At 67.6% G+C, this 114,553-nt stretch carries 104 protein-coding genes, 2 tRNA genes and 5 pseudogenes (1 of these 111 cut by a window edge); 68 read left to right on the forward strand and 43 right to left on the reverse strand.

The window, feature by feature from the left end:
• Positions 1-275 precede the first annotated feature (275 nt).
• The 8 genes from rplU (at position 276) to ACFVWD_RS11060 (ending at position 11,145) form a co-directional block, all read left to right on the forward strand.
• Positions 276-596 (forward strand): 50S ribosomal protein L21, encoded by a 321-nt coding sequence (gene rplU / locus ACFVWD_RS11025; protein ID WP_006374708.1) that lies wholly within the window; start codon positions 276-278, stop codon positions 594-596.
• 14 nt (positions 597-610) lie between these two features.
• The gene (rpmA, locus tag ACFVWD_RS11030) at positions 611-865 is read left to right on the forward strand and encodes a 50S ribosomal protein L27 (protein ID WP_028802588.1); all 255 of its coding nucleotides are present in this window, start codon (positions 611-613) and stop codon (positions 863-865) included.
• Between the two features lie 132 nt (positions 866-997).
• The gene (gene obgE / locus ACFVWD_RS11035) at positions 998-2,434 is read left to right on the forward strand and encodes a GTPase ObgE (protein WP_389595175.1); all 1,437 of its coding nucleotides are present in this window, start codon (positions 998-1,000) and stop codon (positions 2,432-2,434) included.
• A 367-nt stretch (positions 2,435-2,801) separates the two neighbouring features.
• Positions 2,802-4,352 carry an alkaline phosphatase D family protein gene (locus tag ACFVWD_RS11040; RefSeq protein ID WP_389595177.1) on the forward strand — a complete coding sequence of 517 codons (1,551 nt, stop codon included), beginning with the start codon at positions 2,802-2,804 and terminating at the stop codon, positions 4,350-4,352.
• Between the two features lie 168 nt (positions 4,353-4,520).
• On the forward strand, positions 4,521-5,756 hold the full coding sequence (locus ACFVWD_RS11045; protein ID WP_389595179.1) for a hypothetical protein: 1,236 nt from the start codon (positions 4,521-4,523) through the stop codon (positions 5,754-5,756).
• A gap of 193 nt (positions 5,757-5,949) precedes the next feature.
• Positions 5,950-7,449: a bifunctional cytidylyltransferase/SDR family oxidoreductase gene (locus ACFVWD_RS11050; protein ID WP_101405195.1), complete on the forward strand. Its 1,500-nt coding sequence runs from the start codon at positions 5,950-5,952 to the stop codon at positions 7,447-7,449.
• A 174-nt stretch (positions 7,450-7,623) separates the two neighbouring features.
• Complete coding sequence (locus tag ACFVWD_RS11055; protein ID WP_389595181.1) at positions 7,624-9,726, forward strand: hypothetical protein; 2,103 nt, start codon at positions 7,624-7,626, stop codon at positions 9,724-9,726.
• Positions 9,727-9,939: 213 nt separating this feature from the next.
• Entirely contained in the window at positions 9,940-11,145 is a 1,206-nt protein-coding gene (locus ACFVWD_RS11060; RefSeq protein ID WP_389595183.1) for a glycosyltransferase family 2 protein, read from the forward strand.
• A 144-nt stretch (positions 11,146-11,289) separates the two neighbouring features.
• On the opposite strand, the gene ACFVWD_RS11065 is transcribed toward ACFVWD_RS11060, so the two are convergent.
• A complete protein-coding gene (locus ACFVWD_RS11065) occupies positions 11,290-12,690 on the reverse strand; it encodes a polysaccharide pyruvyl transferase family protein (protein WP_389595184.1) in 1,401 nt (466 codons plus the stop codon).
• Between the two features lie 247 nt (positions 12,691-12,937).
• On the opposite strand from ACFVWD_RS11065, the gene proB reads away from it, so the two are divergent.
• The 5 genes from proB (at position 12,938) to ACFVWD_RS11090 (ending at position 18,054) form a co-directional block, all read left to right on the forward strand.
• Positions 12,938-14,077: a glutamate 5-kinase gene (proB, locus tag ACFVWD_RS11070; protein ID WP_389595186.1), complete on the forward strand. Its 1,140-nt coding sequence runs from the start codon at positions 12,938-12,940 to the stop codon at positions 14,075-14,077.
• Between the two features lie 224 nt (positions 14,078-14,301).
• The gene (locus tag ACFVWD_RS11075) at positions 14,302-14,781 is read left to right on the forward strand and encodes a hypothetical protein (protein ID WP_389595394.1); all 480 of its coding nucleotides are present in this window, start codon (positions 14,302-14,304) and stop codon (positions 14,779-14,781) included.
• A 61-nt stretch (positions 14,782-14,842) separates the two neighbouring features.
• Positions 14,843-16,129, forward strand: coding sequence for a glutamate-5-semialdehyde dehydrogenase (locus ACFVWD_RS11080; RefSeq protein WP_389595188.1), 1,287 nt, complete (start codon positions 14,843-14,845; stop codon positions 16,127-16,129).
• A gap of 62 nt (positions 16,130-16,191) precedes the next feature.
• On the forward strand, positions 16,192-16,842 hold the full coding sequence (locus tag ACFVWD_RS11085) for a hypothetical protein (protein ID WP_389595190.1): 651 nt from the start codon (positions 16,192-16,194) through the stop codon (positions 16,840-16,842).
• 144 nt (positions 16,843-16,986) lie between these two features.
• Positions 16,987-18,054, forward strand: a complete 1,068-nt coding sequence (locus ACFVWD_RS11090; RefSeq protein WP_389595192.1) for a hypothetical protein — start codon at positions 16,987-16,989, stop codon at positions 18,052-18,054.
• Positions 18,055-18,177: 123 nt separating this feature from the next.
• Here ACFVWD_RS11090 and ACFVWD_RS11095 read toward each other — a convergent pair whose 3' ends face one another.
• Positions 18,178-19,320 carry a M48 family metallopeptidase gene (locus tag ACFVWD_RS11095; protein ID WP_389595193.1) on the reverse strand — a complete coding sequence of 381 codons (1,143 nt, stop codon included), beginning with the start codon at positions 19,318-19,320 and terminating at the stop codon, positions 18,178-18,180.
• Positions 19,321-19,423: 103 nt separating this feature from the next.
• Here ACFVWD_RS11095 and ACFVWD_RS11100 point away from each other — a divergent pair, with 103 nt between their 5' ends.
• From ACFVWD_RS11100 to ACFVWD_RS11130, 7 genes are all read left to right on the forward strand, one after another.
• The gene (locus ACFVWD_RS11100) at positions 19,424-19,582 is read left to right on the forward strand and encodes a hypothetical protein (RefSeq protein WP_168491460.1); all 159 of its coding nucleotides are present in this window, start codon (positions 19,424-19,426) and stop codon (positions 19,580-19,582) included.
• Positions 19,583-19,737: 155 nt separating this feature from the next.
• The gene (locus tag ACFVWD_RS11105; RefSeq protein ID WP_095854717.1) at positions 19,738-19,899 is read left to right on the forward strand and encodes a hypothetical protein; all 162 of its coding nucleotides are present in this window, start codon (positions 19,738-19,740) and stop codon (positions 19,897-19,899) included.
• 79 nt (positions 19,900-19,978) lie between these two features.
• Positions 19,979-20,713, forward strand: coding sequence for a nicotinate-nucleotide adenylyltransferase (gene nadD, locus ACFVWD_RS11110; protein ID WP_389595195.1), 735 nt, complete (start codon positions 19,979-19,981; stop codon positions 20,711-20,713).
• Between the two features lie 25 nt (positions 20,714-20,738).
• Positions 20,739-22,571, forward strand: a complete 1,833-nt coding sequence (locus ACFVWD_RS11115; protein WP_389595197.1) for a LytR C-terminal domain-containing protein — start codon at positions 20,739-20,741, stop codon at positions 22,569-22,571.
• Positions 22,572-22,743: 172 nt separating this feature from the next.
• The gene (rsfS, locus tag ACFVWD_RS11120; protein WP_168491454.1) at positions 22,744-23,187 is read left to right on the forward strand and encodes a ribosome silencing factor; all 444 of its coding nucleotides are present in this window, start codon (positions 22,744-22,746) and stop codon (positions 23,185-23,187) included.
• Positions 23,188-23,300: 113 nt separating this feature from the next.
• On the forward strand, positions 23,301-23,921 hold the full coding sequence (locus tag ACFVWD_RS11125) for a histidine phosphatase family protein (RefSeq protein ID WP_389595396.1): 621 nt from the start codon (positions 23,301-23,303) through the stop codon (positions 23,919-23,921).
• 107 nt (positions 23,922-24,028) lie between these two features.
• Positions 24,029-24,101 (forward strand) — tRNA-Ala (locus ACFVWD_RS11130).
• A gap of 80 nt (positions 24,102-24,181) precedes the next feature.
• On the opposite strand, the gene ACFVWD_RS11135 is transcribed toward ACFVWD_RS11130, so the two are convergent.
• The gene (locus ACFVWD_RS11135; RefSeq protein ID WP_389595199.1) at positions 24,182-25,099 is read right to left on the reverse strand and encodes a helix-turn-helix transcriptional regulator; all 918 of its coding nucleotides are present in this window, start codon (positions 25,097-25,099) and stop codon (positions 24,182-24,184) included.
• Positions 25,100-25,218: 119 nt separating this feature from the next.
• On the opposite strand from ACFVWD_RS11135, the gene ACFVWD_RS11140 reads away from it, so the two are divergent.
• The 3 genes from ACFVWD_RS11140 (at position 25,219) to ACFVWD_RS11150 (ending at position 27,168) form a co-directional block, all read left to right on the forward strand.
• The gene (locus tag ACFVWD_RS11140; protein ID WP_389595201.1) at positions 25,219-26,688 is read left to right on the forward strand and encodes an MFS transporter; all 1,470 of its coding nucleotides are present in this window, start codon (positions 25,219-25,221) and stop codon (positions 26,686-26,688) included.
• 69 nt (positions 26,689-26,757) lie between these two features.
• The gene (locus tag ACFVWD_RS11145) at positions 26,758-26,931 is read left to right on the forward strand and encodes a hypothetical protein (protein WP_389595203.1); all 174 of its coding nucleotides are present in this window, start codon (positions 26,758-26,760) and stop codon (positions 26,929-26,931) included.
• A 3-nt stretch (positions 26,932-26,934) separates the two neighbouring features.
• On the forward strand, positions 26,935-27,168 hold the full coding sequence (locus ACFVWD_RS11150; RefSeq protein WP_010986886.1) for a hypothetical protein: 234 nt from the start codon (positions 26,935-26,937) through the stop codon (positions 27,166-27,168).
• Here the strand turns inward: ACFVWD_RS11150 and ACFVWD_RS11155 are convergent.
• Entirely contained in the window at positions 27,137-28,345 is a 1,209-nt protein-coding gene (locus ACFVWD_RS11155; RefSeq protein WP_389595205.1) for a glycosyltransferase 87 family protein, read from the reverse strand. The genes ACFVWD_RS11150 and ACFVWD_RS11155 overlap by 32 nt on opposite strands.
• Positions 28,346-28,492: 147 nt before the next feature.
• Between ACFVWD_RS11155 and ACFVWD_RS11160 the strand changes: the two genes are divergently transcribed.
• Positions 28,493-28,565 (forward strand) — tRNA-Ala (locus tag ACFVWD_RS11160).
• 50 nt (positions 28,566-28,615) lie between these two features.
• On the opposite strand, the gene ACFVWD_RS11165 is transcribed toward ACFVWD_RS11160, so the two are convergent.
• Positions 28,616-30,235 (reverse strand): NADH-quinone oxidoreductase subunit NuoF family protein, encoded by a 1,620-nt coding sequence (locus tag ACFVWD_RS11165; protein ID WP_067370006.1) that lies wholly within the window; start codon positions 30,233-30,235, stop codon positions 28,616-28,618.
• Positions 30,232-31,536, reverse strand: coding sequence for a cytochrome b/b6 domain-containing protein (locus ACFVWD_RS11170; RefSeq protein WP_389595207.1), 1,305 nt, complete (start codon positions 31,534-31,536; stop codon positions 30,232-30,234). The genes ACFVWD_RS11165 and ACFVWD_RS11170 overlap by 4 nt, the downstream gene beginning before the upstream one ends.
• 417 nt (positions 31,537-31,953) lie before the next feature.
• Here ACFVWD_RS11170 and leuS point away from each other — a divergent pair, with 417 nt between their 5' ends.
• The 5 genes from leuS (at position 31,954) to ACFVWD_RS11195 (ending at position 39,491) form a co-directional block, all read left to right on the forward strand.
• Positions 31,954-34,842 carry a leucine--tRNA ligase gene (gene leuS, locus ACFVWD_RS11175; RefSeq protein WP_389595209.1) on the forward strand — a complete coding sequence of 963 codons (2,889 nt, stop codon included), beginning with the start codon at positions 31,954-31,956 and terminating at the stop codon, positions 34,840-34,842.
• A gap of 153 nt (positions 34,843-34,995) precedes the next feature.
• Entirely contained in the window at positions 34,996-35,727 is a 732-nt protein-coding gene (locus ACFVWD_RS11180) for a hypothetical protein (RefSeq protein ID WP_389595211.1), read from the forward strand.
• A gap of 69 nt (positions 35,728-35,796) precedes the next feature.
• On the forward strand, positions 35,797-36,642 hold the full coding sequence (locus tag ACFVWD_RS11185) for a DegV family protein (protein ID WP_389595213.1): 846 nt from the start codon (positions 35,797-35,799) through the stop codon (positions 36,640-36,642).
• 182 nt (positions 36,643-36,824) lie between these two features.
• Positions 36,825-38,012 (forward strand): helix-hairpin-helix domain-containing protein, encoded by a 1,188-nt coding sequence (locus ACFVWD_RS11190; RefSeq protein WP_389595215.1) that lies wholly within the window; start codon positions 36,825-36,827, stop codon positions 38,010-38,012.
• A 9-nt stretch (positions 38,013-38,021) separates the two neighbouring features.
• Positions 38,022-39,491 (forward strand): recombinase family protein, encoded by a 1,470-nt coding sequence (locus ACFVWD_RS11195; RefSeq protein ID WP_389595217.1) that lies wholly within the window; start codon positions 38,022-38,024, stop codon positions 39,489-39,491.
• Positions 39,492-39,540: 49 nt separating this feature from the next.
• Here the strand turns inward: ACFVWD_RS11195 and ACFVWD_RS11200 are convergent, their stop codons facing one another.
• Entirely contained in the window at positions 39,541-40,128 is a 588-nt protein-coding gene (locus ACFVWD_RS11200) for a hypothetical protein (RefSeq protein WP_389595219.1), read from the reverse strand.
• A gap of 136 nt (positions 40,129-40,264) precedes the next feature.
• Between ACFVWD_RS11200 and ACFVWD_RS11205 the strand changes: the two genes are divergently transcribed.
• The 11 genes from ACFVWD_RS11205 (at position 40,265) to ACFVWD_RS11255 (ending at position 46,602) form a co-directional block, all read left to right on the forward strand.
• On the forward strand, positions 40,265-40,507 hold the full coding sequence (locus ACFVWD_RS11205) for a helix-turn-helix domain-containing protein (RefSeq protein WP_389595221.1): 243 nt from the start codon (positions 40,265-40,267) through the stop codon (positions 40,505-40,507).
• Complete coding sequence (locus tag ACFVWD_RS11210) at positions 40,504-40,665, forward strand: hypothetical protein (protein ID WP_389595223.1); 162 nt, start codon at positions 40,504-40,506, stop codon at positions 40,663-40,665. The genes ACFVWD_RS11205 and ACFVWD_RS11210 overlap by 4 nt, the downstream gene beginning before the upstream one ends.
• A gap of 137 nt (positions 40,666-40,802) precedes the next feature.
• Positions 40,803-41,243, forward strand: a complete 441-nt coding sequence (locus tag ACFVWD_RS11215) for a hypothetical protein (protein WP_389595225.1) — start codon at positions 40,803-40,805, stop codon at positions 41,241-41,243.
• A 450-nt stretch (positions 41,244-41,693) separates the two neighbouring features.
• Positions 41,694-43,313, forward strand: coding sequence for a hypothetical protein (locus ACFVWD_RS11220; RefSeq protein ID WP_389595227.1), 1,620 nt, complete (start codon positions 41,694-41,696; stop codon positions 43,311-43,313).
• A 10-nt stretch (positions 43,314-43,323) separates the two neighbouring features.
• Positions 43,324-43,905 carry a hypothetical protein gene (locus tag ACFVWD_RS11225; protein WP_389595228.1) on the forward strand — a complete coding sequence of 194 codons (582 nt, stop codon included), beginning with the start codon at positions 43,324-43,326 and terminating at the stop codon, positions 43,903-43,905.
• Entirely contained in the window at positions 43,902-44,471 is a 570-nt protein-coding gene (locus ACFVWD_RS11230; RefSeq protein ID WP_389595230.1) for a hypothetical protein, read from the forward strand. The genes ACFVWD_RS11225 and ACFVWD_RS11230 overlap by 4 nt, the downstream gene beginning before the upstream one ends.
• 61 nt (positions 44,472-44,532) lie before the next feature.
• On the forward strand, positions 44,533-44,751 hold the full coding sequence (locus tag ACFVWD_RS11235) for a hypothetical protein (protein ID WP_389595232.1): 219 nt from the start codon (positions 44,533-44,535) through the stop codon (positions 44,749-44,751).
• Positions 44,752-44,801: 50 nt separating this feature from the next.
• Positions 44,802-45,110 carry a hypothetical protein gene (locus tag ACFVWD_RS11240; protein WP_389595233.1) on the forward strand — a complete coding sequence of 103 codons (309 nt, stop codon included), beginning with the start codon at positions 44,802-44,804 and terminating at the stop codon, positions 45,108-45,110.
• Between the two features lie 39 nt (positions 45,111-45,149).
• Complete coding sequence (locus ACFVWD_RS11245; protein ID WP_389595235.1) at positions 45,150-45,626, forward strand: hypothetical protein; 477 nt, start codon at positions 45,150-45,152, stop codon at positions 45,624-45,626.
• Complete coding sequence (locus ACFVWD_RS11250; protein WP_389595237.1) at positions 45,626-45,841, forward strand: hypothetical protein; 216 nt, start codon at positions 45,626-45,628, stop codon at positions 45,839-45,841. Before ACFVWD_RS11245 ends, ACFVWD_RS11250 begins: the two co-directional genes overlap by 1 nt.
• A 101-nt stretch (positions 45,842-45,942) precedes the next feature.
• Entirely contained in the window at positions 45,943-46,602 is a 660-nt protein-coding gene (locus ACFVWD_RS11255; protein WP_389595238.1) for a hypothetical protein, read from the forward strand.
• A 61-nt stretch (positions 46,603-46,663) separates the two neighbouring features.
• On the opposite strand, the gene ACFVWD_RS11260 is transcribed toward ACFVWD_RS11255, so the two are convergent.
• A complete protein-coding gene (locus ACFVWD_RS11260) occupies positions 46,664-47,020 on the reverse strand; it encodes a hypothetical protein (RefSeq protein ID WP_389595240.1) in 357 nt (118 codons plus the stop codon).
• A gap of 137 nt (positions 47,021-47,157) precedes the next feature.
• Here ACFVWD_RS11260 and ACFVWD_RS11265 point away from each other — a divergent pair, with 137 nt between their 5' ends.
• Both ACFVWD_RS11265 and ACFVWD_RS11270 read left to right on the forward strand, forming a co-directional pair.
• Positions 47,158-48,231, forward strand: a complete 1,074-nt coding sequence (locus ACFVWD_RS11265; protein WP_389595241.1) for a tyrosine-type recombinase/integrase — start codon at positions 47,158-47,160, stop codon at positions 48,229-48,231.
• Between the two features lie 149 nt (positions 48,232-48,380).
• Positions 48,381-48,959 carry a hypothetical protein gene (locus ACFVWD_RS11270; protein WP_389595243.1) on the forward strand — a complete coding sequence of 193 codons (579 nt, stop codon included), beginning with the start codon at positions 48,381-48,383 and terminating at the stop codon, positions 48,957-48,959.
• A 14-nt stretch (positions 48,960-48,973) separates the two neighbouring features.
• On the opposite strand, the gene ACFVWD_RS11275 is transcribed toward ACFVWD_RS11270, so the two are convergent.
• Entirely contained in the window at positions 48,974-49,264 is a 291-nt protein-coding gene (locus ACFVWD_RS11275; protein WP_389595244.1) for a helix-turn-helix transcriptional regulator, read from the reverse strand.
• A gap of 339 nt (positions 49,265-49,603) precedes the next feature.
• Here ACFVWD_RS11275 and ACFVWD_RS11280 point away from each other — a divergent pair, with 339 nt between their 5' ends.
• From ACFVWD_RS11280 to ACFVWD_RS11290, 3 genes are all read left to right on the forward strand, one after another.
• Positions 49,604-49,822: a helix-turn-helix transcriptional regulator gene (locus tag ACFVWD_RS11280; protein ID WP_389595246.1), complete on the forward strand. Its 219-nt coding sequence runs from the start codon at positions 49,604-49,606 to the stop codon at positions 49,820-49,822.
• Between the two features lie 919 nt (positions 49,823-50,741).
• Entirely contained in the window at positions 50,742-54,167 is a 3,426-nt protein-coding gene (locus tag ACFVWD_RS11285; RefSeq protein ID WP_389595248.1) for a hypothetical protein, read from the forward strand.
• The gene (locus tag ACFVWD_RS11290) at positions 54,164-54,454 is read left to right on the forward strand and encodes a hypothetical protein (RefSeq protein WP_389595250.1); all 291 of its coding nucleotides are present in this window, start codon (positions 54,164-54,166) and stop codon (positions 54,452-54,454) included. Before ACFVWD_RS11285 ends, ACFVWD_RS11290 begins: the two co-directional genes overlap by 4 nt.
• 81 nt (positions 54,455-54,535) lie before the next feature.
• Here the strand turns inward: ACFVWD_RS11290 and ACFVWD_RS11295 are convergent, their stop codons facing one another.
• The 21 genes from ACFVWD_RS11295 to ACFVWD_RS11395 all read right to left on the reverse strand — a co-directional run bounded on the left by ACFVWD_RS11295 (position 54,536) and on the right by ACFVWD_RS11395 (position 64,625).
• Positions 54,536-54,697 (reverse strand): hypothetical protein, encoded by a 162-nt coding sequence (locus ACFVWD_RS11295; protein ID WP_389595252.1) that lies wholly within the window; start codon positions 54,695-54,697, stop codon positions 54,536-54,538.
• Positions 54,694-55,023 (reverse strand): hypothetical protein, encoded by a 330-nt coding sequence (locus ACFVWD_RS11300; RefSeq protein ID WP_389595253.1) that lies wholly within the window; start codon positions 55,021-55,023, stop codon positions 54,694-54,696. Before ACFVWD_RS11300 ends, ACFVWD_RS11295 begins: the two co-directional genes overlap by 4 nt.
• Before the next feature lie 92 nt (positions 55,024-55,115).
• A complete protein-coding gene (locus ACFVWD_RS11305; RefSeq protein ID WP_389595255.1) occupies positions 55,116-56,366 on the reverse strand; it encodes a helix-turn-helix transcriptional regulator in 1,251 nt (416 codons plus the stop codon).
• Positions 56,367-56,497: 131 nt separating this feature from the next.
• Positions 56,498-56,692 carry a DUF397 domain-containing protein gene (locus tag ACFVWD_RS11310; protein ID WP_389595257.1) on the reverse strand — a complete coding sequence of 65 codons (195 nt, stop codon included), beginning with the start codon at positions 56,690-56,692 and terminating at the stop codon, positions 56,498-56,500.
• On the reverse strand, positions 56,665-57,276 hold the full coding sequence (locus tag ACFVWD_RS11315) for a DUF5753 domain-containing protein (protein ID WP_389595259.1): 612 nt from the start codon (positions 57,274-57,276) through the stop codon (positions 56,665-56,667). Before ACFVWD_RS11315 ends, ACFVWD_RS11310 begins: the two co-directional genes overlap by 28 nt.
• Positions 57,273-57,509 carry a hypothetical protein gene (locus tag ACFVWD_RS11320; RefSeq protein ID WP_389595261.1) on the reverse strand — a complete coding sequence of 79 codons (237 nt, stop codon included), beginning with the start codon at positions 57,507-57,509 and terminating at the stop codon, positions 57,273-57,275. The genes ACFVWD_RS11315 and ACFVWD_RS11320 overlap by 4 nt, the downstream gene beginning before the upstream one ends.
• Positions 57,510-57,670: 161 nt before the next feature.
• Entirely contained in the window at positions 57,671-59,761 is a 2,091-nt protein-coding gene (locus ACFVWD_RS11325) for a cell division protein FtsK (protein WP_389595263.1), read from the reverse strand.
• Between the two features lie 85 nt (positions 59,762-59,846).
• Positions 59,847-60,011 carry a DUF6257 family protein gene (locus ACFVWD_RS11330; protein WP_389595265.1) on the reverse strand — a complete coding sequence of 55 codons (165 nt, stop codon included), beginning with the start codon at positions 60,009-60,011 and terminating at the stop codon, positions 59,847-59,849.
• Positions 60,004-60,231 carry a hypothetical protein gene (locus ACFVWD_RS11335; RefSeq protein WP_389595267.1) on the reverse strand — a complete coding sequence of 76 codons (228 nt, stop codon included), beginning with the start codon at positions 60,229-60,231 and terminating at the stop codon, positions 60,004-60,006. The genes ACFVWD_RS11330 and ACFVWD_RS11335 overlap by 8 nt, the downstream gene beginning before the upstream one ends.
• A gap of 43 nt (positions 60,232-60,274) precedes the next feature.
• Positions 60,275-60,454: a hypothetical protein gene (locus ACFVWD_RS11340; protein WP_389595269.1), complete on the reverse strand. Its 180-nt coding sequence runs from the start codon at positions 60,452-60,454 to the stop codon at positions 60,275-60,277.
• A 99-nt stretch (positions 60,455-60,553) separates the two neighbouring features.
• The gene (locus ACFVWD_RS11345; RefSeq protein ID WP_389595270.1) at positions 60,554-60,754 is read right to left on the reverse strand and encodes a hypothetical protein; all 201 of its coding nucleotides are present in this window, start codon (positions 60,752-60,754) and stop codon (positions 60,554-60,556) included.
• Positions 60,755-60,806: 52 nt separating this feature from the next.
• Positions 60,807-60,992: a hypothetical protein gene (locus ACFVWD_RS11350; protein WP_358385222.1), complete on the reverse strand. Its 186-nt coding sequence runs from the start codon at positions 60,990-60,992 to the stop codon at positions 60,807-60,809.
• 38 nt (positions 60,993-61,030) lie between these two features.
• Positions 61,031-61,345, reverse strand: coding sequence for a hypothetical protein (locus ACFVWD_RS11355; protein ID WP_389595272.1), 315 nt, complete (start codon positions 61,343-61,345; stop codon positions 61,031-61,033).
• Positions 61,342-61,518, reverse strand: coding sequence for a hypothetical protein (locus ACFVWD_RS11360; protein WP_389595273.1), 177 nt, complete (start codon positions 61,516-61,518; stop codon positions 61,342-61,344). Before ACFVWD_RS11360 ends, ACFVWD_RS11355 begins: the two co-directional genes overlap by 4 nt.
• Positions 61,515-62,387 (reverse strand): hypothetical protein, encoded by an 873-nt coding sequence (locus ACFVWD_RS11365; RefSeq protein ID WP_389595274.1) that lies wholly within the window; start codon positions 62,385-62,387, stop codon positions 61,515-61,517. Before ACFVWD_RS11365 ends, ACFVWD_RS11360 begins: the two co-directional genes overlap by 4 nt.
• The gene (locus ACFVWD_RS11370; RefSeq protein WP_389595275.1) at positions 62,384-62,536 is read right to left on the reverse strand and encodes a hypothetical protein; all 153 of its coding nucleotides are present in this window, start codon (positions 62,534-62,536) and stop codon (positions 62,384-62,386) included. Before ACFVWD_RS11370 ends, ACFVWD_RS11365 begins: the two co-directional genes overlap by 4 nt.
• Before the next feature lie 38 nt (positions 62,537-62,574).
• Positions 62,575-62,952, reverse strand: coding sequence for a DUF6907 domain-containing protein (locus ACFVWD_RS11375; RefSeq protein WP_389595276.1), 378 nt, complete (start codon positions 62,950-62,952; stop codon positions 62,575-62,577).
• Complete coding sequence (locus ACFVWD_RS11380) at positions 62,949-63,164, reverse strand: hypothetical protein (RefSeq protein ID WP_389595278.1); 216 nt, start codon at positions 63,162-63,164, stop codon at positions 62,949-62,951. The genes ACFVWD_RS11375 and ACFVWD_RS11380 overlap by 4 nt, the downstream gene beginning before the upstream one ends.
• Positions 63,161-63,337 carry a hypothetical protein gene (locus ACFVWD_RS11385; RefSeq protein WP_389595280.1) on the reverse strand — a complete coding sequence of 59 codons (177 nt, stop codon included), beginning with the start codon at positions 63,335-63,337 and terminating at the stop codon, positions 63,161-63,163. The genes ACFVWD_RS11380 and ACFVWD_RS11385 overlap by 4 nt, the downstream gene beginning before the upstream one ends.
• A complete protein-coding gene (locus ACFVWD_RS11390) occupies positions 63,330-64,046 on the reverse strand; it encodes a DUF6907 domain-containing protein (RefSeq protein ID WP_389595282.1) in 717 nt (238 codons plus the stop codon). Before ACFVWD_RS11390 ends, ACFVWD_RS11385 begins: the two co-directional genes overlap by 8 nt.
• Positions 64,047-64,157: 111 nt before the next feature.
• Positions 64,158-64,625 carry a hypothetical protein gene (locus ACFVWD_RS11395; RefSeq protein ID WP_389595284.1) on the reverse strand — a complete coding sequence of 156 codons (468 nt, stop codon included), beginning with the start codon at positions 64,623-64,625 and terminating at the stop codon, positions 64,158-64,160.
• Positions 64,626-64,900: 275 nt separating this feature from the next.
• On the opposite strand from ACFVWD_RS11395, the pseudogene ACFVWD_RS11400 reads away from it, so the two are divergent.
• The 5 genes and pseudogenes from ACFVWD_RS11400 to ACFVWD_RS11420 form a co-directional block, all read left to right on the forward strand.
• A pseudogene (locus tag ACFVWD_RS11400) lies at positions 64,901-66,820 on the forward strand (ComEC/Rec2 family competence protein); the annotation flags it as partial.
• 118 nt (positions 66,821-66,938) lie between these two features.
• Positions 66,939-68,402: a hypothetical protein gene (locus ACFVWD_RS11405; RefSeq protein ID WP_389595285.1), complete on the forward strand. Its 1,464-nt coding sequence runs from the start codon at positions 66,939-66,941 to the stop codon at positions 68,400-68,402.
• Entirely contained in the window at positions 68,402-70,336 is a 1,935-nt protein-coding gene (locus ACFVWD_RS11410) for a hypothetical protein (protein ID WP_389595287.1), read from the forward strand. The genes ACFVWD_RS11405 and ACFVWD_RS11410 overlap by 1 nt, the downstream gene beginning before the upstream one ends.
• Entirely contained in the window at positions 70,333-72,429 is a 2,097-nt protein-coding gene (locus ACFVWD_RS11415; protein WP_389595289.1) for an integrase, read from the forward strand. Before ACFVWD_RS11410 ends, ACFVWD_RS11415 begins: the two co-directional genes overlap by 4 nt.
• Entirely contained in the window at positions 72,426-72,875 is a 450-nt protein-coding gene (locus ACFVWD_RS11420; RefSeq protein WP_389595291.1) for a hypothetical protein, read from the forward strand. Before ACFVWD_RS11415 ends, ACFVWD_RS11420 begins: the two co-directional genes overlap by 4 nt.
• A gap of 307 nt (positions 72,876-73,182) precedes the next feature.
• On the opposite strand, the gene ACFVWD_RS11425 is transcribed toward ACFVWD_RS11420, so the two are convergent.
• On the reverse strand, positions 73,183-73,761 hold the full coding sequence (locus ACFVWD_RS11425; RefSeq protein WP_389595293.1) for a hypothetical protein: 579 nt from the start codon (positions 73,759-73,761) through the stop codon (positions 73,183-73,185).
• Positions 73,762-74,001: 240 nt separating this feature from the next.
• Entirely contained in the window at positions 74,002-74,565 is a 564-nt protein-coding gene (locus ACFVWD_RS11430; RefSeq protein ID WP_389595295.1) for a hypothetical protein, read from the reverse strand.
• Between the two features lie 614 nt (positions 74,566-75,179).
• On the opposite strand from ACFVWD_RS11430, the gene ACFVWD_RS11435 reads away from it, so the two are divergent.
• From ACFVWD_RS11435 to ACFVWD_RS11450, 4 genes and pseudogenes are all read left to right on the forward strand, one after another.
• Positions 75,180-75,443 (forward strand): helix-turn-helix transcriptional regulator, encoded by a 264-nt coding sequence (locus ACFVWD_RS11435; protein ID WP_382137024.1) that lies wholly within the window; start codon positions 75,180-75,182, stop codon positions 75,441-75,443.
• Positions 75,444-75,604: 161 nt separating this feature from the next.
• Positions 75,605-75,991 (forward strand): annotated as a pseudogene (locus ACFVWD_RS11440) (DUF6083 domain-containing protein); the annotation flags it as partial.
• Between the two features lie 96 nt (positions 75,992-76,087).
• On the forward strand, positions 76,088-76,501 hold the full coding sequence (locus ACFVWD_RS11445; protein ID WP_382137379.1) for a hypothetical protein: 414 nt from the start codon (positions 76,088-76,090) through the stop codon (positions 76,499-76,501).
• A complete protein-coding gene (locus ACFVWD_RS11450; protein ID WP_389595297.1) occupies positions 76,498-77,022 on the forward strand; it encodes a hypothetical protein in 525 nt (174 codons plus the stop codon). Before ACFVWD_RS11445 ends, ACFVWD_RS11450 begins: the two co-directional genes overlap by 4 nt.
• A 759-nt stretch (positions 77,023-77,781) precedes the next feature.
• Here ACFVWD_RS11450 and ACFVWD_RS11455 read toward each other — a convergent pair.
• Entirely contained in the window at positions 77,782-80,397 is a 2,616-nt protein-coding gene (locus tag ACFVWD_RS11455) for a DEAD/DEAH box helicase (protein WP_389595299.1), read from the reverse strand.
• A gap of 152 nt (positions 80,398-80,549) precedes the next feature.
• Here ACFVWD_RS11455 and ACFVWD_RS11460 point away from each other — a divergent pair.
• Positions 80,550-80,834 (forward strand): annotated as a pseudogene (locus ACFVWD_RS11460) (IS630 family transposase); the annotation flags it as partial.
• Between the two features lie 163 nt (positions 80,835-80,997).
• Entirely contained in the window at positions 80,998-82,161 is a 1,164-nt protein-coding gene (locus ACFVWD_RS11465; protein WP_389595300.1) for a hypothetical protein, read from the forward strand.
• Between the two features lie 1,489 nt (positions 82,162-83,650).
• Here the strand turns inward: ACFVWD_RS11465 and ACFVWD_RS11470 are convergent.
• Together ACFVWD_RS11470 and ACFVWD_RS11475 are read right to left on the reverse strand one after the other, a co-directional pair.
• Positions 83,651-85,795 (reverse strand): AAA family ATPase, encoded by a 2,145-nt coding sequence (locus tag ACFVWD_RS11470; RefSeq protein WP_389595301.1) that lies wholly within the window; start codon positions 85,793-85,795, stop codon positions 83,651-83,653.
• A 228-nt stretch (positions 85,796-86,023) separates the two neighbouring features.
• On the reverse strand, positions 86,024-88,183 hold the full coding sequence (locus ACFVWD_RS11475) for a DEAD/DEAH box helicase family protein (protein WP_389595303.1): 2,160 nt from the start codon (positions 88,181-88,183) through the stop codon (positions 86,024-86,026).
• Positions 88,184-88,498: 315 nt separating this feature from the next.
• On the opposite strand from ACFVWD_RS11475, the gene ACFVWD_RS11480 reads away from it, so the two are divergent.
• The 5 genes from ACFVWD_RS11480 (at position 88,499) to ACFVWD_RS11500 (ending at position 96,316) form a co-directional block, all read left to right on the forward strand.
• On the forward strand, positions 88,499-89,674 hold the full coding sequence (locus ACFVWD_RS11480; RefSeq protein WP_389595304.1) for a cysteine desulfurase family protein: 1,176 nt from the start codon (positions 88,499-88,501) through the stop codon (positions 89,672-89,674).
• 51 nt (positions 89,675-89,725) lie between these two features.
• Positions 89,726-90,835 (forward strand): DUF4007 family protein, encoded by a 1,110-nt coding sequence (locus ACFVWD_RS11485; protein ID WP_389595306.1) that lies wholly within the window; start codon positions 89,726-89,728, stop codon positions 90,833-90,835.
• Positions 90,832-94,470: an ATP-binding protein gene (locus ACFVWD_RS11490; RefSeq protein WP_389595308.1), complete on the forward strand. Its 3,639-nt coding sequence runs from the start codon at positions 90,832-90,834 to the stop codon at positions 94,468-94,470. The genes ACFVWD_RS11485 and ACFVWD_RS11490 overlap by 4 nt, the downstream gene beginning before the upstream one ends.
• Positions 94,467-95,303, forward strand: coding sequence for a phosphoadenosine phosphosulfate reductase family protein (locus tag ACFVWD_RS11495; RefSeq protein ID WP_389595310.1), 837 nt, complete (start codon positions 94,467-94,469; stop codon positions 95,301-95,303). Before ACFVWD_RS11490 ends, ACFVWD_RS11495 begins: the two co-directional genes overlap by 4 nt.
• Before the next feature lie 719 nt (positions 95,304-96,022).
• Complete coding sequence (locus ACFVWD_RS11500) at positions 96,023-96,316, forward strand: hypothetical protein (RefSeq protein WP_389595312.1); 294 nt, start codon at positions 96,023-96,025, stop codon at positions 96,314-96,316.
• Positions 96,317-96,752: 436 nt separating this feature from the next.
• On the opposite strand, the gene ACFVWD_RS11505 is transcribed toward ACFVWD_RS11500, so the two are convergent.
• From ACFVWD_RS11505 to ACFVWD_RS11525, 5 genes and pseudogenes are all read right to left on the reverse strand, one after another.
• The gene (locus ACFVWD_RS11505; RefSeq protein ID WP_389595314.1) at positions 96,753-98,126 is read right to left on the reverse strand and encodes a tyrosine-type recombinase/integrase; all 1,374 of its coding nucleotides are present in this window, start codon (positions 98,124-98,126) and stop codon (positions 96,753-96,755) included.
• A 112-nt stretch (positions 98,127-98,238) separates the two neighbouring features.
• Entirely contained in the window at positions 98,239-98,487 is a 249-nt protein-coding gene (locus ACFVWD_RS11510) for a hypothetical protein (RefSeq protein ID WP_389595316.1), read from the reverse strand.
• 638 nt (positions 98,488-99,125) lie between these two features.
• Positions 99,126-99,332, reverse strand: a pseudogene (locus tag ACFVWD_RS11515) (transposase); the annotation flags it as partial.
• Positions 99,333-99,437: 105 nt separating this feature from the next.
• Positions 99,438-99,812: a hypothetical protein gene (locus ACFVWD_RS11520; protein WP_389595318.1), complete on the reverse strand. Its 375-nt coding sequence runs from the start codon at positions 99,810-99,812 to the stop codon at positions 99,438-99,440.
• 1,195 nt (positions 99,813-101,007) lie between these two features.
• Positions 101,008-101,517 (reverse strand): transposase family protein, encoded by a 510-nt coding sequence (locus tag ACFVWD_RS11525; protein WP_389595319.1) that lies wholly within the window; start codon positions 101,515-101,517, stop codon positions 101,008-101,010.
• Positions 101,518-101,644: 127 nt separating this feature from the next.
• On the opposite strand from ACFVWD_RS11525, the pseudogene ACFVWD_RS11530 reads away from it, so the two are divergent.
• The 4 genes and pseudogenes from ACFVWD_RS11530 to holA all read left to right on the forward strand — a co-directional run.
• Positions 101,645-102,238, forward strand: a pseudogene (locus ACFVWD_RS11530) (ComEC/Rec2 family competence protein); the annotation flags it as partial.
• A 4-nt stretch (positions 102,239-102,242) separates the two neighbouring features.
• On the forward strand, positions 102,243-103,070 hold the full coding sequence (locus ACFVWD_RS11535) for an arylamine N-acetyltransferase (protein ID WP_389595321.1): 828 nt from the start codon (positions 102,243-102,245) through the stop codon (positions 103,068-103,070).
• 326 nt (positions 103,071-103,396) lie between these two features.
• Positions 103,397-103,642, forward strand: a complete 246-nt coding sequence (locus ACFVWD_RS11540; RefSeq protein ID WP_389595323.1) for a hypothetical protein — start codon at positions 103,397-103,399, stop codon at positions 103,640-103,642.
• A 79-nt stretch (positions 103,643-103,721) separates the two neighbouring features.
• Positions 103,722-104,708 carry a DNA polymerase III subunit delta gene (gene holA / locus ACFVWD_RS11545; RefSeq protein ID WP_389595325.1) on the forward strand — a complete coding sequence of 329 codons (987 nt, stop codon included), beginning with the start codon at positions 103,722-103,724 and terminating at the stop codon, positions 104,706-104,708.
• Between the two features lie 415 nt (positions 104,709-105,123).
• Here the strand turns inward: holA and rpsT are convergent, their stop codons facing one another.
• On the reverse strand, positions 105,124-105,390 hold the full coding sequence (gene rpsT, locus ACFVWD_RS11550) for a 30S ribosomal protein S20 (protein WP_075032712.1): 267 nt from the start codon (positions 105,388-105,390) through the stop codon (positions 105,124-105,126).
• A 225-nt stretch (positions 105,391-105,615) separates the two neighbouring features.
• Here rpsT and lepA point away from each other — a divergent pair, with 225 nt between their 5' ends.
• Both lepA and ACFVWD_RS11560 read left to right on the forward strand, forming a co-directional pair.
• Positions 105,616-107,484: a translation elongation factor 4 gene (gene lepA, locus ACFVWD_RS11555; protein WP_389595327.1), complete on the forward strand. Its 1,869-nt coding sequence runs from the start codon at positions 105,616-105,618 to the stop codon at positions 107,482-107,484.
• Between the two features lie 260 nt (positions 107,485-107,744).
• The gene (locus ACFVWD_RS11560) at positions 107,745-109,619 is read left to right on the forward strand and encodes an AMP-dependent synthetase/ligase (RefSeq protein WP_389595329.1); all 1,875 of its coding nucleotides are present in this window, start codon (positions 107,745-107,747) and stop codon (positions 109,617-109,619) included.
• 53 nt (positions 109,620-109,672) lie between these two features.
• Here ACFVWD_RS11560 and ACFVWD_RS11565 read toward each other — a convergent pair whose 3' ends face one another.
• The gene (locus ACFVWD_RS11565; protein WP_389595330.1) at positions 109,673-110,257 is read right to left on the reverse strand and encodes a two-component system response regulator; all 585 of its coding nucleotides are present in this window, start codon (positions 110,255-110,257) and stop codon (positions 109,673-109,675) included.
• 11 nt (positions 110,258-110,268) lie between these two features.
• Positions 110,269-114,345 carry a HAMP domain-containing protein gene (locus tag ACFVWD_RS11570; protein ID WP_389595397.1) on the reverse strand — a complete coding sequence of 1,359 codons (4,077 nt, stop codon included), beginning with the start codon at positions 114,343-114,345 and terminating at the stop codon, positions 110,269-110,271.
• Positions 114,346-114,550: 205 nt separating this feature from the next.
• Between ACFVWD_RS11570 and ACFVWD_RS11575 the strand changes: the two genes are divergently transcribed.
• Positions 114,551-114,553, forward strand: the start of a protein-coding gene (locus ACFVWD_RS11575; RefSeq protein ID WP_389595332.1) for a SpoIIE family protein phosphatase. Its footprint extends 2,313 nt past the window's final position; 3 of the gene's 2,316 nt are visible here — the first part of the coding sequence; the start codon lies at positions 114,551-114,553; its stop codon lies beyond the right edge, outside the window.

The following is a 114,553-nucleotide window of genomic DNA, read 5'->3' on the forward strand; positions in this document are numbered from 1 at the left end:
ACCACCGAGGACTGACGCGGAACCGGCGGAGGGCTGACGCAAGTCGGTCCCTCCGCTGCTCCCGCAGCATGACGGTGGCCCGGTTTGACCCCTCAAGCCGGGCCCCGTAACCTAGACCGTCGGCGTGTCCCCTGACGCGCCGCACCCCCGTAAACCTCTTCCTCCCGGAATTCTGCGTGTCATGCGTGTTCGCATGCCGTGCGCTTCGGGAGAGGCCGCTCGCGCAGCGCGTGGCTGGACTGCGGGGTTCCGTTCCGAGCGAGAGAGAGATCCGCGTGTACGCCATCGTGCGCAGCGGTGGTCGCCAGCACAAGGTTGCTGTCGGCGACATCGTTGAGGTTGACAAGATTTCCACTGCCAAGGTTGGCGACACGGTCGAGCTCTCGACCCTGCTCGTTGTCGACGGCGACGCCGTGACCAGCGACCCGTGGGTCCTTGCCGGCATCAAGGTCCAGGCCGAGATCGTGGACCACCACAAGGGCGTCAAGATCGACATCCTTCGCTACAAGAACAAGACCGGTTACCGCCGTCGTCAGGGCCACCGCCAGCAGTACACGGCGATCAAGGTCACTGAGATCCCCGCGGCTGCGAAGTAAGGGACTGAGGAGAGATGGCACACAAGAAGGGCGCATCGTCCACTCGGAACGGTCGCGACTCCAATGCTCAGCGGCTCGGCGTGAAGCGCTTCGGCGGTCAGGTCGTCAACGCCGGTGAGATCCTGGTCCGCCAGCGCGGCACCCACTTCCACCCGGGCAACGGCGTCGGCCGTGGCAAGGACGACACGCTGTTCGCCCTTGACGCCGGTGCGGTGGAGTTCGGTACCCACCGTGGCCGCAAGGTCGTGAACATCGTTCCGGTCGCCTGACCGGTTCTTTCGCGAGGCGGACCTCACTTCCCGTACGGGAAGCGGGTCCGCCTTTCGCGTGTTTTGAATAGAAGCGGCTCTGTGGCATACAGGGCTGCGCAGGACTTTCGTACGTAACTGGAGGCACATCCCATGACCACCTTCGTGGACCGCGTCGAGCTGCACGTCGCCGCGGGTAGCGGAGGCCACGGCTGTGCCTCCGTACACCGGGAGAAGTTCAAGCCGCTCGGCGGCCCGGACGGCGGCAACGGCGGCCGGGGCGGTGACGTGATGCTGGTCGTCGACCAGTCCGTGACCACGCTGCTCGACTACCACCACAAGCCGCATCGCAGCGCCACCAACGGCAAGCCCGGTGAGGGCGGCAACCGCTCCGGCAAGGACGGGCAGGACCTGATCCTGCCGGTGCCGGACGGCACGGTCGTGTTCGACAAGGCGGGCAACGTCCTCGCGGACCTCGTCGGCCACGGCACGTCGTACGTCGCCGCGCAGGGCGGTCGCGGTGGCCTCGGCAACGCGGCGCTGGCCTCGGCCCGCCGCAAGGCGCCCGGCTTCGCGCTGCTCGGTGTCCCCGGCGACTTCCAGGACATCGTCCTGGAGCTGAAGACCGTCGCGGACGTGGCCCTCGTCGGCTACCCGAGCGCCGGCAAGTCGTCCCTCATCTCCGTCCTGTCGGCCGCCAAGCCGAAGATCGCGGACTACCCCTTCACGACCCTCATCCCCAACCTGGGCGTGGTGACGGCGGGCGAGACGGTCTACACGATCGCGGACGTGCCCGGCCTCATCCCCGGCGCCAGCCAGGGCAAGGGCCTCGGTCTCGAGTTCCTCCGTCACGTCGAGCGCTGCAGCGTGCTGGTCCATGTGCTGGACACGGCGACCCTGGAGTCCGAGCGTGACCCGGTCACCGACCTCGACATCATCGAGGAAGAGCTGAAGCAGTACGGCGGCCTCGGCAACCGTCCGCGCATCGTCGTCCTCAACAAGATCGACGTGCCTGACGGCAAGGACCTCGCCGAGATGGTCCGCCCCGACCTGGAGGCCCGCGGATACCGCGTCTTCGAGGTGTCGGCGGTTGCGCACATGGGCCTGAAGGAGCTGTCCTTCGTGCTCGCCGAGATGGTCGGCACGGCGCGCGCCGCCAAGCCCAAGGAGGAGGCGACCCGGATCGTCATCCGCCCGAAGGCGGTCGACGACGCCGGCTTCACCGTGGTCCAGGAGGAGGACGGCCTCTACCGCGTGCGCGGCGAGAAGCCCGAACGCTGGGTCCGCCAGACCGACTTCAACAACGACGAGGCCGTCGGCTACCTCGCCGACCGTCTCAACCGCCTCGGCGTCGAGGCGGAGCTGATGAAGGCGGGTGCCCGCTCGGGCGACGGCGTCGCCATCGGCCCCGAGGAGAACGCGGTCGTCTTCGACTGGGAGCCGACCGTCATGGCCGGTGCGGAGATGCTCGGTCGCCGTGGCGAGGACCACCGCCTCGAAGCCCCGCGGCCCGCGGCGCAGCGCCGCCGCGACAAGCAGGCGGAGCGGGACGACGCGGAGAAGGAGTACGACGACTTCGAGCCGTTCTAGGCCGACGTTCGGCTGCGGGCGGGTGGGGGCTGTTCGCGCAGTTCCCCGCGCTCCTCGGGCGGGGCTTCGCCCCGATTGCCCGCCCGCCCCTCGTTTGCTCGGCTGGGGTTGTTCGCGCAGTTCCCCGTGTCCCTTTTAGGGGCGCGGGGAACTGCGCGATCTTTTGGGGGTCTGGGGGCGGAGCCCCCAGGTAGGGATGGGACGGGTAGGGGCGGCGGGGGCGTGGAGAGCCGGTGGCGTCCCCACCACGACGGTTCGCCCTTCGCTTGTTTGTCATGCTCTTGATGAACTCCGTTCAGTGAGTGGGCCACTGCGGCGTGTGAGCCTCCCGGTGTCCAAGGGGCCACCGACGCAGGGGAGTTCACCGATGACCGGAACCGTCTCGCGCGATCGACGCCGCTTTCTCACCACAGGTGCCGCGGCCCTGGGCGCCGCCGCGACCAGCCAGTTGTGGCTGCCCGGCACCGCCCGCGCCGCCGAACCCCCGCTGCCCGACGGGGTGTTCACCCTCGGCATCGCCTCCGGCGACCCGTTGCCCGACGCCGTCGTGCTGTGGACCAGGCTCGCCCCCGACCCGCTGAACGGCGGCGGCATGCCCGACCGCGCGGTACCGGTGGAGTGGGAGATCGCCGAGGACGCCCGTTTCAGAAGGCCGGTGCGGCGGGGCGTCGCACAGGCACTGCCCGAGTACGGCCACAGCGTCCACGTCGACGTCCGCGGACTGCGCCCCGACCGCGCGTACTGGTACCGCTTCCGTGCCGACGGTCAGCTCTCGCCGACCGGCCGCACCCGCACCGCCCCGCACCCCCACAGCTCCGGCGGCTCGCTGCGCGTCGCGCTCGCCTCCTGCCAGAACTGGCAGAACGGCTACTTCACCCCGTACGCCGACATGCTCGCCCAGGACCCCGACCTCGTGCTCTTCGTCGGCGACTACATCTACGAGTCCGCGCCGTCGGCGACGGCCGTCCGCCGGCACGAGGGCGGCGGGGAGCCGTACACCCTCGTCCAGTACCGCAACCGCTACGCGCAGTACCGCACCGATCCGCACCTCATGGCGATGCACGCCGCCGCGCCCTGGGTGGTCACCTTCGACGACCACGAGGTCGACAACGACTTCGCCGGGGAGATCCCGCAGGACCCGGCCAAGCAGTCGCACGACGCGTTCGTGGCCCGGCTGACCGCCGCCTACCAGGCGTACTACGAGCACATGCCCGTCCGGGCGACCGCGGTGCCGAATGGTCCGCACATCCGGATGCACCGGCGGCTCGACTTCGGCCGGCTGGTCCGGCTGAACGTCCTGGACACCCGGCAGTTCCGCAGTGACCAGGCGACCACCCGGGCGGGCGCCGAAGACCCCTCGACGACCATGCTCGGCGCCGAGCAGAAGGCCTGGCTGCTGCGCGGGCTGCATCACTCACCGACGCGCTGGAACCTGATCGCCTCGCAGATCATGATGGCCGAGACCGATCTGCAGATCGGCCCCGGCAAGCTCTGGTTCTACGACGCCTGGGACGGATACCAGGCCGAACGCAACGCGCTCATGGGGGAGTTGACCACCGTGCGCAACCCCGTCGTGCTGACCGGGGACCGTCACCTCACCATGATCAGCGACCTCAAGGAGGACTTCGCCGACCCGGAGTCCGACGTCGTCGGCGCCGAGTTCGTCGGGACCTCCATCTCCAGCGGCGGCGACCAGGACCAGGTGGCCTTCCACAGCGAGTGGGACCCGCGGATGCCGGACAACCCGCACTGGAAGTTCATCGACGCTCACCGCGGCTACCACCTCTTCGACATCCGGCGCGAGGGCATCGACGCCACCGTCCGCGCCCCGGAGACCGTGCTGCGGCCGGACGCCGCGTCCAGCACGCTGGGCCGGCTGCGGGTCGAGGCGGGGAAGCCGGGCGTACGTCTGGTCTGAGCAGCGCTGTTCTGTGACTCACAGGACTCAGCCGTTCTGTGACTCACAGGACGTATGTGACTCACAGGACGCGTGAGACTCACAGAACTCACGGGAATCCTGGGACTCATGTGAGTCCCAGGACATTCTCAGGTAAGGCTCAGGTAAGAGATTTAATCTCCCTTGACCATGGAGACCGACTGTACGCATCACGACTCGGCGTCCCCTGAGGCGGAGACCGGCGAAACCGCCTCGAAGAGCGCCCCCACGCCGCTGCCCCCCGGCACCCGGCTGCTGCACATCGGCCCGCACAAGACCGGGACCACGTCGATCCAGGGCGCCCTGTTCGCCGCGAAGGACGCGATGGCCGGGCACGGCGTCGACTTTCCGGCCCACAGCAGGCACCCGATGGAAGCCGCCCTCGCGATCTGCGCCCGGCCCGGGATGATGGGCGACGCCAAGCCCACCGAGGGGCACTGGAAGCGGCTCGTCGACGCGGTGCACGCCACCGGCAGGCGCACCTCGGTGGTCAGCAGCGAGTTCTTCGCCGACGCGCCCGACGACGAGGCCATCGCCCGGGTCGTCGACGACCTCGGCCGGGGCCGGGGCCGGGACCAGGGCCGAGTCCATGTCCTGGTCACCCTGCGGCCGCTGTGGAAGATCATGCCCTCGCAGTGGCAGCAGTACGTGCAGAACGGTCTGCGCATGGGCTACGAGGACTGGCTCGCACACATGCTGCGCAAGGCCCCGTACGAGAAGCCCAATCCGAGCTTCTGGCGCCGCCACCGCCACGACCGGCTCGTCGAGCGCTGGGTACGGGTCGTCGGCGCCGAGAACGTCACCGTCGTGGTGGTCGACGACCGTGACCGCGACGGTCTTATGCGCACGTTCGAATCCCTCCTCGGCCTGCCCGACGGTCTCCTGGTGCCGGTGCCGGACACGGCCAATCGCTCGCTCACACTCGCCGAGACCGAAATGCTGCGGAAACTCAATATGGAGTTCCGCGGCAATGGGCTGCCCGACGAGGTGTATTCCAAGATGGTGCGGGGCGGCGCCGTCATGCATATGAAGAACGCCTGTCGCCCGGCCCCGGACGACGCGCGGATCACCACGCCGCGCTGGGCACTGGAGGCGGCCGCCGGTATCGGCGCGGAGATGGCCGAGCGGATCGCCGCCATGGGTGTACGGGTGCTGGGTGACCCGGCGTTGCTGTCCGTCGTACCCAGCGTCGCGAGCGGCGAGGGGACGGGGCCGCCGCGGATCGACACCGAGGTGGCGGCCCACGCGCTGTACGGGGCGCTCGCCGTGGCTGCCGCGGCTCCCGCGCATCCCGCCGCCTCCGTGCGCTCGGTTCACCAGACCTCGTCCAAGGAACTCGTGCGGGTCCTCGGTCACCGGGTCCTCAAGCGTCTGAAGCGGGAGTGAAGAACGCACGTAAAACGTGTGCAGTTACTCACAGCAAATCCGGACAATACGGTTCGGGATCTCGGAAGTCACCTGCATGCAAGGTGAATAGCCGGTTGCGTGCACATAAGCAGCAGAGGGCGCTCACCTTGCATGGCAGTAACGGAAAGTGGGAGCATTCCAAAGTTCCCTGTCGCCCCAAGGTAGGTCACCTGTGTCTGAGCACTTTGCCAAGCCCCGTACCACCGCAGTGATCCTGGCCGGCGGCACCGGTCAGCGCGTGGGTCTGTCGATTCCGAAGCAGCTGCTGAAGATCGCAGGCAAGGCGGTCATCGAGCACACGCTGACCACCTTCGAACAGGCCGAGTCGATCGACGACATCATCGTGCTGATGGCTCCCGGCTATGTGCCGGACGTCGAGAAGATCGTCGCGAAGGCGGGGCTGAAGAAGGTCACCAAGGTGATCGAGGGCGGCTCGACGCGGAACGAGACCACCGAGCGCGCGATCGCCGCGCTCGGCGAGGGTCTGGCCGAGGGCGAGGACGCCAATGTCCTCTTCCACGACGCCGTGCGCCCGCTGCTGTCCGAGCGCGTCATAGACGACTGTGTCACGGCCCTGGAGCGTTACCAGGCCGTCGACGTCGCCATCCCCTCCGCGGACACGATCATCGTGACCCGCACCCACGGCGAGGACGGCGAGTTCATCACCGAGATCCCGGACCGCTCCCGGCTGCGCCGCGGCCAGACGCCCCAGGCGTTCAAGCTGTCCACGATCCGCCGCGCCTACGAGGTCGCGGCCGGTGACCCCAACTTCCAGGCCACCGACGACTGCTCGGTCGTGCTCAAGTACCTGCCGGACGTGCCGATCCACGTCGTCGCGGGCGACGAGTACAACATGAAGGTCACCCAGCCCGTCGACGTCTTCATCGCCGACAAGCTCTTCCAGCTGGCGTCCACCGCCGCCCCCGAGCAGGCCGACGAGGCCGCCTACCGCGAGCTGCTCAGCGGAAAGACCGTGGTGGTGTTCGGCGGTTCGTACGGCATCGGCAAGGACATAGCCGAACTCGCCGAGGGCTACGGCGCGACGACCTACGCGCTCGGCCGCTCGACCACCGGCACCCACGTCGAGAACCCGGAGGAGGTCGACGACGCGCTGTCCACGGCGTACGCCGAGACCGGGCGTATCGACTACGTCATCAACACCGCCGGGGTGCTGCGCATAGGCAAGCTCGCGGAGACGGACAACGCGACGATCGAGGAAGCGCTGAAGGTCAACTATCTGGCCCCGGTGCAGATCGCCCGCTCCGCGTACAAGTACCTCGCCGAGACCAACGGCCAGTTGCTGCTCTACACCTCCAGCAGCTACACCCGCGGCCGCGCCGAGTACAGCCTCTACTCCTCCACCAAGGCCGCCATGGTGAACCTCACCCAGGCGCTGTCCGACGAGTGGGCCGGCGACGGCATCCGCGTCAACTGCATCAACCCCGAGCGCACCGCGACCCCGATGCGCACCAAGGCCTTCGGCCAGGAGCCCGCGGGCTCGCTGCTCTCCTCCGAGGCGGTCGCGCGCACCTCGCTCGACGTCCTCCTCTCCGAAATGACCGGTCACGTCATCGATGTACGCCAGCAGGACCCGACCGCGGGCGCCGGACGGGCCTCCGGATTCGAAGCGGCGCTGGCCAGCGTGCTGGACCGTCAGGACGGCGTGGCATAATTAACGCCAATTAGTCTTCTTGGAATTCAGGCCTCTGAGTCTGCGCGTTTGCCGCGTATTCACAGAGGCCTGAGTCCGTAAAATTCCCGGATTGTCCGCGATCGCCCGCAAGGCCCTTTTCGTTAATCAAGCAGTAACAAAACCGGCACACACCCCTCAAGAGCAGGTTTCTCCGTGATATCCACCGCTATACGCGTTGCCCGGGTGGGCAGTGCGGCCGAGCTGGCCGCGGCGGCCCTCATGATGCTGGGCTTCCCCTGCCTGATGCTGGCCGCGCTCCTCCCGAGCGTCGGTGCCTTCGCGGCCGCGGCCGCTGTGACGTACCTGGCGGACCACTATCTGCACCGGCGTGGCAGCTATCTGGTCAACCGCCTCAGCAAGGTGCGCGCCGGTCTGTCCATCAGGTTCCTGATCCGACAGCTGCTGCTGGTCCTGCTGCTCGCGCGCCTGGACCTGTCCGACAGCATGGTCTTCTACGCGGCGATCGCGTGCTTCCTCGCCTTCTACGGCTTCCAGGCCCCGCACAGCGCGCTGATCACCCTGATCCGGCTGCGCCGCAAGATGCCGGTCGCCACCCGCAACGTCGACCTGGCCTCACGCATCCGCATCCCGGACGCACCGCCGCGCACCCTGCTCGACCGGGCCGCCGAGAAGATGCTCCACCTCGACCTGCTGGCCGTCGCCGGCGTCCTCGTCACCGGGGCCACCGACAGCAACGTGTACGGCTTCGCGGGCATCGCGGCCACGCTGGTGCTGGCGTTCGTCTACGTCGTCGCGCTCGTCCCGTACATCCGCGGCAAGAAGACCCCGCCGAACGCGGACACGGTCCTGGCGGCGGTCGACGGCTGGCTGCGCGAGTACCGCCCGGAGACGGTGCTGTACTTCTCGGGCTCCAAGGACTCGGCGTACCAGGTCAACATGTGGCTGGAGACGATGGAGCAGCTGGACACCCGGCCGCTGATCATCCTGCGCGAGCGCGCCATCCTGGAGCGCATGGCGCCCACCACGGTGCCGGTCATCTGCGTGCCCGGAGGGGTGCACCTGATGAACATGGACCTGTCCACGGTGCGCGTCGCGCTGTACGCGGCGAACGTCGGCAAGAACATCCACATGCTGCGCGTGCCGACCATGAAGCACGTCTTCATCGGTCACGGCGACAGCGACAAGCTGGCCAGCGTCAACCCGTTCAGCAAGGCGTACGACGAGGTGTGGACCGCCGGCCGCGCGGGCCGCGACCGCTACGCCATCGCCGACGTCGGTGTCCGCGACGACGACATAGCGGAGGTCGGCCGCCCGCAGCTCGCCCCGATCCAGACCTGGCAGGCCGTGCCCGAGGGACGTATCCCCACGATCCTGTACGCCCCCACCTGGGAGGGCTGGGACGACAACCCGGGCAACACCTCGATCCTGCTGGCGGGCGCCAACATCGTGCGCGCGCTGCTGAAGGCCGAGCAGCCGGTCCGCGTCCTGTACAAGCCGCACCCGTTCACCGGCACCCGCAGCCCGCAGGCCAAGACCGCGCACGAGAAGATCGTCGCGCTGGTCGAGAAGGCGGCCGCCGAGCGCGCCGCCGACCCGCGCTTCACCGTCGACGCGGCGGCCCAGTCCGCGGCCAAGGCGGAGCTGGCCCGCATCGAGGCCCGCATCGAGAAGCTGACCGGTGTCACCGAGAGCGGTGACGAGGCAGAGGCCACCCGCGACGGCCTGGTCGACACGGCCGCGCACGCCGAGGTCGCCCGGCTGCGGACCGAGTGGAACGACGCCTACTGGCGCTCCTTCGGCAGCTGGGAGCACCGGGTCATCACGGGTGCCGAGCCGCGCCTGTACGACTGCTTCAACGTGTCCGACGCGATGGTCTCCGACATCTCGTCCGTGGTCTCCGACTTCATCGCGAGCGGCAAGCCGTACGCGGTCACGGACTCCGCGGAGCTGGGCGTCGAGGAGTTCAAGCGGCAGAACACCGCGGTGCGTGCCGCCGTGATCCTGTCGAACTCGGCCAGTGAGCTGGGCGAACTGCTCGCCGAGGTCACCGACCCGTCCTCGGACGCGCTGGCCGCCGACCGCCGGGAGCTGAAGGAGTACCTGCTCGGCCCCGACGAGCCGGCGTCGATCGACCAGTTCAACGCCGCGGTGCGCGATCTCGCGAAGAAGTCCCGGGCGCGCAACCTCGGTCAGGAGACCGGCGCGGCGGCCGCCGCCGTGGAGCTCGCGAACGGAGTTCCCGCGCAGCGGAAGGCCTCGGCGGACGAGACGGGCGGCGCGGCCGTCAAGGGCTGATCCACCTCGCCGGGCAGTCACCTCTCCGCATAGCCAGTGAAAGGGCCGGGCCCCGAGGAGCATCCTCGGGGCCCGGCCCTTTCCCGTTCCCCGTAAACCTGTGAACCGCATCACATTTGGTGTCCGGTGAAGCAACCTCTTCGTGCTTTCAACCGTCTTTGAGGTAGCCCTTGAGCTGATACGGGGGAAATGTTCGGATGACAATGGAGAAACGTGACCGTGACGCAGCCTGATGTGAGCGTGATCATCGGGGCGTACGAGGCCATGCCCTACCTGGTCAAGTGCCTGGAGTCGGTCGAGGCCCAGACGCTCGATCCCGCTCGTATCGAGGTCATCGCCGTCGACGACGGGTCGAAGGACGGCACCGGCGAGTACCTCGAGGAGTTCGCGGAGCGTGCGGCCATGGCCGTCACGGTGATCCGGCAGGCCAACTCCGGCGGCCCCAGCGGCCCGCGCAACGTCGGCCTCGACAAGGCCCGCGGCCGGTACGTCTTCTTCCTCGACGCCGACGACTACTTCGGCCCCGAGGCCCTGGAGCGCATGGTCGCCATGGCCGACGAGCACGCCACGGACGTCGTGCTCGGCAAGGTCATCGGCGTCAACCGCAACGCCCCCAAGTCGATGTGGGGCAAGAATCAGCCCCGCACGGACGTCTTCTCCTCACAGATCAAGTTCACGCTCAGCGCGCAGAAGCTCTTCCGGCGCGAGCTGCTCACCCGGCACGACATGCACTTCGACGAGTCGCTGAAGACCGGCGAGGACGCCCTCTTCACCATGGAGGCCTACCTCCGTGCCGACGGCGTCTCCGTGGTCGCCGACTACGACTGCTACTACCTCGTCGGCCGCGACGACGGAAAGCACGTCACCAAGAGCGGCAGCTACACCCTGCGCTTCGACTCCGCCCGCGCCCTGATGGGCCTGATCGCCGAGCACGTGCCCGCGGGCAAGCGCCGCGACGGCCTGATGGTCCGCCCCTTCCTCGTCACGCTGCTGCCGCAGTTCGGCCCCGTCTTCCTCAAAGACGACGAGGAGGTCAGACAGAACAAGCTCGCGCTGGCCAAGCCGCTGATCGACGCGTACTGGACCGAGGGGGTCGCGAACCGCCTCAAGGTCAACGAACGGCTCCGGGTGAACCTCGCCGGTCAGGGCCGGGGCGACCTGCTGGTGGACGTCCTGGACTTCATCAAGAAGAAGAAGGCGCCCACCCTCCACGTGGACCCGCGCAGCCGCAAGGCCTACCTGGCCTACCCGCACTTCCAGGACAAGGCGGCGCCGCTCCCGGACAGCTGGTTCATCCCGACCTCCCGCGAGACGGTCACCATCGAGAGCTTCAAGTTCGCCCCCGCCGCCCACTTCCCGGGCATGCGCACCGCCCGCAAGATGGCGCGCAAGGTCCTCGGGCCGCGCCGCGCGGGCTGACGAAGACGCCCGTTCCGCGGCCCGGAGGGCTACGGAACGGGCGTTCGGTGAACCGCCTGGCCATCAAGGCCGCCGATGAGGGCTTTGCTCAAGGCCGATGAGGCCTGCTCAAGGCCGGTGAGGGCTGGTCAAGGCCAGTAAGGGCTACTGGCGCCCCGACTGCAGAGCCTTCCGCAGCGGGCGCCCCACCGCTCGCCGGGCCATGCGATAGACGGAGCGCTGCGGCGCAGTCGCCGCGACCGCCGGCTTCGCGGCGGTCTTGCGGGCCTTGTCGAGTTCGCGCTGGAGCTTCGCGTTGTCCGTGGACAGTTCGCCGATACGGGTCTGGAGCCAGCCGAACCTGCTGGTCAGCGAGGCGACGTCGGCGTCATTCCAGGGGCGGACGCCGGCCGGGAAGGCGAGCGAGCGCAGCCGCTTCTCGTGGGCCGCGCCCCCGTCGCCGTGCGTGAACGTGTTCTCCAGGCCGTTGCGCTCCAGGAAGCCCATGAAGCGGTCGAAGCGTTCCTGGTGGCCGTCCGTGAGCGCGCCGAAGTCCGCCTCCGCGTACAGCCCGGCCGGGTCGAGGTCCTCCGGCAGCGCGTTGATCCTGCGGTGCGGGATGCCGAAGTAGCGGCACAGCTCCAGGGTGCGCGAGTCGCCGCACAGCACGGTCGAGGGCGTACCGGCCAGCAGCGCCGCGATATTGCCGTGGATGCGGGAGCCGAACGAGAAGTCGAAGTCCCGCAGGTCGTCGATCCAGGTCACGGGGTCGATGTACACACGGACCTTGTCCTCGCGGTACATCGGGTGATCCGGGTGCGTGGGCATCGCGGTGACGGAACCGTTCGGATCCGACAGGTCGCGCCAGTGCAGCTGGCGGGCGTCGCTGAGGTTCTGTCCGACGAACCGCAGGTGCGGATAGCGGGCGTGCGCCCGGCGGATGACCCGGTCCAGGCCCTGGGACTTCACCGCGCTGTGCGAGCCGTTGACCGCGACCCGGGACTCGGGACCGAGCGCGGGCGCCTTCTTGCGTACGTCGAGCTCCCTGCCGTACATGAACAGCGATGGGCAGCCGATGACCTCGACGTCACGGAAGCCCATGTCCTTCAGGTACCGCTCGGTGAACTCGCCGCGTACCCCGATGGACGCGCTGCGCTCGAGCACCGCGGTGACGAACTCCCGGACGGCCGGTTCCATGGGCTTCAGCCTGGCCGGGTTGTAGTCCAGACCGGTCTGCGCGCCGATGCCCGGTACGACCACCGGGATCTTCAACTTGCTGATGAGCTGCGTCAGCCGCCTGAGCTGGGGCTCGAACGAGGGCCGGAACGCGTTGGCCAGCGGAACGACGAAGGCGTCGTACTCCTCGTTGATGCGGCCCGCGGCGGCGACGTTGGTACGGATGCCGTTCGACACGACCTCGGCGCGAGGTGTCTCAAGGATCTTGTGCGCGGCGTCGCTGAAGATCAGGTTTCCCGCGTTGGTGGCGATGACGTCCTGGTGGAGAGCCTGCTCCACAGGGACGACGTCGTACGGGCTCTTCCCTGATCTCAGGAGTATGCGCTTCACCGGATGAACATTAGATGCCACGTTGGTCAACTTATCTTTGCGTCATCTTTAAGTTCTATGAGGAACCCGCACAACCTTTTTTGCATACGCGGGACGTGATCGAGCGGCTACGCGCGGGTGATCATGGGGGCCGGGCGCCGTCCGCAGGCTGGACCGACGGGCGCCACCCCCGCCCCTTCGCGTAGATTGCCGGGCGGGACCGACGCGAGGGGACACACCGCAGGTGGCAGGGCAGGTGACTGGGCACATGGCAGGCCAGGTGGCAGGGGCGAGGCAGGCCGTGGCCGGGGCCCACAGGATCGTCGTCAAAGTGGGTTCCTCGTCGCTGACCACGGCCGCGGGCGGACTCGACGCGGACCGTGTCGACGCGCTCGTCGACGTCCTCGCCAAGCACCGCAGCGGCGGGGAGAAGGAGATCGTCCTCGTCTCGTCCGGTGCCATCGCGGCCGGCCTCGCCCCGCTCGGGCTGCGCCGCCGCCCCAAGGACCTGGCCCGGCAGCAGGCCGCCGCCAGCGTCGGCCAGGGCCTCCTGGTCGCCCGCTACACCGCCTCCTGCGCCCGCCACGGCATCCGTGTCGGCCAGGTGCTCCTCACCTCCGACGACACCAGCCGGCGTGCCCATCACCGCAACGCCGCCCGCACCCTCGACAAGCTCCTCGCCATGGGCGCCCTGCCGGTCGTCAACGAGAACGACACCGTCGCCACGGACGAGATCCGCTTCGGCGACAACGACCGGCTCGCCGCGCTCGTCGCCCACCTCGTACGGGCCGACCTGCTGGTCCTGCTCTCCGACGTGGACGGCGTGTACGACGGCGACCCCAGCAAGACGGGCACCTCGCGGATAGCGGAGGTCCGCGAGCCGCGGGACCTCGCGCACGTCGACATCGGCAGCGCGGGCAAGGCGGGCGTCGGCACCGGCGGCATGGTCACCAAGGTCGAGGCGGCCCGGATCGCGGCGGCCGCGGGCATCCCCGTGGTGCTCACCTCCGCCGTGCACGCCGCCGAGGCCCTCGCGGGCGGGGACACGGGCACGTACTTCCACCCCACCGGCAAGCGCTCCGCCGACCGGCTGCTGTGGCTGCAGCACGCCTCGACCCCGCAGGGCGCGCTCGTCCTGGACGACGGGGCCGTGCGCGCGGTCGTCGACCGGCGCACCTCGCTGCTGCCGGCGGGTATCGCGGCCGTCGAGGGCGACTTCACCGCGGGCGACCCCGTCGAGCTGCGCGACGGCACGGGGCGGGCGGTCGCACGGGGCCTGGTGAACTTCGATGCCAAGGAGATCCCCCAGCTCATCGGGCGCTCGACCCGCGAGCTGGCCCGCGAGTTGGGCCCGGAGTACGAACGCGAGGTCGTACACAGGGACGACCTCGTGCTCCTGCATCCGTAAGACGCCTGTTCCGCACGACCTCCGAAACAGCTGTCCAGTACACCCGTAAAAGGCCGATTCCGAGGCCCCCGCCGGGGGACGTTGTGTAAAAGTGCCACACGGTGGCTCCCCACCTGCTCAACTTTGTTGCGGGGAGACCCCGATGCAGCCCGATGCGGTACGACGATTGCAGACCATTGCGGACTATTGCGGACCATTGCGAAGAGGAGGCCGTCGTGAGACGAGTGCGCCCTGGGGCGGCGGCGTCCCGCGGCGGTGCCGCCTCCCGGGCGGGTGGTCCGGCTTCCCGCGCGGCGGGCGAGGAACGGGCTCTGACGAGTGTCGCGGCCGGTGACACCTACAAGGGCGAGAAGCCGGCCGACCAGCCCCGGCTGTGGCATGTCACGCTGAGCGTCTCGGGTGGTGAGGCCCCGCTGAAGGAGGTCAGGCGTGCCCTCGAACAGCTGGCCCACGACCACCCGTTTCTGCTGACCAGCCGCTACGCCAACGACCACGCGGAGATCCGCTACTGGGAAGAGGCCCGCGACCTGCACGACGCGGCGGCCGTCGCCCTGCGCCTGTGGGGCGAGCACCGCCAGACCGCCAAGCTCCCGCCCTGGGAGATCGTGGGCCTGGAGGTCATCGACCGCGAGACCTACCACCAGCGGATCGCGGAGGGGTATGGCCCACTTCCGGCCACTCCGGTGGGAGTCCATCCCTTTTGACCCTGTCTCGGGGTGTGGGACAGCCGCTGGACGGGTCCGTCCGGCGCACTACCCTTCCGATATGACCACGCTCTCGCCGTACGACTCGATGTCCCCGGTCACCCAGGCCGCCTACCGCGCCAAGGCCGCCGCCGCCGATCTCGCCCCCCTGCCGCGGGCCGAGAAGGACGACGCGCTGCTCGCGATCGCGGACGCGCTGGAGGTCCGTACGAGCGAGATCGTCGCGGCCAACGCCAAGGACATCGCGCGCGCCCGCGAGGCCGGCACCAGCGAGACCGTCATCGACCGGCTCACGCTCACGCCCGAGCGCGTGCGTGCCATCGCCTCGGACGTGCGGGACGTCGTCTCGCTGCCCGACCCGGTCGGCGAGGTCGTGCGCGGCTCGACCCTCCCGAACGGCATCGACCTGCGCCAGGTCCGCGTCCCGCTCGGCGTCGTCGGGATCATCTACGAGGCCCGCCCGAACGTCACGGTCGACGCCGCCGCCCTCTGCCTGAAGTCCGGCAACGCCGTCCTGCTGCGCGGCTCCTCCTCGGCCTTCGAGTCGAACACCGCCCTGGTCCGGGTGCTGCGCGACGCCGTGGGCGGCGCCGGACTGCCCGCCGACGCCATCCAGCTGGTGCCCGGCGAGGGTCGCGAGTCGGTGCGCGAACTGATGCGCGCCCGCGGTCTGGTCGACGTCCTCATCCCGCGCGGCGGCGCCTCGCTGATCCGCACGGTCGTTCAGGAGTCCACCGTCCCCGTCATCGAGACCGGCACGGGCAACTGCCATGTGTACGTCGACGCGAACGCCGACCTCGACATGGCGATCGACATCCTGATCAACTCCAAGGCGCAGCGGCCGAGCGTCTGCAACTCCGCCGAGACGCTCCTCGTGCACCAGGACATCGCCCCCGAGTTCCTGCCGCGCGCCCTGGACGCCCTCGCGGACGCCGGGGTCACCGTGCACGCCGACGAGCGCGTCCTCGCCTATGCCAAGGACTCCAAGGCCACCGTCGTCGAGGCCACGCCCGAGGACTGGGAGATCGAGTACCTCTCGTACGACATCGCCGCGGCCGTCGTCGACTCGCTCGACCGGGCCGTCGAACACATCCGGCTGTGGACCTCCGGCCACACCGAGGCCATCGTCACCACCTCGCAGCAGGCCGCCCGCCGCTTCACCCAACTGGTGGACTCCACCACGGTCGCCGTGAACGCCTCGACCCGCTTCACCGACGGCGGCCAGTTCGGCTTCGGCGCCGAGATCGGCATCTCCACGCAGAAGCTGCACGCGCGGGGGCCGATGGGGCTGCCGGAGCTGACGAGCACCAAGTACATCGTCACGGGTGACGGACACATCCGGCGCTGAGCCCGCACTCCGCGTGAGCCGCGTCTCGTCAGGCGGATGAATTTCCATACCGTCTGCCCAAAATGACCCCCCAGGTCTACTCTGGATCCGTGCCGGAGGACGTGGGGGGCACGCCGTTCCCTGACGGCTGGGAGCCCGACGACGACCGCGACCGCGGGGGTGCGGACGAAGAGTTCGCCTCCGTGGTCTTCGACGAGGACTTCGTACGTGCGGCGGTGATCCATGAGCCGACCGCCGTCGAACGCCTCCTAGCAGCCGCGCAGGCCCGCGCGGAGGCCTCAGAGGCCGAGGCGCGCCGGGCGCACTCACGGGGTGCCCGCGGCGACGACGAGCGCTACGAGGACGGGTTCGGGCCGGACGGCCCTGGCGACTACGACCATGACCCGGACCTGGACGATCTCGACGACACCGAGATCCTCGAAGGCCGCTACGGAGCGCCGGGCTCGTACGGCAGATACGGCAGGGCCTACGGGAAGCAGGCCCGCTGGCACCGCCCCGTCGCCTGGGTGCTCGCTCTGGTGATGGGCGTCGGCATGGTCGCCCTGGCCTTCACCGCGGTCTACCGGGGGGCCTCCTCGGGCCGCCAGGACCAAGTTCCGCCACCCGCGTCCACGGGCCTCGAACAAGGCCAGGACAAGGTCACCGGCACCGGCCCCTCTGCTTCGGCCGAGTACTCCCATTCGGCCGTGTCCGCGGTTCCCCGAACGCCCTGACACCCATGGCGCCCGCGCCGCCCGTGACGGCCCTTCGAACATTCTGACGATCGCGACGGTCCTTGGCGATCCTGGTGAGAACCTGTCAGAAGTTGTCGTGTACCACGGCGTTTACCTGAGCCCCCGGAGACCTACCCTGAAGGTATGGGCGGGCCTGGAGACCCACCTGAGGGGACACCCGAGGGCGCTCCCGCTGGTGGAGAGGACGAATACCGATCCGTCGTCTTCGACGAGTCGTTCGTCCGTGCTGCCCGCCTCCAGGAGTTCTCCGCGCAGGAGCGGATGGCCGACCACGCCCCGGCCGTACGCCGCCGCCCCACCCTCCAGCGCGGTCTGCCCCGGCAGGCGCTGATACTGGTCCTGCTGATCGCCGTCGCCTTCGGCACCGCGATCTACATGGGCGTGCGGCACCCGTACCAGACCCCGGCAGCCCAGCCGCCCGAACCGCTGCGGATGACCGTCATACCCCTCGCGCCCCAGACCGCCGTGCCGGGGGCCACGAGCGCCGAGGAGCTGTACGCGCACAGCCCGGCCGCCCAGTTCGCCGTCGGCGCCGACGGCATCGCGCTGCCCGCCTACCGGCGCACCGCGCACTTCTCCGACAGCCAGGTCGTGGCCGCCCTGACCACCGCCAAGGACTACCTCGTGAAGTCCTCGCTCGACCCGGAGGTGCTCACGGGCGTCACCAACCGGCCCGTACGGATCCTGCTCGCCCCGCAGCAGCTCGACCAGTTCGACCAGAGCTTCGACCACCCGGCCGCCGACGGACGGCACGCGCCCACCGGCTGGCTGGTCCGTTTCGACCCCACCCGCGCCCAGCTCGCCGACTCCAGGATCAGGGTGCAGGGCACCCTCCAGGCCGCCGAGTTCGACTCCAGCACCCTTGAGGTCGTCGCCGACCACACCTTCGTGTACGCCCTGAAGCCGGCCGGCTCGGACCCCAAGGCGAAGGCCTCGCTGTTCACCGTCCGGCGCGAGCTGCAGTTCCGCTTCGACCGCGACGACCTGCGCATGCACCAGGCCGAGCTGGTCGTCTCCTACGTCCAGGCCGGGCCGCTCGCCTGCTCCGAGGACTCGGTGACCCATCTGCACCCGCTGCTCGCGGGCCAGACGGCGAAGGCGGGCGGCCCGGCCGGCACCGACCCGTATGCGACGGGCAGCGCGACAGCACTGTGCGGCTCACTGGCGACGAGCTCGCAGCCCAGGGTCTGACAGCCGAGGGTCTGGCAGCCGAGGTTCTGCCGGCCGAGGGTCTGGCAGCCCAAGGCCCGACAGCCGAGGTTCTGCCGGCCGAGGGTCTGGCCGTGACCGTCGCGTCCCCGGCTCCCGTGCGCGTCAGTCGTCGTCCTCGGGGGTGCTGTCCCGGGGCGGCTGGTCCTTCGGCGAGGTCCGGTCCTCGGGGGCGGTCCGGTCGTTCGGGGTGCCGCCGGCGAAGCCCCCGAATCCGCGCCGCACTCGCCCGCCGAGGTCACCCGCGCCCCCCGCGATGTCGCTGACCAGCTTCATCAGCGGGTCCTTGGAGTTCTTGACGTCCGTGGCATAGCTCGCGGCCGACTGCCGGAAGGAGTCCGAGACCGAGGTCTCCTTGTCCTCGCTGCGCCGCGGATAGTGACCGTCCATGATCCGCTGGTAGTCGCGGGACTCGGCCCACTTCTTCAGCTCGGCGGCCCGCACGGTGGTGAAGGGGTGTGTGCGGGGGAGGGTGTTGAGGATCTTGAGAACGGAGTCGCGCAGGTCGCCCCCGGCCTCGTACTCCTCGGCCTGCTCGAGGAACGCGTCCACGTTCATCTCGTGCAGGTGATTGCCTCCCGCGAGCTTCATCAGGCCGCGCATCGAGGCCTTCAGGTCCTGCCCGACGAGGAGCCCCGCCCGGTCGGCCGACAGCTCCGACTTGCGGAACCACTCGCGCAGCGCGGTCACGATCGCCATGATCGCGATGTTGCCCAGCGGGATCCAGGCCACCCTGAGCGCCAGATTGGTCAGGAAGAGCAGGATCGTGCGGTAGACGGCGTGACCGGAGAGCGCGTGGCCGACCTCGTGCCCGACGACGGCCCGCATCTCCTCCTCGTCCAGGAGCTCGACGAGCCCGGTTGTCACGACGATGATCGGCTCGTCCAGGCCGATGCACATCGCGTTCGGCTGCGGGTCCTGGGTGACGTACATCGGCGGGACCTTCTCCAGGTCCAGGATGTGGCAGGCGTCCCGCAGCATCGTGTTGAGGTGCGCGAACTGGGCGTCGGAGACGCGCACCGAGTCGGACAGGAACAGCAGCCGCAGGCTGCGCTCGGGCAGCAGGCCGCTCAGGGCCTTGAAGACCGTGTCGAAGCCGCTGAGCTTGCGCAGGGCCACCAGGGCCGAGCGGTCCGCCGGGTGTTCGTAGGTGCGCGAGGAGATCCCCTCGAAGCGCCTGCGCTGCCTGCTCGGCACGTTCTCGTGCCCGTTCTCCTGCCCGTTCTGGTGGTGGCCGTTGTCGGACATGTGTTCCCCCATGCGCGTCTGAGTGCCCTTTGTGCCCCCAAGGCACGGCCCAGCCTAGGCGGAGATACCGTGGACGGGCAGTACAGAGAAGGAGTCCATCACCATGGAGCACATCCCCGCAGCCGCCTGGCTCACCGAAGCCGCGAGCGCGGCAGACAAGCAGGGCCCGGGCAATCTGCTCCGTGTCGTGCTGATCGTGATGATCGTCGGGGTCGGCCTGACGGCCTGGTTCCTGCTGCGCGGGTACAAGCGGGACGACTGACGCGGGGACAGGCGGGACCACTGAGGCGTGTGTCGGCCGGGGAGGCCTGAGCAACCGGCGTCCCCAACGGCGGAGTCGGCGTGATCGCGGCCGAGGACCCCGCATACGATGGACCGACGTCTTTATCCCGCCCACACCGGATAGGTCCTGCCGAGATGAGCTTCCACAGCACCGCTGCACAGTTGGTCACCGTTGCCGCCGAGGGCGAGCAGGGGGGCAACCACGAGAGCCTCAACCCGTTCCTGACCGGCGGCGGCGCACTGTTCGTGCTGCTCCTGCTGCTGTGGATCACCACGCGTTTCAACCGCGACCGCTGAGGCTTTTCGGCCGTTCGGAGCCGTCCCGAAGACCCCTGTCGGGCGGAGCCCGTCGACCGGGCCGGTAGGGTCTGCACGCATGGGAGAGCAGGACATGCCTACCGGTCCGGCGAGTGACACGGAGAGCGGCGCCGTCGGCGGCGCCGCGGGTGACGCGTTCGGCGGCCCGGCGAGAGGCGCGGTGAGCCGGCTGACGACCGGCCCCGGGAACGGCCCCTCGAATCCGGGCAAGCGACGCCTCGGCGTCATGGGCGGAACGTTCGACCCGATCCACCACGGGCACCTCGTGGCGGCCAGCGAGGTCGCCGCGCAGTTCCACCTCGACGAGGTGGTGTTCGTACCGACCGGGCAACCGTGGCAGAAGTCCGACCGGAAGGTCTCACCGGCAGAGGACCGCTATCTGATGACGGTCATCGCCACCGCCGAGAACCCGCAGTTCTCGGTGAGCCGCATCGACATCGACCGCGGCGGCCCGACCTACACCACGGACACCCTGCGCGACCTGCGCGCTCTCAACCCCGATACCGATCTCTTCTTCATCACCGGTGCCGACGCGCTCGGCCAGATCCTCACCTGGCGGTACGCGGAGGAGTTGTTCTCCCTCGCGCACTTCATCGGAGTCACCCGGCCCGGTCACACCCTGACCGACCCGGGCCTGCCCGAGGGTGGCGTCTCGCTGGTCGAGGTTCCCGCGCTGGCCATCTCCTCCACAGACTGCCGTGCGAGAGTCGCCAAGGGCGACCCCGTCTGGTATTTGGTGCCGGACGGTGTGGTGCGCTACATCGACAAGCGCGAGCTGTACCGCGGCGAGTGAGGCGAGTGAGCCGAGAGGGGCACCGGTGAACGACCGATACGACGGATACGCGGGCGGCGACCAGTACGAGCTCGTCGGCTACGACGAGTTCGGGCAGCCTGTGTACCGGCAGGTGCAGCCCCAGCAGCCCCAGCAGGGCTACGACCCGTACGCACAGCCGCAGCAGCCCCAGCAGCACCAGGGCTACGGCTACGACCCCTACGCGACCGGCGCGGGGGGCTATGACACCGGTCAGCAGCAGCCCGTGTCCTCGTACGACACCGGTCAGCAGACCGCGGTCCCCGGCTACGACCCCTACGACCCGTACGGATCCGGCGCGTCCGGCGCCGCCGGGACGACGACGTCGTACGACCCCTACGGGCAGACGGCACAGACGACGCAGTCGGCGCACACGGGTCAGACCGGGCAGGCTGGTCAGGTCGGGCAGACGGGGCGGGCCGGGCAGCCGGGCCAGTCCCGGAGCGGGACCGGCGCCGCGGGCACGAGCACCGGGCAGCAGCCGCGGGTCGCCGAGCAGACCGCCTACATCCCGCAGCAGGCGCGCCCCTCGGAGGAGAACGCGCCCCGGGCCGACCGGGACTACCGCACCGAGCAGTTCGCCTTCGTCGAGGAGCAGGAAGCCGAGCCCGAAGACGTCATCGACTGGCTCAACTTCACCGAGAACCGCACCGAGCGCCGCGAGGAGGCCAAGCGCCGCGCCCGCAGCAGGGTCGTCGCCCTGGCCGTGGTGCTCGCCCTGGTCGTGGTCGGCGGCGTCGGCTACCTCTGGTACGCGGGGAAGCTGCCCGGCACCTCCTCCGGCGGCAAGTCCGCCGCGACGACGGCCACGGGTGCCCAGAACCGCGATGTGATCGTCGTCCACCTGCACAACACGAAGGGCGGCGGCACCTCCACGGCGCTGCTCGTCGACAACACCACCACCAAGCAGGGCACCACCGTCCTGCTGCCCAACACCCTTGCCCTGACGGACGACAGCGGCTCGACGACCACGCTCGCCAAGTCGGTCGGCGACGACGGCTCCTCCGGGACCCGGGACGCGATCGACACGGTGCTCGGGACCAACATCCAGGGCACCTGGCGCCTCGACACCCCGTACCTCAGCAACCTCGTCGACCTTGTCGGCAACATCGACCTCACCACCAACGCCGATGTGCCGGACCCCGATGCGAAGAAGAAGGGCGAGGCGCCCCTCGTGAAGAAGGGCGAGAACCAGACCCTCAGCGGCAAGACGGCCGTCGCCTATGCCACCTACCGGGCCTCCGGCGAAGCCCAGAACGCGCAGTTGGAGCGGTTCGGACAGGTCATGCAGGGCGTGCTGCGCAAGCTGTCCTCGGACAAGCAGGCCGCGACCACCACCGTGCAGACCCTGGCGCAGATCCTCGACCCCTCGCTGACCGACCAGGACCTCGGTGCCTTCCTCGCCAAGCTCGCCGACCTCGCCAAGGGCGGCGACTACAAGACGGCACTGCTGCCCGTGCAGCAGGACGGCACCCTGAGCGAGAGCGCCACCAACAGCGTGGTCAAGGACGTCCTCGGCGGCACCGCCAAGAGTCCCGACGCCGGCGCCGCCGTCCGTGTCGGCATCAAGAACGCCACCGGGAACAAGGACGCCACCGAGAAGGCCCGCGTCGTCCTGGTCAACGGCGGCTACACCTTCCTGGACTCCGGCACCGCCGCCACCGCGCAGAGCGTGTCCCAGATCACGTACACCGATGCCGCCAGGAAGAGCGACGCCATCGAGGTCGCGAAGACCCTCGGCCTGCCCACCAGCACCGTGAAGAAGGGCAGTGGCTCGTCCAACGCGGACGTCTCGGTGGTCCTCGGCCAGGACTACAAGGTGACCACCTCCACCGGGTGATCACGGCGACCACTCCACTGGGTGATCACGGGGAGTGGTCGCGGGTCACCCTCCGGAGCGGTCGGCGCCACGTTCCGGGGCCCTCGGGACGTGGCCACGGAAACGCGTGGGGTGCCGTCGGCGGTCCGTGAGACCCTTGAGTCATTACTGACCGCCGACGGAAAGCCGCGTAGTGACCGCCACGGACCGCTCCATCGAGCTCATCACCACCGCCGCGCAGGCGGCCGCCGACAAGCTCGCGCACGACATCATCGCCTACGACGTCAGCGACGTTCTCTCGATCACCGACGCCTTCCTGCTGGCGTCCGCCCCCAACGACCGCCAGGTCAAGTCGATCGTCGACGAGATCGAGGAGCGGCTGAACAAGGAGCTCGGCGCCAAGCCGGTGCGCCGCGAGGGCGACCGCGAGGCCCGCTGGGTACTGCTCGACTACGTCGACATCGTGGTGCACGTGCAGCACAGCGAGGAGCGTGTCTTCTACGCTCTGGAGCGGCTGTGGAAGGACTGCCCGGAGCTTGACCTGCCTGCCGACGCCAAGGCCACCCGCGGCAAGGCCGCCGAGCACGCCAAGCTGCAGGCCGAGGAGGACTCCGCCGAACTCGGGGAGCTGCGGTGACCGCGGCGGGGGCCGACGCGGCCAGGGCATCCGCCACGGGTGACGCCCAGGCGCAGCGACAGCCGACCGTCTCGGGCGTCGAGGCCGGGACGAAGCCGGGCCGCGGTCGCCGCATCATCCTGTGGCGGCACGGCCAGACGTCCTGGAACGTGGATCGCCGCTTCCAGGGCACCACGGACGTCGAGCTCACCGAGACGGGCCTCGGCCAGGCCCGCCGCGCCGCCCGGTTGCTCGCCTCGCTGAAGCCCGACGCGATCGTGGCCTCGGACCTCCAGCGCGCCGCGAACACGGCCGCCGAGCTGTCCACGCTCACCAGCATCGACGTCATCCACGACGAGGGCCTGCGCGAGACCTACGCGGGCGTCTGGCAGGGGCTGACGCACGAGGAGATCATCGCCCAGTACGGCGACGAGTACGCCGCCTGGAAGCGCGGTGAGCCGGTGCGCCGCGGTGGTGGCGAACTGGAGACCGAGGTCGCCGACCGCGCCGCCCCCGTGGTGCTGCGCCACGCCGACAAGCTTCCTGAGGACGGCACCCTCGTGGTGGTCAGTCACGGCGGCACCATCCGCACCACCATCGGGCGCCTGCTCGGCCTGGAGTCCCGGCACTGGGAGAGCCTCGGCGGCCTCTCCAACTGCTGCTGGTCCGTCCTCGGAGAGGGCGCGCGGGGCTGGCGGCTGCTCGAGCACAACGCCGGCACACTGCCGGAGCCGGTGCTCGGCGACGACGACTGAGCGGCCCCCTGTCCGGTCCCGGGGGCCGGGCGGGACCGGATTTCACTTTCTGGCAGGTCGCAGGCTAAAGTTCTTCTTGTTCGCCCCGCCGGGCGGGAAGAACACAAGGGGCTATAGCTCAGTTGGTAGAGCGCCTGCATGGCATGCAGGAGGTCAGGAGTTCAATTCTCCTTAGCTCCACAGATCGACTCTATTGAGTTGTCAAAGATCAGCACAGATCAGTGATGAGAATCCCGTTCCTTTCGAGGGGCGGGATTTTTTCATGTCCCCCAGGATGTCGGTGACATGGGCGACATCGGTCCCAGGGATGCAGTGGCCGCTTCGAGTGACGGTGGCCACAACCGCCCCCGCCGCTCGCGCAGGACCGCCAGCCCCTTGCGCGCCTTCTCGTCGTCCGGGGTGTAGGCGACGATCCGGCACTCCGGCATCCCGTCGATGGACAGTGACACCGAGGTCATCCGCAGCTCGCCCACCGCCTCATGGCGGAACGTCTTCACGCGCGGTCCCGGCGGGAGGACGTCCCCGCCCGCCCACAACTCGGCGAAGCGCAGGCTGGCGGCCGACAGCCCGCGTATGTAGTCCTCCCAGGCGGGCTCGCCGACATGTCTGCCGTACGCGGAGCGCAGCGTCGCCACCATCAACGGCAGTTCGCTGTCCCGGAACACCACGGGGCAGTCGGGCTCGGGCACGGTGAACAGGGTCCACAGCACGTTGGGAACGCCGATGTCGAGCGTCTGCGGCACGAAGAACAGGTCCCGGTAAGGGGGGTTGGCGGCCAGGATGTCGTACCGCGAGTTGTAGACCGCCGCCGGGCGCGGATCGAGGGCGTCGATGATGCCCTGGATCTCCGCGCTCACGGTCTGCGCGGGGAGCTCCGGCTCGGACTCGTAGGGCACTTCGGCCAAGTGGTACAGATGCTCCCGCTCGGTCTGGTCCAGGCGCAGGGTGCGCGCCACCGCGTCCAGGACCTGAGGAGAGGCGTTGATGGGGCGGCCCTGCTCCAGCCATGTGTACCAGGTCACACCGACCCCGGAGAGCTGCGCGACCTCTTCGCGGCGCAGCCCCGGCGTGCGGCGTCGGAAGCCCGGGGGCATTCCCACGTCGGCGGGTGTCACCCGCGCCCGCCGGCCGCGCAGAAAGCCGGCCAGCTCCGGCCTGCGACGCTGTGTCGTGTTCATCGGCTTCACTTCCCCCGTCTTCCATCGTCCGCGCCGAACCCGACCGCTGCCAGGTGCTGTCAGTACCAGCATCGGCGGGCTCTCGGCACCCGTATCCGGCCGCCGCCAGGCTCGGAGCCATGACGACGACAACCCCCGCGGGCCCAGGTCCCGCAGCGGATTCAAGTCCTGAGACCAGTAAAGCCCCCGGCACTGACAATCGCCCCGGACGGCTGCTCGCGGTCGTGCTCACAGCCCAGTTCATGGCACTGCTCGACGTTTTCATCGTGAACGTCGCCGTGCCCACGATCGGTTCCGAACTCCACGCGTCCGGCGCCGGAATGCAGTTGGTGGTCGCCGGATACTCCATCGCGTACGCCGTACTGCTGATCACCGGCGCGCGCCTCGGCGACCTGCTCGGCCACCGTCGTGTCCACCTCGCCGGGCTCGCGCTGTTCACCGCGGCCTCGCTGGCGTGCGGACTCGCAAGGGGAACCGGGGAGTTGATCGCCTTCCGGCTGGTGCAGGGCGCAGGTGCGGCCGTGATGATCCCGCAGGTGCTCGGCCTGATCCAGCGCCACTTCACCGGCGAGGCCCGGGCCCGTGCCCTCGGCGTGTACTCCGCCGTCGTCGCGACGGGAGCCGCGGCCGGACAGGTGCTCGGCGGTGTCCTGGTCAGCGCCGACCTGTTCGGCACCGGCTGGCGGCCGGTGTTCCTGGTCAACGTGCCCGTGGGCCTCGTACTCCTGGCCGTCGGCCACCGCGTCCTGCCACGGGACGCCGCGGGAGCCGTGGAGCGCTCACGCGGCCTCGACCTGCCGGGCCTCGTCCTGCTCGGCGCCGCCGTGTCGCTGCTCACCGTGCCGCTCGTGCTCGGTCAGGAGGAGGGCTGGCCGCTGTGGTCCTGGCTGTCGCTCGGCGCGGCCGCGGTCCTCTTCACCCTTTTCTGTCTGTACGAGTCCCGGCTCGCCCGGCGGGGTGGAGCGCCGCTGATCTCACCCCGGGTGCTGCGCCACCCCGGCATGGGCCTCGCGGTCTTCCGCCTGCTCGCGGTGATGGCGGTCAACGCGGGCTTCCTGTTCGCACTGACCCTGCACGTTCAGGGCGGGCTCGGGTACAGCGCGCTGCGCGCCGGACTCACCTTCGCGCCGACCGCGGTGGTCTTCGGCCTGGTCGGTCTGACCTGGCGCAACTGGCCGGCCGCTCTGCAAGGTGTCCTGATCCCCGTCGGCTTCGTCATCGCCGCCGTTTCCGTGGCCGGCGTCGGAGCCGTGCTGAAGGGCGGGGGCGACGGCGGTCCCTGGCTGTATGTGGCGTTCGCGGGCGTGGGGACCGGCCTCGCGCTGGGCTTCAGTCCCACGCTGACCAGGGCTCTGGCCACGGTGCGGCCCGAGGACGCGGCGGACGCGAGTGGACTGCTCGCGACGGTCGCCCAGCTCGGTCAGCTGATCGGTGTCGCGACCTTCGGCACACTCTTCTTGAACCGACTTGAGTCACTTGGGGCTCCGGGGGCGTATACCTCTGCGGACGCGCTCCTCATGTGCACGTATGCGCTGGCCGCGACGGCCACGTCGGGTGCCGTGTCCGGACTGGTACGAAGGCGTCGCTGACCGTATTGCTCCGGCCGTGGCAGAATCAAACGGCCGGAAGGGGGCGCGGCCCGACGGGAGGGAGAAGCGATGCCTGCGAGCATCCTCGAGGAGGTCGACGATCTCCTCGACGTGGCACAGACACGTAGAAGAGCCACTCTCCTCGACTGTCCTTCCTGCGGATCGGTCCACGTCGCCCAGGTCCTCGGCGACAACGGCGGGATCTTCTACGTGTGCACGGCCTGCGGCCACAGCTGGAGCTGATCGATGGGTGCACACAGGCGGAAGTGCGATTGGTGCGGCAGTGGTACGCCGATCGTCCGCGACATGGAGCCGGTCAACCACGACTACCAGTACTGGTGTGAGGAGTGCGCGCGGGCGCTGATCATAAAAGGCGACCCGATCGAGACGTACCGTGAGCTGGAGGGCGAGCCGATCTACGGCCGGCTCCTCGACGAGCACTGCACGCTCAAACGGTTCTATTCGTTCGCCACAGCCTGACCCCGGTCAGGGTCAGGAAGACGAGACCGGCTCCTTCGTAGAGGGCCGACAACGTCAACTGGGCGCCCGTCTGTTGCAGTTCGAGCCGTCCCGGGCCGTGTGGCACCCACCACAGCGCGTACGAGCAGAAGACCAGCGCCGTACCGACGACGGTCACCAGCGCCGCACCGACGGCGGCCGCCCGGCCGCGCGTGCCGAGGACCAGCACCATCGGCACGCACCACACCCAGTGGTGCGACCATGACACCGGACTGATCAGCAGCGCCGTGACCGCGCAGACGGTCACCGCCCAGGCGCGCCGCCCGCGCAGCTCCGCCGCCACGGCGGCCCCGAGGCCCAGGGAGCCCACCACGGCCGCCGCGGCGACCCACCAGAGGCCCGGCTGAGTGGTGTGCAGCAGCCGGGCCAGTACCCCGCGCAGCGACTGGTTCGCGGTGTCCTCCACGAGCCCGACCCGGCCCGTCTCGAAGACCATGCGGCTCCAGAAGCGCCATGAGTCGTACGGCAGGGCGGAGGCCGCCAGCAGGGTTGCCCCGGCGAACGTGACGGCCGCCCCGCGCGCGTGCCGCAGCCAGGGGCCTCCGGGGCCCCGCCGTGCGTATGTCACGACACCGGTGACCAGCAGGAACACCGCGAAGAGCGCCGGTGTCAGCTTGACCGCCGCCGCGAGTCCGATGCCCACTCCGGCCCAGCGGTGCCAGGGCCGCCGCGTCAGGTCCCACAGCACCAGCACTCCGAGCAGCAGATTGATCTGCCCGTACCGCACGGTCGTCCACACCGGCTCGCACCACACGGCCGCCGCGGAAGCCCACCAGACGCTCTCCACGCGCGCGTGGTCGACGAGCCGTAGCGAGAGGGCCACGAACACCACAAGAAGGGCCAGATTTCCGGCCGTCGCCAGGGTCCGCACGGCCGACGTGTCCAGCAGCGTCAGCGGCGTGAACAGCAGCGCCGCGAACGGCGGGTAGGTGGTCGGCAGATGGGCCTCGGTCGTACGCAGCGCGTAGAGGTCGCCGCCCGCGCGGACGGTCTCGCCCTCCGCCCGGTACACCATCAGGTCGATCATCGACACGTGCGCGGCACGCTGCGCCCACCAGAAGGCGGCGAAGGACAACAGGCACGCCCCCAGGGCGACGGGCGCACGGCGGCGGACACGGGGGAGCGCGATCACGGTCACGAAGGCCGACACTATCCCTCATGTCCGCATTGTCCGTGCGGCACGGAATCGATTTGGTGGTCCACGGGGAGGACCGTGTAATGTTGGCGTCGCCGCCGGGGAAACCGGGCGACACGGTCGATATGCGGCTTCGCCGCATGGCCACGAGGGGCTATAGCTCAGTTGGTAGAGCGCCTGCATGGCATGCAGGAGGTCAGGAGTTCAATTCTCCTTAGCTCCACAAATATTGAAGGCGGGTCACCCGGTCAGGGTGACCCGCCTTCGTCGTGTTCAGCGGCCGCTGCCGAGCGCCCGACGGCCACGACGCTGGGAGAGGACCGGCAGGTTGTTGCGTGCCGGGGCGGAGGAGCGGGTGTCCTCCTCGATGCGCAGGGCGAGCGCCGGGCAGCGGCGTACGGCCCGCAGCGCCTTCGCCTCCGCGTACCGGGGCACCTGGGCCTGCGCGACGGTGGGGAAACCGTCGGCGCCCAGTTCGAAGACCTCGGGAAGGATGTCCGCGCACAGGCCGTGACCGCGGCACAGGGTCCAGTCGACGTAGATCTTCTGGCGGCTGGGGCCCGCCTCCTCGACCGCCTGGCCGCCGGGGATGCCGGTGGGGAGCTGACCGCCCTCGAAGAGCGGCAGAACGCCCTCCACGGGCCTTCCGCAGCCATTGCCGAGGACATGGGCGGCCAGGTCGTCCGTGAACGCCTTGATGGTCGACTCGATGAACATCGCCGAACCGTCGGGGTGCGAGCAGGCGCCGCGTCTCTTCACGGCCTTGGCGACCTGCTTCACGGCCTCCAGGGCGGCCGGTCCGCCGCCGTTGAGGATGTCCTCCAGGCCGCGCGCCGCGGCGGGCAGGCCGAGGTAGCAGGGACCGCACTGTCCCGCGCTCTCCTCGGCCAGCCACTGGGCCACCCGGAGCGACTCGCCCAGCGGGCACGTCTCCTGGGTGATCGGGAGGATCGCGCCGGCGCCGAGCGCGCCACCCACCGCGTCCAGGGAGTTGCGCGAGACGATCGCCTCGTTGACCGTCGCCGCGTCCAGCCACTTGCCGTGGTAGCCGCCGGTCAGCACGCCCTGCGGCATCGGCGGGGCGCCGGCCAGCTGGAGCACGTAGCGCAGCGGCACGCCCGTGGGGACCTCGATCACCATGGGGCGGGCGACCGCGCCGGAGATGGTGAGCATGACGGTGCCGGGCTCGTCGTACAGACCGGTGTTGCGGTAGCGGTCGGGGCCGATACGGGCGGCGATGGCCAGCTGCGCGTACGTCTCGGCGTTCGACAGCAGGGTGGGCGCGCCGCCGACGCCGCTCTGCGACGCGCTGATCTTGCGGCCCGGCGGGATGGCCGGGCCGCCGTCGATGGAGCGGATGAGCGAAGCGGCCGCTCCGGTCACCATCCGCACCGGATTGCGCTGCACACGCGCGCGGAGCGGCGATCCGCGCCGGTCGCTCAGGCCGCGCTCAGCCAGCGCGGCCTCCATGGACCGCTGGGTCGACTCACGGGTCACCCCGATGACCAGGGTGCGGGCGCCCATGGCCTCCGCGGCCAGCAGGGCGCCGTCCAGGATGAGGTGCGGGGCACGGTTGATGAGCACCGTGTCCTTGCGGCAGGCGGGTTCGTCCTCACTTCCGTTGACGACCACGACGGGTCGGATGCCCTTGCTGATGGCCGACTCGGCGACCGAGCGCAGTTTCTTGGCGAAGGGGAAGCCCGCGCCGCCGCGGCCCTTCAGTCCGATGGCCTCGGCGAGGCCCGCGAGCTGTTCACCGCCCATCGGCTCGAGCGGCCCGTGCACCTTGAGGTGCATGGGCAGATCGAGCCGTTCAACCAGGTCGAAGCCCGACGTGAGCTGCGGAAGTCCGACGACGCGGACCTCCGGGACGTCGGGCAGGGCCTCGTTCACTTAAAGCCTCCGGAAGGAGCGTTCCATGGTTCACCGGAGCCAGGAGCGTCGAAGGCGCCCGGCAGTACGTCAGGCGTGGGACCGCTGTCGTACGTGTCGTTGGTGTTGTACGTACCGAAGGCGGGGTTCGTCTCACCGTTGTTGTACACATCACTCGTGACGTACCCGCCGGTGGCCGAGTTGTCATAGACGGGGATGTTGTATCCCGTGTCGGCGAGCGGGTCGTACGCGGAGCGGGGTGCCTCGCCGACCGGCGGCGGCGAGGGGATGGGCCAGCTGCCCGACGTGCTGCCGCCGGCGTCGGCGCGGGGGAACGTCTCCGTCGGCTGCATGTCCATGGGCATCTGGATGCGCTCGGTCGGGGCCGCGCCGGGCGTGCCCGAGACGGCCCGGTAGGCGGCCGCGAAGCCGGACTTCGCGTCCGCGGCAGCGGCGGGGTCGACCGGGGTCTGGTACAGCGACTGCTCGGGGGACGGCGTGCGCTGCGGGGGTACGAAGGGGGCGCCCGAGGACTGCTGCGCGGGGCGTGGGGCGAAGCCCGGCAGGGAGTTCTCCGACAGGGCGGCACGGGACGCCGTCAGGTCCTCGCGGGCCATGCGGCCACCGGCACCGCCGCCCTCGCCGAGGATCGCCAGGATCCGGTCGGCGACCTTGCGCTTGAAGGGGTGGGGAGCCGCACGCAGGGCGAGGGCCGCGCCGACCGCGACCAGGCACAGCTCGTAGGACACCATGAAGAACGGCTTCGCCGCCCGTCCCGCGAAGAGACCATGGATCAGCGCCGCGCACAGTGCCGGGTACGCCAGCATGTGCATCGCGCGCCAGCGCGCCGCGACGGGTGCCGGAGCCGCGAACTGGTTGCGCAGTGCGCCGGTGATGCCCACGAAGATCATGAGCAGCCCGGCCAGGGAGCCGAGGCCGATGAGTCCGGCGCTGCCCTTGACGCCCAGACTGAAGGGGATCAGCGCGGCGATCAGGACGGTGTGGTCCAGCGCCAGTTTGATGGTGATGTGCACCAAGAGGAACGCGATCGAGCCGACGGCCGTCACCCGGTGGATGCCCTGTGCCACGATCCGCTGACGCGTGTTGAGGATGAGCCGGTCCTGGGCGATGAGGCCCCAGATGACCGAACACGTGAGGGAGACGAGCGACAGGACGCCCGCACCGAAGTTGAGGAAGTCCTGGACTCGGTTGCCTCCGGCCAGCACGACCACGGGTATGAGCAGCAGGACGGCAGCCGTCGCCACCCCGTAGGCCGAGCGGCCCGGTCGGGGAAGCGTGCTGCCACTGCGACGAGGGTTCATAGGGGGTTACTCCCAACGGTTCGGGGAAGCGGTCCCGAAGCCGAACTCTAAGTCGAGCCATACCGATGGGTACGAGGTTTGAGTTATTGCGTTGTTATCAAACCGCGACCAAGCCCTTGTGTTGTCCCGTAGCGTCCCCTTACGCGAAGTAATATTTGAATATTGTTCAGTTTTTTTTGGCGTGATTGTGACGAGCGGCACGGCGTGTCTGCCCCGTCCAAAGCTCGTCGCGGCGCGCGCAGGGGCTGCGGTACCCTGACGCCATGCGTGCCGTACGCCTTCTGCTTAGCGAGCCGCGCTGATCAGTCCCGACCACTGTCGACCCGTGGTCGGAATCGGCGCGGCGTCCCCTCCTGTGCGAGGGGATTTTTCATTTCCGAGCCGCTGGCAGAGACGATCGATGGAGCTTTGAGGATCATGAGCGAGACGAACCCCGCTGCCGCCTCCGAGGTGGCAGCGCCGCACCGCTACACGGCCGCGATGGCCGCTGAGATCGAGGCACGCTGGCAGGACTTCTGGGACGCCGAGGGCACGTACGAGGCGCCGAACCCCAGCGGTGACCTGGCGGGCGACCCCGAGCTGGCCGCCAAGCCCAAGAAGTTCATCATGGACATGTTCCCGTACCCCTCGGGAGCGGGTCTGCACGTCGGCCACCCCCTGGGCTACATCGCCACCGATGTATTCGCCCGGTTCCAGCGCATGACGGGCCACAACGTTCTGCACACCCTGGGCTTCGACGCCTTCGGCCTGCCCGCCGAGCAGTACGCCGTACAGACGGGCACCCACCCGCGCGTGTCCACCGAGGCCAACATCGAGAACATGAAGGCCCAGCTGCGCGCGCTGGGCCTGGGTCACGACAAGCGCCGGTCGTTCGCCACGATCGACCCGGAGTACTACAAGTGGACGCAGTGGATCTTCCTGCAGATCTTCAACTCCTGGTATGACGACGAGGCGGACAAGGCCCGTCCGATCTCCGCGCTGATCGCCCAGTTCGAGAGCGGCGAGCGCGCCGTACCGAGCGTTGACGGCGCCACGCGCGCGTGGAACGAGCTGGCCGCCGACGAGCGCGCCGACGTCCTGAGCGAGTACCGACTGGCGTATGCCTCCGACGCGCCCGTCAACTGGTGCCCCGGGCTGGGCACGGTGCTGGCCAACGAGGAGGTCACCGCCGACGGCCGCTCCGAGCGCGGGAACTTCCCCGTCTTCAAGGCCAAGCTGCGCCAGTGGAACATGCGCATCACGGCGTACGCCGACCGGCTGCTGGACGACCTGGAGGCGCTGGACTGGCCCGAGGCGATCAAGCTGCAGCAGCGCAACTGGATCGGCCGCTCCGAGGGCGCCCGCGTCGACTTCCCGATCGACGGCGAAGCCATCACGATCTTCACCACGCGCCCGGACACCCTGTTCGGCGCCACCTACATGGTGCTGGCGCCCGAGCACCCGCTGGTCGACAAGTTCGTCCCCGAAGCCTGGCCCGAGGCCACCCACGAGGTGTGGACCGGCGGTCACGCCACGCCCACCGAGGCCGTCGCCGCCTACCGTGCGCAGGCCGCCTCCAAGTCCGACGTCGAACGGCAGGCCGAGGCCAAGGACAAGACCGGTGTCTTCACCGGCGCCTACGCGACCAACCCGGTCAACGGCGAGCAGGTCCCGGTCTTCATCGCCGACTACGTCCTGATGGGCTACGGCACCGGCGCGATCATGGCCGTCCCGGCCGGCGACCAGCGCGACTTCGAGTTCGCGCGCGCCTTCGAGCTGCCGATCCGCTGCATCGTCGAGCCGACCGACGGCCGCGGCACCGACACGTCGACGTGGGAGAACGCCTTCGCGTCGTACGACGCGAGGATCATCAACTCCTCCAACGACGACATCGCGCTGGACGGCCTGGGCGTGGCCGAGGCGAAGGAGCGCATCACCGAGTGGCTGGCCCGCAAGGGCATCGGTGAGGGCACCGTCAACTTCCGTCTGCGCGACTGGCTGTTCAGCCGCCAGCGCTACTGGGGCGAGCCCTTCCCGATCGTCTACGACGAGGACGGCGTCGCGCACGCGCTGCCCGAGTCGATGCTGCCCCTGGAACTGCCGGAGGTCGAGGACTACTCGCCGCGCACCTTCGACCCGGACGACGCGAACACCTCTCCCGAGACGCCGCTGTCCCGCAACGAGGACTGGGTCAACGTCACCCTGGACCTGGGTGACGGCCGCGGCCCGCAGAAGTACCGCCGCGAGACCAACACCATGCCCAACTGGGCCGGTTCCTGCTGGTACGAGCTGCGCTACCTGGACCCGCACAACGACCAGAAGCTGGTCGACCCGGCCATCGAGCAGTACTGGATGGGCCCGCGCGAGGGCCAGCCGCACGGTGGCGTCGACCTGTACGTCGGCGGCGCCGAGCACGCCGTGCTGCACCTGCTGTACGCGCGCTTCTGGTCGAAGGTGCTGTACGACCTGGGGTATGTCTCCTCGGTCGAGCCGTTCCACAAGCTGTTCAACCAGGGCATGATCCAGGCCTTCGTGTACCGCGACAGCCGCGGCATCGCGGTGCCGGCCGCCGAGGTGGAGGAGCGCGACGGCGCGTACTACTACCAGGGCGAGAAGGTCTCCCGACTGCTGGGCAAGATGGGCAAGTCCCTGAAGAACGCGGTCACTCCGGACGAGATCTGTGCCGAGTACGGCGCGGACACCCTGCGCCTGTACGAGATGGCGATGGGCCCCCTGGACGTGTCGCGGCCGTGGGACACGCGCGCGGTGGTGGGCCAGTACCGGCTGCTGCAGCGGCTGTGGCGCAACGTCGTCGACGAGACCACGGGCGAGGTCACGGTCGTCGACACCCCGGCCGACGAGGACACCCTGCGGGCGCTGCACAAGGCGATCGACGGCGTGCGCCAGGACCTGGAGGGCCTGCGCTTCAACACCGCCATCGCCAAGGTCACCGAGCTGAACAACCACCTGACCAAGACCGGCGGCCCCGTGTCGCGCACGGTCGCCGAGCCCCTGGTGCTGCTGGTCGCGCCGCTGGCCCCGCACATCGCCGAGGAGCTGTGGCGCAAGCTGGGCCACACCGACTCGGTCGTCCACCAGGACTTCCCGGTGGCCGACCCGGCGTACGTCGTGGACGAGGCCGTGACCTGCGTCGTGCAGATCAAGGGCAAGGTCAAGGCGCGCCTGGAGGTCTCCCCGTCGATTTCCGACGCGGAGCTGGAGAAGATCGCGCTGGCCGACGAGAAGGTCGTCGCGGCGCTGGACGGCGCGGGTATCCGCAAGGTGATCGTGCGGGCGCCGAAGCTGGTGAATATCGTCACGGCGTAGCTGCTTGCCCCGGTCCGGCACGGATCGGCGGCTTGGCTAGGGGTAGTCCCCTACGGGCAGGTTCGGGGTTCTTCTGGAACTCCGGACCTGCCCGTTGCGTTTACCGTTGAAGAGTGACGCGGCGGTTGCCGCGACGTCCGGAGGAGGAGCGTGGTGGAAGCCGTGATCACAGTTGTCGCCCTGCTCTTCCTGCTGTTCGTGGTGCTGGGCGCATACGCCACCGTGAAGGTGATCGGCGCCGCCAAACGCGGTGTGGACCGCACGATCTCCCAGGCCCGCCGCACGGTCGAGGACACCACCCTGCGTGCCAAGACCTTCACTCAGCCGGGCCCGGCGGGCGAGATCGCCCAGCTGAGGCTGACGCTGCGCACCTCGATGCGGGCCACGCAGGACGCGCTGCACTCGGGCGTGGCCGAGGACGAGTCCCTGAAGGAGTCCCTGGGGCTGTTCGAGCGGCTCAGTGTGCACGGGCGTGAGCTGGACGACGAGCTGAGGCGCCTGGAGAGCGAACCGGACAAGAGGACGCTCTCCACGCGGCTGCCCGAGCTGCGCGAGCGCACCGAGCGGATCACGCAGTCCGCGGACTCGCTGCGCTGGGCCGCGCGGGACCGGGCCCGCCGGTTCGCAGCCGACGACCTGGATTCGCTGAGTGAGCAGATCGACGTCGAGGCGGGCGCCCTGCGGCACTGGACGACCACGCCGGGGCCCACGGCCTCCTGGCCCGAGGCACCGGCACCGGACACGGCCACTTCCAGCGGCCAGACCTGGCCGGAGCCCCCGCAGTCCCGCCCGGCCGACGAGCCGCCGCGCTCCGCCATCACCCCGCCGGGACAGCGGCCCACCTACCCCTGGCAGAAGAAACCCCGTCCCGAGAGCACGACTTGACCCGACCTAGACCGCAGGTGAAAGGGGCCGGGCTGCCGTCCGCGCTCCCCGGCAGGTAACCTCCAGCTCATGTCCCGCCATGTCGCGATCGTCACCGATTCAACGGCCTACTTGCCGCCCCGGACGATGGAGCGCCACGGCATCACCGCGGTGCCCCTGACCGTGGTTCTCGGCGATCAGGCGCTCGAAGAGGGCACCGAGATCTCGGCCCGCTCCCTGGCGCAGGCACTCCAGAAGCGGCGCTCCGTCACCACGTCCCGGCCAAGCCCCGAGGTCTTCGCCGCGGCCTACCGCAGGGTCGCCGAGTCGGGCGCTACCGACATCGTCTCGCTCCACCTGTCCGCCGAACTCTCCGGCACATACGACGCCGCCGTCCTCGCGGCCCGTGAGGCCCCGGTCCCCGTGCGGGTGGTGGACACCGGGATGATCGCGATGGCCCTCGGGTTCTGCGCACTGGCCGCGGTCGAGTCCGCGGAGGCGGGGGGCACTGTCGACGAGGCCGTCGCGGCCGCGGAGAAGCGGGCCGCCGGCACCTACGCGTACTTCTACGTCGACACACTCGACTATCTGCGTCGTGGCGGCAGGATCGGCGCCGCGCAGGCGCTGTTGGGCTCCGCGCTCGCGGTGAAGCCGCTGCTCCAGCTCGACGGGGGGCGGATCGAACCTCTGGAGAAGGTACGGACGGCGTCCAAGGCGATCGCCCGGCTCGAGGAGATCGTGGCCGAACGCGCGGGCAGCGCCCAGGTCGACATCGCCGTCCACCATCTCGCCGCCCCCGAGCGGGCGTCCGCCCTCGCGGACCGGTTGCGGGCGCGGGTGCCGGGCCTGGTCGATCTGCATGTGAGCGAGGTCGGTGCGGTGATCGGGGCGCACACGGGCCCCGGGCTGCTGGGGGCCGTCGTCTCGCCTCGATGAGGCCGAGGAATTCGGCGGTGGCGGAGTGGGGGCGCCTGCGTCTGATGGGATTACTGCGTCTGATGCGTCTACTGGGCCTGGTGTGACTCGTGTGGGTGACGGACTTATCCACAACTGGGTAGTTTTCCCCGGGATTTGAGCAAGATCATCGCGAGGGCGGAGAGTTGCCCGATCCTCGACGCATGGCACTTCGATCACGCTCACGCACCGCCACACCGACCAGCGGCCCGGGCCGCGGACCCGTCTCCGACGGCCGCACCCGCCATCGCCGCCATCGCTCGCCAAGCCGCGCAGGCGCAGGTGTAGGTACAAGCGCAGGTACAGATACAGGTACAGGCGCCCGCGCCCGACGCCGCGATGCCTCGGCCGAGGCGCTCCGCCTGCGTGCGCAGGCGCTCTTCTCTGAAGGGCCTGGCACACAAGGGGGGTTGGGGGACGGGCCGCCGGGCGTGGACCGGGATGTGGGAGGCCCAAGGGGGAGCACCTCGGCGGGGGTCGGGGGCGCCGTCGTTCGGGGAGGTGGCGGCTCTTCGCTCACCGGGGTCCTGGACCGTGACGAACCGAGCCCGAGCCCAGGCGCGCGTGCGAGTGCGGACGACCGTGCCGAGCGCGGCGCTCCCGTGCCCGGTGCAACGGCGGCATGGCGGGAGCGGACCGGGCTCGCCGTGCGGGAGCGGATGCCGTTGTGGCTGCAGTCGAGGTGCGGTCTGGAGCGCAGGAGTGTGACCGCACTCGGTGTGCTGCTGGTTGTCGCCGTGGTCTTCGCCGTGCAGCAGTTCTGGAGTGGCAGGACGCAGTCGGTGCGGGCTCCCGAGGTGGTGCGGGCAGTGGCGCCGTACGGCGGGCAGAGCGGCGCGGTGGAGCGGAAGTCGGCGGAGCCGGGAGGCTCGGCCGGGGCGCCGCCGAGCCCGGCCGGCTCGACCGGTTCGACCGGGACCGCGATCGTGGTGGACGTCAGCGGCAAGGTGCGCAGTCCCGGGCTGCAACGACTGCCGGCCGGGTCGCGGGTCGAGGACGCGCTGCGGGCCGCGGGTGGGGTGCGACCGGGTGCGAACACCGAGGGGCTCAACCGGGCCCGCCTCCTGGTGGACGGCGAGCAGGTCGTGGTGGGCGCCCCCGCCGCCGTGGCTGGACCGGTCATGGGTGGCGGCTCCAATGCCACCGGGATCGGCGGGTCCGCTTCAGGAGCGGTTCCTTCGGCTCCGGTCTCGCTCAGCACGGCCACCGTGGACCAGCTCGACACCCTGCCGGGCGTCGGTCCCGTTCTCGCCCAGCACATCATCGACTACCGCACCCAGCACGGCGGCTTCCGCTCGGTCGACGAGCTCCGCGAGGTCAATGGAATCGGCGACGCGATGTGTCAATGCTAATCTATGGACATGCTGCCAACGAGAGCGGTTCTGCTTGTTCGAATCAGCGATGACAAGGCACAGGACGCGAAAGGGGTCGCCCGGCAGGAGGAAGACGGCCGCCACCTGGCCGATCGACTGGGCTGGACCATCGCCGAAGTGGTCATCGAGAACGACACCAGTGCGTACAAAAGGCGCACGATCAAACTCCCCGACGGGTCTACTGGCCTGCGCACCGTCCGGCCCGGCTTCCGGTCCGTCCTCGACAAGCTCGCATCGGGGGAGCGGGACGGCCTGCTCGCCTACGACCTGGACCGCACGGCCCGCGACCCGCGCGACCTCGAAGACCTCATCGACGTCGTGGAATCCCGGCGCCCGCGCATCCCCGTCGAGAGCGTCTCCGGGTCCCTACGCCTCGCCAACGACGCCGACATCACCATGGCCCGCGTCATGGTCGCCATCGCCAACAAGTCCTCCCGCGACACCGCGCGGCGCGTCGCCCGCAAGCACGAGGAGCTCGCCAAAGAGGGCAAGTGGAACGGCGGAGGCTTCCGCGGCTACGGCTTCAGCACCGACGGCCACCAGGTCGTGCCCGCCGAAGCCGCCATCCTCGTCGAGATCGGCAGCCGCATCCTCGGCGAATGGGATGGCTGGACTCCTGAGCAGCGGGCGAAGATCACGGAAGAGACGGGCGAAAGCCTGCACTCCATCGCGGAGGACCTCGAGCGGCGAGGCGTCGCCAGCGCCACAGGAGCGCCCTGGAGCGCCCGTAGCGTCGGCTCCGTCATAGGCAAGTCGTCCGTCGCCGGCCTGCGTTCCTACAAGGGCGAGGTCGTCGGCAAGGCCGTCTGGGACCCGATCATCCCCGAGGACAGATGGCGGCGGATCTGTGAGCGTCTCGCCATGCGCGCCGGGACGACCGACCTCACGCTGCAGCGCTGGCTGAACGGGTCACTCCACTGCTCACGGTGCGAGCACCCTCTTGAGGGCGCCTTCGGAAACGGCGGCCCGCGGTACTGGTGCGCCCCCAAGGGTGGCGGATGCGGAAAGATCGCGGTGAAGGCGTCGTTCATCGAAGACGAGGTGGAGCGCCAGGTCCTCGAGCTGCTCGGCACGCCGCGCGTCCTCGAGCAGCTGCGGCACGCAGCTGACACCGAAGTCACGGGCGATGCACGGAAGGAACTCGCCGAGGACGAGGAGCAGCTGAAGCAGCTGGCCAAGATGTGGGCGTCCAAGGAGCTCGGTTTCGCGGAGTACCGCGAGGCCCGGAGCATCATCGAGGCGCGCGTCAAGGAGTCCCGGGCGCTGCTCGTCTCCCGTGCCCCGCGGGTACTGCGCTCACTGCTGGCCGGCGACGTGCAGAGCGGATGGATTGGGCTCACGCCGGCCGACAAGCGGGAAGTTCTGCTCGCCCTGCTGCCCAGCGGATACAGGGTGCTGCCGCATGATCGCAGCCACGGCAACAAGTTCAACCCTGCACGACTGGTGCCGCTCGACTGAAGGCGCGCACAGCAAGGCCCCCGCCGTGATGGCGGGGGCCTTCGTTCTTTCAGGACTGCGGGCGAGGGCCTGCGTTGGGATGGGCGCTCTCCAGGGCCAGCCCTTCCCGGCGAGCCCTGTGGAGCCAGCCGCGGACCGTCGCGGCGGAAACCCCGTGCCGGTCGGCGAGCACCTGCGCCGGGTTCGACGAGCCCGACTCCTTGGCCTCCATGTACTCGGCTGCCCTCTGGGCCAGCTGGAGCAGCCCGTTCTTCCTGCGCAGCCCGTTGCCGCCCGTCACCCCCGCCAGCTCGGGGAACTTCTGGTCGACGATCAGCTTTGCCAGGTCCTCCGGGGCCACGTTCTGCCCGTATGGACCCCCGCCGACCAGGCGCCGCTCCGCCGCCGCCTTCGCCGCCTTCTCCCACCGGATGACGGGCAGGTCCTTCAGGGGCGTGTCTATGCCGTGGAAGGACAAGACGCGGTAGCTGAGTACGCGGAGCGGCTGTCCAGGGATCAGGCCGAGCTCGAAGGTGACGTGCACGTCGAGCTCAGGGTCCTTGACGTGTACGTCCACCTTCCGTGCATCGGTGCCGGTGACTGGCCAGACCTCGGGGTCTTCGGCTTCAACGTCAAGCGTGGGGGTGCGTGCGGGCATGCGGTCATCGTCGTCGATCTCGCGCCGCGAGTGCAACACGCAGTGCCAAGTGTGTGTTGCACGGGCTACGCGAGCGATCTAAATACTCTGCCTGTTTTTGTTGACCTCACTCATGCCGTTAGTGTTGAATTCAGGCATGGACATCGAAGCCCTACAGAGGGTTTCCGAGGTGCGACGCATGCTCGCTTCAGGGCAGGCCCGCGAACGCCGGCTGAGTCTCCGGATGTCCCTGCGGGAAGTTTCGACGGCCCTGGGCATGACGCCAGGAAGCCTTTCCCGCTGGGAGTCCGGACAGGTTCAGCCGCGGGCGGGAGCTGCACTCAAGCTCGCCGACATCCTCGGAATCGCCCGCGCCGAGAGCCGGGACAAGGTCGCATGACCGCGCCGGAAGGGACCCCTCGCACGCACCGGACGCTCTCCGACGTCTACGCCGAACGGCCTCTCTCTACCGCACAGGTGCGCCGCATCGTCGCCCTGCTGCACCTCACCGACAAGCCCGCCAGGCGCGCGGAGGAACAGCGCCCCGAAGCCGCCTGAAACGAAGTCGGCCCCCGCCAGGACGACGCGCCAACGTCGACCGGCAGGGGCCTGATCCAACCCGCACGCGCCGAAGCCCCGGGCTCATCGCTCGGCAGCGACCCAGGGCTTCAACGACAGAAAGGACTGAAGCCATCATGGCAGACCCCGAAGCCTTCGACGAGATTGCCGCCAGCCTCGCCGACACCAGCGCCTTCTACGGTGCCGTACAGGAAGCGCGGGCCAAGCTGCACCGCGAGCACCCGGGCGGCGTCGACGTCACCCTGATCGGTCACGAGGCGTGGCGCCAACTCACGCCGGTGCAGCAGGCGCAGGCGCTCGACGGCCTGTTCGTCGCGTACATCGTCCGGCTCCACGACGAGGAGCGCGCCGCCAAGCTCAACGCGGCTGCCGCCGAGGTGAAGACGTACCTCGAAGGCGACGACGAGCACATGCTGCACGACGCCCTCGGCGCGGTCCGGCCGATCGGCGAGGACACCGAGGTGAATGGCATCTGCGCCTCCGCCCTCGCCAACGTCCTCGACGAACTCGACCTGCTGCGCCACCGCTTGGCCATGGCCAAGCGCGACGACATCTGAGCCGCCCCGGCCGCGTCCACCCGGGCGCGGCCACCGCCCATATCCCTCGCGAGACCGCAAGAACAGGCACCCGCACCGGCCTCGCCTCGCGAACGGACGACGCAGTGCAGAAAAGGAAAAGGGCCCGCGCCACCGGGCCCCTCACGACGACACAAACGCCGACTTCCTCATCAACGAGTGTATCGGCGCAGCAGCTCGTGCAGCCCGGACTTGTTCACGGATCCGCCGAGTTGCCTGTCGTCCGCCCTCTGCCTATCTCGACACGCGGCCGTATTGAGACCGCCGTGCGCTGCCCCAGCTGCGACGGATGGCACCGCCATGTCGGGCTAGGCCAGCGGCGGGCCCCGTGCGGAGCCCTCTACCGAATCCAGCCTCGTAACGCCACGACCGGGAGCACCACGTGAGCAGGAAGCCGAGCCGTCGGCGGCAAGCAGTTCAGGGAGGTGACCTGTGGGCGTTCGCCTGATCGTCGAGATCCTCGACCACTGGCAGGACATCGGCCTGACGCCCGGTGAGCGCGGCGACCTGATCGTCCTGGCCGAGAACGCCAACGACTCCAGCCGCGAGACCTGGGGTGCCGTTCACGCCCCGCACATCCTGAAGCGGGCCGCCAAGACGCCCGCTTCCTGGCGGATCTCGATCAACCGGCTGATGAAAAAGAAGGCGCTGGAGTTCGCCCTGCGGGGCGGCAAAGAGCTGCGCGGCTACACCGGCCAGCACGCCGTGTACCGGATCGTCGAGCTGTGCCCCGACCCCCCGCACAGCGGCTACAAGGGCCACTGCACCAAGCCCGTTGCGACTTCAGATGACGGAGTCGCAAGCGACGCTGCAGCCGCGGACGGCGAGGAAGCGGCGGCAGATCTGCCACCTGAGACCGTCAGTCCGACAGACGCAGAAGAGGGTTATCCCTCAGCTAACCCAGTCGACGGAGATCCAGAAGAGGGTTATCTGACAGCTAACCCTGAGGGTTATCTGACAGCTAACCCTGAGGGTTATCTGACAGCTAACGCAGTCGAGGGACTGGGTTATCTGACAGCTACAGAGAGGGTTAGCGGACAGCTAACCCCTACTCCTCTTGTCTCCTCTTTTGATCTCTCCTCTAAAGACTCCCCCTCCTCCTCCGTGGCTGAGGACTCCTCGAGCGTGACCGACACGGTCACGGTTGCCGAGGAGGGAGGCGGAGGCGGGGATTCCTTTTCTTCAGAAGATCAAGAACAAGACAAGCCGCTCGCCCGCGCCGAGTCGTTCGTCGACGGCCTCGACTACCGAGGCAAGCAGCCGGGACAGACACGGCGAGCCAAGCTGACCATCCGTGTTGCTGCCGCCTTCAAGGCCGGCTGGACCGAGAACGGGCTCCGTCGCTACCTCGACATCAGCGACGACCCCACCGTCCGCTCACCTGCCTCGGTGTACGCGCACCGGCTCGGGGAGAAGGAGCTGCCCGCCGCTGCTCCTGATAGCGCTCTGCCGCCCGCCTGCTGGGACTGCCTCGGCATCGATCCCGCGGCAGCTACGGACCTGGCGTTGCGCGTCAACCCCATCACGAGCGACCCGTGCCCCAACTGCCACCCGGCAGCTGCGGGACAGAACCCCACGGTTCCGCCTGTCTGCGACGCGTGCATCCGTGAGAACCCGGCAGCGCAGTTCAACATCCGTTTCCGCTACCGGGTCATCGACGGTGAGCACCAGGGCTGCCCCGACTGCCACCCGACCTTGGTTGCTCGCCAGAACCTCACCGGCACGGACGCCAAGGTCGCCGGCTGGATGGCCATCGCCGAACAACTCCGACAGGAAGGACAGCAAGGCGGCGCCCCTTCCAAGACCGATCAGCGCGTCCGGCAAGCCGTCGAGGCGGGCAAGCGCGTACAGCGCCAGCAGGGCCCCCAGCTCGGCCGCCACTACGACAACAGCGTGTGGCAGGAGCCCGCCGACCCCGCCAAGGCAGCCAAGATCCCCCACTGCGGCAACCCCAACTGCGACCCCGTCACACGGCTGAAGACGGAGCCCGACTGGACGGGCGACCCGCGCACGTCCGTCTGCGGCAAATGCCACCCCGCGATGAAGCTCTGAACGGAGACTCATGCCCACTCAACCCCCCAGTCGGAATGCGGAGCGCACGGCTCCGCAGATCGACTACAGCGACGGTACAAGTAAGGCGATTGGTATCCGGCGGACGGCCGCGTTCGCGCTGGGCGCCCTCGGCCTGGAGGCCGTGCGGCGCAGCACGCTGCGGGCGCTGCTCCCGAAGGGTGAGACGAAGCTGCGCGGCCCGGTAGCCCGGGAACGCTGGCACCTCGGCGACAGGAACGGCCTCGGCAAGAACAAGACGTCCGTGGCGTTCGGCCAGGTACTCCATCAGTTCGAAACCCAGGGGTGGGTGGAACGCACCCCGGAAGTCGTCATCGTCCGCGACCGCCAAGCCCTGCTCAGCTTCGCCATGGAACAGCAGCCGGCGGTCACCCCGGACGCGCTCAACATCAAGGGCGCGATCACGGCGATCCGCAATGACCTTCGGCGGGCCCGCGACACCGCTGACCCGGAGCAACTCGAGCAGCGGCACGACGAGATCAGGGCCCTGCTGTACCTGCTGCACGCACCCGCGGTCGGATCCGGCGCGGGCCGCCGCAACACCCTCACCACGACCGCCCAGGAGACAGCGTGACGATCCAACCCATCGAGACCAGTTACGACGGCCACCGATTCCGCTCCCGCCTCGAAGCGCGCTGGGCCGTCTTCTTCAACGCCCTCGACATTTCATGGGAGTACGAATCACAGGGCTACTTGCTCGATGGCACGCCCTATCTCCCGGACTTCAAGCTGCTTCTCCCGGACGGCCGCACCGTTTTCGCGGAGATCAAGAACGCCGAAGTGAGCGAACACCACGGGGAGCACGTCGACCTCTGCCGATCCCTTGCCCGTGAATCCGGGTCCCCGGTGCTGCTTCTCGTCGGACCCCCCGGCGGCCTGAAGAGCCGGTATCGCATGTACCACCAGTTCACGCCCGACCTGCAGCCGGGATCGTTCACCGCCGCGTTCTTCCAGGACTACGGGCCGAAGCTGGTCACGGCCGATGCCTACTGGTTCCAACAGGCCACGGTCAACGAGGAGACCGGCGTCCTCGAGTTCCAGTTCACCGACCGACGCGCCGCCAAGGCCTTCGGGATCGGCGTGTGCGACGCCGTCAATGCCGCCCGCGCTGCCCGCTTCGAACACGGCGACCGGGGCTAGCAGCTGGCCCCGCTCGTACCGGGGCCAGCCACCCGTCATCACACCACGAAAGGAGACCGCGGTGACGTCCCACGTCGAACAGCAGATAGCCGCCCGTATCGCCCGCGTCCGCGCCGAGGAAGAACGCAAGCGGCGGGAGCGCGAGGAGTGGGCGCGGCGCCGCAAAGCCGGCGTAGCCAAGAGGAACGCCCGCAAGCTCCGCCAGCTGGCCGAACGCGGCCTCGACCTCGCCCCGCCCGTCAACCTCGACAACAGCAGCTTCGCCGCATCCGGGGCATAGGCACACAAACCGCCCGCCCGTTGACCTACGCCCACCGTGAAAGGACGCCGATGCCCGACAACCCCGAGGCGCGTGCCGAGGCCGCCCGGCTGCTGGCCCTCGGACGCAGCGCCGAGTTCGCCGCCTCCCGACTGCAGGTCAGCGCCACGACGATCCGCAGGTGGCGCCGCACCGATCCCGACTTTCGGGCCCTGATGGACAAGCACCTGAAGGGACTTGAGGCGATCGGCCTTCAGGTCATCGCCCGCGGCACGGTGCCCGTGAAGGTGCGGGAGAAGGCGCGCCCCGGCCTGTCGCCGACGGAATTCCTCCGCGCCATGGCGCTGGACCTCGGCCGCATCGAAGCCACCCGCCCTTGACCAGCATTCCCGCCCGTACCGACAGCAACAGGAGACATCATGACCGACTTCAATGGATCCTCGATCAGCGCCCTCGTGCCGGGCGACCGGGAGCACCGGTTCCGTCTGCCGCTCGACAGGTCCAGCGTGCCGCCGAAGACCCTTGCCGCCCTCGACGCGGTCCAGCAGGCGGTGAAGGCGACGGCGGACGCCACCACGCCGAAGGCGAAGCAGGCCGCGGGCGAAGCCGTGCGGACCGCCGTGGACGGCCTGTATGACCGGGCGGCGTCGACGAGCCGGGCGGACCGTGAGCACCACCGCGAGGGCTACGCGTATGCCGCGGCGAAGTTCAACCGGGCGATCGGCGAAGCGCAGGCCGCGCTGCAACTGCTCGCCGACCACGCCCAGCAGTACGGCAACGGGGCGGGCATCGGCTTCGCCGAGGACATGCGGGCCAACTCGCCTGCGGTGCTGCACCTTCGCCTGCTCGCCGACTCGTTCAAGTCCATGCCGGCCGTGCCCGAGCTGGAGGCGTGATGGAGCGGAAGACGAAGGCGCGCCGGCCGACGTCCGCGGAGCGGCACGCTGCCCGTGCACTCGGCGTCGAGGAGCCGACGGAGGTCGTCGAGGACGTCACGCCTACGGCGGCGTTGCATGCGGAGCGGCTGGCGGCCCCGGCGAAGTCGCCGAAGCCGGCCGGGATGCAGACGGCCGAGTACTACGCCCGCCGCGCGACAGGCAAGGCGAGCTGAATTCAGCACCCGGTGAATAGCAGTGCCCGGCCGAGCCCCCATGGCGGCCGGGCACCGCCATGTTCGGCGCGGTGGACTCGTCACGGTACGGAAACAACCGCATGCCCTCCGTGCCCGACTGTCAGGGTGACCGCACGACCGACCGCACCACCAAGGGGGAACCACCCGTGCGCCGCATCCTCATTCCCGTCGCCGCCATCCTGCTCGTCAGCGCATGCAGCGGCCAGCGGGCAGTCACGCAGCCCGCAAGCAGTGAGCCCACGGCGTCGCGGTCAGCCTCCGCGAGCAGCGGGCAGAAGGGGCTCATCGGGGGCGCGCCCTCGCCTCGCGGGCGCCTGGTCGTCGCCATCCCGGCGGAGCGGCTGCCGTACAAGCCCGACGCAGGCATGCCCGCCCTCGACGACGTGCGGGTCATCAAGACGGCCGCGGACCCGTGCGCGATTCCGGCGGACAACTCCGGGGAGCAGGCGCAGCTGATCGGCGCATCATCCGGCGGGCCGGGCACGGTGAACGTGATGTTCTCCTTCACCAACCCGTGCGCCAAGCCTGTGGTGTTCGGCTACAAGGTGACCGCGGCGATCGGCAGCGCCAAGGGCGACCAGGCTGGCGGGGGCGCCGAAGGGACGACGCAGAAGATCGAGCCCGGCCGGACAGTGAAGGCGGTCGTACCCGTGGACGTGAGTACCAACCTGACGGCGGCGCAGCAGAAGCAGCTGTGGGTGGGCTGTACCGAGATCGGCAAGCAGGACCCGGGCTACTGATCGGCGGCGACGCGTGCCCGGCCCCCACCCCACGGAGGCCGGGTACTCGCACTTCAGGGCGCTACTCGCCGTTGAGCGTCTCGGCACGCAGGGCGAGATCTCTCAGGATGACCGCTGACGTCTTGTCGGGTTGGGTGGCGTCGTACTCATGGGCCAGTTCCAGGTAGGCCATTGAGAAGCAGGCGATCATTCTGCCGACAGCAGGAATCATCTCGCGCGCCATGGCGTCGGCGACTGCCTGGGGAGTGGCGTTCCCGGGTACTTCGAACTTCGTTGGGATCATCTCGCGGACGAACGCGTCGACCGTGCCGTCGATTTGGATGTCGGTTCGGTCGGGGTCCTCCGTGAGGAGCTTTTCCCACTCGGCCCCCTTGGTGAGGATGCCGATGACACGCCGCATGATCTCTGAGGTCTCCATGCGTGGAGCCTAGATGCGGCTGCGGGCTCCAGTCGGCGGCGACCGCCTAGGTAGTCAACTCACCACCACATAATTACTGTTATGTGGTACTCATGACTGATGGGGGTCAACGACCCCGAGACGAGGGGGAACTGATCATGAGTGAGATCGTCGTCCGGCCCGGAGGGCAACTCGAGGCCTCGACGCGCAGCGCGGCCGACGACTGGCCGCAGGAAGCCATCGACTTCGCCAACGAGCTCGCCGAGCACTACCCGCACGGCGACCCGCTGCCCGCACTCGCCGGCGCATGGATCGCCCGGCAGAGGACCATCAACACCCGCGCCACGTACATCCGTCAGTTCCGCGTCTGGGACCAGTACGCGCGCAGCAGGGGCGCCCATCCGCTCGAGGCTCAGTTCCCCCTCGCCGAAGCGTTCTCCCGCTACCTCGAGACCGCGCCCACCATGCGCTCCGTCAAAGGCGGCAAGCGGGGCGAGAAGGCGCCCGTCGGCCCGCCCCGGTCGGACAGTGCCCGCGCGAACCTGATGTCGGCCTGCTCGTCCTTCCACGCCTACGCCGTGCGCGCCCGCCGGGAAGGGTCCGACCCGTTCGAGCTCGTCGCCCGCCCCGACCTTGAGCAGGGCGACTCGAGCACCCGCGGATCCACGGAGAAGGAGTCGGTCATGCTGCTCGCCGCGGCCCGCTCCGACTCGCCGCGCGCCTACGCCCTGCTGCTCGCGATGTACTCGATGGCGCTGCGCCTCGACTCCGCCCTGAGCGCCCGCGTGGAAGACCTCGGCTACGACGAGGGCCACCGCACGCTGAATGTCCGCCTGAAGGGCGGCCGTAGGAAGCGCAAGGCTGTCCCGCCCGCTACCGGCCATGCCATCGACTTGTACCTCGATGGCCGCACGGAAGGCCCGCTCTTCCAGACCGCGGCCGGCCGGACGCTCGATCCCAAGTACGTGTGGACGCTGGTCCGTCGGCTCGCCGGCGAGGCGGGGATCAAGAATGCGGCCACCTTCCATCCGCACGTTCTCAAGCATGACGCCGTGACGCACGCCCTTGCCGCGCCCGGGGCGAAGCTGCATGTCGTGCAGGACTTTGCCGACCACAAGGATCCGCGCACGACGAGGCTGTACGACCAGAAGAGCAACCGTCTCGACAGCAGCCCGGGCTACGGGATCGCCGCCCGCATCGCCGAGCAGCTCGCAGACGAGCCGCCCGCGTAGCCGTCTGGGCAGCACAGGTCACCGATACAGGGGTGGGCACCAGCGCCCACCCCTGCGTTATGCGCTGGCTGTGGTGTCTCATGACGTTGGTTCCACGGAGTGTTGGAACATGAACTGATGCACGACAGTGTCACGGCAAGATGCTCCGCATGAGTAATGCAGTAGGGGCCGTCGTTGCGGCCATAGCCGCAGGCGTATTCGGCATCGGGGGCGCCTTCGCAGGCATCTACGTCGGCCGACGTCAGACCACAGACCAGGCCCAGGTCGAACATGGCCAGTGGCTCCGGGGTCAGCGTCAAGAGGCTTACGTCCAGTTCCTCAATGCGTGGGAGGAAGCGCTCGCCCAGTGCCGGGGGTACCGGAAGGAAGCAGAGGAGTACTGGCACTTGATGACGGAACAAATCCCGGACTTCGAAGGCGCTGGTGAGGAAGCGATGTTGGAGTCGGTCACCACCAGCATGCAGCAGGCATTGGCCAAGGTTCAGCCCCTCCTGGAGCGGGTGCAGATCCTCGGCCCTACCCGCGTGGAACGAGCGGCTACAGAGTTGAACACCACGCTGGTCGATATGCAGAAGGACCTGTTGTTGAACGTGCCAGGCAACGGGCCGGCGGGAACGTCTTTGGAGGAGTTCGATCGGGCGTCGTCATGGGCGCCGGAGCAACGGCAGATGTTCGTGAAGGCGTCCCGGGACGTGATGCGGGCCGCGCCCCGGCCGGGTGAGGGATGACCGCGGCACCAACCTCATGAGACAACACGGCTAGCGCGGGCGGGGTTGCTGCGGCCAGCGTCGTCGACAGCGGCCGCGCGCAGTTGCTCGCGTTCCTCGGCCGTGAGGGCGAGCACTGCGGAGAGATCTTCGGCGACGGCCGCGGACGGTACCCGCTGCCCGGCCTCGAGCAGCCACAAGTGCCCCTGGCTCACTCCTGCCCGCCGTGCCGCCTCCCGCTGCCCCATGCTGGCCCGTTCGCGCGCGGCGCGCAGCATGGGGCCGAGCGTCTCGGGTGGCGTGCGCCTCTCTCGGATCACGGTCATCCCGACTCCCATTGGCAACCTGATAGGTAGCCATCAACCCAATGATGCCTTTGATTCATCATCCACGATCAACTGGAGCCTTCGAATCGTAGGTGAACTGGAGTATCGTTCAAGTAGGACGAATCGAGTACAGCCGCAAGCCAGTCGTTCCATCGGGCGTGATGCCTGACCGGGCGTGATGCCCACGGACATGAGGCAGCGGATGTAGGGCGTGGCGAACGAGCGGCCCATGGGGAGCCGCGTGGCCATCGCGTGATGCGAGCGCCGAGCGAGACGAGCGGGCCGACCTCGAGCCCGCGGGATACGTCCGCACCAGCCGCCACCACGCCCGGAGTTCCCGTGTCGCGTACCTTCAATGGCCCCCGTTTCCGCGATCAGCGGCGCCTGGCCGGCCTTTCCGTACACGACGTCGCCGCCCGCGTCGGGCGCTCCTGCTGGTCCGTGTACGCCTACGAGCAAGGCAAGGCGACGCCACCGATCCCCGTGGCGGACGCCCTCGCCGACTCCGTGGGCCTGCCCCTCGAGCGGTTCCTCGCCGACGACCTGAAGGCGGCCTGAAGTGGCCGGCTCGTTTCGCATAGCCGAGGGCTACGTAGAAGTAACCGCAGATGAGACCGCCTACGAGCGGTCGATGCGGCGCCTGCAGTCGTCGAAGAACAAGGTCGACGTCCGCGTCGGGTTGGACGACAAGGACGCGCTCGCCCAGCTCGGCCGCTTCATGCGGGACCGGGCGCTCAAGGTCACCGTCGACCTCGACCGGACGGCGCTCTCTCGCCTGGAACTGCCCAACCGCACCGTCAGCATCATCACCGAACTGTCCGACGCCGCCCGCCAGCAAGCCGAGGAACAGCTCGTACACCTGACGCGCGACCGCACGGTCCGCATCATCGCCGACCTCGACACCCGGGCTGCGGCCGACGATCTCGCACTCCTCACCCGGGCGCGCACCACCCGGATCACGGCGGACGCCGATACCCGTTCCGCAGCTGATGATCTGGCGCTGCTCACGAGGTCCCGCACCGTCAACGTCCGCGTGGACGTGGACCGGTCCGTGCTCGGCATCCTCAGCAGCGTAGGTGGCGGCGCCGGGTCATCCGTCGGTCTGCTGTCGTCCCAGTTCGCCAGGCTCGCCGCGGCAGCCATGAGCGCATTGCCCAGCGTCCTTTCGCTCGGTTCGGCGATCGTCCAGATGGGTCCGGCTGCGGCGCTCGCTGCGCCCGCCCTCGGTTCCCTGATCACTGCTGGGGCGACCCTCAGCCTTGGCCTCCACGGCATCGGGGACGCGTTCAAGCAGGCGTTCGCTCCAGCCTCGAAGTCGGCCAAGAGCGCGGCCTCGTCGATCCGGCAGGTCGAGAACGCTCAGCGCAGCCTGGCGAAGGCTCAGCAAGGTGTGAAGGACGCAGAGGTCCGGGCGGCCGAGGCCCGCGTACAGGCGGCCCGGCAGATCGAGGACGCCCAGCGAAGCCTCAAGTCCACCGTGTCCGACGTCGCGGACGCCAACCGGCGGGCAGCGGAGCAGGTGGCGCAGGCCGAGCAGGATCTCGCCGACGCCCAGAAGTCGGCCCGTCAGGCGCAACTGGACCTGACCGCGGCCCGCAAGGACGCCGCCCGGCAGCTCGAGGACCTGGCCAACCGGCAGAAGGACACAGAGCTCGACCGCCGTGACGCGGTGCTTCGTGTCCAGGACGCGCAAGAGTCGCTGAACAAGGTTCTTGCCGACCCGAAGGCCACTCAGAAGCAGCGGGCCGAGGCGCAGCTCACCTATGACGAGGCCGTCCAGCATCTTCAGGAAGTCCAGCTCGAGCAGGAGCGGCTGACGAAGGATGCTGCCGACGCGAACAAGGCGGGCGTCGAGGGGTCCAAGCAGGTCACGGACGCCAAGCAGAAGGTCGCCGACGCCAACCAGGCGATCTCCGACAAGACCCGGGCCCTGAAGGACGCGGAGATCGAGGCATCGCGCACGCAGGTAGCCGGCGCCGAGAAGGTTGCCGCCGCGGAGCGGGCCGTCTCGGATGCGCGGGCTGCTGCCGCGAAGGCGGCCGTCGACGGCGCCCGGCAGGTCGCCGACGCGCAGCAGGCCGTTGCGGACGCGGCGCGCTCGGTCGCCGACGCGCAGACGGCAGGCGCGGCAGCAACGAACAACGTCGCCAATGCCATGGCGAAGCTGTCGCCGAACGCGCGGGCGTTCGTCAACGCTGTGAAGAACCTCGCGCCCGGGTTCTCGGCGCTGCGCATGGACGTGCAGGACCGGTTGTTCCGCGGCCTCGGTGACTCGCTGACCCGTATGGCGACCGCAGCCATGCCAGCCGTGCGGTCCGGCATGGTGGGAATGGCGGGCGTGCTGAACGGCATGGCCCGCAACCTGATGGACACCTTCACCCGCCTCGGCAACCAGGGCTTGTTGAAGCGGATGTTCGACGGTTTCACGAACGGGATGAAGCCGCTGACGAAGGTGCCGGGGCAGCTCGGGCAGGCGTTCGTGCAGTTGTCCATTGCGGCAGCGCCCGCGTTCGCGCGGATCACCAAGGGGATCGCCGGGGAGTCCGACAAGATCTCGGACAAGCTGTCGAAGGCTTTCGAGTCCGGCCGGCTGAAGACGGCCATCGATCACGCCGTGGACCTGGCGAAGCGGTTCGGGCGGGTAGTGGCCGACGCGTTCGGGGCGCTGGGCAACATCATGGGCGCCGCCCAGAAGGCTGGCGGGGACGCGCTCACGACGCTCGGGAACGCGTTCAAGGAGCTGCGCCGGGTGACCGGGCTGCCGGAGATACAGGGCGGTCTGACGTCCATCTTCGGAGCGCTGCACGACATCGCGGGGACTCTGATCGATGTGGTGGGGGCGGCTCTGGTCGCCCTGGTGCCGCTGGTGAAGCCGTTTGCTGACGCGCTGGGCGGTCTTGCCAGGTCGGTGAGGGGCCCGCTGATTGACTTCTTCCACTTCATCGGCGACCACCAGACGATCTTCGGGGCGCTCACTGCGGGCGTCCTCGCGATCGTCGCCGGGATGAAGCTGTGGGCGCTGGGCACAGCGGCGGTGACGGCCGCGCAGGCGCTCCTCAACACGATCATGGACGCGAATCCGATCGGCCTCGTCGTGCTCGCCCTGGCCGGCCTGGCTGCCGGGTTTGCCTACGCCTGGAAGAACAGCGAGACGTTCCGGGACATCGTCAAGGGCGTCTGGAACGAAGTGATGGGGTTCTTCTCCGGCACGTGGGACCTGATCAACAAGTACATCGTCCAGCCGTTCCAGCACCTCTACGACATCCTCGTCGGGCACAGCATCATCCCCGACCTCGTAAAGGCGATCGTCGGCTGGTTCACGTCACTGTGGGACAACACCAAGAAGATCTTTACGACGCTGAAGAACTGGCTCGTGAGCACGTGGAACGCGCTGTGGGATGGCGTGCGCACGAAGTGGAACTCCTTCTGGTCCGGTCTGAAGTCGGCGATCTCCGGGGCGTGGACGACCGTGAAGAACGGCGTGTCTGACCTCAAGAACGGCATCACGAATACGTGGAACAACCTCTGGAACGGGGCCCGCGACAAAATCTCGGGGATTTTCTCCACGATCAGCGGGAAGATCAGTTCGTTCAAGTCGTCCATGAAGACCGCATTCTCGACCCTGCGCGACAGCCTGGGCACGATCTGGGACGGCGTGAAGTCCAAGATTGCCTCGCCGGTCCGGTTCGTCGTGAACACGGTCTACAACAACGGCATCCGCCGCATGTGGAACTCCATCGCCGGACAGATCAGCTCGAAGATCACCCTGCCGTCGATCAGCCTCGGCTTCAATCGCGGCGGCGTCGTCCCCGGATCCGGCAACCGGGACACCGTTCCCGCGATGCTCACCCCTGGCGAGCGCATCCTTTCCAACCAGCAAGTCGCAGCCCTCGGCGGACATCGAGGCATCGACGCGATGCTGGGCAAGGACCGGCCGACGGGAACGGGCGGCAATCCGACAAGCCAGCAGGAGCGGCGGCGCCACCAGGCGACTCAGGGCTTCGGAGACGGCGGCATTATCGGGAAGGTCACGAGCTCGATCGGTGGGGCGATCAGCTCGGCCGCGTCATGGACCAAGGATCTCGTGCTCGGCGGACTGAAGGCTGCGGCGCAGAAAGCCCTGTCCGCTCTTGTCCGACCGCTCATCAATCAGATTCCGGGGAGCGGTATCGGGAATCTGATGCGCGGTCTGGCGAATAAGGCTGTGGATGGAATGCTCGGTTGGTTCACGACCGAGGACAAGAAAGCCGTGGGCGGGCCGGCCGTACAGCGGGCATTGGCGTGGGCGCGCACCCAGGACGGAAAGCCCTATCAGTGGGCCGGAAATAACAACCCCAGTTTCGACTGTTCGGGTCTGATGTCCGCGATCGAGTCCGTGATCCGCGGTGAGAGTCCGCACCGCCGTTGGGCTACCGGGGCGTTCAGTGGGAGCAGCGGCCCGCCCGGATGGGTGCGGAACCTGAACTCGCCCTTCGAAATCGGGATCACCAACGCGGGCGTCGGCCACACCGCGGGCACGTTGGCTGGGGTCAATGTGGAGTCGCGCGGCGGCGACGGCATCGTCGTCGGGAAGCGGGCCCGCGGCTACAACGACCCGCTGTTCACGTCCCGGTGGGGCTTCAAGCCGGCGACCCAGTTCGACTCCGGGGGGCTGCTCGCCAAGGGCGCCACGATGGCCGTGAACAACACGGGCCGCCCGGAGAGGATCCTCGACCCGCGGCAGACCGAGTTGTTCGAGCAGCTGGTGAGCGGCAAGGGCGGGGGCGTGACGATCACCTTCGGGGACGTCGTCATCAAGGACGCCAACCTGACCAGCCCTGCAGACCGTAAGCGAGTCGTGGGCACGCTGATCGGAGACATCAAGGAAGGCCTGCGGCTGTACGACAAGGCGAGGGCCCGATGAGCGAGCCCACCGTCCTGCGCTGGCGGCTCCCCTTTGCTCCCGTCGACGGGGCAGGCCGGCCTGTCGTCTGTCCGACGTGCGGCGTAGGCGAGCGCCTGGTGCTCGGCATGGACCTCGACGACCACAGCGACGAGCCGTCGTACATGACGTGCCCCTCCGGGCATTCGTGGCTCGACGAACGCTTCACGCGGAAGTACGGGGCACTGTTCCTGGCGGACATTCTCGACGCGGAGCCCGGGCTGCTCGCCCACCTCGACGACCTGCAGCGCGAGCACGGGGCCGCCTGACGCCGAAGGCCCCGACCGGGGATGATCCGGCCGGGGCCTGTTCCCGCCCGCCCCGAGGGGGCGCCGTCGGCGGGCGGGAGTTCAGTGGCGCAGAGATGCCTGGGTGGTCTGGATCGGCACCCTCTTGCACAGGTAGACGTGCCGGTAGATGGTGATGCCCGCACCCGAGGACGAGGGCATGTCGTGCTCCGTGTACTCCTCGTCGTCCTGGATCGACTGGTCGCAGCGTCCGCAGATCTTCATCGCCGCGCCTCCCGCATGAGCCGGTTCAGGCCCCTGCCGACCTCGCACAGGGCGGCTTCGTCCACGCACTGCTCGCACGTCGGCGCGTGCTTGTGGAGGGCCTGGAGCGCGGCCTTGCTGGTGCAGGGGTGGCAGCCTCGCGGGAACCAGCGGACGGGCTGTCCAGCCCGGGATGCGGCCCGCTCGCCGAGGTCGACGGCGGTCGCCGAGGTGAGGGGAACGCCGTCCCATACGCAGGTGGTGCCGCGCACCTGCTGCTCGGTGAGCTTGGCGAGGCCAGGCAGTGCCAGTAACTCGAGCACGTCGATTGCGGTGCCTGTTTCCATGCTCACGCCTCCCGGGCCACGGTGATCCGTCTCACATACGTGACCGTAGGAGCGCTCGAGCCCGACCGAGGACCGGAATCCGGTCCCCTCCCTCACGCGGCCAGGATGCCGATCTCCATTGCCAGTTCTGATGCGCGGCGGCGGCGGTCGGCCTGCTTGGACTCGACTTCTTCGAGGATGATCCGCCTGGCGTACCCGTTGTAGGCGATCGTTTCCGAGGCGGCCTCGTAAGCCTTGGCCAGCGTCGCGATGGCCACGTCCGGCTGTCCGTCCAGCTGGTAGGCGCGCGCCTCTTCGATCCGGTGACGGGCCCGCCTCGGCCGGGACTTGATCGTCATCGTGTCCGCTCGAGCGGCCTGCCGGACAGATTCCCCACCTTGGTGCAGCTCGACGGCCACGGTGACCGCGTGGGCGCCCATGATGGCCTGCGAGAAGCTGGTGACCGGGTGGTAGTAGTCGGGCGCCAGGCGGTCGGCCATGTCGTTGGCCTTGTCCCAGTGCCGCCAAGCCGTCCCGGTCTCCCGCCGGCGGGCCGCTGTGTAGCCGAGCTCGAACTCGAGGGCGCCCGCAATGGCGAGGACGTCATCGCTCGCGTCGGGCAGGAGCGGCTCGAGGTACCTGACCGCCTCGAGGTTCACCGCGTCGGCCGCGTCGTAGTGGCGGGGGCCGGAATCGCGGTGCGCTTGGGCCATGAGCCATGCGGCGACGCCGATGGTGTGCGGGTCCTCGGACTCCTGCGCGGCGATCATTCCCCGTTCGGCGACGCGCCACAGCAGGCTCGAGTCGGGCTGGTAGGCGATGAAGAACTGGCTGAGGCTGTACGACTGCGCGAGGAGCCCCTGCGCCAGGCGCCGCTCGAGCGCCGTGTCCGACTGCCGCACGAGGGCCTGCGCGTCACGGATCAGGTCCGGCAGCAGCTTGCCGATGACCTCGCGATGGTTGGGCGCCTCATGGCGGGCCGTCCATGCCCGGTCGAGGCGGGCCTGAAGGTGCGCGACGGGCGGCGCCTCCACGGTGGCCGTGAGGGGGAAGGAGTCGATCGCCGCCTTCACCGCGGCGAGACGCGGATGCCCCGGGCCGATGAACAGATCGACGTGCGCTTCGGGGAGACCGGTGAGTTCGGCGAGGTCACGCACCCGCAGGGTCTCAGCGATCCGCATCACCATCTCCAGCCCCGGGGCCTGCTGCTGCCCGTTCTCGATCTTCTTGAGGGTGTGTGGTGAGACGCCGATCAGGTCGGCGAGTTGGGTGCGGGTCATTCCGCGGCGCTCGCGGAGGATCTGTACCCGCTGGCCGAACTTCAGCGGGTCGGCGTATGGGTCGGGGGTAGCATCTGAAGGCACGGTCTCGCCCCAATCTCTGAACAGGTCGCACTGCCAGAGTAGGGGCGAGGCCTTTTGCATGTGAGGGCCTCCGGACATGAAGAAAGGCCCCCTGCGTGGTCGCATGGACCATTCAGGGGGCCTCATCGTGCTCAGACGGTTGCGGTCTTCGCCCAGTCTGCGAACGCCTGCCAGGCGGGCTCCGCGAGCCGTACACGGGCCCGCTCACGGCATTTGGTGTCCCGCACGAGGACGGCCGCCGTAGGCCGCGCCCACTCGACGCACGCCCCGGAGTCGGTGTACGTCGACGTCTTCCAGATCAGCGGGCCGTTTTCAGCCTGCGACACAGGGTCTCCCTCGTTCCGTCGATGAGTTCCAGCGACTCCCCGACCGGCAGCGCCAGGTCGAGAAGCCGATCCCATCCAGAAGCGTAGGCAGCCACATCCTCCGGGCGGGTGGTGATCTCGGAAGATGTCAGCGACTCGACGAACACGGCCCGCTGCCCGGCTGCCCGGTACAGCGTGAAGGCCCCAACGAGCCCCGGGTGCGCCTCGATGCCCTGCGGCAGGATCCGCAGCGTCAGACGCGGCTGCAGCGCCTCGACGGCGAGCAGGTGCTCCAACTGGTCGACGAGCGCGGCATATCCGCCCACGGGCCGGTACAGGGCGCCCTCGTCGACGATGAACGTGGTGGCAGCGCCCAGCTGGTCGATGCGCCGACGGCGGACGTCTGCCCGCTCGCCGACCGCCTCGAGCGGCAGGGCCGGGCTGGTCGACCGGATCGCCTCGCACGCGTAGGCGTAGGACTGCAGGGCGCCCGGTATCAGCAGCGGCTGCCAGCCCTGCACGGTGTCAGCCGCGGACTCGATGGCGGCCAGGCGGGCGATGTGCTCGCCGAGCGTCTCGGCCGGCGACTCCCAGATGGTGGTCAACGGCCGATCCTCTCGGGCGTCGGGCGGGTGCCCGCGGTGCGGGTGCGGCGCCAGGCGTTGTGCATGCGGCGGCCGACGCGCAGCCGCAGCTTGTCGCCGAGGCAGCGCGGGCACATCTTCGGCTTGCCGAACCGCTCGATCTCGCCGACTCCGCCGCACTTGCGGCACGGAGCGAACGGCCGGACGGCGCACAACACTGCGTAGCCGCCGAGCCAGAGAATGAGCGCGGCCATAGCAAGGAGCATGAGGTCTCTTCCCCTCTGAAGTGGGTGTTTCCCGTTTCCTGGAGGCACCCCTGCTAGACGCTAGATGCGTGCTCAGGGGCGCTTTTTGGTGCTAGCGGGGCTGCTAGACCTAGCGGGGTGGGGTGCTAGGTCTAGCGGCGGTGCGAGGGCTAGGCGGCGACCCGGTCGGCGTTACGGCGAGTGATGGCGGCGACCACGTCGGCCCGCTTGATGCCGCGCCGGTTCTTGCCCTCGCCCTCGTCGGTGGTGCCCCACACCTGGCCCGTCTTGACGCCCCACGGCTTCAGGGCGGCCGTGACGTTCTCGGCTGTCCATCCGTCGTAGACGTCGGGGCGCAGCTCGGCGAGGTGGGCGGCAATCCGCTCGTTCCACACCTGCTCCTCGTCGGCGCCCACGCACTTGAGGATGTCGCCGAGCAGGTCCATGCCGACGGTCTCGGCCGGGCCCTCGCCGATCGCGTGGCCGGTGATGTTGCCGTACTCCTCGCGCAGCCTCCGGGCACGGGCGACAACGAGCTCGGCCTTGGGGGCGTCGACGAACGCGGAGGCCACGATGCGCGGGTCGTCACCCTCGCCGGCCATGTAGCAGATGCCCAGGTCACGGCGGCTGAACATGGTGGCGCGAATCCCGGACTTGTAGGCGCCGGTGGACAAGACCATGTCGTTGGCCTGGTGCCCCATGACCTTCAGGCAGAAGCGGAGCACGGCGTTCGCGGAGATCCCGGGCGGCAGGCTCTTCGCGTCGGGGCGCTGTGTGGCGTACATGCCGATGATGCCCAGCGCCGGGCCGCGCTTCGTGATGTCCGTGCAGATCGACTCGATCTCGGCCCCGTGCTTCTCGTGCTCGAACAGCACCTGGCACTCGTCGATGCCGATACCGATGGGGTGCAGGCCAAGCGACTTGTCGTTGGCCAGAGCGGGCGTGACCTTGGACTCCGGGCAGCGGGAGCGCGGCAGAGACTTGATGACCTTGGCGCGGCGCCGCAGCTCGGCCTTGATCTCCCGGAGGGCGTGAAGGATGTACTCGATGTCCTCGTCCTCCTCGCCGGCCCGGTAGCGGTGGGCGACCGGTTCGAGGGCGCCGAGGTCGCCGGTTCCCTTCAGGTCGAAGGCGAGAATCCAGGCCCGCGGGTCGAGGGCGCAGATCAGCAGCAGCAGCCTGAGCAGGAACGTCTTACCCATGCGGGGGATGGAGCCGATCACGATCGAGGCGAACATGAGGGTGACCTCGACCCACCGCATCCGCTGGTCGTTGCCGAACACGATCGGCCGGAACAGGTCGACCTGCCCGTCCTTCAGCAGCGGCCAGGCGGGCTTGGTGGTCTCGTTCATCGGCTTGTCGCCGACCCACAGCACCAGGCGCCCTTCGTGCTCGTTCTCGTCGCCGGACGGCCACACGCAGCCGACCTTGCGGCGCAGGCCGGAGGCGAGGGCCTCCCGCTTGTCCATGACGTCGTCCGGGGTGACGCCGTAAGGAAGGTCGAGGTCGGCCCGGTAGCCGGGCCCGTCGCGGGTGATTTCGCTGGTGAAGCGCATCCCGTCCATGTCGCCGCCCTTCTTGATGGCGGCCGAGATCTTCGGGCTTCCGATGGCGTCGAGGGCGCGCAGCACGATCGATCCGGTGAGCTTCTGCAGCTCAGTGCGCATGACCGCCGGGCCGATGACCGGGGCGTCCGGCTCCTGGCCGAAGTATCCGAGGGTCATCACGCCGCCGGCGGCGAACACCCACAGGAACTCTGGTGCCATGACGTACAGCCAGATCGCGAAGCTGAGGCCGAACACCGCGGCGATGACGGTGACCAGGCCGCGGAGGCGGACCCGGTTGCCGCGCAGGCGGGCCAGGGCAAGGTATTCGTCGACGTCCTCCTGTCGTACCGCGTAGTCGCGTAGCGGGGCGGCCTCGCGGTCCCACAGCCACCGGTTCGTGGAGACGACGAAGCGGCAGGCGCCGCGCGGGGCCATCGCGGACAACTGGATCCCGTACCAGGGGAGGCGCAGGCCGTGGTACGTCGAGGCGTACCCGAGGCGGGCGCCGGTGTGCCTCGCGGACGTGAGGAACTCGCTCCGGTCCTTCAGCCACGGGGGGACGATCGGCCGCCGCTTCTCGGTGTGTACCCCGGGCGCGGGCAGCTTCGGGTTGTCGACGAGTACAGGCGTACTCGGTGTACCTGGCTGCTCGGGTACATCAGGTACGGGCGTACTCGGCGGGGTGTCTGTCGGGGGTGCGAAGGTGTCCGTCATGCTGTGGTCTCCGGTTGCCTTATGGGTGATCGGGTACACGGGGCGGCCGGCGTACCTGCCCGGGTACGGCCGCCCCGTGGCGGCGCTACTTGCTTCCGTTGGCCCTCTTGCGAGCCCGGTCCTTGATGCCGTTGATGCGGCGGTCGATGTCCGGCTGGTGCTCGATGCCGGCGGCGGCCCGTTTCACGCCCTGCGCCTCGATGGCGACGATGCGGAGCTTCTCCCAGACGGTCAGCTTCGGCTTAGGCATCGGTCTCCTCCGGGGCGTCCACGGGCAGGGCTCGGGCGACGGCGGCGGCGCTACGGGCGACGACCGCCCACAACGCGCCGGCCGCGGCGTGGTCCTGCGTCTCGTTATGGCGCCCCTGGCTATAAGCGGCGCTGGTCGCGCGCCTGGCGAGGGCAGAGGCCTCGCGCAGGGCCTCGTCGGCGATGTTGAGGTAGTCCTGTCGCGTCTTTGGTTCGGGCACGGTTGGTCCTCTCCGGTTGCGGGTCGGGTGGCGGTTGCGAGGATCAGCGGTGGCGGCTGACCGTGTTCTGCCTCGGGGTGTGGCGGAGGGCGTCGGACTCGGCGGCGGCGCGGTTCGCGGACGGGCTGGAGGCGCGACGTCCGCAGGAACAGGACCAGTCGAACTGCGCGGCCAGGGCCGGGCGGCGCGAGCTCCACGGGGTGACACGGATCGTGTGATTCATGGGGGGTCTCCCTGGTCTTGGGCCGGGCTGTTCCGGCCCCACCGCACCCCCGCAGTTGCCGCCCGGTGGGAGGCAACTGACGGAGGACGGAAGGGCAGGTCAGTGCTGGTCGCGGCGGCTGGCCTCGTTGCGCATCCACTGCTGCAGGTCCTGCTGCCGCTCGACGGATTCCGGCCGGAGTCCTCCGTCGCCTGCCATCGCCTGGCCCCGGGCGAGGTCCGTGCTGATGCGCTGGGCGGCCTGCCGCAGCTGGTCGGCGCTGTAGTTGCTGTAGTCGCGGTCCGCGTGGTGGGTGCTCATTTGTTCCTCCTGGGTTGATTGCGCGTTGATTGGCTGTTGACGGAAGGGCAGGTCAGCGGTGCAGGCCGATGCGGGCCAGGACGGTGCAGACTTCGGGGTACGACGTCTTCAGCCCGGTCGACGCGGCGAGCGCGGCGACATCGGCGGCGCGCACGTGGCCGTGCTGGCGCTTCATGCCGCGGGCGATACGGGCGATGTACGTCTTGCGCTCACGGGCGGCGCGGGAACGAACGCTCATGGGGGAGTCCTTCCAGGTCACAGGCTGTTTGAGGGGGGCTACTTGCCGCGCTGGTAGTCGCGCCACATGCCGCGCAGGACCAGGACGCAGATCGTCAGGGCGACGACGACCAGGCCGAGGACGGCCGCGAGGATCGCGAAGCCGAACACGATGAACGCGATCAGGACGACGACGACGCTGAGGGCGACCAGGCCGAAGCAGCCGGCGCCGAGGTACGCACCCCACGGGTACGCCTTCAGCGGCTGCAAGGGCGCCTGAGCGACCGGGGCGGGGGCTGCCGGTACGGGCGCGGCGTACATGGGGTTTCCGGCGAGGTCGTAGCCGATCTGCTGCCGCTGCACGGGCTCGGTCATCGCGCCCACCTCCGCGCCTTGCGGGCGAAGTACGGGCGGACGGCCAGGCCGAGCGCGAAGGTCGCGACTACCGGCTTGCAGGCGACGGCCGCAACGATGGCGGCGACGGCCATGAGCAGGGGCGGGAAGACGAACAGCAGACCCAGCAGGGCGCCGAGGAGAAGCCACTTCACGACGTCGCCCCCTGCCTCAGCAGCACCTGCCGGAAGCCGTCCTGAATCTCCTTGGCGCGGGGCTGGCCCACGCTCAACTGCGTCTTGATGGCGCGGATGGACGGGACGTCGCCCTCGAGCAGCTGCTCCTTGAATGCCTCCGCGGCGAGGCCGAGGCCGTACTCGGAGAGCGGATCGCCGTACCCGTCATCCGTCGGGTCGGGCTCCGTCGGGTTGCCGTCCTCGTCGGCGTAGGTGCCGGACACCGTCCAGTCAGGTACGGGCTCGGGTACGTACTCGGCGCGTACCTCGGGGCGGGTACGGGCGTACTCCGCGGCGGGTACAGGTGACGGCTCCGGGATGGCAGACGGCTCCGAGGGGAGCCCGCAGGGCGTCATCAGGGGCAGCAGCCGGACACCCGCAGGTACGGCAGGTACAGCCGTCTCGAGGACCGGGTACACCTCGGGTACACGCTCGACCGTCACGGGTACGGCAGGGGTGCGGTCTTCCGCCGCACCCTTTGAGGGGGACACGGCGTCCCTCTCAACCGCGGCCGTGACGACCGTGGTTTCCTCGTCGGCGAGGCGGTGTACCCGCCACAGAACGAGCGGGGCGATCGCCGACACGGCGACGACGAGCGGCACGTTCACGGGCAGCAGGCCGGCCGTCACGAGGTGGCTCGCAGCGTTCACGCCGATCATCGCGGCGACTGCGGCCAACACGTCACGGTGAGCCCGCAGCGCCCGCACGGTGTAGATGTCGAGGGCGCCCGGAACCGCGGCGGCGACCCACTGGTTGAAGCCAACCTGCCGGGCCAACTCGTACTCGGCCGAGGCCGTAGCGACGAGGGCGAACAGCAGGGCGCCCCACTTCAGATAGTCGTTCTTCATTCGCCCACCTCCGGGGCGGTGGCGCGCTCAATCGCGCAGTTGAAGAGCTGGAGGCCGTGACGGTCGCCCACCTGGTGGGCGATGCTGCGGCCGGCGAGCAGTACGTGGACGGGCGGCAGGGTCCGGGCGTACTTGCCGATTCCCTGCATGGCCGCCCCTTCGGTAGGGCGTCGGATCGTCGAGGCGCTCACGGCCGGCCACCGCCCCTCAGGCGGATCGCCTCAGCCGCGACGAACGTCAGAACCCGCTCGGCCGAGCGAAGGCCCTCGAGCAGCTGGGGGATGTCCTCGGCGATGAAGTCCTCGACGCAGTCCAGCTGTACGGACACGACCGGGTACGGCTCGCTGTGCAGCTCGAGGTACGGGGCGTGGGAGATGTGGGCCTGCAGCAGGGGCACGCGGCCGTGCCGATCGGTCTGCGCCGCAGCGTCCACGGTCACGCTGTTGTGGGTGATATCCGAGCGGTAGAGGGGCGGCTCGCCCTCGTGGCCCCGGCACCATCCCGGCTCGGGAATGGTGACCAGGCCGCCGTCGATGGTCTGCAGGGTGACGGTCCGGGCGCTCACTTGCCCTCACCCCGCTCGGCGTCGAGGGCGGCGAGCAGGGAGCGGATCCGGTGGTTGAGGCCGGCCGCGGTCTTCACCATCTCGATGTGGTCGTGGATGTTGGCGGTGGCGGTCTCGTCGAGCAGCTGGCGGGTCATCTTCCGCTCGCCGTCGACGGACGCCGGGTCCGGGGGCTCCTCGTCGGGGCCGTGCAGCGGGTCGTAGGCGGTCACTGCTGCTCCTCGGGCGTGGTCTGGTCGATGACCGCGATGGCGGCGCGCATCGTGGCGCGCAGCTCGCCGATCCGGCCGGCGAGGTCCCTGACGTAGGTGGTGGGCTGGCCCGGCTGACCCAGAGCCTCCGTGAGGAGACTCCGGATCAGCGCCAGCGCTTCGTCCTCACGCATGGCGGGCGGCGAACTCGGCGTCGTACCAGCCGAGGAGCGCGCGGCGGGTCTCGTCCTCCCGCAGGTGCTGCGGGACGTCCGGGTAGACACGGATCTCCATCGCGCCCGGCTCCCCGTACAGGGCGAGGAGCGCCTTACGACCGGTGTCCTCCACCTCGACGACCGTCACCCCGAACACGCGCAGCAGGTAGGCGATCGGCAGCGACTGCAGGTCGGTACGGTCCAGCAGCGCCCACGGGGTGGCGGAGTCCCGGGACTGCGTGGCGTGGTCGACGGCCTGCGCCTCGGCGAGCCGGTCACCCAGCCGGATCAGGTCGTCCAGGTGGGCGCGCACCCGGCGGATCTGCTCGTCCAGCTCCAGCCTGTCGTGGCAGTACAGGGCGACTCCGGTGCCGCCCTCGGGCACGAACTCGACGTAGGGGTGGGGCTGGTCGTCGTCGAACGGGTACTGCTGGATGCGCGCCTCGAGGATGCTCTGCTTGAGGCCGTCGATGCCGTACCCGAGGTGGACCTTGTCGCCCTGGTGGAGAAGGTCCACGGGGGCGATGCCGCTCTCGATGTCGTCGGAGTGGTCGGTGGTGCACCAGGTGGGGCACTCCGTGGCGATGAAGCCGCCCGCCCGCAGCGGGTAGGTCACCATCCGGTCCGGCACGCTGGCCGGCTCCTGTGCGGTGAACGTCTCGGGCGTTACGGCTACGGTGTCCTGCATGGTCGTTCTCCCTGTTGAGAGGGGTTCGGCCCAGGCCCCGGCGGGAGGTGCGAACTCCTGCCGGGGCCGTCCGCTTGTGCGGTGGCCGTGGAGCTGTGGTCTGGGGGTCGCTCAGACGGCGACGGTGAGGGCGGGCTCGTCGACGGCCTCGACCTTGAGGGAGGCCGCGCACGCCTTCATCGGGACCGGGCCGAGGTTGTTGGCCTTGAAGATCCGGGTGATCTCCGCGAGGTCCGGGGTCTGACGGCTGGACGGGGTGCGGAAGACGCGCCACGTGCCGTAGATGCCGGACGGGAGACGGTCGAGAACCTTCTTCGCAGCGCGCTTGCCGCGGTCGGCGCGGCGGGCCTGGTCGGCGGCGCGCTCGAACTCGCGGGCGGCAGCCTCGATGGTCTCGACGGCGGGCAGCTCGTCGGCCTCGTACAAGCCGGCCGGGTCCGGGGCGGTGACGGGCTCGACGTCGGCCTGCTCCTCGACGAGCGAGGCGGGGGCAACGACGGAGCGGACCGCGTCGGCAACGGTGCCGAGCAGGCCACGAACCGTGCGGGCGGTACGGGGGGACGTGAGAAGCTGAAACACAGCGGGTCTCCTGGTGGTTCAGGTGAATCCGTCAGGCCCTCACTCGGTGCTACCAACACCGGTGGGGGCCGTTCACGTTCTTTGCTAGATACCCATCTAACTCTCGGCGACCGCCGGTTCTCCGATCTGCAGAAACTCGTACGGCCGTGAGCGGGCCCACCGTGTCCTCGGCGGCTTTCGCGACCTCTTCTCCCCCTGCACCCCCTTCGCCCTACGCGGCCTCCGCGCCGACGGATGCCACGCGGAGCACCCCGTACTCCCGGAGTCGCCGAGCCGTGCACGCCGCCTCGGGAAAGCGGCTCGGCACCGCGTACCCCCGGGAGGAAGGGCCGACGGATCTGCGGCTCGTGCCGCCCGCGCTCGCGGCCTGGGTGACGACGGCGGTGACGGTGGGCGCACCGACCAGACGGGTCACAACCGTGGTGGTGGGCTGCCTGGTTATGGCCGGCGTGTTGCTGGCGTTGAGGCGGACCAAGGCGCGCAGGGCGACGGAGTACGGCGCACGACCACTCCGTGCTTGGCCACGGGTCTCCGTCGCCGCCTCACTGCTCTGTGTCGCGGCGGCCGCCGCCTCCGCGGGGCTGCACGGGGCGGATGCGCGCCGCGGCCCGATCCCGGCCATGGCACGGCAGTACGCCCAGGTGACCGCCGAGGTGGAGGTCACCTCCGACCCACGGCTCACCCGGCCTCGGATCAAGGGGGATCACGCGGCTCCTACGGCCGTGCTGCTCGACGCGGAGGTCCGGCGGGTGACGCGGGCGGGCGGAAACGGGGCTGTGGTGGCGACGCGCACGCCGGTGCTGGTGATCGTCGACGCGCGTTCGCCGAGGGGCTCGCCCCGGCTGCCCGGCGGGCGCTCGCCCTGGCTGTCGCTGCTGCCGTCCACACGGTTACGGGTGGCCGCGCGGCTCGCCCCCGCGCTGTCGGGCGGGGACCGGATCGCGGCCGTGCTGCGCGTGCGCGGGAGCGGGCCGCCGGAGGTGGTGGGGCAGCCGTCCGGGCCGCAGCGGTTCGCCGGCCGGTTGCGCGAGGGCCTGCGGCAGGCGACCGACGGGCTGGAGGCGGATGCGCGAGCGCTGCTGCCGGGGCTGGTCGTGGGGGACACCTCACGGGTCACACCGGAACTGGACGAGGCGTTCAAGGCGACGGACCTCACGCACCTGCTGGCGGTCAGCGGCGGCAACTTCACGATCTTGCTCGCCCTGTTCGTCGGACCACCGGGTCTCGCCCAGCGCGCCGAGCGGCGTGGCCTCGCACCTCGGCTCGGTATCCCGCTGCGGGCCACCGCCCTGCTCGGTGGCGCGGTCACGCTCGGCTTCGTGATCGTGTGCCGGCCGGACCCGAGCGTGCTGCGGGCCGCAGCCTGCGGATCGATCGCGCTGCTCGCCCTCGCGACCGGCCGCCGCAGATCGCTGATCCCCGCCCTGGCCACGGCCGTACTGCTGCTGGTGCTGTACGACCCCTGGCTGTCACGGAGTTACGGCTTCCTGCTCTCCGTGCTGGCGACCGGCGCCCTGCTCACTCTCGCCCCGCGGTGGAGTGCGGCGCTCCAGAGACGCCGGATGCCGCCGCGCCTGGCCGAGGCGCTGGCCGCCGCGGGAGCCGCACAGGCCCTGTGCGCGCCGGTCGTCGCGGTTCTGTCGGCCCGGGTGAGCCTGGTGGCGGTGCCGTGCAATCTGCTCGCGGAGTTCGCCGTCGCACCGGCCACGGTGCTGGGGTTCGCGACGCTGGCGACGGCGCCGGTGGTACTGCCCGTGGCCAAGGGGCTCGCATGGTGCGCGAGTTGGCCGGCCTGGTGGATCGCCGACATCGCCCGGACCGGCGCCGCGCTGCCCGGCGGGGGAGTGGACTGGCCCGCGAGCTGGCCGGGGGCGCTGCTGCTCGTCTTGGTCACGACGGTTGTCGTGCTCGCCGGCCGACGGCTCCTGAAGCATCCTTGGCTGAGCGGTGCCTGTGTCCTGGTGTTCCTGCTGGTCGTGGTGCAGCCTGCGCCGCTCACCAGGGTGATCACGGGATGGCCGCCGCCCGGCTGGCGGTTCGCGATGTGCGACGTGGGACAGGGCGACGCGACGGTGCTAGCGGCGGGCGACGGCGCCGCCGTAGTGGTGGACGCGGGCCCCGATCCGGCGCTGGTCGACCACTGTCTGACCGCGCTCGGCATCACCCGGATCCCGCTCGTCGTGCTGACGCATTTTTTCTTTCCGCTGTTCAAACTTGTCTCATGAGTTCTGTGGTTCAGTCTCGATCCGTTGAGGCGGTACGAGACAGGTGAGCTGACGGGAGATCCTCCTCGGCTCCTGGGGAGGGACGAGGATGGATCTTGCCTTTGTGCATTCGGGGAGACTGGAGAGGTTTCTGGACAGTGATGTCATCTCGGCAGCGGAGGTGGCTGCTCTGCTCGAGCGGCGTGGCGTGCTCGACGGGGCGCCGGTGTTTCTCGACGAGGAGACGCAGATGCCGGTACTGGCGCTGTGTGAGTACGGCCGGTATCTGTCGACGTCGCTGTTGGATGAGGGCACGCTGAAGGATTACGGGCGGGCGGTCTTCAGAACGGACAACTACCTGGCCAAGCTGGAAAGCGATGTCCTGTCGGCGAGTGAGTCGGACCTCGTTGCCTACCGCAATTACCGGACTCAGCGGCAGAAGAAGCCGATCAGCTGGGATGCATGGAGCAAGGAGTCGTTCGTCTTGGACGACCTCTACGGCTTCCTGGTCGACCGCAAGTTCCTGTCGCACCGGCCACTTCGGGTGGCGGCGCGGGGCCGCAACGCGTTGGCGCCACGGGTTCGTTCGGGCATGGACATCCGGCACCTGACGTTCGAGCAGTACCGGTATTTGCGGGATGTGGGTCTGGGTGGGCAACTACCCGACTCTCAGGTCGATCTGGGCTTTCGCGGATGGTCGCCGTTGCGCGGTCGTGCTGGCTCCGACATCGCTCTGGGGTCAGGGACACGGTGGCGGGAGTGGGCGACGCTGCTACTGCCCGAGATCGGGCTTTGGCCGGGGATGCCAGGCGGGGCCGCCGAGTGCACGGTCCAGGCCTGTGCGAAGTACGGCAAAGATCGCACCATCTATGTCCCTGAAGACGCGGTCGGATCCGCGGAGCTGTTCCACCTGCTGGAGCGCCCGGACATTGTCCGACGAGCAGCCCGAAGCCTTGAGCGCAAGGCCCGCGACCTGTTCGTGGTGCGTGACGTCGATGTCGCTGGCGGGCGGGTGCGGGGCATCCTGGACGGTGTCGTGCGTGAGTTTGAGATGCCGGCCATGGACGCCAAGTTGCGGCGGATCACCGTCTTCGAGGGCGAGTTCGGCCTGGAGGCGCTCACTCTATTCGTCTGCCGCGGTGGTCTGATGCCAGGGACGGACGCTTGGAAGAGCTACCGCCATCGAGCCTGGACACGCATGAACGCGCTCGCCGACGAGGCCACGCCACTGCTACCGGCTCGACGCTGGCGATGGCACGATCTGCGGCACACCTATGCCCTTCGGCTTTTGACCTATCTGGAGAACATGATGGACGGCGAGGAGCCGGATCTGCAGGCCCGACGCCGTCGGCACCGTTCGTACTTGACCGGGCACATCCGGCACAACCCGTTGCTGATCGTCAGCCGAAGACTCGGTCACTCAAGTCCAGAAACCACCTACGAGTACCTCCAGTACACGGACGACCTGATCAACGAGTTCGAAGCCGCGTTCTCCGGCTGGATCGGGGACGACAAAGCGTCCTACGCCGACATTGCGTCCCACGCGATCAGCGCCGCGAAGGGCGGCCGTTGATGCCAAAGGAACGCCGGAAAGGCCGGACCAAAGAAGAACGCGCCCGCCTGCGATCAGCCTTGGCGAACCCTGTCCCGCCCGGCGGCATCGGCCCCCGGGTGGTCGAGATACCCGGAGTGCTCATGGCGGTGGACCCGTCGGACTTCGGCTGTTCACGCTTGGCCATGGAACTGGCTGATGAGTGGGTGGAGTACGTGGCTGCCACCGCCATCACGATGCATGCGAGGGTCTACTACCTGGCGATCACCCGGTTTTGCAAGTTTGTGGACAAGGAGCTCGGGCCGGCGTCGGAGGCGGTGAGTCTGAGCGATCGGAGCCTGTGTGACCTGCTGCTTAAGTGGGAGCTGGCGCTGCCGGAGACCTATGCTGAGACCTCCACCTACCCCGGGATGCTGGCTGGAGTAGTGCGGGTGCTGATCATCCGCAGGGACGACCACCGCGACCGCCCGGTCGCCCCGGACCTCGCCCGGCTGGCCCGCGGCCCCGCGCTGCTGGGCAGCGGCGAGAAGCAGGAACGAGACGAGTTTAAACGGCAGGAGAAACGAGCCCTCGTCCGCGCCGCCTGGAAGAGCGTCCACGCCACCCGCACCCGCCTGGAGGAGGGCTGGGGCCTGACCGCACAGGGCTGCCACCCGGAACAAGGCAGCTGGACCAGCATCCCGGATCTGCTCTGGGGCTTGGCCCACGAGCAGATCGCCCTCACCGACATTCACCAGCTCGTGCCTCCGCCGGGTGAATGGCCCCCGGACCTGAAGGAGTTCGGCGCAGGCCCAGGCCGGGTCTTCGTTGCGCAGGTGGCGCGGGTGCAGCTGGCTCGCAAACTGTTCGCGAGGCTGTATCCGAACACTTTTGATCTCCACGCCTTCCGCATCCTGCTGATGGACGCCACCGGCTACACCTCGGAAGAGGTCACCGGCTTCGGCGAGACGGAGGTGGAGTTTCTGCCCAAGGGCGTCCGGCTGACGCTCCTCAAGAAGCGGGCCGAACGCCGTCGGCACCGGGCCTTTCATGATCGTCCCGCCACTAAGGAACCGGCCCCGGAGGAAGACTCGGACGGGCAGCTCACGGTGGACTGGCCACGGCGCGAAGCCAGTGAGGTAGTTCGTCAGCTCATGGACGTGACTGCCCGTGTCCGCGCCAAGGCCCCGAACGTCACCAACACGCTCTTCGTCACCGCCACCGTCCAGAGCAACTTCACCGTCGTCTTCGATGAGTGGAAGCCCGTGGCCCACAGCTCGTTCCGGCACTGGCTGGCCGCCGTGGGTGTCGAGATCGAGGGTGACCCGCACATCGGCCGCATGCGTAAATCGGTCAAGGTTGAGAAGGCCATCGTGACCGAAGGACGTATCAGCGCCACCGCGGACGACCACGCCGAGGAGACTTTCGCCCGCCACTATGCACAGGGAACCACCCTGCGCATCATGTCCGGGCGGACGATCGCCACGGCTCAACAGCACTGGTTCGACAAAGCTCTTGCGCGTGTTGACGGCCCCACTGTCATCTCCGGCGCCGCAGGGGACGTCGACCAGGATCTGCTGGAGGACTCGGGTCTGTCCGCCCAGGAGGCCGAAGACATCATTACCGGCCAGCTCGACATGGGCGTCTCCCACTGCAAGAACCCCTACCAGAGCCCCTACAGCCGACCCGGCGAGCTCTGCGCCGTCGCACCGTTGCGCTGCCTGGAATGCCGCAATGCCTGGATCCTGCCCACCCACCTGCCTCAACTCCTGTTATTCAAAGCACACCTGGAACGACTTCGTACTTTTCTGACGCCACCGGCGTTCGAGCGACTCTGGGGGCAGAGCTGGGTAAACCTTCGCGCCGTCCTAGAGGACCGCACGCCCGAGGAACTGGACCAGGCCCGCAAGCACATTGACGCCGGTCAGGCGGTCCTCGACCTGCCGCTGGCTGCGAACACGGAGTTCGACGCGTGATCCTTCACCTGCCCCAGCAACGACGTCCCTCGCTGTTTCGGGACGACGAGCCAGTTGTCCAGGGACGCTCACTGCTGCCCGAGGCCCGTGAGCCCGGCGCCTACGTCCCTCGGTTCGGCGACAGGGACGTCTGGAACTTCAACGGCGTTCTCAAACGGCCGGCCAACTGCTGGGCGTCTTCGTGGATGGTCCACTTCAGCCTTGAGCTGGAGGATCCGTACTGGAATCTGCTGGTTCGCGAGTTCTTGATGATGAGCTTCAACCCGAGGCACCCAGAGGTCCTTAAGAACGGTGTCGCCCTCGACGGCTACGGCTCACCGAGCACCTTGATCCAGGTCGCGTCCCGCCTGCGGACAGCAGCAAGGTGGGGCCGTAAGACGGGACTTCCGGCGCACCCAGAGGCATGGACGGTGCAAGACCTGCGGCAACGCATCATCGACTTGAGCGCGACCGATATCACTCCGGACACGGTCCTGGGCCACGTGTCTGCCTTCAAGGCTCTGGCGGCAGCCGGACCCGCGCTAAGCCTCGGCTGGCCTGTCGGCGACCCGTGGCCTGGTCATAGCGCCCGCAAGGTCGTTGAGGTGAGTGCCAGCAAAGATCTTGCTACCCCCTCGGTTCCTCCGAAGACGTGGTTCCCGTTGATCCGCGCAGCATGGGCTTACATCCACGCCTTCGCTCCTGATGTACTGCGCGCCGATCGCCGTTACAACGAACTCCTCGCTGCCGCAAACTCATCGGCCCTTGGTATCGATGAGCGACTCGAGGAATGGATCGCTGACCCCCAGAACAAGGTCCCTCTTTACGCTTCTCCGTCGAAAGGCCAGGATCCGCAGGTGAATTGGAGCCTGCTGATGCTTCTCCTGGGCTACGAACGGGACAGGTATGCCGTTTTCTCCGAGGCGGAAGGCCGGATTCAGGGGCAGCGACGTGCACGAGTCCTTGAGGAAGTGGCCAAGGGGCGGACCACCACTCAGGCACTGGCCGGCGAACTCGCGCAGACGGCTCGGCCGGACGGCAGCACAGGCCCTTGGCATCCTGGCATCGGACCGCGGGCGCTGAACGACCTGAAGACGGCACTGCGTGATGCCGCATTCACCCTGGTAGTGGGCCTGTCCATGATGCGCGATTCGGAGATCCACGAGATCTTGCGGGATTCCGTCGTCGAGCACTACAGCACCCCAGCCGTCTCCTCCACAAAGATCAAGGGCACCCGCAACCGCCCCGGAAAGCACTGGTGGATCGCCGAACCCCTAGTTGAAGCCCTCGCCATCGCCGAGGCTGTCTCCCGGCACCCCGAACGTGTCTTCTCCCCAGTCGGCGCCGACAACCAAGACGGCACCATCGATGGCGCCAACATGCTGAAGTCGTTTGTGCGTTTCGTGAATAGGAACCGGGCCTGGACCGGCCTCGACGAGATACCCGCCGTCTACATCCGTCCGCACATGTTCCGCAAGACGATGGCGATGCTCACTGACCAGTTCCCCGGCTCCGAGATCGCTACCGGCATCCAGCTCAAGCACATCGCCACGCGGGCCCTGGCCAACGCCACCACCCGCAGCTATGCCGCCTCCGACGACAATTGGGCGAAGTACCTAGAAGACGCTCTCGACAACGTCAAGTTCCGCAAGATCAAAGACCTTTACGAGCGCCACACCGCAGGCGAAGAGATCGGATTCGGACCCGGCGCCGAACGCGTCAAGGATGCCTTCGACCAGATCAACGACACCGTCAAGGCCCGAAACGGCGACGCCCGCACCGCCGACACCCTCCTGCGAACCACCAGGATCCACATCCGGTTCGGCATGCTCAACAACTGCACCGCCGACCACACCAACCCCGTCGGCGCCGTCTGCCTCGAGAACGCGATCGTCCCTGACGGCCACGTCGGCCCTCTGGACGAGCGATGTCGGCCCGACCGATGCGCGAACAGCATGATCGGCCCCGAGCACTTGCCGATCTACGACTCGCACCAGCGCACACAGCTCCAGTTCATCAGCAACCCCTCCCTGCCGGCCTGCCGCCGCGACCTCGCCGAACGCGAACTCGACATCACCCGCAACGTGCTCAGGATGGCGGGAGTACCCCAGTGACCGACCCCGCCGAAGGCGACCTTGAAGATCGGGTCAGCCCCAAGACCGCCGCCGCCCTGCGGGCAGCGATGGCCCGCCTCTTCGAGGGTCGCCCTCAACGGACGGACGGCCGCCTCACGAAAGAGAACCTCTACAAAGAGGCCCAGGTCAGCCGCGCGACCATGAACCGCGCGCACGGGATCCTGGCAGAGTGGGACGCGCACCTCGCTACCCACGGCAAGACGACTCCCGGCGAGGCCAAACGCGACGCGGCCATCGCCGATCTCAAGAAGCGCCTGACCAAGAAGACCCAGGAATGCACGCTCTTGGAGAACAAACTCAAGGCCGCCCACACCGCGATCGCGGCCCTTTACCACGACAACCAGGCCCTGCGACAGCAGCTCGACAAGGACACCGCGGCCACGGTCACCCCCATCCGCCGTCGCGGTCCTCGGCAACGCCGCTGAGCCCACCGCTCCTATCCCAGGGATCCGCCCATCGGGGTCGGGGCCGCGCACCAGCCGCTGGCTACCGTTGCACGTACGCCACCGACTGGGTGGCCGTTAAAACCCGTTGGGGCCTGGCGATAGATCTGGTCGAGCGGGTGCGCTCGCCAGCATCCTCACTGCGTGTCCCAACAGCCCCGTCGAGGTCACCCTCGCCTACTGGTCAAGGTACGGCGGACTGCTCCGGCGAGGGCGACAGGCCTACCGCCCGCCCCCCCGCGGTCCGACGCTACGTGCGCATTCCGTCGGACAACGGCAGGAGGAATGCTCAGGTCCGGCGTGGCAGTCTCGCCTGCGGCCAGTCCGCACCGAGAAGCAGGTCGAGCTTCTCGGCGTACGCGAAGAGCAGCCTCGCATCCTTCTCGAGGTCCTCGAGGGTGCAGACGATGTTGGTACCGTCCTGTCTCCGGAAGAAGCGGGACCGCATGACGCCCACGCCTTCCCAGTTCCACCAGGAAGCGTGAACGGCATCGTCGCGGCGGCGCTTGAGTTCGCTGGCCTCGCCCCACTCAAGGATCTCGGCGAGTGCGGAAGCCTGCGGAATGCTCCTGCGGGACTGTGCCACCAGCAGTTTGTGAAGGTCGGACCATGTTTTGTCGACGAGCGAGAAGCCGCCCTGCTCGTCTCTCAGTAGCAAGATGAGCCGCTTCATGGCCGCCTCTACATGTCCGCCAGCGACCACGATGGCGCCGATCAGCCCGTAGAGTCGTTCACGGAATAGGAGGTCGACCTCATCCGGGCCTCCATGGCGCCCCACCCTGAAGGTGGAGATGTCTACGCTCGACCGGGCACTGGGGGTGGTGATGTCCAGGTCGAAAGATGGCCCACCGTCCAACTGGGTGCTCATCCGGTAGAAGAAGGAGTGCCCGGGCGGGGGCCATTCATCTGACATACCTGGATCTTGTCGGCTCAGGCTCCCCAGAGCCACCGCTTTCCGACGTAAGGTCCGAACGTGCCGGTGGTCTCTGAGCCTGCTCCAGGGAACGTCGACAACGCGGAGCTTGGAGGCTGGCGTGGGATGCGCCCCCCAGGTCCCACGACGCCTCGGGCGTTCCGTACGGCGATGCCGGCCCGCAGGGCTGGACGCTCACCGTTGCCCCGGTGGAAGCGTCCAGCGCAGGTCCCCCGAGTCAGGGCAGACCTGCCACGTCTTCAGAACACCGCTGTCCGCGAGGGCGCACAGAGCTCGGGAAAGGTCGTGCTCGGGCATGCCGCAGTCGTGCATGATCCGTTCGTATTCACGCAGTCCTGCTCCCGAGCCGCGATCGCTGTGCGCCGCGAGGCACACGCTCAGCAGTTGCAGCCTGGGCTCTGTTACGCGCGTCTGCGCGAGGCTCCCGTGCCGCAGGGCCCAGTCGGCAGCGCGCCTTCGATCGGGGCGGGCGGGATCCTGGGTCAGCAGCGTGGCATCACGAAGCTGCAGTGTGACCCCGGCTGTTCCGGGACCAGCAACGACGCTCAGCCATCTCGCCCGCTCCAGCTCACGGCAGGCTTCCACGCTGTCGATACGAAGACTGCGCAGCAGGCCCGCGGGAAGGCCGACCCGCAGGACGGCGTTCACGCGTAGCGCGCATTGAAGGGCGAGCAGTCGCGCCCCGGCTGATGTGTCCAAAGGCAGGGCCGCGGCCAGGTAGCTGAGGATGTGGGCCACGCGCACGTGCTCGCCCGGCCCTCTGGCTCTCCTCCTGCGGCGAAGCCCGCCGGAGGGCTGGCAGGGCGCCTGGGCCAGCACAGTGTCGGGTACGACGGCGGCCTGAGCTGTCGCCGCGGCGCACGCGCCGCAGGCGTCGGCGAGACGCCACACCCGACCGCCGCGTTCGCAGGCCAGGAGCAGGCGGATGGGCCCGGCGCACCCGCGGTGACGCCGGTGCCAGCCGCAGCCACGTTCGTGGCAGTGACACGTCCGCAGGTGAGGCGCTCTCAGATCAGCGCGGGCGTGCCGGGCGAGGTGGGCCAGCGCCGCCGAACGGGCAGAGGCCGCGGTGACCGGTCGGCCGCCGGAGGGGCATTGCTGGCACGCCAGGACCAGTTGGCCGGCCTGGGACCGGAGTTCCACCGTCCAAGCGCGCGGCGCCGCAGGGCACACGGTGTGCAGTCGCGCGAACAAGCGCCCCTCCTTCCGTTCCAGCACCGGCCCCTCCCCGACCAGGTCGGGCGGCCGTCACCGTAGTGCAGACCTCTGCCCTCTCCGGATCGGGTTCGCCGGGAGAAATAGGGCAGAGGTCTGCACTGACAGGGCAGGGGTCTGCACCGTCGGATGGTCGGGTGACGATCTTGCCGCCCGATCCGGACCTCAACGCGCTACGGCTGGAGCTGGCGCGGCTGCGGGCCGCCCGCGGGTGGAGCTATGACGAACTTGCGGCCCGCAGCGGCCTGGCCAGGCGCACTGTGATCGAGATCGAGCAGGGGCGCACCGTTGGCACGCTCAAGACCTGGCATGCCCTCGCCCACGCTTTCGATACGCCGTTCGACGAGCTCTTCGCGGTCCTCTGCCGCGGGCACGGGCTGCCCGGGGCCGCCGACGGCTGATCGAGGACGTGCGGCGGCCGTCGCGAATCACCCGAAACGGCAATGGCGTTTCGAATTCTTGATCGGCGATTCGCACTGGTGCCCCCATGTTTTGGGCTGTCCGGGGAATCCGGCGGGCCGGGTGCTGTCTGAGCGGCGTGTTGGCTGGCAGGTTCGCCCACATGTGCTCTTCGCCTCATCCTTCTGCGCGGCGCTGGGATGGCAGCCGTGCAAGCGCCCCCGTGCGGCGGTCTCTTCGGGTCGACCCGGAGGGTGCCAGCCGGCTGCTGCGCTGTGGCCAGACGGCCTCCTGCTGCGAGTGCGGCAATCCGGTCGAGTGGTACGTCCGCAGCGACGAGCGCCGTGTACGGCTGCACCCGCACGAACTGCCGGCCGACCAGGTGCCGGAGTCCTTCCGATGGCACGTCAGCTCCGGCGTCGCTCACCCTTCGGGCGACGGGAGCACCTGGTGCCGCGTTGCGCACGCCGTACTGTGTCCCGCGCGTCTGGTGTCGCCGGAGGCTTCCCGGCTGTCCGGGCTGCGTCGGTCGCTTGCCCTGCGCACGCGCAGGCTGCTCGATGCCGGGCTCTTTGCCCCGTCCGCGGCGCCACCACCGGGCGGCCCGCGGTCCAGAGATGAGGTTTGCCGTCCGAGCAGGCCGATCGTGCAGCTGCTGTTTGTCCGCTACCTGGCGTCCTGCCCGGTCGAGGAGATCCAGTGCGTCACCCAGACCCGGCGGCGCGTGCGCTGCACCGGCAAGGTGCTTGGTCCCGGCGCCCTGCGGGGCGTGTGGACCCTGATGCCCGTGACCGTGCAAAGCGGACAGCTGGCGCTGCCGTCGGACGTCATGGCCGTCTACAGCCTGTCCGCGTTGTCGTACCAGGAACAGCTGCGCTGGCGCAGCCAGCGGTGCCCGCAACACGACGCCACCCCGACAGCCGGGGACCTCGCCGTCGCTGACTGGGAGCCCTTCGACCCACTGCGCCACCACGAGCACGTCCACACCCGCTTGCCCGCGCACCGGCGCCGCCCAGGCCCCGGCCTCGGCAACCACGCATCACGAAGGGCCCACCCGTGACGACGCACCAGTACGCCGTCGAGATCTACTTGACCAGGCCTGCCACCGCCCGGGAACTCGACCGGGCACGTCACAGGCTGCGGTTCGCGGCGAACGCCGACCACACCCGGCTGATGACGGTGCAAGGCGCGACGAGCCCGAGCCGCGCCCTGCATCGGCTGCGGCGCCGGCTGGACACATTGGTGCCGATCGACGTGCTGAGCACGCACTACCCCGACCGCCATGGCCGCGTCCTGCTCAATGTCGAACTCGGCCGGGACACCGACACCGCAATCCACCCCGAGGCGGCCTCCAGCGGCCGACGCCCCAAGGACGTCCTAGGCGAACGGATCACCACCGCACTCACCCGGGAGCGACGCGAGCGACGTCACCGCCTTGAATCCCAGCTGAGCGCTCTGCTCGTCGAGCACACGCCGGAAGGCCTGCTGGCCTGCGTAGCCATGCTGCTTGCGAAGGCACCGGACTGCGTCGACCCGCCCAGCCGACGTCGTTCACCTCGATGCCGCCGAGGAACGCGGTGAACGACACCCACGAGCGAGGCCCGAAGACAACCGCCACATTCCATCCGCCCGGCTCGGGCCACTCGCGCGGACGCACCAGCGCCGCGGCGATCAGCCAGCGACGCTGTCGCGAGCGCCGACCAGATACTTCCAGGAACCCTTGGCTTCAGGTGGGCAACTACGGGGCTGAGGGCCCAGCGGCGCCAGCTCGAGCTTTGTGATCTTGCTCGTGGATGAGGCTGGCGGCATATGAATTCTTGATCCCCTTTGAGTAGGCGACGGCAGTGTCCCTTCGAGCTGATGCCGATGTCAGAACCTCTGCCATGAGTGGTGAACCCACACGTCTCTTGGCCTGTGGTGGGACTCGCGATCGGGTTCGAGCCCTTGTGGGTCCCAGACACTGCGAACCCATGCGCTTTGAAGCGGTCCAGGGCTAACCAGGACCCCGCTACCTCGCAGCCCCCGGCCGGGCATTACCGCTGCCAGTACTTCACCGACTGGGCCGCCATCAAAACCTGCTGGAAGCTGGCCACGGACCCAGCCGAGCAGACCGCCCTGAACCAGCTCGCCGAAACGTGCCCGAACGTGCCCGTCACCGTCATCCCCGCACGATGAGCCGGCGGAGGTGTTGTCCGGCCGGTATCTGGCCCGGGACCGCAGCTGACACCCGCCGTCGCCCTCCGCTCCGCCGAGGAGCTTCCTGGCCCTGTCGCCGCAAGCCGTTCCGAACCAGGTTGGACCAGATACGCAGATGCGTGCTCGACGTCGAATGCGTTGTAACTACTCTTCTGGCGTACGCCAGAGAGGATGCTGGCGGAGGGTGGGCAGCCACTGGGAAGGCAGCGCCTGGTGCTCCCGAAAGACGGCCGCGAGTGCAGTAACGGTCATCGTCTGAAGGCTGCGGGCTCGTGCGTCCTGCCATGCACGGGTGAGCGTGTCGAAGAGTTCAAGCACCCGGGGCGGCTGTACCCAATAGACGTTCTCCTCGGCAACGTTGTACGTGCTCTCGTGCACCTTCGGCTTCGGAGAAGCAAGGACGCAGATGGAGTCGCCGGGCGCCACAGCGCCCTCGGTCTTCTCTGTGGTTCGCCGGTGGCCGCCAGCTTGCCGCGCCTGTTCTGCGCCGATCTCGCCAGTGCTCTTAGCCTGGTTCTTTGCTTCCCAGATGACCCACCGAGTGCTGTCGAAAATCCATACGGCGTCCGGCTTGGCCGCCGTGCCATCACGGGGATCTCCGTAGCTCTTGCTCGCGCCAGCAAGGCGCCCGAGGTGGACCAGGCCGTCTTCGTACGGATCGGGATCTGTCTGCTGGAGGCCAGCCCTGGCCGCCAGAGCGGCTTGGAAGGCTTGGGGCTCCCATAGGTCTTTCGCGGCCAGGATGGAGTTCATGGCTGCCCCATCGGTCGGGTCGAGTTCTTCGACCGCAGCTGCGCTAGGGGCAACAACCGGGGCGACACGATCGAACCACGTCGTTCCAAGGCTGTTCCGCCGCGCCTCGCTGAAGTAGCTGCCTGCAGTCTGCTGGAACTGTGCCTCCCCGGTGGTCTCAGCCAGGCGGTGGGCCACGCAAAAGCCTAGATAGCTCCACAGCGAGCTGTATCGCTTCGGCGTTTGGGCGTTGCGAAGCTGATCAGTGACGTGCTTGATCGAGGTGAGTGCGAAGCGATGGTCTTTGGACCAGAGGGCGTTCGCGGCGGCGACCTCGCTGCGAACGGCTTGCTGGAGTGCTGCAGCGCCGGGCCCGTCCTGCCGATCGTAGGTTTCCCGATTTCGGACAATGTCCTCTTCGACCTCGTCCCAGTCGGGGCCCTGGCTGTTGAAGATGCCGAGGTTCCCCCACACATCGTCCGAGGTCTGGTCGAGGGAAGCGTCCACGCCGACCTCCAGCTCTGCGTGGATCTCGGGGTGCATTGATGCCTGGATGTCGCGGCGGGCCAGGTAGGACGTCAGGCTGCGGCCGAGGACGACCACGGCAGCATGGTCGCGAAGGTTGCGCGTCGCCCGTCCAGCGCCCTGCTGGATACGCGCACGAATGCGTTCCCGTAGCACTTCTTCGGCGCCAACGGAGTCGTGGAGAAACTTCTCCTGAAGGTCTCCATTGGCCGGCAGGCCGTCGAAGACAACCAACCGGCAGTCTTCGTCAGGGAGGTCAACGCCGTCGTAGCGGTTCGTCAGAACCAACGCGGCGGCAGGTTGCGAGGTGAAGACGGAAAGGTCGTCCTCGACCTCTCTTGCGGTGAAGGTGCGGTAGCCCTCGGGGAGGTACTGCTCGCGGAACTTGTCAGCTACCCGGGTTTCGGGGGTAAGCACGACCACCCGCCCGGCTTGCTTGATGACTCGCTGGACGAACGGTGCGACAACCGTCGTGTCGGAGGCCAGGTCCCGGGCAAGTTCCGGGAAGACAAAGAACCTCCGTCCCGTGCCCTCCTTGTCCCAGCCTGCGGGAACGGGGATGCGGTGGATCTTGGGCCGCCCGAAGGCTCGCTCCAGCTCTCCGCCGGCGCCCAACGTGGCACTCATATAGATGCGCTGCTTGGGGCTGTTGAAGGCGTTGTGCTGGAAGGTAGGGGCGATCAGCGGGCGGATGAGGATCTCGCGGTATGACACGTACGCCAGGCACTCCGCCACGTGGGTCTCGACGAACTTCCACGCGTGCGCGGCATCGTCGCTGACCTTGTTTTGGGCAACAGCTTCCCGGACGACCGATTCCACATGACCTGCACGGGCGGCGACTGCCGCGGGTGAGGCCAGGTAGATCCCGGTGAGGTACTGGGTCCCTGGGTTCTCGGACCGCAGATGGGGCATCAGGAGCGGGTCCAGAGCGGGGCTCAGAGCAGCAAGCAGGTCCTTGTAGGCGCTCTCGTGCGAGCGGCGGTTGATCCTCAGGCTCCAGGGCTTGGAAACGTACCCGTCGGCTGCATGCGCATCGTCAAGGATCAGTACGTCGGCTGTGTCGATCCTCGGCCGTGAGTTGAACACGTGGCTGTAAGTACTGACGGCAACGGATCCTGCGGCCTGATAGCGCGCCAGGTCTGCCTGATCCCAGTCCTTCGACGGGCCGATGAGAAGTGAAGGCGGGATTCCGTAGTCACCCAACTTCTGTGCCGTCTGAACAGCCAATTGCCGGGTGGGACACAGGTAGGCAACGCGGGACCCATCAGCCCGGCGCAGATACTCAGCGATCAGTCCACCGACCAGGGTCTTGCCCGCTCCGGTCGGCAACTCGAGGGCAACATCGTCCTTGTCCCGGGACTGCCTGTGCCAGTGCTCCATGACCTTCGACTGGTGCCCCCAGACGGAGTCAGGTCCTCGGTTCCCTCGGGCCAGCAACCGGTACAACTGCTCCGGATCGCTCGGGACTCCGACCGAGTCCGCCTGCCGCCGCTTGAATCCCATGGTTCCCTCCCGCCCCGTGCTCCTTACGGGAGATCAAGCCCCCGCCTCACCGCGCCAATTCATAGCACTTCGCGCGGCTTGCGCATGGGGTGCCTGCGGATCTCTCGCCCGTCAGGGCACACCCGCCCACTGGAGGCCACCTCTCGGCGACCTGGCTCGGCAAGCACCCCCGCTTCCACGTCCACTTCACCCTCACCGGCTCCTCCTGGATGAACCAGGTCGAGCGATGGTTCGGCCTGCTCACCGACAGACTCATCCGCCGCGGCGTCCACACCTCCGTCAGGGCACTGGAGGACGACATCACCGCCTGGATCGACACCTGGAACGAGAACCCGCGTCCCTTCACCTGGACCAAGACAGCCGACGAGATCCTCAACTTCCTCGCCGACTACCTCACCAAGGTCGGAACCATCAGCCAGAAAGAAGAGCAGAACTAACCTTCAGGATTTCTGGAGGATCACACTAGCCGGATCCGGCCGAGGCTCGGCTGGGTGTGCACGAGGACCGCTGAAATCAGGGGCCGCGAGCGTACTGGTCCGCATAGTCTCGTGGTTCGCCCATCATGCGGCGACCCCGATACCCCGATACGAGGAGGCAGGCATGGCTGCCGGCAGCCCACCGCCGTGGGATGAGTTGCTGACCGGATGGGATGAGCTGCTGGCTGGACCGTTCAACATCCACTTGGTCACGAGCCACAACAGCGTCCTCCTCGCTGCGATGCGGGACACGTTGAATCTGACCGACGGGGAGTTTCACCGGATGATGCGCGCCGATCACTTCCGGCTCACCCGGAACCTCGACGAGTTGGGCCTCACCTACAGCAGCCTTGCCAAGGCACTGGTACCGGATCACCGTCGTAGGGAGATCGCTCTCCTCTTCGACTCCGCGGTGGCGTCCCTGAGCTCTAACGGCTTTTACGGCATAGACGTGGCGGAAGCGTGGATAGCCGGTCTGCCGCGACTGCGGAAGGGAGTCCCGGTCAACTCGATCCTGCGCGGCGACATCCTCCACGACTCCGCCGACGAGGTGCAGGCGGCCATGGACAAGAGCGTCGTCTATCAGCAGCCGTTCACAGTCATCCACCCCTCGCAGGTGTACTGCGTATACGTCACGAACCTGTCCAAAGAGCAGGCCGATACGCTCACCGCCAGCGCTGCTGAGCACCCCGCCTATGTCGGGCACGCCGACTGCACCGACCGCAGTGTCCTTAAGGAGCTCCTGGGTCTGTCCCTGATGAACTCTGGCCTCCGCGTGGGCGACATGATCCTGGAAGGCGTGGCCGAAGAAGGCGGCACGCCAAACGGCGCGGGGCTGCCGTTTGAGGCATTCGGCTTCACGCCTACGGCAGTGATCGACAGTCTTTTCCTGCCGTTCCTCGGCTACCGCATCAACAGCCACCTCACTGGCCAGAACCGCGAGGACAACTGCTTGGCTCTCGCCACGCTCAACCCTGACGCCGTATACCTGGAGTCACCCGGAATCTGGATGACCCCGGGCCGGTACGGGTACCTCCAGGACGGCAAGCACCGTGACTCCGTGGAGCAGGCTGGCCTGCTCCACCTGAATCAGCCCGCATTGGAGGTCGCGGTCAGCGAGCTGGTGGCGCAGGGGCACCTGTACAACCTGCGCCTCGACACGTACGGGAACCTGCTCTACACAGCGCTGGTCGACGTGGAGGTAGAGGATGGTCAGTACCGGACCTTCACGATCGGACTCCGGTTCAATCCAGAGGACAAGCGCGTCGAGTTGATGACGTTCTTCTGACCCCATCCCGCTGGGCATGCTCGGCGCCGATGCCGTCGGGTGTGGCTACTCGGGCCCTGGTCTCGGTGCGGGTCCGCGTTGCGGAGGCCGTGTTTGATGAGGCCGGGTTGGTCGATAGTGCCGGTGTAGCGCAGGGCGGCGCCGACGGACAGGCCGAACAGGTCGCAGATGTGGCGGGGGTCGCCGTCGGTGGCCTCGGCTTCGTGGAGGAGGCGATCCTCCCGGAGCCGGCTGGTGGGCATGCCGAGCACGTCGTTGATCCAGACGTAGCTGACAGGTCCACGCCGCAGCCCGTGGTCTGGGAGACGAGGTGCAGGTTGGTGGTGCGGGGCCAGCAGCGGTTTCGGTAGTCAAGGTAGGCCCGCCAACCGGATACGCACGGGGTCGGCAAGAAGGACGGTCCGGTTGGGCAGGAACAGGCGCCCGTCGCGCAGGTCGGTGGTCTTCAGGCTGCGCAGTTGCCCGGAGGCGAGCGCGTGGAAGACAGCTAGTGCCGTGACCGGAGAGGTTCACCGGCTCGCGGCGTTCGGCACGGCACCTCGCCGCGTTGTCGCATCACCCGAGTACATCCAGTACGCAGGCGATGCTCCGCCTTGCGATGCTCCCTCACTGCCCGAAAGGCGTGGGATGTGCCCGCGGCACCGGACGCCGCGAGCTTTCCGGCAAACCTTTCCGGTCACGGCAATAGACGTGCGTCAGTGAGGGCCAGGCGAACCGTGGCTCGGCCGCCGGGCCGCCCGAGAACAGGCATGTCTTTAACCCAGAGCGAGGCGATGCTAACCGCGCGTCCACCGGTGGGCGAGAGGTGTCCGACGCCCAGTGCCCAGGATCACCTCAAGGACGTCGGCAAGCTCCTCCGGAGCTGTCCCTGGGATAGCGCCCAAAAACTCGGCGGTTTCCTCCCGCAACTTAAGTCGCAATTACTGACGGTAATCTCTAGTGGTCGCAGTACGTGTCACGGGTTCTGCGCCGCTGTCTCTGAAGATGTCTGGGATTCGATCCTGCATGAGTTTGCCACGTGCTGGCACCAACGGCCTGTCTTCTTCGGCAGAGCATTCCCATGGATTCACGGGCTGTCTTCAACTTGAAGAAAGTGTGCTCAGGTCGAGGCGATTAAGGACCGACAATGTGGGCTCCGTCTTGAGTAGGCACTCACTTACCAGCCACTCAAGCCCGAAGTTTGCATACTCCATGGCTAGCCCAACGACCCGTCGTGGCTCCGTCAAGGAATCGTCACCCTCTTTCGAAAGGGCAAGCAATTCCAGGTGAGTCACCCTCCACGGGTCACTGTTGAAGATGGAGCCGTCCATGAATTTAACGCGCTGAGCGTCTGACTGAAACGGCAGACGCTCACCCTTTCTGACGCCGATGCACAGCCCAAGCCACCATCCGTCAATCTGGCGACTAAATATCTTCCCTTGGCCGGTGCAGTTTCGAATGACTCGATGTGTGTCTTCCGGCATGTAGAGATCAATGCTGGCGTACGGTGCTACTGCCACTGTGGAACCCCCTGTTCGCGGTACCGAAGATGCTCGACGTCACCGTGCCGGGCGCACACCTCACACATCTCTCGATGTGTGCATGCACAGGTTCGTGATACCGGAGCGTCAACAAGCCAGTTGTTCGACAGGTCCCGCGGGTAGTGATGGCTGCATGAGAGTGTTGTGAATGAGCCGGCGCGATCATCCAGGATGTCTTCGATGCCGGCAATCTCCGATCTCGTAAGCAAGAGGACGACCTGGAAAGGCGTCTCTGAAGGACTTGCGGGGCGGGTTATAGCCTGGACCATGCGGCGTTTCGTATCGCCGGAAACCATTCCAAGGGGCGTGTCAATAAAACGTGGAGCGACGACGCCCGCGACCTCCATGAGCGACCATACGAATGAGAGGGTCAAAGCTCGCTGTGAGGCCCCGTTGACTTCGAAGTCGGGATCGAAACTAGTGTCCCTCTGGCTCATTACTTTAATGTCGAATGAATCTGTGATCGTTACGCCCCTATAGACTCCTTGTGTAGCAGAGCTATCGGTGCCAATGATCTCTTGAAACATTGCTTGCAGTCTGTCCGAGACGCGATCGACGTATTCGCCCTCCAAGCGACGACGCACGGCAGAAACAAGAGTCTTCAGGTCGTGGGCAACATCCCGCTTCGTGGCAATATCGGCGCTGATCTGAGCGTCGCGTTGGGCCTTCTCTAGAGCCTTTTGCTTGACGGCGAGGTCCTGCTGTGCGGCCTCGACCTGGTTGCTTAGATTGCCATGCTCATAGACGGTGTCTTTAATCTTCTGGTCCAGATCGTTCAGGTCACCCTGAAGCCAGCGGACCCTTTCGTCATCAATCCGGCCCCGTCGCTCCTTTGCGGAATTGAGCAAAGCGCCTTTACGTTCAATCTCTTGTGTGATTGTCGCATATTCCGCGAGGAGTCCAGTCCTTCGTTCGGGAAATCTTTCTGACCGGTCCCCAATATCGCGAAGGGCGCGTGCGCGATACCTCGTATCGGAGAGGTATTCGCTTACTGCACTCCTTTTCTGTTGCTCGGCGAGTAGGTCCTGCACGTGGTTTCGGTGCGAGGTACCAGGGTCTAGCGACTCTCCGCAGATGCACCGGTAGTCGTCGAGACAATCATGAAGGACCTGGATTGAGTGGCTGGGGATAATTCTCTTGTCTGCGAGTTCATCGAGACGCTCGAGCCCAGCAGTGAGGGACTCGCTCATCAGAGACCAGGAGGTGACCTCGCTGCGCAACAAGAGGGACATCTCGCGTAGACATTCATTCCTGCGGGAGTCCAGCGCTACGCAATCGCGCTCGAGGTCGGAAATCTGGGCATTGAGGACTTCAAGGTCCCCGACATCCTTGATCGCCTCCAGTTCACGCCGCTTTTGAGCCTGGGTGCCTTCCATGTTCTTCTGGCGTGCCGAAAGTACGTCTACCCTGGCGACGAGTTCATCGTATTTCTTCTTTCGCGCATCTCTCTGATCTGCTAGCGCTTCAACCTTGGAGCCTGCGTCTTTCGCGGCGCGCTTCTCGTAGACTTCGTATACGGCGGCGGCATCTTCGGCGGCTTTCCGTAGCATGCCGATTCCTAGAAGGCTTTCGATAGCCAGGTGCACCTTCTCCTGGCGCTCGTGGGCGTGTTGTCGGCCGCTAATGAACCTCTGAACGTCGTCACCATTCGTGAAGAAGACATCGGCGAGGCGTTCGGGGAGCCGCTGCGCTATCCATCGCTCGGGCAACGCCATCGGCTCACCTCCGGCCTCAGTTAGTTGGGTGAGGCGAATGATTTCATTTCCTCGCTCGACTTCATCGCCCTCCGCAGGAGTCTCGTTCACCGTCCGCTGAATTCGATAGCGGGCTAGTACACCATCGTCCTCGACTTCGAAGTCAAGGCTGACCTCGACCATGACGGGGATTCCTGTCGGGCTGGCCGTAGAGGTTAGGCGGATCTTCTCTGCGCCTGTCACTGCCCTAAGGCCGCTTACGCCATAGAGCCCCCACAGGATTGCGTAAAGTAGAGATGTCTTGCCTGAGCCGTTCTCGGCTCGGATGGCAGTCAGTGGGCGTTCGGGGTCCACTGAGAAATCAACTCGGACATCTTGCAACAACTTAAAGTTGTGCACTTGGATGCGATGCAGCCTCATCAGGCTTCGTTCCTTCCGAGGTTGATCGCTTGCGCCCCGAGTTTCTCAATGACTTTCTGGAGATTGTCCTGGCGTTGTCTTGGGCTCGTGTGGTCCTGTTGCCGCACTAGGACATTGAGAGCTGAAACGAGGTCATCGTGATATCCGGTATATCGTTCGCTACACGCAGCTACTTCCTCGTGTGCAACTTGGCTTATTCGCGGTGATGTAGTCATCGATCCCTCCCCGTTAGAGCGTTCGCTCATGCCTGTCGATGACGGCCCGGGGCCCATCCGAGTCGTATTCATTATCGGCCGCACTCGCGAACTCGCGCGCCCTCTTCAGCTCGCCGATCAAGAGTGCACGCCCTTCTCTTGTCCCCAGCGTTGGCGGAAGCACTAGGAAATCATGGAGATTGGCAATCTCCTTGCCTTCCGCACGTCTGAGAATCCTGCCGCGCCTCTGAACCCATTCCCGGCGCACGGTACTCGAAGACAGCAGATAGGCGGTGTCCGTTTGTGGAATATCAATTCCTTCATCCAGGACCTCCATGGCTGTGAGGACCTGATAATCCCCTCGCCCAAAGGCTTCCAGATATTTCCCCGATCCACGCTTCGCAGTCTCTGCATAAGTGAACTGGTGAAAACTAATGCGCAACTCGTCGAGCATCCGATTAGTGGCATCAATCTGACGTTCATGGGTGAGCACAGGGGGTTTCGCTGATGTATAGATGAGCGTCTTACTCACATCGCGCGATCCGTGCAGAACGAGGAGCTGACGGAGGGCCGGGATCTTTGCTTCGGCATGCTCAAGAAGAGCGCGCCGGCGGCGGAGTAGATGCTCGATCTGTGCCTGCAGATCAGCATCTTTACCATCGTCCGCTTGCTGGAAACCCTTCCGCTGCAGCTGTCGAGTCAAGTTCTCATACTCTGCCATCTCGTCCTCGGAGAGGGAGACTTCATGGAGATGATAGTTGTATGGACTCAGGCAACCGGAACGGATGGCATCTTTGAGCGTAAATTCGAATAGCTCTGGACCAAAGTAGCCGAGCAGGTCTGCGGTACCTTCAGGGTCGTACTGTCGACTCGGAGTTGCTGAGAGACCCAGGCGGACGTCGAAGCGTTCAGGCTTCTGTGACAGGAAGCTCTTTGAGCCTAGGTTGTGGACTTCGTCCCCGATGACCATCGCGAGAACTGATGGAGGGAGGGTGTCGATGAATTCCCGGAAAGCAGCGTCCGTAGTGAAGAGCTTCTGGGTGCACACGATCACCGATGTGTACGATCCTTGTGTAGCAAGTCCAGCCTTAATTTCCTCGAGACGGGCTTCTCGCTTAGGTCCGGAGCTGCCGCTTGGTAGAAATGGTTCGATCCCGAAGCGCCGAACAGTATCGGACCATTGCTGTACCAATGGCGCACTCGGGACGATCACGATGACAACCATTGGCCCTTTATGGCTATCTTGCTCTTGGACTGCAGCAATCAAGGACGTCTGAGTCTTGCCTCCCCCCGTGGCGATAGCCAGAATCCCCCGAGATCCGTTGGCCGAGAAGGCTTCGACTGCTGCTGCTTGGTGTCCGTAGCGACCGTTGCGCCACTCGACATCGGGTGGGACCGAAAGAAGCCGTGGCTGAGCGAGACTCACACCGGAAGGCAGTGGGGGTTCCAAGCCTCGCGCATGATCGGCATGCCATGCCCGCCAGAAGTCATCAATGGTCGGCGCCTGCGCCGTACCACGTTGACGTCCTGCCAGTCGAAGGCCATCGTTGAGATCCACAGCTAGCACGTGCGGACTCTCGTTGTGCCATTGCCTTTCCCAGCCTGTCAGGAGCTTGGACACGCGCTCCGAGGCGATGTGTCCGTCACGCCAGGGTTGGTCAACCGTCATCTGCTCGCCGTTTACGAGCAGTCCTCGTGCGGTCGCATTGCCCGAGCCATGCACCGCGGCCCACTCCGAGTCCGACCTTATGAGCCACTGCTTCTTGTGGTACATACCGGACTTCATGAGAGCGAAGCGGATCTTTAGGCGTCCGGTCGCGACAAGGTAGGAGAGACAGTCGAGGGTGTGATGCACAAGAGCGTGTTCGGAGAGGGCTGCTTCATCAAGCAGCCGATCGAGGGCAGCTTCAATGACCTGCTCAGGGCTCCGGACCCCTCGCTCCATCGCTGCTAGGTCGGTTGCGTCGACCGCCGGACTGATCAGGAGCTGAAGTGTGCCGGTGTCTCGGCGCAAAAAATCTGCTAGGCCCGGAGCGATCTGCGCGAGGCACTGAGAGCTGAAGAAGCCGGCAGCGATCCGAACCTCTTCCGACACCTTGATCGCTGGAATGAGAACTTCCCCAACGAGGTCGTCCTCTGGGATCTCGTAGATCGGATGAGCTCGACGAAGGGCTGCGATCAGTTGCTCGTTCATCGTGCCTCGCCCCCGTTCGCGGCCACGCTGCCTGCTGTGTTCGACCGCTACTGAAGACGGTTGCCGACGGTCAGGGTCGGCGGACGTGCCTGTTCGCGACACCGGAAGAAGCTTAGCCCTGACGGCTAAGGGGCGGGGGCTGCTCCGGCAGATCTGCGGCCCGGAGCGGCTGGAACTCACGGTTCTGGCGAGCCCGCCTCAAGGGGTGGATGTGTCCGTTAGGATCTCAGGGCACTCCTGGTGGATGATGAGCTAGTTGCGAGAGCAGTCACCAGGAGCGACATAAGGAGCAAATCTCGGCAGGCGGGGCACTCCATGAACACAGGCTCATACGCCGCGCAGGCGGTGTACCTCGACTACAACGCGACCGCACCCATGCGCCCGGAAGCACTGAGGGCCACGTACGAGGCGCTTCAGACGGTAGGCAATGCCTCAAGTATTCACGATCAGGGTCGCGATGCCGCAGGCAGGGTGGAACGGGCGCGTCAGCAAGTCGCAGATTTGCTGAACTGCTCGCGCGGCGAACTCATCTTCACGTCGGGTGCCACAGAAGCTAACAACCTTGCGCTGCATGCTAGTTACGCAAGCCAAGGGGCCATCATCACTTCTGCAGTCGAGCACCCGGCAGTTCTAGAGGCCGCTCGGGCCCTGACTGCTGAGGCCCCGAGCTCTCTAGCGATCTTGCCTGTCGACAGTGAGGGAAAGATCGACTATTGCGCATTTAGGGCTGAGGTCGAGCAGCGTGGGGTGGCCCTCGTCTCAATCATGCTGGCGAACAACGAGACGGGCGTCGTCACCGATCTCGCCCCCATTGCAGAGGTAGCGCACTCGGTCGGCGCCCTGGTTCACACAGATGCGACACAGTATGTCGGCCGGCTCCCCCTCGACCTGAGCGACCTCGACGTGGACCTGCTCTCTCTGTCTGCCCACAAGTTCGGCGGCCCGCAGGGAGTCGGTGCGCTCTACATCAGACGTGGTACCCCGCTACCGCAGCGTCCGCTGGTGTTCGGAGGGGGGCACGAGCGAGGTTGGCGTGCCGGCACGCTCAACGTTCCTGGGATCGTCGGCCTGGGCGCTGCTGCCGAGGCTGTCCACCGTGAACTCGATGCCGAGGCATCCCGCATCAGCAAGCTGCGTGATCTTCTGGAGGGTGCGGTCCTCGCGCAACTCCCTGGGAGCTACATCAATGGTGTCGGCTCCACACGTCTGCCCGGTGTCTCCAGTGTCACCTTCCCTGGCTGCCCTGCCGACGCGCTCCTTGCGTCGATGCCCGACATCGCTGTGTCCGACGGAAGTGCCTGCTCCGCTGGCGCGCCCACCCCGAGCCACGTCCTGTTGGCCATGGGACTAGGCCGGGAAGCAGCCGACTCCACCCTCCGTTTTTCGCTGGGCTACGCCACCACAGAGCTGGAGATTCGTAAAGCCATCGACGCCACCATACGAGCTGTGACCCACGTACAGGCCGTCATGGACTCGCCTGGCCATCCTTGATCTCGACTTAAGACTTCGCACTCAAACCTTGAACTGAAGGGTTCGACCGTAATGCCAGAAGGCCGCCTCTCCTCCGATGTCGTCGGATTGAAATTCAACAGGCACGAGAGCTTTCCTCCGCGCTTCGGTTGGCTGCACAAGGCATACATGCAGGTGAAAAAGGACGAGATGCTCTTCCACGCCCCTGATGCGCTTGTGCGTCTGAGCGTGGGTAAGAACATGGTTGATTCCATGAGGTATTGGGCACAGGCGTTCAAACTCACCCACGAATACCGCAGTGCCGATGTCCAGGCGCGGGCGCTCGCGGCCGCTCCAACTTGGCGTGCGCGGTGGCTCCTTGACGAGGATGGCGCTGACCCCTACCTCGAGGACACTGGAAGCCTCTGGCTATTGCACTGGTGGCTCGTCTCCGGCGAGAGGGAGGCCAAGTGCCTCGTGCCGAGCTGGTATGTGATGTTCCACCTCGCGCCGCTTGCTCGCGTCACTGTGGACGAGATGGCTACCCTCATTACACGAGAGGTGCACAGCAGCTTCGAGCGTGACAAGTGGCCGGCGCCCGACTCGATCAGCCGAGACGTCCAGTGCTTCGTCAAGATGTACGCCCCGGACATGGATCCGAATCCGCTCTCCCCGGGCAGCTTTGAGGACTCGTTGCTCTGCCCCTTCAAGGAGCTCGGCCTGCTCGAGTATCAGGGAGGCCGCGGCAAGGAGCGTACTTATCGCTTCACCAGCGGCATCCGTCCGAGCTTGCCGCCGAGCGTGCTCGTGCACACCTGCCTCGACTACGCTGCTCGATTTTCTCGTAAGCCGGACTCAATTTCGTTGGCCCGCCTTGCCAGTGAGCCCGGCGCTCCTGGCCGTGCCTTCCACATGCGTGAGCCCGAACTCGCTAGGTCGATCGAAGCCTTCGTCGAGAACCACCCCCAGTTGGAGATCGTGGAGTCGCTCGGGCAGCGGAGCCTCCGTTTCGCGGACAACCCGGAGACCTTGGCTTGGGACATCCTCGACGAGCAATACGGCCGCGTGCGTGACCGTGACGGGTTCCCGACCCCCGAAGAGTGGGCGCGGCAGAACCCCGGCCTTAAGAAGAGTGCGGACGATGCTGAGGCCACGCAGGGGCAGATCCCCCAGCAGCCCGCCATGATCGAGGAGCTCGCGTGACCACAGCGACCAAGACATCTCCCAGCGCCAAGTTGAAGGGCGCGGATCTCCAGATCCCTGCTGGGATCAGCTTCGTTGGTACGGAATTCCGTTCCACCAATCTGGAGCGCGACGTCCGCGCGCAGGACCTGCACTCTCCATACGTGGGCGTGCGCGCCCTCGACGTCCTGGACCGGGTGGGTAACGCGCTTGGAGACCTCAAGCGCACCCGTGCCTGGTCGTTTACCGGCCCGTACGGCTCGGGAAAGTCGACGCTCTCCAACCTGATTGACGCCCTTCTCGGCCACGACTCCGAACGTCGAGCCAATGCCTACGAGGCGGTCGCAGCCACCAACCCTGCACTGGCGCAGGAGATTGCTGAAAATCGCGAGGCGCTTGCGGCTGACGGCTTCTTGGGCGCTGTCACAACGGCACGCAGAGAGCCGCTGGCGGCAACCGTCCATCGGGCACTGCAGACTGCCGTGGAGCGGAAGTGGAAGAAGCGTGTCCCGAAGGACGTCTCCACTGTCATGGCGGCTTGTGCCGAGACGGACGTTCCGACTACCGACAGCCTGCTCAACGCGGTTACGACGCTGTGCGACAAGGCGCCGCTCCTCCTCATCATTGATGAGTTCGGCAAGACGCTGGAGTATCTGGTCTCCGTCAGCGAGAGCAATAGCTCCGAGAGTGACGTATTCCTCCTGCAGCTCCTCGCAGAGAAGGGCGCTGGCGCCAAGGGGCTGCCGCTCTTCATGTTCACCCTGCAGCACCTGGCCTTCTCCGACTACGCTTCGCGGTCCAGTTCCGTGCAGACCCAGGAGTGGGCCAAGATCCAGGGCCGATTCGAGGACGTCACCTTCGCTCCCAATCTGGGTGACGCGGTCTACCTTCTCCAGCGGAAGCTGGCTCATTCCGAGGTGCCGGAACAGGGCCGCAAGCTGGTTAAGTCTCAGGCACAGGCGGCGTATGGCATCTGGCGCCAGCAGTCGCTGCACTCGGTAGTAGACATCTCGGCAGAGTCATTCGCTCAGCTGTACCCGCTACACCCCCTTACCGCGGTGGCCGCTCCGCTCATGGCGGCACAGATCGGCCAGAACGATCGAAGCCTCAGCGGCTTCCTGGTGAACGATGAGCCGTTCACGGTACGGCGCAGCCTCGACACCTGCGCGCTCGAAGCCGCGGAGCTCGCCTCGACGATCCGTATCCCGCAGCTGTATGACTTCTTCTTCTCTGCAGGGCGCACCACGATCCTCGCGTCTGCGAAAGCAAGCCGGTGGTTGGAGATCAACGCTCGCCTTGAGGAGGCCAACGGGCTCCCCAAAGCAGACCAGGAACTACTCAAGGCGATCGGCGTCCTCAATCTCATTGACGCTGATGGGCTATTGCGCGCTACGCCGGCAATGATCCAGTTCGCGCTGAACGACCCGACCGACGCCACCGACGCCAAGCGGTTCGACCAGTTGCGGGAGCGGCTGGACAAGTTGGTGGAAGACGGATTGGTCGTCCACCGTTCATACAGCGACGAGTATCGGATCTGGCAGGGCACCGATGTCGACATCGACGCTCGGGTTCGAGAGATCGCTACCCAGCTGCAGCCTGATGACGTGGTGCGCTACTTCAACAAGCACCTCGGGACGAATGTCCTCCCGAACGCGGTGGCCGCGGGGGCGCACAGCCAGCTCACCGGTATGCAGCGGCACTTCGTCACCGCGGTCAGCCATCGAACGGAGAAGCTGCGCGGCCCGAAAGTCGTTCAGGACGCGGCAGACGGGATGCTCGTCTTCCACTTCGGTGACCTGAACAGCAGCCCTCGTGTGGACTCTCCACTCCCAGTCGTCGTTGGCGTCACCAAGAACCCCCAGGCGGTGCTGGACGTCGGCAACACCCTGGTGGCGCTCCATGACCTCATCAGCGATGAGGACCTAGACCATGTCGCTCGGCGGGAGATCAACGAGCGAGCTGGTGAGTTCTCCCAGCGCATCACCGCCATGCTCGCCGAGGCGTTCCGCCCGGGAAGCGACGAGTCGAGCTGGTTCCTGTGGAAGAGCGGTGAGGACACCGACGGTGAGCCCGCCCGGCAACTCAAGGCCCGCAGCTACGCAGGGCTCGTATCCGAAGCATGCAACGTGGTCTACGACCAGACTCCGCACGTACGGAACGAGATGGTGGGACGTCACCAGCTCACCAGTAACGCCGCTCGTACACGCCGTGAAGTCCTCACGTCGATGATCGAGAAGACCGGGTTGCCTCTGCTCGGCTGGCCCCAGGACAAGTTCCCGGCAGAGCGTGCCCTATACGACGGCGTCGTTGAGCACCTCGGACTGCACCGTGCCGCTGGTGAGATCACTGGCGGGCAGAGCTCTGAAGGCAGCATTCATACCCACGGAATGTCTCGCCCGACAGCTGCCACGAACGCGAGCGTTATGCCTGTTTGGGAGGCGCTTGAGGAGGCATTGAGCGATGCGAAAGAGCCGACCAACCTCGTAGAGATCTACGAGCGGCTCATGGCTCCTCCGTACGGCGTCAAGGCCGGCGTCGTCCCGATCCTGGTAGTTGCCGGGCTCGTCATCCGGGGTAACGATGTAGCCCTCTTTGAGGAAGGCAACTACTGCCCGCGCCTCACCGCTCCGATCATGGAGCGCCTGAACGTCAACCCTGAGCGGTTCACGCTCAAATCGACCCCGGTTGATCGCGGCCAGCGCCGACTCGTGCTCGACGGTCTCGTGAAGTCGCTCGGCGTTGACATCCCCCGTAGCCGCGCCAATCGGAACCCAGCGTTGCTTGCAGTAACCCGCGGAATGCTGGAACGGGTCATGGTCCTCGATCAGTACTCGCGGAAGACGAAGCGTCTTAGCGACGACACCCTCGTGGTTCGCCGAGTACTGACCGAAGCTACCGACCCCGATCAGCTGGTCTTTGGGGAGCTCCCGGAAGCCCTGGGCTTCGAGAAGATTACTCCGGGCACGCAGAAGGATCCCGAGGCCGCAGAGGCATACGTCGCGCGCCTCACCGCCGCGCTCAACGAACTTACGGATGCCAGTGCGAACCTGTGCCGGTATGTAGTCGAGACACTTGCGCAGGAATTCAGGCTTCCTGCGTCGAGTACCCGCGAACTGCGGACAGGTCTGGCCGAGCGTATGCGTGGCTTCGCTGATGCCTCACTCGAAGTCAGTCTCCATGGCTTTGTGACCCGGGTGCTAAACGAGATGCTGCCCGACGACGACTGGCTCGGCACAGTCGTGGTCCAGCTCGTCAATCAGGCGCTCGGTGACTGGACTGACCGGAACGTGGAGGCCTTCCCCCGTGTCGTACGGGACAGGGCACGTGCACTTGACCGCGTGAGCCATCTGTACGACGCCGCGGAGAAGGAGGTAGTCGACGAGCCCGCCGCGGCGTCCGTCAAGCGCACGAAGCCGAAGCAGCGCCAGATCGACACCCACCTGCTGACGCTCACCACTCCCCAAGGGACGGAGGAGCGCACGCTCATCCACGTCCCGAAGAAGTCGCGGAATGCAGCGGACAAGCTCGTTGTCAGTGTCATCAGGCAAGCTGAGGAAGCACTAGGCCCCGACGGCGCACGCATCCTGCTCGCCGCCCTGGCCGAGCACCTGTCCGGCCAGGACAACGCCGCATCTGAGAAGAAGGAGCAGCTGTGACAGACACCGACGGCTCCCAGAGTAAGAAGCGCCACGTACTCGGGATCTCCGGGGGCAAGGACTCCTCATCTCTCGCGATCTACATGCGCGATCGCGTGCCGGAGATGGAGTACTTCTTCTGCGACACCGGGGCCGAGCTGCCGGAGACGTACGAGTACCTCAACCGTCTTGAGGGTGCCCTGGGTAAGCCAATCGAGCGACTGAACTCCTCCCGAGACTTCGATCACTGGCTCGAGGTCTACCAGGGCACGCTGCCGAGCCCTCAAATGCGCTGGTGCACCAAGAACCTGAAGATCAGGCCGCTTGAAGAATGGATCGGCGACGACGAGGCCATCTCGTACGTGGCCATCCGCGCAGACGAGAACCGGCTTGGCTACGTCAGCACCAAGCCGAACATCACTGCGGTCTTCCCCTTTCGCGAGGATGGGATTGACCGCGCGGGCGTGGACCGAATCCTCGACGAAGCCGGCATCGGCCTCCCCGGCTATTACGAGTGGCGCACGCGCTCCGGCTGCTACTTCTGCTTCTTCCAGCGCAAGCACGAGTGGGTCGGCCTCAAGGATCGACACCCGGATCTCTACGAAAAGGCTGTTGAGTACGAGGACAAGGTCAGGCACCAGGACACGGCCATGCAAGGCCGAAAGTACACATGGTCGCAGGGCGAGTCGCTGGGAGAGCTGATAGGACGTCGCGACGAGATCGAGGCGAAGCATCAGGCAGCGCTCGATCGGGCAGCCAAGAAGGTGAAGCCGAACAGGCCGCTGCTTGAGATCCTGTCCGACGCACTCGACGATGACAGCGATGAGGTCGGCTGCGCGGTTTGCCACCTCTGATCCACATTTAGTGAGAGGCCCAGTTGGCGGAACGTTCCGCGAACTGGGCCTCTCGCGTGGTCCGCTGGTTGATTGTCAGGCCTCCCAGTCGCTGATCTCCATCAAGGTTAGTCAGCGGGGGAGGGCTCCTGAAATATGGCTGGCTCGGACTCGGCGAACTCGAACGCGCTCAGCCGAATAGTCCAGAGGTACCGGCGGGAGGACAGTCCCGCCCTCTAGGTGGAACTGGGCTTGCTCCGCATACTCGACGTCGAGAACTGTGAGCAACTCACCCAAGACCTGGTGGAGTTCGCTAGCCCATGAGAAATCCATCGTGCCACGGAGGACCTGGCTCCGGCGCTCCCGGCCGATCCCGGCCTGTACATGTTCGTCTGGCGGCCGTCGTTCCAGTTTCAGGTCGGCGACGTGCCGACTCACGGCTCGTTCCCTCAACTCCTGTACTCGGCAGCAACCGCCGGCCCTCATCGTACCGATCTCACGCACCTGCATCCGCTCAGCCACGGCCTGGAGGGTGTCGAGTCCGGAGCCCTACCTGCGAACGGTGGCCTATGGCATCACCTTCGCCCGCTGCCACCCAGGCTGCCCTTCTGGAGACGTTGGAAGATCGCGCCGCTGAGTACGACCCGGACGCCGAACCGGAGCCAGTGCGCCTGACCACGGCCCAGCGAGCTGCGTAGGGGCGAATCCTGCAGCGGGTCACTGCGGAGATCGGGCCCGTTTTGTCGCAGGAGTACCTCTACAGCCTCACCATGTGGCGCAACGGCCCTGCCGGCTACCTCCAGCTGGACTACGCCGGGGAATCGGCCAACATCGAGATCCCATACCGCTACCTCGGAAAGCCGGCTTTGCCGATCGCCGCGGAGGCGTACCGCGTCGCACGCATAGTCGAGGAAGCGACCGGACTCGAAGGCTTTGACGGCCAGATCGAACAGCCCATTGCCATCGGCGACATCGCATCGGCCGCTGTCAAGCTCGGCGGCATCGCCCGTTGGGCCCAGGACAACTTAACCTGACACCACCCTCGTGCTACGGCCACCGAGATAATGCCATCGTCCGTACAGGGGCGAACGTTGCCTGATGCGGCACTAGCACTTGGGCGCGGCCTTGGATGCTTTCGCCATCCAAGGCCGCTGCGTGTCCGTTCCTCAGAACCGGGTCAGTACGCCGTCCACGTACCCGAGGGGGTACGACATCGGTGTGCGGGTCCAGGACATCAGGGTCGTCGTAGTGACCGTGGTCGATCCCGCTCGTCCATGAACAGGCCCAAGGGCTCGGCTCCGCACTGACGGCACTTCCAGAACTGGAACTCAGCCATCTCAGCCGAGGGGTTTATGTCACTCGGACGTATGACCTGCCTTGTCGCAGAATTCCTCCCACCTCTGCGGTGCTGCGATCCTGTCACTTGCAGGACCAGCACGGAGAGAGGCGGGCCAGACTCTTCCGCTGACCTCACTCGTACTCGCGAAGCAGATCCTCGATACGCCGGTTGGCGACGTCCTGCCGTCCGTCGAGGCACTTGGCGTAGCGGGTCAGCAGGATCTCGACACTGTTGCCGGCGCGCTCGGCTACCTCGGTGGGGTCGACACCCGCGTTGAGCCATGTCGACAGCGCCGAGTGCCGGAGGTCGTACGGCCGACTCGCGAGCGGCGAGGCCGCGACGGTCGGCGGGAGCGCGAGGAGGCGGGCCTCCTGCCAGACGCGGTAGTAGGTCGAGGACGGGACGACCGAGCCCTTCTCGCTGAAGAAGAGCCGTCCGTCGTCTGCCGTACCGAAGGTGGCCAGGTGCTCGCGGAGCGCGGAGACAAGGTGAGGCGGGATCGGCACCCGTCTGACGTCCTTAACGGGCCGGTTCTTTAGGCCGCGGTCGTCGTGGGTCTCCCCCGAGTCGGTCCACTGCTTGCCGACCGACGGACGAGTTCGGTGAAGCAGCGCCGATCCCCAGCCCTGTTCGGGGAGCTTCAGGTCTGTCTCGACGAGGCCGATCGCTTCAGCCGGCCGGAGCCCACCGAAGTACATCGCCGCGAAGAGACCCACCAGGCGCCGACCACGGGCCCGCCGGTAGCCACCCACGTAGGAGACGGCTGCCAGGAGATTCCAAGCCTGCTCGGGGTTCGCGACAACGCGAGGATCGACCTGGTTGGAGACCTTCGGTTTCTGCCAGCGGACGGCCGTGATCGGGTTCTCGCGCAGTTCCCCCAGGTCGACCGCATAGTTGGCAGCATTGACGAGGGTCCGCCGCTTCCGCCGCACGGTTTCGGCTGCCGCGGCCGTGCCGTCGAGCTTCAGTTTCAGTGAGTCCAGCACGGCCCGAGCCGTAACCGGCTCAGCAAGATCGGCGAGCGGTCGCGAGGCCTTCGACACCCAGTGAAGGACGTTCCGCACGTCGTCCGGGATGTCTCGGTCGTTGGGCCCCGGCAGGACGAAGGCCCAGTTGCGCAGCGCCGTACGGATGGCCTGGTCGGATGGCCGTCCCGCCCGCTCGTCGAGAAGCACCACGGTCACGCTGGTGAGCGATTCGTTGATGCCGTCGCGCGTATTGGGGGCGACATGTGGCCACTTCATAGCGAGGTACCTGAGGGCGAGGTCGTACCAGGACACAGCCGACTTCTTCGGTTTCATCGAGTCCGGAAGCCCGGACGCCTGGTCGAACTCCTCGCCGTCGCGCATCGCCCACATGAGCTTCGCGCGGTAGTGATCGGCGAGTGCCTTCGTGCGGAAGGAATCGGAGAAGACGTTGCCCGCCACGGACCACCGAACGCCGTACGAGGGCCTTTTCGTATGGCGCTTTCGTACAGCCCAGACCTTCACGTCGAGAGACTTCACGCGGCGGCCTCCAGCTGTCGCAGCCACGGGGTTCCTTCGGCTGTTTCGGCGGTGAGAGGGACGGCCCCGGGGCGGCGGGATGTTTGGCGGCTTGTTGCCGCCCAGCGGCCGGTCAGCGCTTGTTGGCGCTGGTGGCGAGGGAGCGCAGGGCCACGGCGGCGATGGCCACCGGCACGGCCGTGACGCCGAGGAGCGCGGTCAGGGCGATTTCGACGACGACGGCGGCGACCGCGCCCACGTCCGGGCTGAGGGAGTGGTGGCCAACGGAGAGCACCGGTGCGTGGGCGTGGTGGGTGCTGAGGGCGTTCGAGCTGGTCGGGCAGCTTGGGGCGCAACACGGCATACCTCCTTTTTCAGCCACGGCCTGGAGGGTATCGAGTCCGGAGCCCTACCTTGCGGACGGTGACCTATGACGTCACCTTCGCCCGCCGCCACCCAGGCCGCACCCTTCTGGAGACGTCGTCGAGGGGATCTGGTCCAGCCTGCGGCGAACCAGCCTGGCCAACGTCGCCTTCGCCGATTACACGCACCTGGTCACCGCAGTCCCCCGGGGCCTACGCCAGATCCAGTGCCGGCCCACCATCTTCACCGGCTGCCTCATCGGTAGAGGCCTCGCCATTAGCCCTGGCGACATCACGCATTAATCGTCAGTAGGCAGGGCGATCACCGGGTCCGGTGCCGCTGCAGCGGCACCGGGACGGTCGCCTGGAGCGTGGCGGCTGTCGCGATAGTCCTCAGTTCGGTGATCTGTCGCTCCAGAGCTCCGTTATGCGAACCGTCTACCTGCTGGGCGCTTTCATCGAATCCGCCGACAGCTGATCGCCGACGGGTCGTCGGCCGGGTGCGAGTATGCATTCGACTAACTCGGGCGGATCGGGCTGACCCCGGCCGCGGCTTCGGTCCGCCCCGTCAGCCGCCGGTTCTGCTCCTGCAGCTCTTCGTTGCGGAGACCGAAGACCTGTATCTGGTTCGCGTAGATCTTGTTGGTCCCTTCCAGCTCACGGATCCGCCGGCGAGCGGCAACTCAGCAGACTCGCTCGACGGCGTTCCCGCTCGCCGCCCGTTGTCGATGGCGTCTTGCCGCAACCACTTCGACAACGTGACGGGATGGATGCCGAGCTCTACTGCTGTCTGTTTGGCCTGCTTGCCGGCGCGGATCAGCGCGATGGCGCGCGCCCGGAACTCCGGAGGATAGGGACGAGGCATGGCTGCCAGCCTTCCGTGAAGGGCTGTCAGTTAGCCACCAGAACTGGAACCCCAGGGGTGGGGCAGGTCAACCTGTCACCCAACCCTGCAGCAGACCCCCGAGGTTCACCGACGCGCATAGTCCAGGTGCAGTGCCTGGGCTATGCCAAGCGCCAGCTCCCGAGCCGGAGGGCGCCAATTGGAGCAGTCCAGCGAGATATTTAACTCAATCCCGTAGAAACTTGCCGCATGACGCATGAGGCTGCCTACCGTCGTTATAGGCAACTTGTTCACGGTCGACCTTTCTATGAGGTCGAGGAGATCAAGGAGTTGATGCGTGGAGATAGATGGGCAAGCAGGTTCTTCCGTGGCTTTCACGGGCTGGAGCCAGATGTCATCCGTCAGGTGGAGGAGCTCCAGCAGGCCGCAGATGCGGCATTCATCGTAAATGAAGCTAGCGAACCGTTCGATGATGCTTACCAGGCCGGGCTCTACCTTCATCTCCAGCCCTATGAATTCTGGTCACGCGACGAGAATAAACTCTATCGCGGCCAACGCGACTCTACTTGGACCACTACGGCAAGCCTATTTCGCCCAGGGCCCGTAAGCGCGCCATTACGCCATAGTCGTCTAACCTCACTGGCTGGAACCTTGGCCATAGAACTGGGGCTAGATGAAAGGCATGCCTTCGCGGCCGCTCAACACTACTCGGGCGAAGCGATTATCCCGGGCGGTCTTGGCTCTGTGGGCACGTGGCTGCTTGACATCACCTGGAACCCTTACATTGCGCTTTCAATCGGAACACATGGGGGGCAGACGGGTGATTTGGGAGTAGTTTCTCTGCTATGGGTAAGCGAATGGAAAGGCAAGGCTGGAACGATTGCGCCTCTTGACACCTTGACTCTCAACCTCACCCGCCCCCGTCAACAAGAGGCTGGCTTCATCGACTCCGCCTTCCCTGAACTATTCGATGACTATATCCCATTCCGTCTATTCTTCAAACAAAAGGCTGGTTTGGAATTCAGTGACCCCGATCTCGGGGCATGCAGGTCGAATATCTACCCCCCGGACGATGAAGCTTGCCATGTGGTGCGACGCTGGGCATATCGAGAGCTCGCAGAAGGTAAACCTCCAACACCACCCTCCAGTTTGATGCTTCCACCCAAAGCCTTGAGGGTAACGCCAGGAATGAACACCTCATGGGTAAGCCCAGAAGTCTTTGTTGCTCTATGCCGCGAATACGTACAGATCCCTAGCCATCTCGATCTGGACTCTCACATTAAGAGGCTTGCTACTTTCCACAGTTGGGCCCGGTTTCTTGACCCAGTAATTAGGGCACGAGGATTTCCATGCGGGCGCCCGGGGTTGGGTGGACTAACACATGGTGCGTGTGTTGCCGAGAATCGAGTCAGAGCGGGGAAGCCTCCATCATTGGTCGCAATGACGTCCCAGTACAACACGCTAGATCGGGCCATTCGGCGCCCATTGGCAGAATGGATCGACTCCACGTGGGATAGAGGTCCATCTGAACAATCAGCTCTATGGCTCGGGTCTAGCAACGTGGATTCATTCCTCGATTCGTTGGCTTGAGACACTGCCTTAGTTCCATGCCCAATCGGTCCGTGTGGGCTGCCTCGGTCATTGACCGACTATGCACAAGCCAGCGTCCGCCGGAACTGCCGGGTATTGCACGACGTCACCACCGGCGTCTTTTTCTATCGAATTGGGCGCCGCTGCGCGGCCGAATATGACGATATGTGCAGATTTTGCGCTGCCGGGTGACCCGTTCCTCCCACCAAGCCGGAGCGGTCTTCTTGAACATGCGGTGCGGCGGCGTGATCAGCTGGCCGCTGGTCTGGGCGTTCAGCCATTGATAGCCAGCGTCAGCCAGGATGGGCAGCTCGTTTTGTCTGCCGAGCAGTTCCACGAGTCCAGCGTCGCGAGCTTGGGTGACATCGAGGCAACTGCCTGGCTTCAGAGCGCCGCCGGACAATAGCCGCCTTTGGGTATCGGTGATCGTCAGAATCTTCACCGCGTTCTGCTTGCTCTTGCCGGAGGCGTAGCCGTCGCCGCCAGCGCTGGGCATCTCGGGGGCGATAAAGGTGGCCGGGGCCGACCTTCTCACCGACCACGATGCTGAAGGCGACACGGCTGCCTGCGGAGCCAGTGCCGGCTGGTACGGAAGCGCCAGCAGATCGAGTAACACGGCGGATCAGTGTCTCAGTGTTACTTCCTTGAACAGTGATGGCGCATCTAGTGCTGCAGAAGTCCAAGCTGGGAAGCCTCGTCCTTGTAGATGTCTCATGAGACACACCGAACGTAAAGAACAGGCCCACGCCGACCATGTGGCGGGGCTGCCGGGGGTGCTGCGGGGGCGTGCGGTGGGGGCGATCGAGACGACGGGGTTCGCGGAGCCGCAGGACCAGGCCGAGTTCGTACAAAGGGAGGCGGCCGCACGCCACATCTCCGTGACGTCGGCCGTGGCGGGTGAAAGGCGGCGCATCGGCAGTCTCGACTGGCAGGTGCTGTGGCCGCCACCGAGCCCGGCGCCCACCCCGGACGGGCCGAACGACGCCAGCGTCGCCCTCCTCGTACGGTCGGCGGGGCTGCGGCTGCTGTTGCTCGGCGACCTCGAACCGCCGGCGCAGCAAGCGCTGCTGAGATCACCGGCGGCCGGGGAGCTGACGGCCGTGGACGTGCTCAAGGTCGCCCACCACGGCTCGGCCTACCAGGACCCGGAGCTCATACGGAGGGTCGCCCCGCGGCTGGCCCTGATCTCGTGCGGCAGGGACAACCCGTACGGGCATCCCGCGCCCAGCACGGTCGCGGCGCTGCGCGTCGCGGGTGCCGTGGTGCTGCGGACGGACAAGGACGGGGCGCTGGCCGTCGTCGGTGCGGGCGCAGGGCTGAGCGTGGCGAGAGACTGAGGGTATGAATTCCGCACAGGCCGATGCCTACCTCCGCCGGATCGGCGCCCATCACCCCGCGTGGCCCACTTCAGGTGTGCTGCGCGACCTGCACCTGCGCCATCTGAAGGCGGTGCCGTTCGAGAACCTGTCGATCCATCTGGGTGAGGAGATCGTGCTGGAGGAGAAGCGGCTGCTGGACAAGGTGGTGGGCAGGCGCAGGGGTGGCTTCTGCTACGAACTGAACGGGGCGTTCGGGGCGTTGCTCGGGGCGCTGGGCTTCGACGTCACGCTGCTCGCGGGGCGGGTGTACGGGGAGGAGGGGCGGCTCGGGATCCCGTACGACCATCTCGCGCTGCGGGTGCGGACGGTGGACGGGGGCGACTGGCTGGCGGACGTCGGGTTCGGGGCGCACAGTCACTATCCGCTGGCTTTCGGGGCGCGGACCGAACAGATGGACCCGGGCGGCACGTTCAGGGTGCTCGAAGCGGGGCCGGACGCGGCGGGGGTGCGGGGCGTCGGCGGGCGGCGGGAGGCCGAGGACCTGGACGTCATCCGGGACGGTGGCCCGCAGTACCGCCTGGAGGTGCGGCCGCGGGTGCTGGGTGACTTCGTCGCCGGGGCCTGGTGGAACAGCACCTCGTCGAAGTCGCATTTCACGCGGTCGCTGGTCTGTTCGCGGGTGACGGAGGACGGAGGGCGGATCACGCTCAGCGGTCGGAAGCTGACGGCGACGGCGCCGGACGGGACGAAAGAGGTGTCGGAACTGGCAACGGACGAGGAGGTGTTGGCGCTCTACCGGGAGCGCTTCGGGATCGAGCTGGACCGGGTGCCGGAGGTGCGGAAGGGCTGAAACCGGTGTACCGGTGGAGCGGTGGAGCGGTGGAGCGGTCGGCGATACATGTGGTGATCGACGCGGTGTCCATCGACACCAACGTGCGGTGTCCATCGACACCAACGTCACGATGCGCGACGACCATCTGAGGTCGGCGGACTTCCTGCACCGGGACGACTTCACGGTGAGCCGGCAGACGATGCTCGCGCGGGGCATCGCGGTGGTCGGAACGAGCGTCAGGACCGAGCGTCAGGACCGAGCGTCAGGACCGAGCTGGACGTGCGGATCGTTGAGAACGGCTGACCCCGGCGTCGGCTCTGTCCGGCGTAGCGGAAAATGTCCTTGTGAGCGATGTGAGACATGTGCTGGTGCTGCCCGACCGCGATGCCGCGGAAGAGGCGGCGGAGGTGATCGGTGACCGGTTCGGGCTCGACGAGGAGCCGCAGCTCGTCAGGGACGCGCTGGCCGGTGAGGACGACGCCGAGGACGTGCAGTGGCTGGTGGTCGTGACGGATCCCGGGGAGCGGCTCGATCCGAAGGAGCTGGACGAGTTCGCGGGGGAGTGGGACGGCTGGCGCGAGGAGCCGTAGTGCTCCGCCGGGGGCGGGGCCGGTCGCGAGGGTTCCCGTGCGGGACGCGTTGTCAGTGGCGCGTGGGATGCTTTCGGTGATGGCCAAGAAGACCGCTCAAGACGACCCTCTCGCCCCCGTCACGCTTGCCGTGGGCCAGGAGGACCTCCTGCTCGACCGTGCCGTGCAGGAGGTGGTGGCCGCCGCCAGGGCCGCCGACGCCGACACGGACGTACGGGACCTCACTCCGGACCAGCTGCAGCCCGGCACGCTGGCCGAGCTGACGAGTCCCTCGCTCTTCTCCGAGCGCAAGGTCGTGGTGGTACGCAATGCGCAGGATCTGTCGGCCGACACCGTCAAGGACGTGAAGGCGTACCTGGGCGCGCCGGCCGAGGAGATCACCCTCGTGCTGCTGCACGCCGGTGGGGCCAAGGGCAAGGGGCTCCTCGACGCCGCGCGCAAGGTGGGGGCTCGGGAGGTGGCGTGCCCCAAGATGACGAAGCCTGCGGACCGGCTGGCGTTCGTGCGCGGCGAGTTCCGGGCGCTCGGGAGATCGGCCGCGCCGGAGGCGTGCCAGGCGCTGGTCGACTCGATCGGGAGTGATCTGCGAGAGCTGGCGTCCGCGGTGTCTCAGCTGACCGCGGATGTCGAGGGGACGATCGACGAGGCCATTGTCGGGCGGTACTACACCGGGCGGGCCGAGGCGTCGAGCTTCACCGTGGCCGACCGGGCCGTGGAGGGGCGGGCCGCGGAGGCGTTGGAGGCGTTGCGGTGGTCTCTGTCGACCGGGGTCGCGCCCGTCCTGATCACCAGTGCGTTGGCTCAGGGGGTGCGGGCGATCGGGAAGCTGTCCTCCGCGCGCGGGGGGCGGCCGGCCGATCTTGCCCGTGAGCTGGGGATGCCGCCGTGGAAGATCGATCGGGTGCGGCAGCAGATGCGGGGGTGGACGCCGGACGGTGTCGCGGTTGCCCTGCGGGCGGTCGCCGATGCCGATGCCGGGGTGAAGGGCGGGGGAGATGATCCCGAATACGCGCTGGAGAAGGCGGTCGTTGCGATCGCTCGGGCGGCTCGGTCTGGTCGGGGCTAGCGCGCGGCTGGGCTGAACCCGGGTTATTTCGCCCTCGCCGCCCCTACCCTCCCCCCAGCTCTCGGTTTCGCTCGAGCAGGGGGACCCCCCCCATCATCCGCAACCTGGGGACTCCGCCCCCAGGCCCCCGGGGTGTGTTCCTCGGCTGCGAGCCGGTAGGGGCCGGTCGCGCAGTTCCCCGCGCCCCTGGGGGCGGGGCTTCGCCCCGAGTTCCCTGCCCACGCCAAAGGCCCCGCTCGCCCTCCTGGGGAAGGAGGGGGACGGGGCCCTTGGGTCACGATGGTGGATCCACGCCCGCGTGGCGAACGCAGGCCGCGCGTGGGTCCGGGGGTGCCGGTCAGGAGCGGAAGAGAGGGCCCGCTTGGTCCTTTCCGGCGGTCAAGTCAGGGGTTGAGCCCGATGGGGCCCAGCCGACTCAGCCCTTGAGGGAAGCGACCTTCGAAGCAAGCGCCGACTTCTTGTTGGCGGCCTGGTTCTTGTGGATGACGCCCTTCGAGACGGCCTTGTCGAGCTGGCGCGACGCAGCGCGCGTGTACTCGGTGGCCTTCTCGACGTCACCCGCGGCAGCGGCCTCGCGGGCCTTGCGGATCGCGGTCTTCAGGGAGGACTTGACCGACTTGTTGCGCAGTCGAGCCTTCTCGTTGGTCTTGATCCGCTTGATCTGGGACTTGATGTTCGCCACGAATGAGCCTTTACAGGTTCAGGCGCGCGAGACAGCACGTCTCACTCGCCGTTTGATTTCCTTGGGTGTGTGCCTCCTGCAGAGAGGGCACGAGACACAGCCACCCAGGCTACCAGTAGCCGCACGACCGGCCCAAACCGGTCGCAGCTCCCCACCCGTGGGACCATGGAGCCTACGTATCGATCCGACCCGAGGCGACAGGCGCCTCAAGAGACAGGACCCTGCGTGCCCGCGACCCCTAACAATGTGCCCGAGCCGAGCCGTACCGCCCCGGCTCTGATCCGCAATTTCTGCATCATCGCGCACATCGACCACGGCAAGTCCACGCTCGCCGACCGCATGCTCCAGCTGACCGGGGTGGTCGAGCAGCGCCAGATGCGTGCTCAGTACCTCGACCGTATGGACATCGAGCGCGAGCGCGGCATCACGATCAAGTCCCAGGCGGTCCGGCTGCCCTGGGCCCCGACGGAGGATCCGGGCAACACCCACATCCTCAACATGATCGACACCCCCGGGCACGTGGACTTCACGTACGAGGTGTCCCGGTCGCTGGCCGCCTGCGAGGGGACCGTTCTCCTCGTCGACGCCGCCCAGGGCATCGAGGCGCAGACCCTCGCCAACCTCTACCTGGCGATGGAGAACGACCTCAAGATCATCCCCGTACTCAACAAGATCGACCTGCCGGCCGCCCAGCCGGAGAAGTTCTCCGAGGAGCTCGCCAACCTCATCGGCTGCGACCCCGATGACGTGCTGAAGGTCTCCGCCAAGACGGGGCTGGGTGTCGAGGCCCTGCTCGACAAGGTGGTCGCCGAGATCCCCGCCCCGATCGGCGTCCAGGATGCCCCCGCTCGCGCGATGATCTTCGACTCCGTCTACGACTCCTACCGCGGTGTCGTGACCTACGTACGTGTCATCGACGGGCAGCTCAACAAGCGTGAGCGGATCCGGATGATGTCCACCGGAGCGACCCATGAGCTGTTGGAGATCGGCGTCTCGTCCCCCGAGATGACGCCGGCCGACGGGCTGGGCGTCGGTGAGGTGGGCTACATCATCACCGGTGTGAAGGACGTCCGGCAGTCCAAGGTCGGTGACACCATCACCACCCTCAACAAGGGGGCGACCGAGGCGCTCGGCGGGTACAAGGACCCCAAGCCCATGGTCTTCTCCGGGCTCTATCCGCTGGACGGGTCCGACTACCCCGAGCTGCGCGACGCCCTCGACAAGCTGCAGCTCAACGACGCCGCGCTGGTCTACGAGCCGGAGACCTCCGCCGCGCTCGGCTTCGGTTTCCGCGTCGGTTTCCTCGGGCTGCTGCACCTCGACGTGATCCGGGAGCGGCTGGAGCGCGAGTTCGGGCTCGATCTCATCGCCACCGCGCCCAACGTGGTCTACCGCGTCCTCATGGAGGACGCGTCGGAGCACGTGGTCACCAACCCGAGCGAGTTCCCCGAGGGGAAGATCAGTGAGGTGTACGAGCCCGTCGTACGCGCCACGATCCTCGCGCCCTCCGAGTTCATCGGCTCGATCATGGAGCTGTGCCAGACCCGGCGCGGCACCCTGCTCGGCATGGACTACCTGTCCGAGGACCGGGTCGAGATCCGGTACACGCTGCCGCTCGCCGAGATCGTCTTCGACTTCTTCGACCAGTTGAAGTCGAAGACCCGGGGTTACGCCTCGCTCGACTACGAGCCCACCGGCGAGCAGACCTCCAGCCTGGTCAAGGTCGACATCCTGCTGCACGGCGACAAGGTGGACGCCTTCTCGGCGATCACCCACAAGGACGCGGCGTACGCGTACGGTGTGCGGCTCGTCGCGAAGCTGCGCGAGCTGATCCCGAGGCAGGCCTTCGAGGTGCCCATCCAGGCCGCCATCGGCTCGCGCGTCATCGCGCGCGAGACCATCCGCGCCATCCGCAAGGACGTCCTCGCCAAGTGCTACGGCGGTGACATCTCCCGTAAGCGGAAGCTGCTGGAGAAGCAGAAGGAAGGCAAGAAGCGGATGAAGATGGTGGGCTCTGTGGAGGTTCCGCAAGAGGCCTTCATCGCCGTGCTGTCCAGCGACGACAGCGGTGGTTCGGCGAAGGGCAAGAAGTAGCCACCTGTTACCCCCGGAATTCGGGCACAATGCGGGCTCGTCGCGCTTCGGCGCGGCGAGCCCGTACGCGTGCGTAGGGTCGCTCTCTGTAGGAAATGACAGTCCGCCGCCTCTTACGCACTGGCCGGACGCGCCTTACTCTGATCTCTGCTCGATAGTTACTCGCGAGTTAAACAACAGCCGAACCAGCCAGCCGCACAGCAACAGTCAGCAGTCGGTCGAGCCAGACGCACGCACTGTCGCGGGCCCCGGAGGATGTCGTGAGCGACACACAGACCCTGATCGAGAACCGTCCGCCGTCCGTGGCGGCCCTCTTCCTGGAGCGCGTGGCGGCTACGCCGAACGCCGAGGCCTACCGCTACCCGGTCCACCCCGCCTCAGGTGAGGGCTCGGACGAGTGGAAGTCGCTGAGCTGGGCGCAGGCCGCCGAGCGGGTTTACGCCGTAGCGGCCGGACTGATCGAACTGGGCGTACAGCCGGAGCAGCGCGTCGCGCTCGCCTCCTCCACCCGGGTCGAGTGGATCCTCGCCGACCTCGGCATCATGTGCGCGGGCGCGGCCACGACGACGATCTACCCGCAGACGAACGCCGAGGAGTCGGCGTTCATCCTCTCCGACTCCGACAGCAAGGTCCTGATCGCGGAGGACGCGGCCCAGCTCGCCAAGGCGCGGGAGAAGCGCGCCGAGCTGCCCGAACTCACCCACATCGTCGTCATCGACCCTGCCGGCGTCGAGACCGGCGACGGGGTGTTCACCCTCGCCGAACTGGAGGCGCGCGGTGCCGCGTACCTGGAGAAGAACCCCGAACTGATCAAGGAGCGCGTCGGCGCGATCACTGCCGACCAGCTCGCCACCCTCATCTACACCTCGGGTACCACCGGCCGCCCCAAGGGCGTGCGCCTCCCGCACGACAACTGGTCGTACATGGCGAAGGCCATCGCCTCGACCGGGCTGCTCGGCCCCGACGACGTGCAGTACCTGTGGCTGCCGCTCGCCCACGTCTTCGGCAAGGTGCTCACCTCCGGTCAGATCGAGGTCGGGCACGTCACCGCCGTCGACGGCCGCGTCGACAAGATCATCGAGAATCTGCCGGTCGTGCAGCCGACGTACATGGCGGCCGTCCCGCGCATCTTCGAGAAGGTCTACAACGGGGTCGCGGCCAAGGCACGGGCCGGCGGCGGCGCCAAGTACAAGATCTTCCAGTGGGCCGCCGAGGTCTCCCGCGAGTACGCGAAGGCCAGCCAGGACAGCTTCCGCCGCACCGGCACAGCCGCCGTGCCCTTCGGGCTGGGCGCCAAGCACAAGGTCGCGGACGCGCTCGTCTTCGCCAAGATCCGTGAGGCCTTCGGCGGCCGGCTGCGCGCCTGCGTCTCCGGCTCCGCCGCGCTCGCCCCCGAGATCGGCTACTTCTTCGCGGGCGCCGGTATCCACATTCTCGAGGGGTACGGCCTCACGGAGTCCTCCGCCGCCTCCTTCGTGAACCCCGGCGAGGCGTACCGCACCGGCACGGTCGGCAAGCCGCTGCCCGGCACGGAGGTGCGCATCGCGGACGACGGCGAGATCCTGCTGCGCAGCCCCGGCATCATGGAGGGCTACCACGGGCTGCCCGAGAAGACCGCCGAGGTCCTCGAAGCCGACGGCTGGTTCCACACCGGCGACATCGGCGAGCTGTCGCCCGACGGGTACCTGCGCATCACCGACCGCAAGAAGGACCTGATCAAGACCTCGGGCGGCAAGTACATCGCGCCCGCCGAGGTCGAGGGCCAGTTCAAGGCCGTCTGCCCCTACGTCTCCAACATCCTCGTGCACGGCGCCGACCGGAACTTCTGCACCGCCCTCATCGCCCTGGACGAACCATCCATCCTGGAGTGGGCGAAGGAGAACGGGCTGGGGGGCAAGTCGTACGCCGAGGTCGTCGCGGCCCCTGCCACGGTCGCTCTCGTCGAGGGGTACGTCAAGGAACTCAACGAGGGGCTCCAGCGGTGGCAGACCATCAAGAAGTTCCGGTTGCTGCCGCGGGATCTCGATGTGGAGCACGGGGAGATCACGCCGAGTCTGAAGTTGAAGCGGCCGGTTGTGGAGCGGGAGTACAAGGGGCTGATTGAGGAGATGTACGCGGGTTCCAGGGAAGCGTGAGGTTGTCTTTCGGCTGCGGAGGGTGGGGGCTGGTCGCGCAGTTCCCCGCGCCCCTAAAGGGCGCGGTTGCCGCTCAGCCCCGCTACCAGGCTCCGCAGTTCTCGGACCTGCCTCCGTAGGTCGGAAAGGTCCGGGGGGTCTTCGGACGACAAGCGCTTCTCCAAGGCCGCAAGCCGCGTGCTGATCTGGGCCGCGTGGGTGTGTTCCTGGGTCAGCAGGCGTTCCAGCTGCTGGTTCTTGCGGTGGAGGTCCAGGAAGACCGTGACCTTGGCGCGCAGGACCCAGGGGTCGAAGGGCTTGGTCAGGTAGTCGGCGGCGCCGGTGGCGTAGCCGCGGAAGGCGTAGCCCGCGTCGGCGTCGGTGCCGGTCAGGAAGATGATCGGGACGTCCTTGGTCTGGTCGAGCCGCTTGATGTTGGCGGCGGTCTCGAAGCCGTCCATGCCGGGCATGCGGATGTCGAGGAGGACGACGGCGAAACGTTGCCTGAGCAGCGCTTTCATCGCCTCCTCGCCCGAACGCGCACGTACGAGCGGCTCGTTGAGGGACCCCAGGACGGCCTCCAGCGCGATCAGGTTGTCCTCCATGTCGTCGACCAGGAGGATGCTGGCGCGCTCGTAGGTCGTTTCCTCAGCGCTCATGGTGACTGTCCTCATTCGGTCGTCGGCGGGGCCGCGGCCTCCTCGGACGATGTGCTCGGCCCCGGAACAACGGATCCTTCGGAGTCGTCCTGCTCCGCGTCGTTCACGCTCTCCGGGTCGAGGAGGGCGCAGACGACCGTGAGCAGCTGATCGACGTCCACCGGCTTGGGTACGTAGTCGTTGGCACCGCGCGCGATGGACTTCTCGCGGTCTCCCGGCATCGCCTTCGCGGTGAGGGCGACGATCGGCAGGCCCGTCCAGCGGGGGGTGCGGCGGATGGCGGAGATCGTCTCGTAGCCGTCCATCTCCGGCATCATGATGTCCATCAGGACGAGTTGCACGTCGGGGTTGCGCTCCAGGGTCTCGATGCCCTCGCGGCCGTTCTCCGCGTACAGGACGGGCATGCCTACGCGGCCCAGGACATGGGTGAGCGCGAAGACGTTGCGGATGTCGTCGTCCACGATCAGCACCCGCCGCCCCGGCAGGACCTGACCCGCCCGGCCGGCCTTCCACGCCTCCAGCTTGGTCGGGGTGGGCCAGGAGTCGTCGGTGTCGTGGGAGGTGTACGGCTCGGTGGACAACTGCTCGGGCACGAGCGGCCGGTCGTCCTCCGGGGCGGGGCCGGTCGCCGTGTGGCCGGGGCTGATGACAGGGACGTACAGCGTGAAGGTGGAGCCCTTGCCGGGGGCGCTCTCCGCGATGATGCGGCCGCCGAGGAGCCCGGCGATCTCCCGGCTGATGGACAGGCCGAGGCCGGTGCCGCCGTACTTGCGGTTGGTGGTGCCGTCGGCCTGCTGGAACGCCTCGAAGATCACCGGGAGTTTCTCCGCGGCGATTCCGATGCCGGTGTCGGAGACGGCGAAGGCGATCACGTCGTCGCTGTTCTCCCGGGTGAAGGCGTGGTCGGGGTCCTTGAGGCGGTTGACGCGCAGTTCGACCCGGCCGGTCGCGGTGAACTTGATCGCGTTGGAGAGCAGGTTGCGCAGGATCTGCTGGAGCCGCTGCTCGTCCGAGTACATCTCCCGCGGTACGTCCTCCCCGACCGCCACCTCGAAGGCGAGACCCCGGTCGAGGGTGAGTGGGCGGAACGTGGCGTGGACGTAGTCGAGGAGTTTGATCAGGGGAAGCTTCTTCGGGCGTACGTCCATACGGCCCGCCTCGATCTTCGACAGGTCGAGGATGTCGTTGATGAGCTGGAGGAGGTCCGATCCCGAGCGGTGGATCGTCGTCGCGAACTGCACCTCCTGGTCGGAGAGATGGCCGTCCGGGTTGTCCGACAGCAGCCGGGCCAGGATCAGCAGCGAGTTCAGCGGCGTGCGCAGCTCGTGCGACATGTTCGCCAGGAACTCCGACTTGTACTGCGAGCTCGTCGCCAGGAGCGCCGCTTTTTCCTCCAGTTCGGCGTTCGAGCGTTGCAGCTCCGCCTGCTGCAACTGGAGTTCGTCCGAGCGGTCCTGGAGCTGGATGGCGAGACGCTGGGACTCGCCGAGCAGGGACTCCGTACGGGAGTTGGCGATGATCGTGTTGATGGCCACGCCGATGGTGTTCACGAACTGGTCGAAGAAGGCCAGATGGACGTCGGAGAAGCGGGAGAAGGAGGCGAGCTCGATCACGCCGAGGAGTTTGTCCTCGAAGAGGATCGGGATGATGACGACGCTGGCGGGGGCGGCTTCCCCCAGACCACTGTTGATCTTGATGTAGTCCGGCGGGGCCTCCTCGACGAGGATCCGCTTCTTCTCGCGGGCCGCCTGCCGGACCAGGCCGTGCACCGGCATGCCGCCCGTGTCGACCGTGGCGCCCTGTGCCGAGCCGTATCCGGCGATGAAGGCGAGTCCCTTGGCGGGGACGGCGGTGTGGAGGGAGGCCCCGTCCTCCTCCGGGTCGGCCAGGAAGAAGGCGCCGTACTGCGCGTTCACCAGCGGGGTCAGCTCGCGCAGGATCAGGTCGGCGACCTCCATCAGGTCCCGGTGGCCCTGCATCAGCGCGGCGAGGCGGGCGAGGTTCGACTCCAGCCAGTCCTTCGCGCGGGTCGTCTCGCGGAGGTTGGCCACCATCAGGTTGATGTTGTCCTTCAGCTCGGCGACCTCGCCCTGCGTCTCCACGGTGATCGAGCGGGACATGTCGCCCTGGGCCACCGCGGAGGCCACCTCGGCGATCGCGCGGACCTGAGTGGTGAGGTTGGAGGCGAGTTCGTTGACGTTGGTCGTGAGGCGCTTCCAGGTGCCGTACACGCCCTCGACCCGTGCCTGACCGCCGAGTTGGCCCTCCGACCCCACCTCGCGGGCGACACGGGTGACCTCGGAGGAGAAGGAGGAGAGCGTGTCGACCATCGTGTTGATGGTCGTCTTCAGTTCGAGGATCTCGCCGCGGGCGTCCACGTCGATCTTCTTCGAGAGGTCTCCCTGCGCCACGGCGGTGGCGACCTGCGCGATGTTCCGCACCTGCGAAGTGAGGTTGTCGGCCATGTAGTTGACATTGTCGGTCAGATCCCGCCAGACGCCGGAGACGCCGAGAACCTGGGCTCGTCCGCCGAGCCGCCCGTCGGTGCCGACCTCGCGGGCCACCCGGGTCACCTCGTCGGCGAAGGCGCGCAGCTGCTCCACCATCGTGTTGACGGTGTCCTTCAGCTCCAGGATCTCGCCGCGGGCGTCGACCGTGATCTTCTTCGACAGGTCGCCGTTCGCGACGGCCGTCGTCACCTGGGCGATGTTGCGGACCTGGGAGGTCAGGTTCAGGGCCATGAAGTTGACGTTGTCGGTGAGGTCCTTCCAGACGCCGGAGACGCCTCTGACCTGGGCCTGGCCGCCGAGGTTTCCCTCGGTGCCGACCTCGCGGGCGACGCGGGTGACCTCGTCGGCGAAGGCGGAGAGCTGGTCGACCATGGTGTTGATGGTCGACTTGAGTTCGAGGATCTCGCCCTTCGCCTCGACCGTGATCTTCTTGCCGAGATCGCCCTGCGCGACGGCCGTGGAGACGAGGGCGATGTTGCGAACCTGCGAGGTCAGGTTGTCCGCCATGAAGTTGACGTTGTCGGTGAGGTCCTTCCAGACGCCGGAGACGCCTCTGACCTGGGCCCGCCCGCCGAGGTTTCCCTCGGTGCCGACCTCGCGGGCGACGCGGGTGACCTCGTCGGCGAAGGCGGAGAGCTGGTCGACCATGGTGTTGATGGTCGACTTGAGTTCGAGGATCTCGCCCTTCGCGTCCACCGTGATCTTCTGGCTGAGGTCGCCGTTGGCGACGGCCGTGGTGACCTGGGCGATGTTGCGGACCTGGGAGGTCAGGTTCGAGGCCATGAAGTTGACGTTGTCGGTGAGGTCCTTCCAGACTCCCGAGACGCCTCTGACCTGGGCGCGGCCACCCAGTTGCCCTTCGGTGCCGACCTCGCGGGCCACACGGGTGACCTCGTCGGCGAAGGCGGACAGCTGGTCGACCATCGTGTTCACGGTGAGCTTCAGTTCGAGCAGCTCACCGGTCGCCTCGACCGTCACCGTACGGGTCAGGTCGCCGCGCGCCACCGCCGTGGTCACCAGGGCGATGTCACGGACCTGGGCGGTCAGCCGGGACGCCATCGTGTTGACCGCTTCGGTCACATCGCGCCAACTGCCCGACAGGCCCTGCACCTTGGCGCGCCCGCCGAGACGGCCTTCGGTGCCGACCTCACGCGCGACCCGGGTCACCTCGCCCGTGAAGAGGGAGAGCTGATCGACCATCTTGTTGACGGCGCGCCCCAACCTCCTCAGATCGCCTCTGAGCTGACGGTTGCCGTCGTGCAGGTCGACCCGTTGGGTGAGGTCGCCGCCGGCCACCGCGTCCAGGACGCGCGTCGCGTTCGCGGCGGGCGCCACCAGGGCGTCGAGCAGCTGGTTCACGTCATTGACGCGGGTCGTCCAACTGCCCTGGCCCGGGCTCGCCGACAGCCGCTCGTCGAGCCGTCCGTGCCGGACCAGCTCCCGTCGTACCCGCTGCACTTCCGTGTTGAAGTGGGTGCTGCGGTCGATGATCTGGTTGAACGCCGCGGTCAGGTCGGCCACCAGGCCGTGCCCCGTCTCCGGCACCTTGGCGAAGTCACCGTCCCGCGCGGCGGTCATCGCGGCGAGCAGCGGACGCAGATCGGACGCCGGGATCCGGCCGTCGTCGAATGCCCGAATCTGTCCGTCTTCGAGCACACGCGTAGCACTGTTCTCACTCATGGCGGCCCACTTCGGTAACTCGGCGCTTATGGGCGTGGCCAGTCTGTCACTCTGTCCGTGTCGCCTGAGGCGTATTCGTCCGAACTGCTCAGGGAGCCGCACAGTG

Source organism: Streptomyces sp. NPDC058086 (assembly GCF_042885015.1).
In the GTDB taxonomy this organism is placed as follows: Bacteria; Actinomycetota; Actinomycetes; order Streptomycetales; family Streptomycetaceae; genus Streptomyces.

What these genes read in the sequence shown, in the direction of transcription:
- ACFVWD_RS11370 (WP_389595275.1), bottom strand. Translation starts at nt 62,536, where the DNA reads ATGCAGGGAATCGGCAAGTACGCCCGGACCCTGCCGCCCGTCCACGTA.
- ACFVWD_RS11390 (WP_389595282.1), bottom strand. Translation starts at nt 64,046, where the DNA reads ATGCAGGACACCGTAGCCGTAACGCCCGAGACGTTCACCGCACAGGAG.
- ACFVWD_RS11215 (WP_389595225.1), top strand. Translation starts at nt 40,803, where the DNA reads ATGGCAGACCCCGAAGCCTTCGACGAGATTGCCGCCAGCCTCGCCGAC.
- ACFVWD_RS11150 (WP_010986886.1), top strand. Translation starts at nt 26,935, where the DNA reads ATGGGTGCACACAGGCGGAAGTGCGATTGGTGCGGCAGTGGTACGCCG.
- holA (WP_389595325.1), top strand. Translation starts at nt 103,722, where the DNA reads ATGGCCAAGAAGACCGCTCAAGACGACCCTCTCGCCCCCGTCACGCTT.
- ACFVWD_RS11355 (WP_389595272.1), bottom strand. Translation starts at nt 61,345, where the DNA reads ATGACCGAGCCCGTGCAGCGGCAGCAGATCGGCTACGACCTCGCCGGA.
- ACFVWD_RS11345 (WP_389595270.1), bottom strand. Translation starts at nt 60,754, where the DNA reads ATGAGCACCCACCACGCGGACCGCGACTACAGCAACTACAGCGCCGAC.
- ACFVWD_RS11330 (WP_389595265.1), bottom strand. Translation starts at nt 60,011, where the DNA reads ATGCCTAAGCCGAAGCTGACCGTCTGGGAGAAGCTCCGCATCGTCGCC.
- ACFVWD_RS11470 (WP_389595301.1), bottom strand. Translation starts at nt 85,795, where the DNA reads ATGAGGCTGCATCGCATCCAAGTGCACAACTTTAAGTTGTTGCAAGAT.
- ACFVWD_RS11105 (WP_095854717.1), top strand. Translation starts at nt 19,738, where the DNA reads ATGAGCTTCCACAGCACCGCTGCACAGTTGGTCACCGTTGCCGCCGAG.
- ACFVWD_RS11410 (WP_389595287.1), top strand. Translation starts at nt 68,402, where the DNA reads ATGCCAAAGGAACGCCGGAAAGGCCGGACCAAAGAAGAACGCGCCCGC.
- ACFVWD_RS11365 (WP_389595274.1), bottom strand. Translation starts at nt 62,387, where the DNA reads ATGAAGAACGACTATCTGAAGTGGGGCGCCCTGCTGTTCGCCCTCGTC.
- ACFVWD_RS11135 (WP_389595199.1), bottom strand. Translation starts at nt 25,099, where the DNA reads ATGAACACGACACAGCGTCGCAGGCCGGAGCTGGCCGGCTTTCTGCGC.
- ACFVWD_RS11320 (WP_389595261.1), bottom strand. Translation starts at nt 57,509, where the DNA reads ATGGCCGCGCTCATTCTCTGGCTCGGCGGCTACGCAGTGTTGTGCGCC.
- ACFVWD_RS11475 (WP_389595303.1), bottom strand. Translation starts at nt 88,183, where the DNA reads ATGAACGAGCAACTGATCGCAGCCCTTCGTCGAGCTCATCCGATCTAC.
- ACFVWD_RS11465 (WP_389595300.1), top strand. Translation starts at nt 80,998, where the DNA reads ATGGCTGCCGGCAGCCCACCGCCGTGGGATGAGTTGCTGACCGGATGG.
- ACFVWD_RS11520 (WP_389595318.1), bottom strand. Translation starts at nt 99,812, where the DNA reads ATGAAGGTAGAGCCCGGCCTGGTAAGCATCATCGAACGGTTCGCTAGC.
- ACFVWD_RS11425 (WP_389595293.1), bottom strand. Translation starts at nt 73,761, where the DNA reads ATGAGCACCCAGTTGGACGGTGGGCCATCTTTCGACCTGGACATCACC.
- nadD (WP_389595195.1), top strand. Translation starts at nt 19,979, where the DNA reads ATGGGAGAGCAGGACATGCCTACCGGTCCGGCGAGTGACACGGAGAGC.
- ACFVWD_RS11485 (WP_389595306.1), top strand. Translation starts at nt 89,726, where the DNA reads ATGCCAGAAGGCCGCCTCTCCTCCGATGTCGTCGGATTGAAATTCAAC.
- ACFVWD_RS11455 (WP_389595299.1), bottom strand. Translation starts at nt 80,397, where the DNA reads ATGGGATTCAAGCGGCGGCAGGCGGACTCGGTCGGAGTCCCGAGCGAT.
- ACFVWD_RS11480 (WP_389595304.1), top strand. Translation starts at nt 88,499, where the DNA reads ATGAACACAGGCTCATACGCCGCGCAGGCGGTGTACCTCGACTACAAC.
- ACFVWD_RS11290 (WP_389595250.1), top strand. Translation starts at nt 54,164, where the DNA reads ATGAGCGAGCCCACCGTCCTGCGCTGGCGGCTCCCCTTTGCTCCCGTC.
- ACFVWD_RS11195 (WP_389595217.1), top strand. Translation starts at nt 38,022, where the DNA reads ATGCTGCCAACGAGAGCGGTTCTGCTTGTTCGAATCAGCGATGACAAG.
- ACFVWD_RS11090 (WP_389595192.1), top strand. Translation starts at nt 16,987, where the DNA reads ATGGGCGGGCCTGGAGACCCACCTGAGGGGACACCCGAGGGCGCTCCC.
- ACFVWD_RS11210 (WP_389595223.1), top strand. Translation starts at nt 40,504, where the DNA reads ATGACCGCGCCGGAAGGGACCCCTCGCACGCACCGGACGCTCTCCGAC.
- ACFVWD_RS11250 (WP_389595237.1), top strand. Translation starts at nt 45,626, where the DNA reads ATGGAGCGGAAGACGAAGGCGCGCCGGCCGACGTCCGCGGAGCGGCAC.
- ACFVWD_RS11385 (WP_389595280.1), bottom strand. Translation starts at nt 63,337, where the DNA reads ATGCGTGAGGACGAAGCGCTGGCGCTGATCCGGAGTCTCCTCACGGAG.
- ACFVWD_RS11565 (WP_389595330.1), bottom strand. Translation starts at nt 110,257, where the DNA reads ATGAGCGCTGAGGAAACGACCTACGAGCGCGCCAGCATCCTCCTGGTC.
- ACFVWD_RS11295 (WP_389595252.1), bottom strand. Translation starts at nt 54,697, where the DNA reads ATGAAGATCTGCGGACGCTGCGACCAGTCGATCCAGGACGACGAGGAG.
- ACFVWD_RS11275 (WP_389595244.1), bottom strand. Translation starts at nt 49,264, where the DNA reads ATGACCGTGATCCGAGAGAGGCGCACGCCACCCGAGACGCTCGGCCCC.
- ACFVWD_RS11260 (WP_389595240.1), bottom strand. Translation starts at nt 47,020, where the DNA reads ATGGAGACCTCAGAGATCATGCGGCGTGTCATCGGCATCCTCACCAAG.
- ACFVWD_RS11570 (WP_389595397.1), bottom strand. Translation starts at nt 114,345, where the DNA reads ATGACCGCCGCGCGGGACGGTGACTTCGCCAAGGTGCCGGAGACGGGG.
- ACFVWD_RS11240 (WP_389595233.1), top strand. Translation starts at nt 44,802, where the DNA reads ATGCCCGACAACCCCGAGGCGCGTGCCGAGGCCGCCCGGCTGCTGGCC.
- ACFVWD_RS11255 (WP_389595238.1), top strand. Translation starts at nt 45,943, where the DNA reads ATGCCCTCCGTGCCCGACTGTCAGGGTGACCGCACGACCGACCGCACC.
- ACFVWD_RS11095 (WP_389595193.1), bottom strand. Translation starts at nt 19,320, where the DNA reads ATGTCCGACAACGGCCACCACCAGAACGGGCAGGAGAACGGGCACGAG.
- ACFVWD_RS11140 (WP_389595201.1), top strand. Translation starts at nt 25,219, where the DNA reads ATGACGACGACAACCCCCGCGGGCCCAGGTCCCGCAGCGGATTCAAGT.
- ACFVWD_RS11205 (WP_389595221.1), top strand. Translation starts at nt 40,265, where the DNA reads ATGGACATCGAAGCCCTACAGAGGGTTTCCGAGGTGCGACGCATGCTC.
- ACFVWD_RS11170 (WP_389595207.1), bottom strand. Translation starts at nt 31,536, where the DNA reads ATGAACCCTCGTCGCAGTGGCAGCACGCTTCCCCGACCGGGCCGCTCG.
- ACFVWD_RS11040 (WP_389595177.1), top strand. Translation starts at nt 2,802, where the DNA reads ATGACCGGAACCGTCTCGCGCGATCGACGCCGCTTTCTCACCACAGGT.
- ACFVWD_RS11200 (WP_389595219.1), bottom strand. Translation starts at nt 40,128, where the DNA reads ATGCCCGCACGCACCCCCACGCTTGACGTTGAAGCCGAAGACCCCGAG.
- ACFVWD_RS11245 (WP_389595235.1), top strand. Translation starts at nt 45,150, where the DNA reads ATGACCGACTTCAATGGATCCTCGATCAGCGCCCTCGTGCCGGGCGAC.
- ACFVWD_RS11045 (WP_389595179.1), top strand. Translation starts at nt 4,521, where the DNA reads ATGGAGACCGACTGTACGCATCACGACTCGGCGTCCCCTGAGGCGGAG.
- ACFVWD_RS11405 (WP_389595285.1), top strand. Translation starts at nt 66,939, where the DNA reads ATGGATCTTGCCTTTGTGCATTCGGGGAGACTGGAGAGGTTTCTGGAC.
- ACFVWD_RS11265 (WP_389595241.1), top strand. Translation starts at nt 47,158, where the DNA reads ATGAGTGAGATCGTCGTCCGGCCCGGAGGGCAACTCGAGGCCTCGACG.
- ACFVWD_RS11085 (WP_389595190.1), top strand. Translation starts at nt 16,192, where the DNA reads ATGACCCCCCAGGTCTACTCTGGATCCGTGCCGGAGGACGTGGGGGGC.
- ACFVWD_RS11350 (WP_358385222.1), bottom strand. Translation starts at nt 60,992, where the DNA reads ATGAGCGTTCGTTCCCGCGCCGCCCGTGAGCGCAAGACGTACATCGCC.
- rpmA (WP_028802588.1), top strand. Translation starts at nt 611, where the DNA reads ATGGCACACAAGAAGGGCGCATCGTCCACTCGGAACGGTCGCGACTCC.
- ACFVWD_RS11185 (WP_389595213.1), top strand. Translation starts at nt 35,797, where the DNA reads ATGTCCCGCCATGTCGCGATCGTCACCGATTCAACGGCCTACTTGCCG.
- ACFVWD_RS11340 (WP_389595269.1), bottom strand. Translation starts at nt 60,454, where the DNA reads ATGAATCACACGATCCGTGTCACCCCGTGGAGCTCGCGCCGCCCGGCC.
- ACFVWD_RS11100 (WP_168491460.1), top strand. Translation starts at nt 19,424, where the DNA reads ATGGAGCACATCCCCGCAGCCGCCTGGCTCACCGAAGCCGCGAGCGCG.
- ACFVWD_RS11270 (WP_389595243.1), top strand. Translation starts at nt 48,381, where the DNA reads ATGAGTAATGCAGTAGGGGCCGTCGTTGCGGCCATAGCCGCAGGCGTA.
- ACFVWD_RS11225 (WP_389595228.1), top strand. Translation starts at nt 43,324, where the DNA reads ATGCCCACTCAACCCCCCAGTCGGAATGCGGAGCGCACGGCTCCGCAG.
- ACFVWD_RS11190 (WP_389595215.1), top strand. Translation starts at nt 36,825, where the DNA reads ATGGCACTTCGATCACGCTCACGCACCGCCACACCGACCAGCGGCCCG.
- ACFVWD_RS11325 (WP_389595263.1), bottom strand. Translation starts at nt 59,761, where the DNA reads ATGACGGACACCTTCGCACCCCCGACAGACACCCCGCCGAGTACGCCC.
- ACFVWD_RS11145 (WP_389595203.1), top strand. Translation starts at nt 26,758, where the DNA reads ATGCCTGCGAGCATCCTCGAGGAGGTCGACGATCTCCTCGACGTGGCA.
- ACFVWD_RS11535 (WP_389595321.1), top strand. Translation starts at nt 102,243, where the DNA reads ATGAATTCCGCACAGGCCGATGCCTACCTCCGCCGGATCGGCGCCCAT.
- leuS (WP_389595209.1), top strand. Translation starts at nt 31,954, where the DNA reads ATGAGCGAGACGAACCCCGCTGCCGCCTCCGAGGTGGCAGCGCCGCAC.
- obgE (WP_389595175.1), top strand. Translation starts at nt 998, where the DNA reads ATGACCACCTTCGTGGACCGCGTCGAGCTGCACGTCGCCGCGGGTAGC.
- proB (WP_389595186.1), top strand. Translation starts at nt 12,938, where the DNA reads ATGGCAGGCCAGGTGGCAGGGGCGAGGCAGGCCGTGGCCGGGGCCCAC.
- ACFVWD_RS11080 (WP_389595188.1), top strand. Translation starts at nt 14,843, where the DNA reads ATGACCACGCTCTCGCCGTACGACTCGATGTCCCCGGTCACCCAGGCC.
- ACFVWD_RS11300 (WP_389595253.1), bottom strand. Translation starts at nt 55,023, where the DNA reads ATGGAAACAGGCACCGCAATCGACGTGCTCGAGTTACTGGCACTGCCT.